This is a genomic window from Chryseobacterium sp. FW101-FHT12H09 (genome assembly GCF_058790395.1).
In genome coordinates this window covers 115,343-230,685 of the sequence record NZ_JBYTCP010000003.1, presented here as the reverse complement: position 1 = coordinate 230,685, position 115,343 = coordinate 115,343, and the positions used below count along the sequence as shown (strand labels likewise).

The window sequence follows — 115,343 nt, the reverse complement described above, 5'->3', positions numbered from 1 at the left end:
ATTTTTGCAGAAACTTCTCTAAGAAATAAAGCGTTTTCAGATAGTGAAAATAACCTTATCCGTTCCACATTAGAGCTTGCAGCTGCTATGATAGGTGGGGCTGATGCTGTTTATAGTAACGATTATAAGATTGAAAAAAGCTCTGAAAACTCACAAGAGATCTCTTTCAAGCAGCAGATTGTATTAGCTTATGAAAGTATAATTAATGTATTTGAAGACGCTTCTAATGGTAGTTATTATGTTGAGGATCTAACTCAACAGATTGCAGATAAATCATGGGACTTATTCCTGGAAATAGAAGATGCAGGAGGGTATTTGGAATTAATTAAACAAGGAATTGTACAGAAGAAGATCTATGATCAAGCCATTGAAGAACAAAAATGGGTTGAAGAAGGTAAAATAAAGCTGATCGGAGTGAATCTTTATCCAAAACTAGAAGTTAAAAGGTCAATTAAAGAGCTTTACAACGAGAAAGAAATAAAACCGGTCCGTTGGGCAGAAATGTTTGAGTAATGAATGAAAAGTTAATTGATTTATTTGAATATACTCATCATTATAATCGAGAAATTATAAAACTTATTAAAGAAGAAATCTCGAAAATTGATGAAAAAACCATTGCATTGATAAACCATACGCTTGACGCTCAACAAATCTGGAATGCAAGAATATTGGGAGAACAACCGTTTGGGGTTTGGCAGATAAATCCACTTGAAGATCTGGAAGAAATCAACCATCAGAATTTTTTAAAAAGTATTCAGATTGTTCAAAATTTTAATTTAGATAACAGAATAGGTTATCAAAATTCAAGAGGCACCAAATTTGAAAATAGTGTGTTTGAGATGCTTTTTCATGCTATTAATCATTCAACTTATCATAGAGGTCAGATCAACTCTTTATTAAAGCAAAGTGGGGTTGAGCCATTATTAACGGATTATATCTTTTACAAAAGATAAATATTTATTGGAGTAAATTTTTGTTCCCACAGATTTCACAAATCACACTGATTTGTAAATTACTTCAAATAAAACTACACAAATGAATGAAAATGAAAAGTGCATCACAAACAATTATTAACTTATTTTAAATTAACTGGTTTTAAGTTGGGCATATTAATTAATTTTAATACAGACTTTATTGCTAAAAGTATAATTAGAAAAATAAATGGAACTATTGATTAATGGTTTTTTAATCTGTGATATTTGTGAAATCTGTGGGAAACAAAATACTAGACCAAAAGGTTCAAGAATTCATTAATGCAAATACAAATTCAGATTTGCATTCTTTATTATTGAAAAAATCTCCATTTCCTGAAGTGACGATTCAGGAAATTGTTCAGCAAATAAAAGGAAAACAAGTGGCATTGAAAAAATTCCCCTTTTTACTGCACAATGAAATTGTTTTTCCACCACAGCTTAATTTAGAGCAAGCATCTTCAGAAAAAACAGCCCTTTATAAATCAGAATCTTTACATGGGAATAAGTTTATTGATCTTACAAGTGGCTTTGGAATAGATGCTTATTACCTATCCCAAAATTTTAAAGATGTTACCTTAATAGAACAGAATACAGAGCTCTTAAAGATTGTTGAACATAATTGGACTGTTTTAGGAAAAAAAGCAAAATTCATCAACACAAATCTGGAAGATTTTTTAAGTGAAAATAAAGATTTTTTTGATGTTATATATTTAGATCCCGCAAGAAGGGATAGCAACAAGAATAAAGTTTTTCTTTTAGAAGACTTGTCTCCCGATATTTTAGAAATTCAGGATCATTTACTATCTATCTCAAATGAAGTTATTATAAAACTATCACCATTGATTGATTTGAAGTATCTGATATCTGTAGTAAAGCACATTTCAAGAATTGATATTATTGCTGTCAGAAATGATGTAAAGGAGGTTGTTATATCTTTGTCAAATAAAAATTCAGGAAATATTATTTGCCATTGTGTGAACCTGGAGGTTAATGAATCACCTTTTACATTTCAATTTGGTGAAGAAGAAAATGCTCACTCTGAATATACTGAGCCTGAAAGATTTATTTATTTACCCAATAATTCAATATTAAAATGTGGAATCTTTAATTTAATTTCAGAAAAATTTAATTTGGAGAAACTTCATCCCAATACCCATATTTACACTTCCGATAAAATGATCAGTAATTTTCCTGGGAGAGTTTTAGAGATGGAAGTTATTGATAGTAAGAAGATTAAAAAGAAAGAGCAATTTAATATTATTTCTAAGAACTATCCTCTGAAGCCAGATGAAATTAAGAAGAAATATGGTTTAAAGGATGGTGGTGAGCAATATCTTATTTTTACCCAATCCAAAAAAGGAAAAATTATTTTAAAATCAATATAAAAATGTTGCCAAAAGAGGCAAGATTTCTTAATTTTGGGCAATCTAAAATTTAAGCATGAGAAAATTAATTATATGTTTAGCCATTGCAAGTGTAGCAGTAAGCTGTAAGAAAATACAAGCTGGAGGGAATAAGAATACCTTAAAACTGGAAGAAGGAGCAGAAAGATATTCTGATGACGCGCAAGGAGGTGGAGAAGCTCATGGTAAGGGGCATGAAGCTGCTGCAGAGCACAAAGAAGCTGGTGTTACTGAAAAACAGGATGCTGAGGCTCCAAAAAAAGATAGCGCTACCACTGCAAAGCCTGTAGAAGCTGAGAAAGCTAAAGCTGAACACTAATTATTAGTAGAAAATATAAAAATGTCTTGCAAAACTGTAAGGCATTTTTTGTTTTAAAACGTTGATAATTTCTAAATTTCCGATAAATATAGATTCCAGGGAAAATTCTCTGTTTTTGCTTGCTCCTGCGACCCATTTTCTTTAATTTTAACAAAACAAATTTTTACAATGCAAGAGACATTAAATTACATCAACGAAAACAAACAGCGTTTCGTAGATGAGTTATTTGAGTTATTGAGAATTCCTTCTATTTCTGCAGATCCTGCTTACAAAGGTGATGTATTGAAATGTGCAGAGGTATGTGCAACACATCTTAAGAATGCTGGTGCTGATAATGTTGAAGTATGCCAGACAAAAGGCTATCCTATTGTTTTTGGTGAGAAAATTTTAGATAAAAGCCTGCCAACGGTATTGGTTTATGGACATTATGATGTTCAACCTGCTGATCCATTAGAACTGTGGAAAAAACCACCTTTCGAACCTTATATTGAAAAAACTGAACTTCATCCTGATGGGGCAATTTTTGCAAGAGGTTCTGCAGATGATAAAGGTCAATTTTTCATGCACCTGAAAGCTTTTGAAGCAATGATGAAAACCAATTCTCTTCCTTGTAATGTTAAGTTTATTTTAGAAGGAGAAGAAGAAGTTGGATCTGTAAGCTTGGGAGATTTTGTAAATGAAAACAAAGAGAAATTAGCTTGCGATTGCATTTTAATTTCTGACACCCATATTTATAGCAACGAACAACCTACTGTTACTACAGGTTTAAGAGGTTTAAGTTATGTAGAAGTAGAAGTGGAAGGGCCGAACAGAGATTTACATTCTGGCCTTTATGGAGGAGCTGTTCCAAACCCTATTCATGTTCTTTCAAGGATGATTGCAAAATTGATCGATGAAGATGGACATATTACGATTGATGGTTTTTACGATAATGTGGATGTAGTTTCAGATGAAGAAAGAGCTGAAATGAATAAATTGAAAGATAATCCAGAAGAGTTTAAAAAAGCAATTGGTCTTGGCAATGTAGAAGGAGAAAAAGGATATACAACCTTGGAGAGAACTTCTATCCGTCCTACTTTAGACTGTAATGGGATTTGGGGAGGTTACACAGGAGAAGGAGCAAAAACAGTTATTCCTTCAAAAGCTTTTGCAAAGATTTCAATGCGTTTGGTTCCTTATCAAACTCCGGAAGAGATTACAGAAAAATTTACAAAATATTTCGAGAAAATTGCTCCTGATACTGTTAGAGTGAAAGTTACTCCACATCATGGAGGGATGCCTTATGTTTTGCCAACTGATACCAAAGAATTTGCAGCTGCAAAACAAGCAATGGAAACAGCATTTGGAAAAGAAGTATTACCTTACAGAGGAGGCGGAAGTATTCCTATCACCTCTATGTTTGAAAAAGTATTAGGTGCGAAATCTGTTTTAATGGGCTTTGGTCTGGATTCCGATGCTATCCATTCTCCCAATGAACATTATGGCTTATTCAATTTCTATAAAGGAATTGAAAGTATTCCATTATTCTTCGAAAACTATTCAAAATAAAAGCTATTTGTGAAAGATAATTATTGTTAAAGTAATTAACCACTAAGCTTAAAATCAAAAAAGAGAATGCCTGTAATGGGCATTCTCTTTTTTGATGGTTATATTTTAAATAAAAAATACTTAATGGTTTATTTTATTAATTATAAAAAATAATATAAAAATACTTATTTTTCACTTAATAGTGTATTGTGTTGTTTATTTTATTGTTTATATGACTGATTATTTTTGATTATATATTTTTTAAATTAAAATTTTTTTTAATCAAGAAAAAAAAATATCTTTACAAAAATAACTAAAAAATAATATCATGAGAAAAATCTTTACATCTTTAGCGGTTGTAATATTTGCAGGTACAACCTTTGCACAAGTAATATCACAAAACGCAACACAGAATACAGTAGTATCAACTGGTTCTGTTGCCTGCGGAAATCAAGCTGGAGGCTTTACTTCAGATAATTCATATTATAGAGTTTTTAAATTATCCGATTATGGGATTAACTATAACTATAATATTACTAATGTAGCGTTTGGAGTTCAAACTGCTAGTACAACTCTTCCTGTGGAGGTCAATCTTTATACTTTAGTTGGTACATTTCCAACAGGAACTCCTACTTTTCTTGGAACAACAACGGTTAATGTAACACCAGCTAACGTGTTAGGAATGGTAAACACTGGAACTGGTCTTTCGCAAATTGTTCCTGCAGGAGGTACATTTATAGTAGAACTATTTCATGATGGTAGTGGTACTACCCCACCACAGTCTTTTTATTTAGGAACTAATGCAAGTGCGCAAACAGCACCTTCATATTTGTCTTCAGAGGCTTGTGGTATTGATACACCTATTGCAACCGGAACAGGTGCCTTGGCGGCTTTTGGTTCAGCAAGATGGGTTATTACAGTTACAGGACAAAATACTTTAGGAGTTACAGAGGTAATTAATTCTAAAGATCTACAGGTTTATCCAAATCCAGTTAAAGATGTCCTGAAATTTAAATTTGGAAACAATTTGAAATCTGAAGGAATAGATATTTTTGATATGAATGGTAGAGTAGTTACTTCTATCGGAAATAACAAAAATGTGAACGAAGTGAATGTATCAAGCTATCCAAAAGGAAACTATATTTTAAAAGTTAAAGCTAATGATGGAAAAGTATATATTCAAAAAATTATTAAAGAATAATTACAGGTAAATCTTAATTTACATAAACATACAGCGCTCCAATTGGAGCGCTTTTTTTGTATATACATTCAATTAGACAAGTGTGAATGTTTACAGTTTTATAGATTTTGATGTAAATAATACTTTTATTATAAGACTAATTTGTAATCTACTTAAAACTTGTAATACTAAAAATACCTAATATCAGGTATAAATAATTACTTGTTTTTAAGTATTGGTAATCTCTTAATACCAAAATAGCTTTGTAACGATCAATTTTGCTAATCATAGAATTAAAGAATTTCAGAAAATTAAACAAATAACTTGTCAAAAATGCATCTTAATAAATGATTATGTTTTTTAAATTCATTGATAGGAGACATTTTGTTTATTTTTTTATTCACAGGCAACCTTTTTTAACTTTTGTTGTCTTATCAATAGAAGCTAATTATAAATAGTTTCAATAATAATATCAAATTAAAAAAAATCTTATGAAAAAAATTTTACTAATTAATGCATTTTTATTTGTTTTATTACAGACATTAAATGCCCAATCTTTACAAGAAGATAATTTTAATTCCTATAATATAGGAAATGTCGGTACAACCGTGACCCCGACTACTTTGGGGCAAGGTGGGTTTCGTACAGATTTTGCAGGAGGTCAAAATTCAGATGCACAAATTGTAAATATCGATGCTTCTCATGACAAATCTTTGCAGCTTACGGGAAGTTCAACCGCAACAGGAACAAAGTATATGTGGAAAGATGGACTGCCTGCTGCGTGGGCTGCAAGAACACCAGGAAATAATATCCTTGAACTGGAATTTAATTTATACACTGGAAGTGTGACAGGTGGCGTGGGTAGAGCAACTGTTTTAGTTTATGATGAGACAACCCATAAAACGCTGCTTGGAGCTGGATATGAATTTGCTACACAAAGAGTTGTTGGTATAGCAAACTATCACAATACTAATAGTGGGGCAATGGGGAATATTCTTTTTTATTTGGAGCCAAACACCTATACTTATCCTGCAAATACATGGATCACATTAAAGTGCACATTTAATAAAACCACAGGAGCGGTTACATGGACAGGACCTGGAGGTGTTGTTTATAGCCCTGCTTCAAATTATATACCGCTTGCTGCAGGCATAGATCCGTATGAAATGGATTTTGTTTCAGTAGTTGGTTCAGGAAATACAGTGGCTCACATCACTTCTTTTGATAACTATATGTTAACCGCTAAAAATACGACAGTATTAGCGACAAAAGAGGCTGTTGCGAAAGAAAATGATATTTCAGTTTATCCTAATCCTGCAACTGATTTTATTACTATACAATCAAAGTCACAGATTACTAAAGCTGAAATTTTTAATGCGGCGGGAAGAAGCATAAACGCTAAACTTAATGGTGATAAAATAGATGTAAGAAATCTTCTTCCAGGAGTGTATATCCTTTCTATTGAAACCAAAGGGGAGCAATTTTCTAAAAAATTCATTAAAAAATAAATTACTGATAAATCTTAGTCCCAATAAAACGCTTCAATTGAAGCGTTTTTTTTATTTTAGAGAAATTAAAGTGAAATATATGATCGAGAATAAAGTTGCCTATATAACAGGTGGAACCAAAGGTATAGGTTTTGGAATAGCTAAAATTTTGCTTGAGAATGGAGTATCTGTTGCGTTCTCAGGAAGAAAACGGGAAGATGTAATGGAAGCGGAAAAAGAATTACAAAAATATTCCAGTCAGGTATTAGGAATTGTTTCTGATGTGAGAAGCTTGGAAAGTGAAGAAGAAGCTATCAGATATACCATAGATAAATTCGGAAAATTAGATTTTGTTATTGCTAACGCTGGATTAGGGATATTTAAACCGGTAGATGAATTAACTTCTGAGGAATGGAATTCTATGATAGAAACTAATTTAACAGGTGCTTTTTACACATTAAAAGCATCAGTAGAAGAGTTGAAAAAGTCAGAAGGATATTATATCACAATTTCAAGTTTGGCTGGAGCTAATTTCTTTGAAAATGGTACCGGGTATAATGCTTCAAAATTTGGAGTTGTAGGATTTACACAAGCTGCTATGATAGACCTTAGAAAATACAATATTAAAACAACGGTGATCATGCCAGGTTCTGTAGCAACAAATTTCAATGGAAATGTAGTTTCTGAAAAGGATGAATGGAAAATCCAGCCCGAAGATATGGGGAATTTGGTATTGGATATTTTAAAAATGAACCCACGGGTTTTGCCTAGTAAGATAGAGTTTAGGGCAACAAAACCAGGTAAGTAATTACATTTAATGTATTGAATAATAAAATCATAAGTATTATGCATGCATAATATATTTTTTATTTATATTTACAGAAATTAATCAAACAAAATCTCTGCATAACGGTACAGAACTTTTATGCGATAAAAAGAGAAAAATAAAATAGTACACATGAAAATATTAGTTTGTATTAGTAGTGTTCCGGATACTACTTCCAAAATTAACTTTACAGCAGATAAATCTGCTTTCGACAAAAATGGAATTCAGTGGGTTATTAATCCTTTAGATGAATTTGCATTGACAAAGGCGGTTAAACTTCAGGAATCTCAAGGAGCTACGGTTACAGTAATAAATGTAGGAGACATTGCTACAGAACCTGTAATAAGAAAAGCATTGGCAATTGGTGCAAATGATGCAGTTAGAGTAAATCTTGATCCGAAAGATAGTTATTCAACAGCTAAAGAAATTGCTGCTGTTGCTCAAAATGGAGGTTATGATCTTATCCTTTGTGGTAAAGAATCGATTGACTATAATGGAGGCTCTGTTCCAGGAATGGTAGCTCAGTTATTAAACCAACCTTTCGTGAACGCATCTGTAGGTTTAGATGTAAATGGAAGTGAGGCAACTGCTGTAAGAGAAATTGAAGGCGGTAAAGAAACTATTTCTGTAAAACTTCCTGCTGTAATTGCAGGTCAGAAGGGATTAGTGGATGAGAAAGATCTTATTATTCCTAATATGAGAGGAATTATGTCTGCGAGAACAAAACCTTTACAGGTTGTTGAGCCTACTTCTTCAGAAGTAAAAGTTCAGGGAGTTTCTTATGACAGCGTTCCACCTAGGGCTGCTGTGAAAATGGTTTCTCCTGATAATTTGGATGAGTTGGTAAGACTTCTTCATGAGGAAGCTAAAGTGATATAAAAATTAGAAACTGGATGTCAGAAGCAAGGATATTTAAAGATCCTGTTCTAAATCCATTTCTTTAATCCTTTAATTTTTTAATCTTTAAATTTTAAAAAAATGGCAGTATTCGTATACGCAGAAAATATAAATGGAGTTTACAAAAAAGCAGCTTTCGAGGCAGTTTCTTATGCTAAAGCTGTTGCAGATCAGGCTGGAGATACCGTTACAGCGATTTCTGTAAACCCTACTGATTCTTCAGATTTATTATATAAATATGGAGCATCAAATGTTATCAATATTAAAGACGAAGGTCTTAAAAGTTTTTCAGCAAAAGCTTTTGCTCAGGCAGTAAGTGAAGTAGCTGATGGAAATATTATTATTTTCCCGCATACTACAGATGCTTCTTCTGTAGCACCAATGTTAGCTGTAATGAAGAATTATTCTTTAATTACTAACGTTCTGGAAGCGCCAGAAAGTCTTTCGCCATTCCAGGTGAAAAGAAGAGCTTTCTCAGGAAAAGGATTTATGCATGCTAAAGCTGAAGGTACAGGAGTGATCGTTACGGTTTCTCAAAATGCTTTCGGGGTTAAGGAAAATGCAGCTTCCGGTTCTGAAGAAGTGAAAAATTTATCTGTAGCCAATGAAGATACTAAAGTAGTTTCTCATGAACAGAGTTCTGGAAAACTGGATCTTAAAGAAGCTGAAGTAGTGGTTTCTGCAGGTAGAGGGATGAAAGGTCCTGAAAACTGGGGGATGATTGAAGATTTAGCAAATGTTTTAGGCGCTGCTACAGCTTGTTCTAAGCCTGTTTCTGATATAGGTTGGAGACCTCACACAGAACACGTAGGACAAACAGGTAAAGCGATCTCTCCAAATCTTTATATTGCTGTAGGTATTTCTGGAGCAATTCAGCATTTAGCTGGAGTGAATTCTTCTAAAACTATCGTAGTCATTAACAGTGATCCTGAAGCTCCGTTTTTTAAGTCTGCTGACTATGGAGTAGTAGGTGATGCTTTCCAGATTATTCCTGCATTAACTGAAAAGATTAAAGCAATCAAAGGATAAAATTTAGTTTATAATAAATAAAAAAAATAAAAGTTCGGGCACTCCGAGCTTTTATTTTTGTCTAAAAAGTAAAACCTACAATAAAAAATTAATTTATCTTTGTAGTTATGGATTATAAACAGCTAATTATTCGAGGAATATCGTACAGCCAGACCCAATCAGGGGCGTACGCTTTGTTATTGGAACATGAAGAAACACATATAAAATTACCTGTTGTTATAGGAAATTTCGAAGCACAATCCATTTCTCTCGGTCTGGAGAAAGATATTCATCCACCACGTCCTCTTACACACGATTTATTTACAAAATTTATAGTTTCGGCGAATTACGAATTGGTCTCAGTCATTATTTATCAGATTGTAGATGGAGTTTTCTTTTCTAATATTAACTTTAAAAACAAAGTAACAGAAGAAGAGCTTATCTTAGATGCCCGAACTTCTGATGCTGTTGCTATGGCGGTACGTTTTGACGCACCAATTTTCACCACCCAACAAGTTTTAAATGAAGCAGGAATTCTTTTGGAATTAGAAGATGTTTCGAAAGAAGAACAATCATTCTCTGAAACCGTTCAGTCTGAGGATAATTTAAAATCTCTTTCAATGGAAGAACTTCAAAAATTATTAGAAGATGCAGTAAAAGAAGAAGATTATGATACTGCCTTAGAAATTCAGGAAGAAATCAAAAGAAGGAAAAAGAAAATTGATTAAAAGAGATATTTATAACTAAACTATGAATTTAAAATTACGACTTACCATCCTCAGCTTTCTGCAGTTTTTTGTTTGGGGAGCATGGCTGATTACGATGGCTAATTTTTGGTTCGGTACAAAACATTGGGACGGGACACAGTTTGGAGCTGTTTTCGGAACAATGGGGATAGCTTCTATCTTTATGCCTACCATCACCGGAATTATTGCAGACCGCTGGGTAAATGCGGAGCGAATTTTTTCGGCTCTACAAATTCTTTATGGGATTGTTCTATTTATCTTACCACATACAGGAGATCCTAATTCGTTCTTTTACGTAATGCTTGCTGCCATGTGTTTTTATATGCCAACAATTGCACTTGCGAACTCTATTTCTTACACGATACTAAAGAATAGTAATTTGGATGTTGTAAAAGATTTTCCTCCCATTCGTGTTTGGGGGACAATTGGGTTTATTGTAGCAATGTGGATTACAAATCTTACAGGAAATAAGGCAACAGAAGGACAGTTTTATATTGGTGGAGTTGTTGCAATTTTACTTGGAATCTATGCACTTACCCTACCAAAATGTCCACCACAGAAATTGATTGATAAAAGTGCACCTTTATCAGAACAGCTTGGTTTAAATGCATTCAAGCTTTTCGGAAACTATAAAATGGCATTATTTTTCTTGTTTTCCATGCTTTTAGGGGCTGCATTACAGTTGACTAATGCTTATGGAGATGTTTTCCTAAGTGAATTTGCACATTTTCCAAAATATGCAAATTCTTTTGTAGTACAGCGATCAACAATTATTATGTCCATTTCTCAGGTTTCTGAAACTTTATTTATACTTGCTATCCCTTTCTTTTTGAAAAAGTTCGGAATTAAAAAAGTAATGTTGATGTCAATGTTTGCATGGGTTTTAAGATTTGGATTTTTTGCTTACGGAATTCCCGATGGATATGGCTTGGCTTTAATTGTGCTTTCTTGTATTGTTTACGGGATGGCTTTTGATTTCTTTAATATCTCAGGTTCCCTTTTTGTAGAAACTACAACTGATAAAAAGATCCGTTCTTCTGCACAGGGTTTGTTTATGATGATGACCAATGGTTTTGGAGCTGTTTTTGGAAGCTATATGGCAGGTTGGGCTATTGATAAATTCTTTACACATAGATTTACTAATGTTTCCGATTTATCATCTTACCTAGAAACAACACCGGATAACCCTACGTTTTTAGAGATTCTTAAAAATTCTTTTAATGCTGCGGTAAATAATGACGGAACTTTATCTTCAATTGTTTTGGTAAAAGACTGGCATCAGATCTGGCTATCTTTTGCAGCATATGCCTTGGTACTTGCCATACTTTTTGCTCTCTTATTTAAACATAAGCATGATCCTAAAGAGGTAGCTAATGTAAATCACTAAATTTTATTAAGTTAATTATCAATATATTAAAATGCACTTTAAAAATAAAGTGCATTTTTTTTATTTTTGAGGCAACCTTTTATCATTTCCCTCGTCTTATAGATAGAAACTCATACATGAAGAACTTAGAGGAAAACTTTATACTTGCTAAAAAACAAGATCGGAGAGCTCAGAAGGCTCTTTATGAAGCTTTCTCGTGTAGAATGTTGGCTATTGCAAATTCATATACTAATAATATTCATGATGCAGAAGATGTATTATTAAATGCATTTCTAAAGTGTTTCACAAAATTAAATGAGTGCAGAGATTATAAAAGCTTTCCTTTTTGGTTGAGAAAAATTGTAGTTAATGACTCTATAAGTTTTGTACGGAAGTCTAAAAATATACTTTATGTAGACATTGATGTTGCAGATGATTTTTCTGATGAAAACTTTGAAGAACAACTAGAGGAAATTAATCTTGAAGAAGTATTCTCTAAGATGCCGGCAGGATATAGGATAATTTTTAATCTATATGTTTTTGAAGAGAAAAAACATCAGGAAATAGCTGAAATTCTTAATATCTCCGAAGGAACAAGCAAGAGTCAGCTGAATAAAGCTAAAAAATGGCTTGTTGAATTTTTTAAAACAAAAGAAAATGAAAAAAGAAACACTGAGACAATTAAGATCTGATTACGAAAGCAGAGAAATAAAGCCGTCTCGTGATCTTTGGGATAGAATAGATCATGGAATGGGAGAAACCTCTGATTTGCCCTTAAAACAATCTGTTCAATGGTGGAAATACGCTGCTGTCGTATTGCTTTTGATTTCTTGTGGAATATATTTTTATTTTGATTCAAAACAAGTTGAAAATACTGTATTAGTTACAAAATCTGATAAGCCTGACAAAACTTCAACAGTAGAAAAAGAGGATGATAAATTTAATCGCTTAGAAGCTGAAGAAGTAAAGCATAAAAACGTAGCGATTTCAGATAAAAGAAATGCAGCTGAAATTAAATCTGAAAAAGCCATAATTAAAACTTATCCAGAAGAGTTTAAATCTTATAATCCGATTTTAGTTAAAGCTAAAGAAGAAAAAAATACAGAAACCCTCGTCAATATCCCTACTGTGGAGGAGAAAGCCCACGATCAGATTGTTGAAAAGCCAATTGTAATTGCTCAAAAGAAAAAAGCAAATTATATCAATGCTGATGAATTACTGCTAGGAAGAGAATTTGATAAAACCCGTGAAGAGAATCATAATGAACATAAAAAAATGGGAGTGGTAGATATGGATAAAATTAAAATTAAAGGCCCTAATTCTTTTAAAATCCTCGGACTGACCGTGTTTTCCGATTCTTCTGATACCAAATAATCTTTAAATTTTTTAATACAAAATATACTGTTCTGAAAATGGAGCAGAGGTAAAATATGGTCTCAAAAATAACATTTAAACTATGAAAAATAAAATTACTCTATTGGCTGCCGTAATGGCCTTTTCTTACAATTTTGCGCAGGAAAGCCCACAAATGGAATCCCAGATAAAGATTTATTCTAAAAAAATCGACAGCATTGTAGTTTCTGAAAAATCAAATCTGAATACAGAACTGGATGTTATTGATAAAAGTTTTAAAGAAAATAAAATTACATCTGATGAAAAGAAGAAAATGAGAACAGAAATAGCTTCAAAATATGAACAGATTATCAATGAAAAAGTAGATGCACAGCAGTCCGAGCTGGAAAATGCAACAAAAGAAATGGTGAAAAACTCGGTTTTACAGAAACCGGATACTTTAAATGGAGATAAAAATGAAATGCAGTTCGGATTCAATGGTATTAGGGTAAAGCTCAACAAAAATAAAAAGACACCTAAGGACTATCTACATACATTGGAGTTTTCAATAAGCTTAACGGGTGCCATGCTTACCACAAAGGATAAACCGTTTAAACTTTATGATAAGGATTCTGATGTGAAAAATACGGTTATCAATTCTTCAAGTTATACATTAAGATATGAAGATCAGATTGGAGGTTTTACAAGTTCTGTTTTTTATAGAGTAGGACTTGGAGTAAGGATGGATAGATTTGTTCCAAAATATGGTAAGGCGTTTACACAGGATAGCAAGACTTTGTTCACAGAGGATTTTACACGGGGAAATTTAAAAGATACCTATCTTACCAATTCTTATCTTTTTGTTCCTGTTGATTTTAAATTTGTTTTAAATCCTAAATATATAGAATATGATGGTGTAAAATATCTTGATAACAGGAAAAAACAATTCAGCATTATAGCAGGTATTTATGGAGGTGTGAAAGTTGGAAGTGTTATATATAACAGATTTTCAACGGAGAATACCAAAAGAATTGTGGAAAGAGAAAGAGCAATGCATGGCGTTAATAACTTTATTTTTGGTGGAAAATTTGGAGTCAGCTATGAGGGTATCAACATATTTATACAAAAAGATTTTACTCCGGCTTTCAACAATGATGCTAAGCTAAGGAATAAATATGGATTACAAATCGGAATTGAGATTGCCAATATCAATTTTTAATTAAACAAAGAAACTTATTTTTTCTTATTAAATTATTAGTTTTTCATTAGATTTTTTATAGCCGTCAATGTTTAAATTTGAAAAATTTGTTTTTAAAACACACTGATTTAAAGTGTGTTTTTTTTTGTATTTTGGCACTTTAAGAAATATGAAAAATATTCAGTTAATAGGAGTACTACTGATAATAGTAGGGAGCTTTTTACCACTGGTTCACGTTCCCATTATAGGAAATTGGAATTACTGGAAATTAGATCATTATTTAGCTGTTGCCTGCTGGATCCTTACAGCATGCGCGCTTTTTGGAGTAGTTAATAATAAACCAAAAATAGCACAGATTTTTGGAGTTTTGTTAATCCTATTATTCATTTTTACCTTGATTGCTGTTAAGCTTCAATCTTTGGATTATTTCAGTTTTTTACCCTTTAAATCCTGGCGGGAAACCTTTGCAGGTGTAGTAAAGCTAAAATGGGGTTGGATCGTTGAGTTTTTGGGAGCTTTTTTATTGCTAATTAAAAAAACGCAACAGAAATATGAAACATCTTAACACTTTATTAATTGTATTTTTTTGTATGGGATTTTCTAAATTGAAGTCTCAACAAAATATGTTCTTAACATCTGATAACCCAACTAATTGTCAAATCATAAAGGCCGGAAAATTTCTACGTGTTGATATGCCTATTGATAAATGGGTAATGACTGTTCAGGATAATATCCAGACAGAATATTATAATGATGGTAAAGATTATGTGAGGTCACGCCTGGATTTTGTTGATAATTGTAGTTATAAAGTTACGATAATTGGAAAATCCGATGAAAATTATCCTGTAAAATTAGGTGAAGTGATGGTTAATAGAATCATAGAAACTGATCGCAATTTTCTGAAATTAACCTCAGAATATAATAATAAGACCTCAGAATTTATACTTAGTAAAGTAGAAGATATTAACTAAAGTATAACAAATTATTAGTAAAATGAAACCGTAAGGTTAAATATATCAATAAAAAAAATATATCATACACATGAAAGAAGTATTCATCGTTTCCGCAGTAAGAACACCAATGGGTAGTTTTATGGGAAGTTTATCAACTGTTCCGGCTACTAAGTTGGGGACTGTTGCTGTAAAAGGAGCATTAGACAAGATTGGTCTTGATCCTAAAATGGTTCAGGAAATTTACATGGGGAACGTTTTACAGGCAGGAGAAGGACAGGCACCTGCTCGTCAGGTAGCATTAGGAGCAGGACTTTCTATTGAAACTCCTTCTACTACAGTAAATAAAGTTTGTGCTTCAGGAATGAAAGCAGTAACTATGGCAGCACAGGCAATTAAAGCAGGTGATGTAGATGTAATCGTTGCCGGAGGAATGGAAAATATGTCTTCAGTTCCACATTATTATAATGCTAGACTTGCAACAAAACTAGGTGATGTAAAAATGCAGGACGGAATGGTTTTAGATGGTCTTACAGACGTTTATAATAAAGTTCATATGGGAGTTTGTGCAGAAAAATGTGCAACTGACTATTCTTTTTCTAGAGAAGATCAGGATCAATTTGCTATTGAATCTTATAAAAGATCAGCTAAGGCATGGGGTGAAGGGAAATTCAATGATGAGGTAGTATCTGTTGAGATCCCTCAGAGAAAAGGAGAGCCTGTAATTTTTGCTGAAGATGAAGAATATAAGGCTGTTAATTTTGACAGACTTCCAACACTTCCAACAGTATTTAAAAAAGAGGGCGGAACAGTAACAGCAGCTAATGCATCTACTTTAAATGATGGAGCTTCTGCGTTAATCCTTGTTTCTAAAGAAAAAATGGAAGAATTAGGTCTTAAACCTTTAGCAAGAATAGTATCTTATGCTGATGCGGCTCAGGAGCCTGAAAATTTCACAACAGCACCTGCTAAAGCTCTACCTATCGCTCTTAAAAAAGCTGGTTTAGAAATTAGTGATATTGATTTCTTTGAATTTAATGAGGCTTTCTCTGTAGTTGGTTTGGCAAATAATAAGATCTTAGGATTGGATGCTGCTAAAGTAAATGTAAATGGTGGTGCTGTCGCTTTAGGACATCCACTGGGAAGTTCTGGTTCAAGAATTATAGTTACTTTAATTAACGTGTTAAAACAAAACAATGCTAAATATGGTGCTGCTGCGATCTGTAATGGAGGTGGTGGTGCTTCTGCCATTGTTATTGAAAATATGTAATCCTTCAAATAGGATTTAGAATGCAAAAAGTTGGAGCAGATAGCTCCAACTTTTTTATTGTAGATAGATGAATAGATACGCTGATTATGAAAGCCTTTATTTAACTTTGTGGTAAAGCTTAAATCAATAGATTGTAAAACTAAGTTTAGCATTAAATAACTACCTTTAAATTATCATTTATCATTATCCAATGCTTGATTATTTTATAAATTATTTAAAAGAAAAAATCACTCTCTCTGAGCAAGAGATTGAGTTAATAAAAAGTGTAGCGGTATTAAAAAGACTCCAAAAGCGCCAGTATTTACTCCAGGAAGGTGACGTGTGGAAATATAATGCTTTTGTTTCAGGTGGATTGGTGAAGACTTTTTCTGTAGATTCCAAAGGTCAGGAACATATCATGAATTTTTCGGCAGAAAACTATTGGACAGGTGATCGGGAAAGCTTAACATCTGGAAACCCCTCAGAGTTTAATATCGTTGCATTGGAAAATTCAGAAATTATCCTTATTACGAAAGATGATTTTATAAGTATATGTCAGAAAATACCACAATTAAATAACCTGGTTAATGAAATTCTACAAAGAAGTTTCCTGGTTTCACAAAAAAGAATACACGCAAATATAAGTTTATCTGCAGAAGAAAAATACCAGGATTTTATTCAAAAGAATCCATTAATAGTGAATCGAATTCCTCAGCACATGATTGCCTCATATCTGGGTGTTTCACCTGAAACGCTTAGTCGCATACGAACACAATCAACAAAAAAGTAAAACCATTGATAATTGTCAATGGTTTTTTCCTTTAAATATCAATGGATCACGACGGTTTCTGATACTAATTTTGCCTCAATATTAAATAAAAAATTTAAAAGATATGAGCAAAACAATTTTCATTACAGGGACAAGTACCGGATTCGGAAAATTAATGACAATTACATTGTCACAAGCAGGGCATACTGTTATTGCAGGGATGCGTGGAACAAAAGACAAAAATGAAGCAGTAGCTACAGAACTTTCGGCACTTCCAAATGTAGATGTGGTAGATATAGATGTTACTAATGATGCATCAGTAAAAGAAGCTTTTGAAAATACACTGGCTAAACATGGAAAAATAGATGTACTGGTGAACAATGCGGGTCTGGCAGGTTTTGGATTGGTAGAGGCATATTCTATCGATCAGATTAAAAAGTTTTTTGAAGTCAATTTCTATGGTGTTATTCGTACCTATCAAGCTGTTTTACCAGGCATGCGGAAGGTGAAGTCAGGGCTTATTATTAATATTACTTCCGGAGCTAGTGGACATGCAATGCCTTTTATGGGACCTTACCTTGCCTCTAAATTTAGTGTTGAAGCAATTACAGAAGCTATTCAGGATGAGCTATCTCAATTCAATATAGAAAATGTAACCATCCAGCCAGGAGTGTATCCAACAGAAATGAATTCCGGGAGTAAAGCAGGAGTACAAGCTGATAAGCCAGAAATTACCAAGGAATATGATCCTGTTGCTACAGAAATGTTTAACAATATCGGAGCTGGATTATTTGGTAAAATGGCTGAATTCAATATGGATCCCCAAGTCATTGCAGATGGCGTATTAAACCTTATTAATATGGAGAAAGGAACACGTCCTTTACGTTATCCTCTGGATGCTATAGCCCAAGGAACAGATATAGAATTTATCAATGCGAGAGCCGAGCTTAAAGCAAAATGGGTAGAAAAGTACAGTTAATATTTAGTAAAGAGAAATGGATATTATAAAAGCCTTAGAATGGAGGTATGCAACAAAAAGAATGACAGGAGAGTCCATTCCACATGATATTCTCGATGCAATCATTAAAGCTGCTCATCTGGCACCATCAGGTATTGGATTACAACCTTACGAAATCTTTATTATTTCCGATAAATTATGGAAAGAAAAACTTTTGCCGATTGCGATGAATCAACCACAAATTGTGGAGGCATCTCATGTATTGGTATTTGCAGCCTGGGATAATTATACACCGGAAAGAATAGATAAGGTATTTGATCATTTAAACCTAATACGAAATGCAGATACTACAATTTCGGATAGGCAACGAAATTTTGCTAAACAATTTTTTGGCAAAATGTCTAAAGAAGAAAACTTTCATCATGCAGCAAAACAGGCTAATATTGCTTTGGGACTTGCACTTGCAACCGCTGCTTTAAACAAAATTGATGCTTCGCCAATGGAGGGATTCGATCCTGTAATGTTAGATGAGGTTTTAGATTTACGTGAGAAAGGATTGCGTAGCTCTATGCTTCTTGCATTAGGTTATAGAGATGAAACAAACGACTGGAACCTGCCATTAAAAAAAGTGCGGAAACCCTTGGATGAATTTGTAAAGAAAGTAAATTAATAAATTTTGTTAAAAATATTCTAGCAATGTCTTTTAGTCTTTATATGAGGTTTTGTAAGATAGAGCCAGCAGAAATTATAAATATAAAAAGCTGTTTAATAATTTATAATCTTTCACAATAATCTAATTAATAAAAAAAACCGTTGAATATTCAGCGGTTTTTCTATTTTTGTGCATCTAATATATTTGAAATGTCTGAAACAGAGAATCAACAACCAAAAAATATAAAGAATAACCCGAAGATTATGAAGGCTTGGGCCGTTTATGACTGGGCCAACTCTGTATACTCCCTGGTTATTACTTCTACTATTTTTCCTATTTACTATTCTATTCTTACTACCGCGTATGAAAAGAAGGAATATGTAGTAGAAACCAAACAATGGATTGATGTCCCTGTAAGGCATTTAATAAAAGTCTTTGGAAAAGAATATCAACCGGATGCTGTATATGGCTATTCATTGACAATCTCTTTTTTCATTGTGGTTTTACTTTCTCCATTTTTATCTTCTTTAGCAGATACAATTGGAAATAAGAAATCATTTTTACAGTTTTTCTGTTATTTAGGTGCTACTTCTTGTATGGGATTGGCTATGTTTACAGGAATGCATAATGTTTTTTTAGGGCTACTCTTCAGTATTACGGCGAGTGTGGGATTCTGGGGGAGTTTGGTATTTTATAACTCATTTTTACCAGATATTGCGACTCGGGATAAACAGGATGCACTTTCAGCAAAAGGCTATGTTTATGGGTATATAGGATCTGTAGTTCTGGTGGTGATTTGTTTGGTTTTGATTCAGGTCTTTGCAAAAGGAGCAGCTCAGCAATTGCTATTTACAAGAATAAGCTTTCTTTTAACAGGAGCATGGTGGTTTGGATTCTCTCAATATACATTTAAGCATTTGCCACAGTTTGGTAATGTAAAAGACAATCTTCCTAAAGATTTGGTATTATTGAACTATAAGAACATATTTAAAAAACATGAAGAGCAAGGAGGTTTCTTTGAGGTTTTAAAGGATAATATGAGTTTTTATAAAGATATTGCCAAAGAAAGTTTTCATGAGCTTTTTAAAGTTGGGAATGAACTGTTTAAAGATAAAAACCTTAAGTTTTTCTTATCGAGTTTCTTTTTCTACAGTGTAGGAATGCAAACGATCTTTTTAATGGCAACATTGTTTGGGAAAAGTGAAATCAATCTGGCACAGGATAAGCTTATAGGAACACTTTTAGTGATTCAGATTGAAGCTATTATAGGTGCTGTTATTTTCTCGAGATTATCAAGAAAAATAGGTAATAAAAATGTAATCTCTATTGCTATTGTTTTATGGATTGTAGCTTGTTTATGGGCATATTTCTTAAATAAAGAAAATCCTACAGTAGAATATCAGTTCTATGGGGTTGCTGCAGTAGTTGGTTTAGTTATGGGTGGACTCCAGGCAATGTCAAGATCTACCTATTCAAAACTATTACCGGAAGATTCCATGGAAAATACAACTTTCTTCAGTTTTTATGATGTGTTAGAAAAAATAGCGATCATTATAGGAACATTTATTTTTGCGACATTAATAGAGCACTTTAATAATATGCGTATTGCAGCGCTTTCTATGACATTATTCTTTGGTGTTGGGCTGATATTGATCCGATTCCTAAAAGTAAATACGTTGAAAGAACGAGATACTTTGTAAAAAATAGTATATATACAAAATGAAAAAGACGTTATTTTAACGTCTTTTTTAATTTTAATCTTGATGTTTTGTGGTTAATATCAAATAAAGTATGTTTTTTAATGAATTATTTTAATTTAATTCTCTTTTAATTGTTCATTAATTAGTAAATTAAGATAAATTATGATTATTAATCACTTAATGTGGAATTTTTTTGTTTATTTGCATTAATAAATTAATAATAATGATAAAGAAAATTCTACTTCTTGGTATTTCAATGTGCTTTATCTTAAGTTTTTCTCAAAATTTAAGACCCATTGCTCAAAAAATAACAGAATATCATAATCAAAGTAAAAGTTTTGTGAAATATGATTTGTTTGAAGTCAACAAAGCTTCATCAAAAATGGCTGAATACAAAAGAGCTGCAACGGATATTACAGCAATGTCTATTAATTCTGTTGAGCTAAAAAAACTTGTAAAAGATAAGCCCGAATTTCTTGAAATGTCATTTCCTTTTGAGGGAGACAAAAAAATAACCATAGAATTATATAAAAGTCAGATTTTTACAGATAATTTTAAAATAACCACTAATAAAGGGGAGATTGTACAGTATACTCCTGGGGTTTATTACCGAGGTATTATTAAAGGAGATAATAGCTCTGTGGTCGCTTTTAGTTTCTTTGATAATGATGTTGTAGGTGTAGCTTCCACTTCTGATCTTGGAAATGTGGTTGTAGGAAAAGTGAAAAATTCTGAAGATTTTGTCAGTTACTCAGAATCGAAGTTGACTGGGGCTAATCCATTTGTTTGTGGAGTAGATGAATTGAAAGAAAATCAAACTCAAAAAATAACTTTTGATCCTAATACTAGTAAAAAAGCGGTAACAGAAAATTGTGTTAGAATTTATTATGAAGTTTGTTTTGCACCTTATCAGAATAATGGTTCAAACACGACTACCGTGACTAACTGGCTTACTGCGGTTCACAATAATATAGCTACTCTTTATAGCAATGATGATGTAAGAGTAGCCTTAAATGAAATATTTATATGGACAACTGTAGATCCATATACAGGAACTCCGAGTGGTAATTTAAACAGTTTCAAAACAAACAGACCCACTTTTAATGGTGATCTGGCTCACCTTGTTAATGCACCAGCAACAACAAGTATAGCTTTTCTGAATTCGCTTTGTACAGGAAATAAATATGCTTATTCTGGAATCTCTCAAACATATTCAAATGTACCTGTATATTCATGGACTATTCAGGCAATGACTCATGAAATGGGGCATAGCTTAGGGTCACCACATACTCATGCATGCGCATGGAATGGAAATGGAACTCCGATCGACGGATGTGGGGCACAAGCTGGTTATAGTGAAGGCTGCACAGGACCCATTCCAGCGACTACAGTTAAAGGAACGATCATGAGTTACTGCCATCTAGTTTCTGGAGTAGGAATTAGTTTTAGTAATGGATTTGGTCCTCAGCCTGCAGCATTAATTAGAAATACAGTAGATTCTAAACCTTGTCTTGGTACCAATTGTACAACCGCCTGTAATCTTACAGTTACAGCAATGAATATTTCTAATGTTACAACCAATACAGCAAGTGCTACCATTACAGATGCTACTTCTATATCCTGGAAATATAAATTGACAACAATGGATGGAACATTAGTTACATCAGGAAATACAACTACACAAAACTTTAATTTAACCAATCTTCAACCTGCAACTTATTATAAACTTTTTGTAGGTTCAAGTTGTTCCGGATCCAATGCTTATCAAAGATCACAGATATTTTTAACAGACGCCAATTGGTGTGGTGGTGCCTTGTTTACAGACACTGGAGGGGCAACTGCTGCTTACGGAAACAATGAAACCATCGTTAAGACATTTTATCCTAATGCAGGTTCAGCACTTACACTGAATTTTACTGAGCTTGCGCTTGAACAAGATTATGATTATTTGTATATTTATAACGGACCATCCACTGCTTCACCATTATTTACTAACGGGACTTTAACTGGAAATACCCTACCTGGATCGTTTACTTCTACTCATTCAACAGGAGCAATTACGGTAAAATTTGAATCAGACCCTGGAGTTACTGAAAATGGATGGAAAGCTAATTTTTCATGTGCAGTTTTAGGAATAGAAGAGGTTGGTACTAAAGATAACACTGTCAGTATCTATCCGAATCCTGCAAAAAATTTAATCGTCATTTCTTCTAAAGAAAACCTGAAATCATATAAAATGTATGATGAAGCAGGAAGATTAGTATTATCTTCTTCTTCATTAAAAGGCAATAAACTTGAAGTCAATCTCTCTTCAATTCAAACCGGAAATTATGTAGTTTCGGTAGAAACGGAGAAACAAACGGTTACTAAGAAATTAATAAAACAATAAAAATATATACCTTATTTAAAAAGCCTGATTATCTCAGGCTTTTTTCTATTAATTCCTAATCGTTTTAAAGTTAGTTGGATTATAACCGTTGAGTCCTTATTATTCAAAAAAAAATTGTAATTCGGCCTGGATTTTGCTTATATTCAGCAGAATAATTATAAATTTGCAAAAAGATTTATTGTCAAGATGACGAACCCTCTATTTTACGCAAAAATAATTCTGTTTGGAGAATATGGGATGATAGAAGACTCTCAGGGTCTTGTCGTACCTTATAGCTTTTACAAAGGAGCTCTAAAATTTTCTGATTTGAATTCTGAATTTGAGTCAAAATCAAATCAACATCTGCAGAAATATGCTAATTTTCTTGGTGAGCTAAACCTTTCTGATGATTTCAAGCTTAATATTGAAGACTTTAAAAAAGATATTTCAAAAGGACTTTTCTTTGATTCTAATATTCCGCAGGGATATGGGGTTGGAAGTTCCGGAGCTTTAGTAGCAGCAGTTTTTGAAAGATACTCATTGAATAAACTGAATCCTGAAAGCATTTCTAAAGATAATCTTAAAAAATTAAAAGCCGTTTTTGGTGAAATGGAAAGTTATTTCCATGGTAAAAGCTCAGGTATGGATCCTTTGATCTGTTATATGAATTTACCTATTCTTATTGAAAATAAAGAAAACCTTGATAGAGTTTCTATTCCTGATGGCGAGAAAGGAAAAGGAGCCATCTTCCTTATTGATTCTGGAATGAGCGGTGAAACAGGACCAATGATTCAGATTTTCTTTGAAAAAATGAAAACCGAAGGTTTCCGTAAAACTTTGAAAGAAGAATTTATACGTTACAATAATGCTTGTATTGAGTCTTTCCTAAAAAAAGATATGAACCCTTTCTTTAGAAATTTAAAAAAGCTTTCACATTGGGCTTATGAACATTTCCGTCCAATGATTCCTGAAAGTATTTTTAATATCTGGAAAAAAGGACTAGACTCTAATGCATACTATCTTAAACTCTGTGGAAGCGGAGGTGGAGGTTATATTTTAGGCTTCACAAAAGACTATGAAAAAGCTGAAAAAATGCTTGATGGTTTTAACAAAGAAGTAATTTACAGATTCTAAATAGGTTGGGAATGAATTCTGAAAAAGAAACTTTCCAATCACAAAATTTTATATCCAAATCTTTATTTTATAGATTCTCACAATTCGTGGGCTTTCTTTTGGGTGCCAGGTTCTTTGTAGCAGGTTTGCTTACTTTTGCCCTTTACGTATCTACCTTTTTTTTATTTAATCAGGAAGAAAGTTTCAGGAATTTTGTATTTGATTTTAAAGTTCACGGAATTATCTTCTGTACTGTTTTAACAATTCTTGCTGGCGGTATTATCAACCAATTCTATGATTTTGAAAAAGATCATATCGTAAAACCTTTCCGGACGAGATTACAGAGCTTTATTGCTCAGAAATATTTTCTCTATGCCTATTTGGTATTAAGTGTTATATCCTTGGGAGTGGCATGGTTTATTTCACATAATGTCTTTATATTTTTTCTGATCTATCAGTTTTTTATGTGGTTTTACAGCCATAAATTAAGTCGTATCCTAATACTCAATAACCTTACTTTTGTAAGTCTTACACTCTATCCTTTCTTTGGAATGATGGTGTATTATGAAACTTTTTCGAAAAAAGTTCTTTTAATGGCTATCTTTCTTTTTCTCATTCTTTTGTGTATTGATATTGTAAAAGATACCTTAACGAAAAGTGTGGATAAAGCATTTGGATATACTACAATTCCCAATTTTTTCGACAATAAAAAGACAAAGATCATTATCATTTCTCTACTTGTGATCACAATGGCTGTGTCCATGAAGCTTATTGTAAAAACGGGAATTTCCGGATTTATGGCCTATTATTTTACCGGAGGGATGTTTATCATGATTGTATGCATCTATTTATTGTTAAATTACTCAAGGAAAAGTAAATTCATTACCTTAAATATATTAAGGCTTTGGGTTTTTGTAGGAATCATTGCCATGCTTTTAAATGGAATCGAAAGTAAATTATAGAAAATATTCTTTAAAAAGACTAAGGTTATTATTACCTTTGCCAAATTAAATTTAATAAAAAGGAATGCCCATTTTTAACGATACTAAAGTTGCATTTGCAGACAAAACAGATGCCCAATTAAGAAAAGCTTATTGGATGTTTAAAATGATTGAACAACCAGCTTTGACAAGTGTTGGAACTTCTATTCTTAATTTTACAGTTCATAATAATTTTCCGTTCGTTACAGGAATTGTGAAGAATACCTTATTCGAACAGTTCTGTGGTGGTGAAACACGCGAAGAAAGTATGAAAGTTGTAAAGCAACTTTTCAAGCGAGGAGTCGGAAGTATTTTCGATTATTCTATTGAAGGGAAAGAAGATGAAGAGACCTTTGATGCAGTATGTAAAGAAATTAAAGATATTGTAAGATTTTCAGTGGGAAATCCAGCAATTCCATTTATTGTTTTTAAACCTACGGCTTTTGGTAGAATTGATCTCTACGAAGCTGTTGGCAAGAATGCTGAATTGACTACGAGTCAAAAAGAAGAATGGGAAAGAGTTGTAAAAAGATTTGATGAGGTTTGTAAGCTTTGCCATGAAAATGATAAAAAAGTAATGGTAGATGCTGAAGAAACATGGATGCAGGATGCAGCAGACCATCTTTGTGAAGAAATGATGGAGAAGTACAATCAGGAGAAGCCTATTGTTTGGAATACTATTCAGATGTACAGAACCGGAAGACTGGAATATATGGAAGAGCATTTGCAAAGAGCCAGAGAAAAGAATTATTTTATTGGCTACAAAATAGTTCGTGGTGCATATATGGAAAAAGAAAGAGCAAGAGCTGAACAAAAAGGATATGCTGATCCAATTCAGCCGAATAAAGAAGCTACTGATCAGAATTACAATGCAGGAATTGATTTCGTAATGAATCATTTGGATAAGGTGTCTGCATTCTTTGGAACCCATAATGAGATCTCTTCTGAACTGGTAATGGATAAAATGAAAGCAAAATCTCTTGAAACTGGAAATCCACATGTTTATTTTGGACAGCTTTATGGGATGAGTGATAATATTACATTCTCATTATCAGATAAAGGCTATAATGTGGCTAAATATCTTCCTTATGGGCCTGTAAAAGATGTTGTTCCATATCTTACAAGAAGAGCTCAGGAAAATACTTCTGTAGCCGGGCAGACAGGAAGAGAATTGGGACTTTTAAAGAAAGAATTAGATAGAAGAAAAAATAACAGATAATAATAGTAATATTCTATTCTGTATATAAATAAATAAGCCTCACAATTTGTGAGGCTTATTTTATTCTATTTTCATCATAAAATTCTTCATCAATCTTATAAATTCTTTATATTTTATATATTGTCTTAAATTTAAAAGACTAGGATTTTCCTTTTTAAGATATTCTTATTTTAATAAGGTTTTTATGGCTCAAAACTTTCGAATTTTCCATTTTCATAAAACAAAACAATTCTTTTTATTTTATGACTCTGATTTTCAATTACTTGGTTGATCATTTCGTCATTAGGTTTTTCTAATCGCTGAGAATCGATTATTTTTTCATGAGATTGGATCTTGTATGATATAGGAGATTCTCGGATAGCTTGTTTTTGAGGGATTACTTCTGTTTCTTCAATTCCAAAATCTTCATCATTATTCATCATAGTAAATAGATCCGGAAGTGAGGTTGGCTTTAATTTGTCTTCATCTGTTTCTTCTGCTATCTGTTCAGAAGTTTCAGGTAGAGCAGACTTCAACATCTCACCGTCACCATTTACTAACCAGTCCCAAAGGATCTCGGGGAAGTGAGACTTTATTTTTATGATAAACTCTAAGGAAGGTTTATTCCTTCCCGAAGTGATATGAGAAATAGAAGAACGTTGTACATCAATTTCATCAGCGAACTCTGAAGGTGTAAGTTTGGAGTACTCTATAACTTTGGAAATTCTTTCATTTAAACTCATAAAATAAGCTTTTAATCATTTTACAAATGTAAAGATAAGATTTACAAATGCAAAATACAAATGTAAACAATTACAAAGTTATCAAGTATACAAAAGTAAACTACATATTCGTCTGATAAACAACTATTTATAATGTTGATAAAATTAATCATTGATTTTTATTCAACAATTTATCCTCAAAATCTGTTTTTTGATAAATAACTTAAAGTAATGGATGAGGTAAATGAGTTATTGATAAAATTCTATGTAAATATTTCTATTAAATCTCCTGGTATAAGCTATTATGGTTGTATTTATACGCTTTGTTATAGCTAAGAGTGGGAGATAAGCTAATAATCTGATTATATAGATAAATGACTATCGCAATGCTTGTGATATGATACATTTTGGGGCATAAACACCCTCTATAATTCAATTTTAACATTTATTTTTAATATACGTTATTTGGTATTATAGACTTTCTTTAAAGCTTATTTACCTAATTAAACTCAGATTAAATTTGACGAAAAATGGAGTTGAAATTAAAAAATAATCCACAATTTACATTTGTATACGATAGATAAATGCAATGTTTTCCACACTTTTTCTTGTTTAAAAGAATTACACTCAATTGTTGATAATCAGAATATTATTCACTTAAAGTAAAGTTAATTGTATAATATAGATAAATCTCATAAATAACTGACTTTTAAATATTTAAATATATTACATTTAATTATATGTAATCCACAATTTTATCCACAGACATAATGGCAATTTACATCGTTTAACTATATTACAAATGTTAATTTCATTTTTCACCTAAAAATGGTTATTTTTGACTCATGTAAATTATTAGTCAGATGAACTTTGAACAGCTCTACCTTCAAAACCCTACATTTCCTAATCGCTATATTTCCCCTGAAAAATTATTTTCTTACTTACAGACGAATCTCAGCGATTATATTCAGGAGATTGGAAAATCATATTTAGATAAACCTATTTTTAAACTAAGCATTGGAACAGGAGATATTAATGTTCTGGCTTGGTCACAGATGCATGGAAATGAATCAAACGCTACTCATGCCATGTTAGATTTATTAGTTAGCTTGGATAAAGATCACTTTATGAAGCAGGAACTCTTTAGCAGGATTAAACTGGATTTTATCTTTATGCTGAATCCTGATGGTTCTGAAAAATGGACCAGATTAAATGCCGTAGATATTGATCTCAATCGGGATTTCCATAATGAAGCCAGTAAAGAGATTAAGCTCCTTAAGAATATTGTTTCTCAAAATAGATATGATTATGCACTGAATCTTCATGAGCAGAGAACCATCTTTACAACAGATGGAATTCATCCCGCTACACTTTCATTTTTAGCTCCATCTGAAAATGAAGAACGGACGGTTACAGATAATCGAAAGAAATGCATGGCAGTGATTGCAAATATTTATAATCATCTACAGGAGTTGATCCCTAATCAGATCGGAAGATACTCAGATGAGTTTTATCCTACATCTACGGGGGATAATTTCATAAAAGCCGGAATGCCTACTATTCTATTTGAAGGAGGACATTTTATAGATGATTACACCAGAAAGGGAACCAGAAAATATTATACAATAGCATTATACTATGCTTTAAAAGCAATCAGTGAGCTAAACTCTGGTATTACTGGTTGGGAGACCTATTTAGATATCCCTGAAAATAAAGAAAGCCATTATGATATTGTTTATAGAAATGTAAAGCTCAATACGGATCATCATTGTGTCCTGGATATAGCAGTACAATATCGAGAAGTAAAGGAGGAGGAAAAGGATGATCTGTCTTTTATACCTTTTGTAATGGAAGTGGGAGATGTTAAAAAAAGAAAAGGATGGTTGGAAATAGACTGTACAGGAAAGAAATTTGTTTGCTCTACTAAATATCCAAAACTGGATGAGAAAGTAGATTTTACTATTGAAGATTAAAAAAGCGGAACAATTTGTTCCGCTTTTGTTTTATAGATACTCTTTTAATTTGGATTAATTTACCACCTTAATTCCATTTGCTACAAATCTGATCTCTTCTTTCGGTGTAGTGATCGCATCAATCTCTGATTGTGGTTTTTTAGCGTCCTCTGCATAGTGTTTCTGCTCGTCAATAGAAATTATCTTTCTTTCAGCGTCACCCTCTAAAACTACGTTTTTCCCTTTTAAAGCGGTAGGAACAAAGAATGCATAATCTTTCATTTTTACGAAAAATTGAGAATTATCTTCTGTCTGGATTGTTAACCAACATCCTTTTTTCTCACAAACATCGGTTACTTTTCCTTTAATCGCTACATTTTCAACCTTTTTATTTTCTTTCTTAAGTTTCTTACCTAATTTTTCAACGCTGATAGCCTTTGATTCAACAGATGAACCAACGCCAGCTCCGTAGGTATCACCTACAATAGCATTTCCTGCCGGTGGAGAAAATTTCTTTTGTGCTGTTTCTTGTGCAAAAGCTACAGTAGAAGCACTGATCGCTACAGCAAATAGTATGGCTTTGAATTTCATTTTTAATATTTTTTTCAAAAATAACAATAAAAATTGAATTAATAAGTGTGATATACTTGATAAAAAATAGGCGTATCACTAAATTTTACACAAAATTCAAAATCAAGTGCATATTTGTTTATATTTGGGAATTCTAAATAATTTATGCATAAAAAATTAAAACTTTGGGATGCCATTATGTTAGTAATGGGTTCAATGATCGGAAGTGGAATCTTTATTGTAAGTGCAGACATGATGCGGAATCTGGGTTCTGGTTACTGGCTGATCATTGTATGGGTTATCACAGGAATAATGACGGTAGCTGCGGCAATAAGCTATGGGGAACTTTCTGCATTATTTCCTAAGGCAGGAGGACAGTATACCTATCTTAAAGAGATCTTCGGTAAGAGGATGGGTTTCTTGTATGGATGGGGACTTTTTACGGTAATCCAGACGGGTACTATTGCTGCTGTAGCAATGGCTTTTGGTAAATTTACTGCTTACCTGATTCCAGCTCTTAATGATGCAGAAGCTATTTTTCAAAGTGGAGAATTTAAAATTACATGGATTCAGATATTAGCAATTGCTATTATTGTTCTGCTTACTTATATCAACACTAGAGGTGTAGAGAGTGGTAAGATATTACAGAATATTTTTACAGGATCTAAAATTGTTGCTCTGTTGGGACTAATTGCCGCAGGTTTTATTTTGATAGATGTTTCTCATCTTTCCGAAAACTTCAGCTCTGGTTATGACGCTTTCAGTAATCTTAAAAAGGATCTGAGTGGAAATTTTCTTAAACAAGGCTGGGAGCCTATTGGAGGAATGACCTTGCTAGGAGGTATAGCAGCAGCGATGGTTGGTTCTGTTTTCAGTTCTGTGGCTTGGGAAAGTGTCACTTTTGTATCAGGTGAAATTGAAAACCCAAAGAAGAATGTTGTGAAGTCAATGATTTTCGGAACTTCTGCTGTAATGATTCTTTATATAGCAGTAAATTATGTTTATTTAAATGCTCTCGATCGGGATTCAATTGCTTTTGCAGCAAATGACAGGGTAGCTGTTGCAGCTTCACACAATATATTTGGAAGTGCGGGAACGGTTATTATTGCTTTACTGGTAATGATTTCTACTTTCGGATGTAATAACGGATTAATCTTAGCTGGAGCAAGGGTTTTTCAAACGATGGCTAAGGACGGAATGTTTTTTCAATCAGCAGAAAAAAATAATAAAAATGAAGTTCCCGGAAATGCACTTTGGATGCAGGGAATCTGGGCTTCCATATTGTGTCTGAGTGGACAATATGGAAATTTACTGGATATGATCTCTTTTGTTATTGTTTTATTTTACATGATAACAGTTTTTGGAGTGATTTACCTAAGGTTTAAACAGCCTAACCTTGAGAGGCCTTATAAAACATGGTTATACCCGATTACACCTATCATTTATCTGTTGATAGGAGCTGGTTTCTGTATTTTATTACTGATCTATAAACAACAGTATACATGGCCAGGTTTTGTAATGGTTTTACTCGGACTTCCGGTTTACTACTTTATTAACAGAAATAAAAGAGATAGCAAATAACTTGCTAACCAAGGAATATGGTAATTCCTTTTGCTTTAAAATATTCAATATTCATTTCGAAATAACTTCATTTACGGCTTTCAAACAGGTTTGAAAGCCGTAAATTTTAAGGAATATTTTTATTTCTGTATCATATATTATTTATTGAAAAATGTTTAAATTGGTATTTTGTTTTATGCGAATGAAAAAATAAAGAAAAAGCAAGAAAAGTTGATATATGGACACACCAAATTACAGAATGCCTTTTGTTCCGTCAACATTAATGTCCGAAGGAGGAAGTATAGATACCTGCGACATGGGGGAGAGTATCGCCCATAACATTATGTTGTTGATAACAACTAAAAAAGGAGAAAATAGATATGATGAAAATTACGGAAATGATGTATGGAATCTTGAATTCGATAACGGAGTTACAAGTGCTGTTTGGGAGAATATTTTTATTAAGAGTCTAAAAAGACAGATACAGGAATACGAACCAAGAATTGTTCAGCCACAAGTTGACGCTCATGTGCAAATCGTAGAACATAATTATGACACCAAGGAACATACAGAGATAAAGAAAAAAGTACGAATCGCCATTAATGCCAAAATGGAGGCGACAGGTGACCGATTCAGTTTTTCTACAGAATTATTTCTGAGCCCTATGTCTATTGATTAAATATTTATTGTAATTAAAATTTATGAATTTAGATCAGAATATATATTCTAAAGAATCCGTAAAAGCAAGAATGCTTCAAAATGCAACTAAAGTCTGGGGATTAAAGAGCCCACAATCTTTGGATCCATTTGTGAAATTATTGATAGATGCATTCAGCACTGAGATTTTCAAAGCGAATAATGAGATACAGACCGTAAATGCCCGCATATTAGAAAAGCTGGCAAAATTACTTACGCCATCTATTTATACTCACCCTATTCCTTCTCATTCTATCGCATTTACCCAGCCTTCAGAATCTTCTGAAGTATTGCTGGAACATACAGAGTTTTTCTTCAGAAAGCAGATGACTTCCACTGTAAAATCAGAATCAGATAAACAGGTTAATATTCCTTTCACTCCGATTGGCAACGTAAGGATCAATAAAGTACAGACGTCAATCATGTTTGTAGGGAATACCTGCTACAGTATTGATGAAAGATTGAACAAGATTCCTATTGCTAGATTCCAAGGTAAACCGGAAGATTATCGCAAGGTTACTATTGGTGTAAATGTCTCTAAATATGTAAGTGAGAACTTTCCTAAATACCTTAGTATATTTTGTTCAAACCCGGCTTTTGAACATCTTGATTTTGTATATAAACTTTTACCTTACATAACGGTTACAAGTGATGGAAATCCTTTGTTTATAAGAGAAGGATTATCCTATTTGAAAAATACTCAGGCAGAAGGGTATGAACAAATGTTCCGTGAGCAATCTATCAAAACAAAAACGATAGAAGATATTAAAAGTATTTATCATCATAAATTTATCGAAATAACAGGCTTATCAGATAGTTTGTTTTCGGAACCCGGAAAACTCCCTGAGAATCTAGACTTTCTTGAAGGTAGAGAGGAAATTGAAAAATACCTTGAAGGAAAGCGCTATTTATGGCTGACCTTTGAGTTTCCACCACAGTTTTCTGCTGAAATTTTAGATAATTTTTCATTCGTATTTAATGCTTTTCCAATTTATAACAGAGGGTGGAAAAAAACTGAATATAGTTTGGATATTATGGGAAATAATATTCCGCTGGTAACCGACGAAGGGGAGCATTTTTTATATGTAGACGAAGTTCAGGATGGAGAAGGTAGAAGATATACGGAAATTCCTTTTACACCAGCTGATGATTTAAAGAAAGGTCTTTATACAGTCAGAAAAGGAGGAATGGAACGTTTTACCAATAGAAATGCAGTTGATATGATTGCTAATGTTCTAGAACTGACAAGAGATGAAATTGCAGCATTTTCTTTATTAAACAGGGATAATGTAAAAGGAGTATTGAGTGAAATGTCAGACAAAATGAAGTCTATGGTACAAAAAGTAAATAATGCCAAAAGAAGTATCAAACAAGAACTTAATTATGTGATAATGGAGCCTGTTGAAAAGACAGACCATACGTATGCTTCTTTCTGGATCACACATTGTACTCTTGCTAATCATATGCGTCCTGGAACAGAGCTTTCAAATCAGTTGAAATCACAGTCTTTAGTGCTTCTTACTGAAACTATTGGTGGAGCTGAAGAGCAGAAAGGGACAGACAGCATTCAAGCTTATAAATATGCTCTGACAACTAGAGATAAAATTATATCCCTGGAAGATGTCAAGAACTATTGCAGGATGATTTTAAAAGATGAGGTAAAGGAAGTAAGGGTAAAAAGAGGTACCATGATCAGTAATAAACCAAAAGAAGGTTTTGTACGTACTGTTGAGATTGAAATTATTCCCCAGAACTACTCTTTTTATGGAAGAGCCTATTGGGAAAATATGTCAAATATGCTTCGAAACCAGATTATCTCAAAAGCAATAGACGGAATAGAATATCTCGTGAAAATAAGTAATGAAGATGTTGATTTCTTTGAAAATTAAAATTAAAAATTCCGGACTACCAATAGTTTCCGGAATTTTTGTTTTTAAAAAGATTGCTATAAAATTTTATCCATAAGAATTACTTCTCTACTTTCCAGCAATGGAACGATTTTTTCCAGAACTAAATTTTTGAAATATTCAGAATTACGATGTATTTCTACAGCATCTTTATCTGTATAACCTTCAAATAAGATTAATGTATATTCATCCTGTTGACTTTGATGAAGATTATAGAACAAATTTCCTTCTTCCTTAGAGCTTTTCTCAGCGACTTCTTTCAAGAGATACAATACGGTGTCTAGTTTCCCTTCTTTTACTTGCCATTTGGCGTATATATAAACAGCTTTTTGACTCATTTTCTTGAATTTAATGTTAAAGGTTATTTCTTTTTTGATTCTAAAATTGCAACTATTTTTTCACCAACACCTTTTGCAGAAGCTGGGTTCTGTCCGGTTACAATATTTCCATCAGCAATGCTATTCGCAGACCAGGGTTCTGCAGCGTGAAAAATTGCGCCCTGTTCAGTTAATGCAGTTTGCAGATCAAAAGGAACCTCAGCTCTTGCATAATTATCCTCTTCTTCTGTTGTGAAAGAAGCAATATTTTTACCATTGATCAGATAAGATCCATCGCTTAATTTTACATTCAGTAAAGATACCGGACCATGACATACTGCTCCAACTACTGCGTTACGCTCGTAAGTTTCGGCAATAATTCTTTTAAGTTCTGGAGCTTCGGGCATATCTACCATAGGAGCAAGACCTCCAGGAATAAAAATTGCATCATAGGTATTTACATCTACGGTTGATAATTTTACCGCATTATGCATATCTTCCCAACCTTTACCCGTTAGGAAGGCCAAATTATCAGGATCATCCGCTAAATTTAAAGCATCAAGATAAGGAGAGTCTCCTGTTAAGCTCGCAAAATCAATTTGATAATCTGCTTTTTTAAATTCTGCATAAGGATGGGCTACTTCAGGTAGGAATGTACCTGTTCTTCTATTGTTAGGTCCGATTGAGTTTGCATTGGATACAATGATTAATACTTTTTGTTTCATGACTTAAAATTTTTCAGATTAATAATATGTTTAAATTGTTATTTTTTTCTGATGTAAAATTACCACGGAACTTATCCGAAAATGAAGGAATAAAGTCACAAAAAAAGTGTGATTGAAATCACACTTACATTTTATTACTGTTCACATATAATCTACTCAATGTTTCCCTGCTTACACCCAAATATTCTGCTACATATTTTTTTGGAATTTCAAGGATGAGATCGGGATATAATTTTGAGAACTCTTCATATCGCTGTTGAGGAGTACTTGATAATAGAAGGGTTATTCTTTGTTGCAGAGCGATGTAGCCGTTTGTTAATTTTACCCTAAAGAAATGTTCCATTTTGTGAAATTCTAAAGCAAGTTTTTCTCTTCCTTCTAGAGTGAGACATAAAACCTGGCCATCTTTCAGGCATTCTACGAACATAGTAGCATTTTTTTGTTTGAAAAATCCTACGTAATCTGTCATCCACCAATTTTTTTTAGCAAATTGCAGGATATGCTCCTTACCGTTTTCATCAATGTAAAACACTTTATATATACCATCCAAAGCTAAAAATTCAAACTTCACTTCGTCAGCTTCATTAACCAAAAATTGATTTTTACGAACATTTTTCAACGTAAAGAAGGTTTGAATACGATCAAATTCCTCATCTGTAAGAGGAATTACTTCTTCAATATGCTCGCGTAATCTGTTCATAGTGGTGAATTAATGAAATGTAAATTTAAATAAAATTGATTAAGTAAAGCGGGTAGGACAGCTTTAATATATTTTCCCGATCAATGTAATTTCATATAACCGTTATCTCATTTAAAATTTAAATTAAAATAAAAACTTTTGATTCATTTACTGCGAATAAACTAACACTTTTTAACACAAAAAATTCCATAAAATTCCGTAATTTTGCACAGCGTGATTTTCAGGTAGGATCACACTGAATTATGAGTAAATCAACAGAATATATAGAAATTTACGGTGCTCGAGAGCATAATTTAAAAAATATAAACGTAAAAATTCCACGCAATGAATTGGTAGTAATTACCGGGCTTTCCGGCAGTGGAAAATCATCATTAGCTTTTGATACTATTTTCGCAGAAGGTCAGCGTCGTTATATTGAAACATTTTCAGCATATGCGCGTCAATTTTTAGGAGGTTTGGAACGTCCTGATGTCGATAAGATCGAAGGGCTTTCTCCTGTAATTGCAATAGAGCAGAAGACCACTAATAAAAATCCACGTTCCACTGTAGGAACAGTTACTGAGCTTTATGATTATCTGCGTTTACTGTATGCAAGGGTGTCGGATGCTTATTCAATGGCTAGTGGAAAAAGATTGGTAAGCTATACGGAAGATCAGATCCTTGATACAATTAAGGAAAATTATAAAGGTGAAAAGATCATGCTGATGGCTCCTGTTGTTCGCTCGAGAAAAGGACATTACCATGAGCTTTTCGTACAGATGGCAAAAAAAGGCTATGGACAGGCAAGAATTGATGGTGAGCTGCAGGATATCGAATATGATCTAAAGCTCGACCGTTATAAAACCCATGATATCGATATCGTTATTGACCGCTGGATTATTGGTGAAAGTGCCTCCGAAACCAGAATGGAGAAATCCCTGAGAACAGCGATGGAGATGGGGGAAGGAATTATTGGAATTCAAAAACTGGGAAGTACGGATATTGAATATTTCTCAAAGAATCTAATGGATGCGGAAACAGGACATTCATTAGCATTACCGGAACCTAATACCTTTTCATTCAATTCCCCTAAAGGAAGCTGTCCGGATTGCAAAGGATTGGGAACTATTAAAAAGATCAATACAGACTATTTTGTTGATAATCCAAAGTTGTCGATCAATCAGGGAGCTTTATTGCCTTTAGAAGATATTAAATCTAATAAATGGATTTTAGCACAGATCAAGAATATTCTTGAGATCTTCGGTTTGGGTTTAACGACTGCAATGAAGGATATTCCTGAAGAGGCATTGGAATATATTTATCACGGCTGTCATAAAGAATTTAATAAAGACCTTAAATATGCAGGAATTACCAAGAAAATAAAAATCAATTTTGATGGGTTAATTCCTTTTATGGAAGAAATTATTGATGAGAAAGAATCTTATGAAGGTGTTTTGCTGGAAAGACATTTTACTACTGAAGAGACTTGTCCTGAATGTAATGGAACCCGTTTACAGCCTTCAAGTTTAAGTTTTAAAATTGATGGAAAAAATATTGCTGAGGTCAATGGTTTAAGTTTATCGGATCTGAAAGACTGGCTGCATGATATTAAAGACAAATTCTCAGAAAAAAATAAAATTATTGCTTACGAAATTTTAAAGGAAATTGAAACCAGACTTCAGTTCTTGCTGGATGTAGGATTAGATTATTTAAGTTTAAGTAGGAGTTCCAAAACGCTTTCTGGAGGTGAATCTCAAAGGATCCGCCTGGCAACACAAATTGGTTCGCAACTGGTTAATGTCTTGTATATTCTGGATGAACCAAGTATCGGTCTCCATCAGAGAGACAATGAAAGACTTATCAAATCATTAAAGAATCTTAGAGATATTGGTAATTCTGTTTTGGTTGTAGAGCATGACAAAGATATGATCCTTGAAGCTGATGAGGTATTGGATATCGGGCCAAGAGCTGGAAAATTTGGAGGTGAAATTCTTTGGCAGGGAAAACCGAAAGACCTGTTGAAGGCTGATACTATAACAGCTGATTATATCAATGGAAAAAGAAAAATTGAAATTCCAGAACAAAGGAGAGTAGGAAACGGAAAAAATATTTTATTAAAAGGGGCTACTGGAAATAACCTTAAAAATGTAACTCTTGATATTCCTTTAGGGAAATTAGTGGTTGTAACAGGAATTTCAGGAAGTGGAAAATCTTCCTTGATTAATGGTACCTTATATCCAATCCTTAACAAACATTTTTACAGAGCAGTTCAGGAGCCTTTACCATATAAAAAAATTGAGGGTCTGGAAAATATCGACAAAATAGTAGATGTAGACCAAGCTCCGATCGGAAGAACACCTCGATCAAATCCTGCAACCTATACGGGAATGTTCACTGATATCAGAAATCTTTTCGCTGAATTACCGGAAAGTAAAATTCGTGGTTATAAGCCAGGGAGATTTTCTTTTAATGTAAAAGGTGGAAGATGTGAAACCTGTCAAGGTGGTGGACTGAAGGTAATTGAGATGAACTTCTTACCGGATGTTTATGTTCATTGTGAAACCTGCAACGGAAAACGCTTCAACAGGGAAACCCTTGAAGTTCGTTATAAAGGAAAATCTATTTCTGATGTATTGGATATGACAATTGATGAAGCAGTAGATTTCTTCCAGCCAATTCCTAAAATTTTTAGCAGAGTTAAAACACTGCAAGATGTTGGTTTGGGCTATATCACAATGGGGCAACAGTCAACAACCCTTTCCGGAGGAGAGGCTCAGCGTATTAAACTGGCCACAGAACTGGCGAAGAGACAAACAGGAAATACACTTTACATTCTGGATGAACCTACAACGGGATTACATTTTGAAGACGTTAAAATATTAATGGATGCGATCAACCAACTGGTTGAGCTTGGAAATTCGTTTATTATTATTGAACATAATATGGATGTGATTAAACTGGCTGATCATATTATTGATGTTGGTCCGGAAGGAGGGAAACATGGTGGACAAATTGTTGCTCAGGGAACTCCCGAGGAAATTATCAAGTCTAAGAAAAGTTTGACAGGGAAGTTTTTGAAGAAAGAATTCTAATACCTATACTTCGTATTGAAAAAAGTTAAATGTGTGATTTAAAAGTATTACAATAATGACTAAAAAAGGCTGAACCGATAAAGTTTGGTCTTTTTTTATAATCTAATTTGAAGTTCAATATTAATTTTTCAATTATTTTAAAAATTTAATATACTGTATATCAGTTATTTGTGTTCTAATATTAACTCAATGTTAACTAGATGTGAATTTAATATGAATTATTTTTAATAACTTCGGGTAAGAAATACAAACTAATGTAATTATAATATTTAAAACCATACAGTTATGAAAAATAAAATTCAAATATTTATAGCTTCACTTTTCGTTTTGGGATTTGTTTCAATGAATACTTTTAAAGCACAGACTAACAATACTAATGTAATTCAGGAGATTCAATTGAATAAGAATGATACGTTCAGTGACATAAGAAATGAATTATTAGATAACTTCGATTTTACGAATTACGAATATAAACAAGGAGTTGTAAATTCAGAGGTAAAATTCGATATTACAGAAAATGGAAAGATCGTGAACGTTCACTCTACTGGTGATTGCAAAAATGTAAGTAAAGAAATTGAAAATGTTTTAACTAACCTTAAAATAAATCGCAAAAATTTTAATGAAAATATGATGGCTTATACCTATGTGATGCCAGTAACGGTTGAGATAGATAATAGGTAAAATTCATAAAACATTTATATAGATTTGGCAAATTCTCTATAATTTTTGTTTTTAAGATGCAAATAGTGAAAATTTTCCACAAAAATTTGTAATAAACTAATTGGTTTTTCGTTTTAAATTTAGCCAACTATTAAATTAAAACAATATGAAAAATTTAAAGAAACTTAACAAGCAAGAATTAAAATCAGTGTATGGAGGAGAGCCTAAAAAATACTGTGTATACTGTGAAAGATTAAATAAGACAGTTTGTAGCGAAGTTCCAATCGCTCAGTGTCCTTAAAAAACTTAAGCTGCTAGAAATAGCAGCTTTTTTATTGTTCTAAATTTTCTTCAGCATAAGAAATAAACCCCTCCAAACTATTTTTAAGATCTGTAGCGGTACTGATAGAATTATTAAATGTTATATTGTCAATTTTCCAATGCTTGTCATCTGTATTAATTAAATGTATAGTATCAGTCCATATAATTTGAGGGGATACCTTATCATACTCAAAATCAACAGAAACATTTGCTCTATTAGCAATGATATCAACCGATTTTATTTTGTAAGTCGTATATCCTTCATATAAACTTGAGAAAACTTCCCCTTCTAATATTAAAGGCTTATCCGTTGGATGAGCACTGCTTTTTACTTTTTCAATATCTGCTTTTGAAACACTAATTGCTTTTTTTATTACATCTTCCAGATCAGAAGAAAATAGATCCTTTTGAAGCGGGCGATCATAAAGGGTTTCATTAGAACGACTATACAAAGTGTATAGTTTATTTACTTTTTCTCTGATTTCGGGTTCTGCAGATTCTTTTTTATAATCCTGATGATTTTTACAGCTGAGTAATACTAAGAAAATACTTAGATAGAAGAATAGCGCTTTCATTATTGTGTTTTTTAAGGATATAAGGTCCTGAAATTGAGTATCAAAGTTTGTACCAATTTATAGATGGTCAAAAAGAAGATGATTGAAAATTTACTTCGATATTTTAAGATTTCTTTACTACATTTGAATAGATAAAAAATATCTGTGGATCCTATTCTTAATGTTGTTGTTCGTTCCCTTTGCGTTTACCTTTTCATGGTAATTGCAATCCGTTTATTTGGTAAAAATCAACTTTCTCAGCTTAATGCAGGAGATGTTGTGTTATTACTTCTTATTTCCAATGCAGTACAAAATGCCATGGTGGGACCTGATACATCTCTCCAGGGAGGGCTTATCGCTGCACTTGTGCTTTTCGCAGCTAATTTTATCTTAAAAAGATTAATGTTTGCAAACCCGTCCTTCGAAACTTTTATGGAGGAAGATCCGGTGATTTTAATAAGGGATGGTGAAGTAGATCAAAAAGCGCTTGATAAAGTGAAAATTACTAAGGGAGAATTAGAAGAGGCAATAAGAGAGCATGGTGTGGAAAAGATAGAAAATGTAAAACTATCTGTTCTTGAAGTTGATGGAAATATAAGTGTTGTCTCAGAAGATGGTCAAACAAAACAAACTCATTATTCAAGAATAAAACGAAAAAATAAAAGAAAATATCTTTAAATAAAATGAACTACGAAATCAGAGAAATGCTTCCCAGTGACGAAGTACGTGTTTTAGAAATATTTCAGCAAGGAATAGATGGCGGAATTGCTACTTTTGAAACCGAGGCTCCCAATAGAGAAGTTTGGAACACAGAATTTTTTAACGACTGCAGATGGATTTTGGAAAATGAAAATAATGAGGTAGTTGGTTGGGCAGCCTTAAAACCAGTAAGTAAAAGAGAATGTTTTAAAGGAGTTGCTGAAGTAAGCATTTATTTTGACATTAATTACCAGGGAAAGGGTTTAGGGTCAGTATTACTTAAAAAGATGATTTTAGACAGCGAAAGCCATGGTTTCTGGACCTTACAGTCTAATATATTTCCTGAAAATGAAGCATCCATAAAATTCCATCAGAAAAATGGATTCAGAACAGTAGGAATTCGTAAAAAAGTTGGAAAACTAAATGGAGAATGGAAAGATCTTGTTATGCTTGAAAAAAGAAGCGAGACAGTAGGTTTTGACTAAAATTAAGATATTAATATTCTCTTAATATCTTATCTCTGCTATGTGAATTCGATCTTTGGCATCAACCTTGTTTATTTTCATACGAAATTTGAAACAATGAAAATATGAAAGGTTTAATAAAAGTAGTGGGAGTAGTTTCTCTGGGTTTTATGCTGTCTAGCTGTACCGTGCAGGAGCAACACTATCATGGTAGGAGAGGATTGCCACCAGGGCAGGCAAAAAAGGTGTATGGCGGAAGTGCCAGATATTATGCACCAGGCCAGGTTAAGAAGAGGGTATACTACTATGAATATGATGATAGAGGTCATAACAAACATCGAGGACATAAAAAACATCACAGAGATTAATATCTTATAATAGCCCTGATTTTACGGGGCTTTTTTCGTAGGTAGTTAAAAGCTATATTTTAATTTAACTTTTTGGCACTCGGATTGTTGGTATTAGTTTGAATCATAAAGAATAAAAATATGAAAACCTTAACTAAAATTATCGGAGTATTGGCTTTGGTTGGTGTGTTGGCTTCATGTTTACCTCACCCTCCTGCGCCTCCAAAACCACCGCAACATCCAACAAGATAAAAGAAACTTATTTTGATTTAAAAATCAAAAAAATGAAAGGCCCTGAAATTTCAGGGCCTTTTTTATTAAAGTCTGGTTTTCTTTGGATTTAAAAAAGTGTTGAAGATCATAACTTCCTGTCCGAATTGTTTCTCTATTCTCTCAGAGATGTTTAAGAGCTCACTCTCAATAAAATCTGTTCGCAATTCATCATTGTCAAATATTAAAAGAAGGTTGTAGTTTTTTCCATCCTCAATATAATCACTGTCTACTTCGGAAAGAATATATTTGCTGACATCCATCAGATTTTCAGTCATTAAAACCAATGTCTTGTCCATATAATTTTCCCATTCTTCCAGATTGTTTTTCGTGCAGTGGAAAGTTATACTTAATACGCTCATATTTTAAGAATTTTTAAGATTTTGTGGATAAATTCTACTACAAAAATCGGTAAAAATTTCGTAAATTAGCCCGTTAATAAAAAACCAAAATAAATAATTTTCAGACTCACAGCTAAAAGTCTGACTGTCATTATAATAAAATTTGTTTATGCAAAAAGAAGGAGAAAGACTAATTCCTATCAACATTGTTGATGAAATGAAGTCATCTTATATCGATTATTCGATGTCAGTTATCGTTTCAAGAGCGTTACCTGACGTAAGAGATGGCTTAAAACCCGTTCATAGAAGAGTACTTTATGGTATGTATGGATTGGGGGTTTTTTCTAATAGAAAATACTTAAAATCTGCGAGAATTGTTGGAGATGTTTTAGGTAAATATCATCCACATGGAGACTCTTCTGTATATGATGCAATGGTTAGAATGGCACAGCCTTGGAGTTTACGATATCCTCAGGTTGATGGTCAGGGTAACTTTGGATCTATGGATGGTGACCCACCGGCGGCAATGCGTTATACTGAAGCCAGACTAAAGAAAATTTCTGATGATATACTTTCAGACTTGGACAAAGAAACTGTTGATTTTCAGAATAACTTTGATGATAGCATGACGGAACCTACCGTGATGCCTACAAAAATTCCAAATCTTTTAGTTAATGGAACTTCTGGTATCGCTGTTGGGATGGCAACGAATATGGCGCCGCATAACTTATCGGAAGCTGTAGATGCAATCACGGCATACATTGATAATAAGGAAATTACCATTGATGAATTGATGCAGCATATCATTGCTCCTGATTTTCCAACAGGTGGGATTATTTATGGGTACGATGGGGTGAGAGATGCGTTCCACACAGGAAGAGGAAGGGTTGTTCTTAGAGCGAAAGTTAATTTCGAAGAAATAGGAAACAGAAATGCTATTATCGTTACTGAAATTCCTTATCAGGTAAATAAAGCAGAAATGATCGCCAGAACAGCTGAACTGGTTAAAGATGAGAAAATTCCCGGAATTTATGAGATAAGAGATGAATCCGACAGAAAAGGTCTTCGTATCGTTTATGAATTAAAGAATGATGCGATTCCTAATGTAGTATTGAACTTATTATATAAATATACTTCACTTCAGACCTCTTTTAGTGTTAATAATATTGCTTTGGTACATGGTAGACCTGAGCAGTTGAACTTAAAAGATATTATCCATCATTTTGTAGAACACAGACATGAGGTGGTTATCAGAAGAACTCAGTATGAGCTTAAGAAAGCTAAGGAAAGAGCACATATCTTAGAGGGCTTCATGAAAGTGATAGGAACTCAGGATTCATTGGATAAAGCTATCTCAATTATCCGTCACAGTGCAAATCCCCAAGCTGCTAAAGAAGGCTTAATTCAGGAGTTTGATCTTTCTGAAATTCAGGCTCAGGCAATTCTTGATCTTCGTTTGGCTCGTTTAACGGGAATGGAACTTGATAAGATCCGCGATGAGTACGATGCTATCATGAAAGAAATTCAGAATTTAGAAGATATTTTAGCAAACGAAAGCAGAAGATTCGAAATTATTAAAGAAGAATTACTTGAAGTAAAAGAGAAATACGGTGACGAAAGAAGAACTGAAATAGATTATTCAGGAGGAGAAATGTCAATTGAAGATATTATTCCGAATGATGCTGTGGTTCTTACTATTTCTCATGCTGGATATATCAAAAGAACTTCTCTTTCGGAATATAAAATTCAAAGTAGAGGTGGTGTAGGAAACAGAGCAGCTACGACAAGAGATGAAGATTTCTTAGAGTATATTGTTTCTGCAACCAATCACCAGTATATGTTATTCTTTACGGAAAAAGGAAAATGTTATTGGTTAAGGGTATTTGAAATTCCTGAAGGTTCTAAAACAGCAAAAGGCAGAGCAGTTCAGAATTTGATCAATATTGAGCCGGATGATAAGATTAAAGCATACATCCGTACTAACGATCTTAAAGATACTGAGTATATAAATCAAATGAGCGTTGTGATGATTACTAAAAATGGTACCATCAAAAAAACGTCTCTCGAAGCATATTCAAGACCAAGAGTAAATGGTATCAATGCTATTGAGATCAGAGATAATGACCAGTTGTTAGGCGCATGGTTAACGAATGGTACTTCACAGATTATGATTGCTACTAAAAATGGTAAATGTATCCGTTTCCCAGAAGAAAAAGTAAGAGAAGTAGGAAGGGGTTCTATTGGGGTTCGTGGTATTACTATGGAGGATAGTGATGAGGTAATTGGTATGATTGTTGTGAACGATGTAGAAAATGAAACCGTTTTAGTAGTTTCTGAAAAAGGATACGGTAAGAGAACTGCCGTTGAAGATTATAGAATTACCAACAGAGGTGGAAAAGGAGTTATCACGCTGAATATTACTGAAAAAACCGGAAATCTTATCGCAATTCAGAACGTAACAGATGAAGATGGATTAATGATTATCAATAAATCTGGTGTTGCAATCCGTATGAATATGGATGAAATGAGAGTAATGGGTAGAAATACTCAGGGAGTGAGAATGATCAATCTTAAGAAAAATGATGAAATTGCAGCAATTGCAAAAGTAGCTATGGATAAAGATGTAGAGGAAGAATTAGAGGAAAATTTAGAAGGAGCGGAAACTACGCAAGATAGCGGTACAGAAGCAAATGTAACACCACAATTAGAGAATAATTCAGAAAATGATAAACCAGCAGAAGACGCTGAAAATTCTGATTCTGAAGAATAAATGTAAATAAAATAAATTCTGATTATGAAAAAGCTAATTTTAAGTATAGCGATTATTTCTTCAGCTTTTGTTTTCGGACAGAAGAAGGATACAAATGCTCAGCTACAAGAAGCTAATAAAGCAGCTATGGATGCATATAATGCGAAAAACTATGCTGTTGCGGCTCCAAAGTTTTTAGAAGTATATAACTTGTTGAAAACTAGTGGCCAGGATGATAAAGTGTATATGTATTATGCAGGTCTTAATTATGCTTTAGCTAACAACGTAGACGAAGCTATTAAAATATATACTGAGTTAATTAATTCAGGATATACTGGAGTTCAGACTAACTATACTGCAAAGGAAAAAAAGACAGGCCAGGTTGCTACTTATGATAAAGGAACTTGGGATATGCTGAAAAAGTCTGCAGATTATTCTGACTTTAAAACTGAGCAAACACCAAGTGTTGAACCTGATTTGTATGAAACTTTATCTACTTTGCTATTAAATGCTAAGAAGAACGATGAAGCTGTTGCAGTTATTGAAAAAGGATTAGCTAAATTTCCTAATAATGCAAAGTTGAAGGATTTCCAAAGTACTGCTTACTATCAGTCAGGAAATACAGATAAATTTGTTGCTACCTTAAAAGAGCAATTAGCAAAAAATCCTAATGATGCTACCAATTGGTATAATTTAGGAGTAATGCAGTCTAAAAATCCTGCAAGTGCAGCTGATGCTGAAGCTTCTTTTAAGAAAGCAATAGAATTGAAACCTGACTTTGCTAATGCTTATCAGAATTTAATTTATTCCGTAATTGGAGAAGATGAAAAAGCGGTAAGTGAAATCAATACACTTAGGAAAACTAAGCCGGATGATGCTACTAAATTAATTGAAGCAAGAAAAGAAAGGTTTAACAAAGCTTTGCCTTTTGCAGAGAGTTGGTATAAAGCTCTTCCTAATGACGTAAATGCTGTTACAATGCTAAAAGAGATTTACAGCATTACTAAAAATCAGGCTAAAATGGCTGAAATGAAAGCTAAAGAAGCTGAACTTCAGGGAAAACCTAAATAGTATTCTTTTAAAAGAATTTATAGATAATAAAAACCGAAACAATTTTGTTTCGGTTTTTTATTTTTTTGATATGAAATTAAGAGATAAAATTCCAGTATTTTTTTACATGATAATCCTTATTTTTGAACGTTAAAATTCTTTGCAATTCCGTATCTTTGGGAAAATTTTTACAAAATGATTGAGTGGAAAACCGTCAAAGAATACGAAGATATTACCTATAAAAAATGTAATGGTGTTGCGAGAATTGCTTTTAACAGACCAGAAGTTCGTAATGCTTTCAGACCTAAAACTACCTCAGAATTGTACGATGCTTTTTATGATGCTTATGAAGACTCTTCTATAGGCGTTGTTTTACTTTCGGGAGAAGGTCCAAGTCCTAAAGATGGCGGATGGGCTTTCTGCAGTGGAGGTGATCAAAAAGCAAGAGGACATCAGGGATATGTTGGTGAAGATGGAAGACATCGTCTGAATATTTTAGAAGTTCAGCGTTTGATCCGTTTTATGCCTAAGGTGGTTATTGCTGTTGTTCCAGGATGGGCAGTAGGTGGTGGACATTCACTTCATGTGGTTTGCGATCTTACTTTAGCAAGTAAAGAACATGCTATTTTTAAGCAGACTGATGCTGATGTTACAAGTTTTGATGGTGGATACGGTTCTGCATACTTAGCAAAAATGGTGGGTCAGAAAAAAGCTCGGGAAATCTTCTTTTTAGGAAGAAACTATTCAGCTCAGGAAGCATTGGAAATGGGAATGGTTAATGCTGTAATTCCTCACGCTGAACTAGAAGATACAGCTTACGAATGGGCGCAGGAAATTTTAGCAAAATCTCCAACTTCAATCAGAATGCTGAAATTTGCAATGAACTTAACTGACGACGGAATGGTAGGGCAGCAGGTTTTTGCAGGAGAAGCAACTCGTTTGGCCTATATGACTGAAGAAGCTCAGGAAGGTAGAAATGCATTCCTGGAAAAGAGAAAGCCGGACTTCGGAGAAAATCAATGGATATCTTAAATAAGATATTAGAGGTTAGATGTCGGATATTACAAGAAAAATGTTTATAAAATCTAACTTCTAACTTCTGATTTCTAACATTTACATAAAATGAAAGACTGGATAAAAGCCGCAAGGCTAAGAACTTTACCGCTTTCTTTGAGCGGAATTATTATGGGGAGCTTCATCGCTAAGTGGAAATTATATGGTGCTGGTGGAACTTGGGACTGGAAGATTTTTGCACTGGCTCTTTTAGTGACTTTACTGTATCAGGTTTTATCAAACTATGCCAATGATTATGGTGATGGAGTAAAAGGAACGGATGCTAAAAGAATTAACGAGGCAGAATCAAGAGCCGTAGCTTCAGGAAGAATTACAGCTCAGCAAATGAAGAATGCTGTGATCTTACTTTCAATACTATCTTTTATAGCTACAGTAGTCTTGTTGTATGTTGCTTTTATTCCTAAATATATGAATGAATTCTACATTTTCATAGGATTAGGAGTAGCAAGTATTTTAGCAGCTATTGGATATACAGTTGGAAAAAAACCTTATGGATATATGGGATTGGGAGACCTTTTTGTATTTATCTTTTTTGGTTTGGTTTCAGTTTGTGGGAGTTATTTTCTTTTCACTAAAACTTTCAGCTGGGATATTTTATTGCCAGGAACAGCAGTTGGATTGATGAGTATGGCTGTTTTGAACCTAAATAATATGAGAGACATTGAAAGTGACAGACTATCGGGGAAACACAGTTTTGCTTTGAGATTAGGCTTTAAAAATGCAATGATCTATGAAATGATTCTGTTGCAGCTTCCTCTTATTTTGATTCTTGTCTTTTTAGGGATAAATGGTTTTATAGAATCAAAAAATTACTATGTTTTCATTGTGATGATCCTATTGATCCCATTTGCTAAGCTGAGAAGAAAAATAATGTCTGTAAAAGAACCTAAAGAATTGGATCAGTATTTGAAACAGGTCGGAATTCTTACTTTTACTATGGCTGTTCTTACAGCAATTGGACTCAATTTCTTTAACTAAATAAAATTTCATTATGAGTAATTCTCCTATCTACGTTGAAGCTCAAATGCTTATCAGAAAGCCTATTCAAGAGGTATTCGAAGCATTTGTTAATCCTGAGATCACGACCCAGTTTTGGTTTACAAAATCGACTGGAAAGTTAGAAAAAGGTAAGACGGTTACCTGGGAATGGGAAATGTATGGGGTGAAAAATAATGTTACCGTTCTTGAAATAATTCATAATCATCTGATAAAAACAGAGTGGGGTGATCCTGCAAGTAAGGTGGATTATGAATTCAAAGAAATGGAAAAAGGAACCTTTGTGGTGATTAAAAGTTATGGATTCACTCAGACTGGAGAAGATCTTTTAAAAACCGTTAATGATAATACTGGCGGTTTTACCACTGTCTTGGATGGCTGTAAAGCGTATCTGGAACATGGAATTAATTTAAGATTGATCGAAGATAAGTTTCCACAGAAATAAGGTTTCATCATCTTAATAAAATCTCCCACAGAGAAATATTAGCATTCTATTGCTTTTAAAAAACTAAATACACAAATACTTTCACAAATTTCACAATATTTTTGCTGTGACTAGTGACGAGATATTAATGCTATTTGTGTTTAAAAATAATTAAAAAAATAAATTAAAAATGAAAATACAATATTTAGGGCAAAATTGTTTTTTGTTCACTTACAAAGATAAAACGATTTTAAGTGATCCGTTTTATAACTACAAAAAAGCTGAATCGGGGTTTGATATTTCAGCACAAAAAATAGATTACATTTTATTAACTCATGCTCATGGTGATCATATTGCTGATGTAGCAGAAGTTTTAGAGTATCACCCGGATGCTACTGTAATTGGAGTACCTGAAGTTTGTGGTTATTTTAAGATGGCCAAAAATAAAGATGATGTGAACTTAGGAGGATCGGCAAAAATCGACGATCTTAAAATTTCCATGGTTCCGGCTCATCATACGAGTTCTTTCCCAGATGGAAGCTACGGAGGTGTTCCTGTGGGCTATATTTTCAGATTACCTGAAGGTAAGAATCTTTATTTGGCAGGGGATACCGGAGTAATGGCCGATATGGAATTATTCTCAAGATTATACGGAAATATTGATTTATCTATTTTACCTATCGGAAGTCATTATACAATGTGTCCAAGAAAAGCAGCTTTTGCAGCAGCAGAATTATTGAAAACGCCTAAAGTTATTGGATGTCATTTTGATACTTTCCCTGCTATTGAAATTAATCATGAAAGTGCTTTAAAGCATTTCGCTGATAAGAATGTTGAACTTGTTTTACCGAAATTGGGAGAGAAGTTTGAATTTTAAACTAAGGGAAATAAAAAATGGCAAGCTATCTACATCACACCGCTACGACCAATTACCTTTGCTGTGTTCCCACCCTGGAGGATTCTCAGGAGCTGGTTGTGTAGGACTTGCCGGTGCAAAGATAGGAATTAATTATAAATTTGAAAATAATATTACAGAAAAATGAACGAAAAAATGCTTTACCTAAGCTAAATTGCTGAAATTTAGAGCAATAATTTTTCTAAAATTTTTCTAAAAATAAGAATATGACGAAAAGTCCATCCACCATAGGAATTATACTGTTTATCGCTACAATGATTGTTTTTTTTATAGCGTATTACTTTTTCTCAGGAATCCATTATTTTGATACTTCTCTCAAAATCAATGCTTTCGTACTGCCTATTATTTATGCTGCTGCAGCATTCTGGTCAGTAAAATCTCATTGGAATAACCATAAAATGGGTTTCAGAGAAGCTTTCAAAAGATCTTTCGTTCCAATGTTCATTGGCGGAATTCTTTCAATATTTAGTATTTATGCATTTTTAAATTTTGTAGATACAGATGCAAAAAAGCTATTAAATTACCAATATGTTGAAAGACAAAAATCAGAACTTGATTCAGAATACAAGTCTGCAAGAAAGATTTTAAAACATCAAAAAGATATCGACGAGCTCGATCAGAAATATAAAGAGAGAATTCAAAGCTTTTCTCCACAAGCTGTTAAAGGAAAAGATATGCTTACGGCAAGTCATTTTTCAGGATATTTTGCAGCAATTCTTATATTTTACGTAGTTTTGTCAGTGTTTTTTGGAGCGTTTTTCAGAACAAAAACAATTCACCAATAATTTTATAAAAGTTAAATGAATTTATCTATAATTATTCCGCTGCTTAATGAAGAAGACTCTTTGGAAGAGCTTTTCTCAAGGATTGATACTGTTTGTAAAACAAGCAATTTATCCTATGAGATTTGGTTTGTAGATGATGGAAGCACGGATTTGTCATGGAGTATTATCGAAAATCTGAAGGTTCAAAATCCACAGATTCATGGGATAAAATTTTCCAGAAATTACGGAAAATCTCAGGCATTGCATGCTGCTTTTGAAAGAGCACATGGTGATGTAATTATCACAATGGATGCTGATTTACAGGATTTTCCAGAAGAAATCCCTGATCTGTACAAAATGGTAATTGAAGACAATTACGATATTGTTTCAGGTTGGAAGAAGAAACGTTTTGATAATGTAATGACTAAAAATGTTCCTTCAAAGCTTTTCAATGCAGCGGCAAGAAAAGTATCAGGAGTTGAACTTCATGATTTCAACTGTGGTTTGAAAGCATATAAAAAACAGGTTGTAAAATCTATAGATGTATATGGAGATATGCACCGTTATATTCCTGTTTTAGCTGCTAATGCAGGGTTCAGAAGGATTACTGAAAAAGAAGTTCGTCATCAGGCCAGACCTTATGGAACTTCAAAATTTGGAACTGAAAGATTTATTCGTGGTTTTCTTGATTTGGTAACACTTTGGTTTGTAAGTCGTTTTGGAGGCAGACCTATGCATTTTTTTGGAGCAGTAGGAACGATTATGTTTATTTTTGGATTTCTTTCTGCATTTTGGTTGGGAGTTTCAAAGCTAATTGATGTATCAAGAGGAATTTATGGGCATCTTATTACCAATAATCCGTGGTTTTTTATTGCTTTGACAATGATGATCATGGGAACGCTTCTGTTTATTGCAGGGTTCTTAGGTGAAATGATCATAAGAACAAATAGAGAGCATAAAAATTATAATATTGATGAAGTAATCTGATATGGAGAATAATCTGCCAAAAATATATTCCAAAAAAGCTATTTTAGGTTTTTCTATTTTAATGTCGACTCTTTTCGGAGGTATTTTATTGTATCAGAATTTAATTGATATAAAGAAGAAAAAAGAGGCTTATATGGTATTGGGAATTTCAATTTTGATGACTATTGTAACGATTATCATTGTAAATATTCCGGAAGAGCCGAAAAGCTCACTTGCCTATGTTTGCGGAATTGCTGGCGGAAGCTTACTTTCATATTATTTCGTTCCGACCTATTTCCCGGATGAAGAGCAGTTTCCTAAAAAAAAGATATGGAAACCTTTAATCATTGCGGTTATCATAACGGCAGCTTTTGTAGGTCTGATCATTTATGCAGGATCGCTTGAAAATACTTAAAATAATGTGATGTTTTTTCATGAGTAAAAAGAGTTGTTTGAACTGCGGTTATAGAATTTCCGATGAGTTTTGTGCTCATTGCGGACAGAGGGCCGACACTGCAAGAATAACTCCGCATTCTCTTATTAAAAGCGATATTTTAGGATCAGTTTGGCATGTAGAAGCAAGGTTTTTCCGAACATTAAAACATATTTTATTTAGTCCTGGAAAAATGGCAATGGATTATATTTCAGGTAAAAGAGTTAAATACTATAATTTATTTTCTCTATTACTTATTTTATTTGGTTTCAATGTTTTAGCCCTGCATTTTTATTTGGATCTGAACCCTAAGGAAATTCCCAAAGAAAGCTCAGATATTGTTGATTTTTTCTCAAAATACTCTAAAACAATTTTGTTTGCTTTGATCCCGATTCTGGCTTTGAATGGATGGGTTATTTTTAAACGAATTAAGCTGAATATTGCAGAACATGTGATTATTGCATCCGTCAGTCTTTCAGGAATTCTGGTATTATTGTTATTAGATGATGCCATTAGCATTATCGGAGTTTATGAGCCATTGTCAAAAATCATTAATATCTTAGATAAAATTTTAGTTAGTGGCTTGGCTTTATTTCCTGGTTTTACTTATTTTAATGCTTTTAAAGATTCATACTCAAAATTAGGCTTACTATGGAGGTTATTAGTTTTTTATATCTTACTAATAATTGGATGTTTTGCAATAATTATACTTTTATATAACATATTTTAAAATAAAAATGAAAAATATATTCTATGTAGCTGCTGTCTTTGCCTTAGTTTCCTGCGGAAAAATTTCTCCAAAAGGAAATATTGAAAAGAAAGATATTGATGTTTCAGAATTTGTGAATCTTGATATGCAAGGAAAGTTTCGTGTGTTTTATGCAAGAGGACCAAAAAACTTTATTGAAATAGAAACATATCCCAATGTTGCCAATAATTTAGATGTTGATGTAAAAGATAAAACCCTTTCAATCAAGGAAAAAAGAGGTACAAAGGGGGTTGATTTTTATAATGTAACCATTTATTCTAAATATAATCTTGAAAAAGTATCGGTCTCCGATTCTGTAGAAATGAATATTTCAAGCGAAATAAAAACAGATAACTTTAAGCTTAATTTAAAGAATAACGCTACATTTATGGGTTCAGTGAATACAAGAAGAGCAGAAGTGGAGATGCTGAACAAAAGTAGGGCTAATTTTTTAGGGGAAACTAAAAATGCAGTGATAAAGATCTCTGATACTGCAAGTTTGATTGCTCCATATTGGAAAATTACAAACTTGAATATTGATTCTAAAAATGGAAATTATGCAGAGGTTAATGTAAAAGATTCTCTAAAGGGACATATTCAGAATACTGCGAAGTTTTTGTATTATAACGATCCGATCCGTGCTTTTAAAATTGATAAAACAACAAGGGTAGAGAATAAGAAATTGGATTAAAAAGTTTATTGTCATTCAGAACACAAACTACAGGTCCAGGAACGTAGTTCAGAAATCTTTAAAAATAACCATAGAGATTTCTCGTTTCTCAAAATGACAATTTATAAAAAATAATTAGACACAAATTTAAAAGAACAAAGTACAAATATGACAACATTAGAAAAAGCGAAACTTTGGTTAAGTGATACGTTTGATCAGGAAACGAGAGATGCTGTACAATTATTGATTGATGGTAATTCCCCTGATCTGGAAGATTCTTTTTATAGAGAACTGGAATTCGGAACCGGAGGAATGAGAGGAATTATGGGTGTTGGAACAAATCGTTTAAATAAGTATACGTTAGGTCAAGCAACACAAGGACTTGCGAATTATATGTTAAAGCAATTTCCAAATGAAGAAATTAAGGTTGCTATAGCTTATGATGTACGGCATAACTCTAAGGAATTTGGAAAGTTGGTAGCTGATGTTCTAACGGCTAACGGGATTAAAGTATTACTTTTTAAAGATCACAGACCTACTCCCGAATTGTCTTTTACCGTTCGTGATAAAAAATGTAACGGTGGTATTGTTTTAACCGCTTCACACAACCCACCGGAATATAACGGATATAAAGTATATTGGAATGATGGAGCACAGATTGTTCCACCTCATGATGAAGCGATTATTAATGAAGTTTATTCTGTAAAATTCAATGAAATTAACTTCAATGGGAATGATGATCTTATAGAATGGATCGGAGAAGAACAGGATGATGTGTATATTGATGCCTGTATTGAAAACTCTACCTATCAGAATGTTGGAAAAGAGAACCTTAATATTGTTTTCACTTCCATTCATGGAACTACGTATACAACAGTTCCAAAAGCTCTGGAAAAGGCCGGATTCAAAAAAATTGACCTTGTAAAGGAACAAATGATTCCTAGTGGGAATTTTACTACTGTAGAATCTCCAAACCCTGAAGAGCCGGCAGCATTGGAAATGGCAATGGATTTAGCGAAAATTACAAATGCTGATATTGTGATCGGAACAGATCCGGATGGTGATCGATTGGGGATTGCGGTAAGAAATCTCGATGGTGAAATGCAACTGCTGAATGGAAACCAAACCAATACAATTCTTACCTATTATATCCTTAATGAGTGGAGAAAGCTTGGAAAAATTACAGGAAAAGAGTTTATCGGTTCAACAATTGTTACTTCAGATATTTTCTTTGATATTGCTCAAAAGTTTGGTGTTGCCTGCAAAGCTGGTCTTACTGGATTTAAATGGATCGGAAAAATGATTCGTGAGGCTGAAGGAAAAGAAAAGTTTGTTTGTGGTGGAGAAGAAAGTTTTGGTTTTATGACAGGAGACTTTGTTCGTGATAAAGATTCTTGTGGAAGTATTCTTGTTGCTTGTGAGATTGCTGCCTGGTGTAAAGCAAACGGCAGAACGATGTATCAATATATGATTGAGATCTATCAGGAAACCGGAATGTATTATGAGGGATTGGTAAACCTTGTAAGAAAGGGACGAGACGGAGCTGAAGAAATTCAGAATATGATGAAAAATTTCCGTGAAAATCCACCTAAACAAATAGCTGGTTCTCTAGTGGAAGAAGTAAAAGATTTTAAGGAACAAACCAATTTTATTGTTTCTAAAAATGAGAAACAGGTAATGAATGATATTCCAAAATCAAATGTATTGATCTATTATACACAGGATGGAACTAAAGTTTGTGTAAGACCTTCAGGGACTGAACCAAAAATTAAATTCTATATTTCTGTAAAAGATAGTATTACTTCTGAGGCTGATTTTAGAGATAAATTAAAATCTTTGGATGAGAAAATCAATCAGGTAAAAACAGACTTACAGTTAACATAAATAAGAGTGGGCTTGGTGTTTAGAAATAGAGTTTAATGGAAAATTCCTAAAATCTAATTTCTAATCTTTAATCCCTGAAAACTTAAAATAATTCTAAATTTTAAATAAAGTGAAAGTTTCAAAATTAGCGGCGAACCTGATTGGTTCTGAAATTGTAAAAATTGGTAATGAAGTAAATGATTTAAAAGCAAAAGGAGCGGAGATAGCCAATCTTACTATTGGTGATCTGAATTCTAATATTTATCCGATACCTGCAAAGTTGAAGGAAGAGATTCAGAAAGCTTATCAGAATAATCTGACAAACTATCCGCCAGCAAATGGGCTTTTATCTTTAAGAAATGAGGTTTCTAAAGATCTTAAAACAAGATGGAACCTTGATTATTCTGCAAATGATATTTTGATCACTGCGGGTTCAAGACCATTGATCTATGCTGTGTATAAAACAATTGTAGATGAAGGTGATAAAATCATTTATCCAATTCCTTCATGGAACAATAACCATTATGCATACCTTACATCAGCTGATGCCATTGAAGTAAAAACGACACCTGAAAATAACTTTTTACCTACTGCCGCTGATATTAAACCTCACTTAGGTGGTGCTGTTTTGTTAGCACTTTGTTCACCATTGAATCCAACAGGAACAATGTTTACAAAGGATCAGCTTTCAGAAATCTGTGAATTGATCATTGAAGAAAACAAGAAGAGAGGTGAAGATGAGAAGCCGTTGTACTTAATGTATGACCAGATCTATTCCAACCTTACTTTTGATGCAAAGCATTATGATCCTGTTTCTTTATTTCCTGAGATGAAAGAATACACCATATACATTGATGGTATTTCAAAATGTTTGGCTGCTACGGGAGTTCGTGTAGGATGGGGATTCGGACCAGCTCATATCATTGATAAAATGAAAGCACTGCTTACTCACGTAGGAGCTTGGGCACCAAAACCGGAGCAGGAAGCAACAGCTAAATTTTATCAGAATACTGAAGATGTAAATACTTTCGTTGACGATTTTAAAGCTAAGTTGGAAGAGAGTCTAAAAGTGCTTCACAAAGGAATTCAGGATCTGAAAGGAAAAGGATTGGCAGTAGAAAGTATCGAACCAATGGGGGCTCTTTACCTTACTATTAAATTAGATTATATCGGAAAAACAAAACCAGACGGAACTGTTATCGAAAATTCATCTGATCTTGGATTTTACCTGATCAATGAAGCTGGAGTGGCATTAGTTCCATTCTCTGCCTTCGGTGAAGAAAAATCTGAACCTTGGTTCCGTGCTTCTGTAGGTGGATTAGCTGTAAATGAAATTGAAGTAATGATGCCAAAACTTGAACAGGCATTAAACAATTTGAAATAAAATACATACCCGCAATTAACTAAATTTTTTCTTTCGAACTTTATTTCCCGTCATAAGTTCTTTTGAATATTAGGTAAATAGTTAATTGCGGGTATTAATATACACACATGATGAAAAGAATTAGATTGATATTGTTACCGATATCTGTCATGGTATGGTCTCAAAAGAGCGATAGTACAATTATCGTAAACCCTCCAAAGTCCCAAAATTATACGCTAAAAGATGGCTCTGTTAGAACCTATTCTAAACCAAAGCTTTTTGAATTTATTACAAGAGTTCCCAAAGATTTTATTGAGACAAATAAAGATTTTGTTGCAAAAGATCATGCCTATTATCTAGGTGGTGCAGTGGCAAGTACTTTAGTACTATTACCTTTTGATCAGAAACTTATAGATAACTCAAGAGAGCTGGGTGATAAATGGGGAATGAGTGCTGACAATAATTACAGTAAAGTTGGTGGATTAATAAAAATTCCAAAAGATATTGGAGCAGGCCTGTATTTAATTGGTAATGGGTCTACAGTTGTACTGTTAGGGATCGGTTTTGCTGCTTATGGATTAATAAAAGATGATTATAGAGCTCAAGCTACAGCAAGTGGATTAATGGAAAGTTTAATACTTTCAGGTGTTTTTTCTCAAACCATAAAAAGAATGACGGGAAGAGAAAGTCCATTTGTAGCAATTGAAAATGGTAACTCTGGGGGACATTGGACTCCGTTTCCTGGTTTTTCTGCATTTTCAAGTAATACTTCGCGTTATGATGCGATGCCCTCAGGGCATTTAACTACGTTTATGTCGGCATTAACGGTTATAGCGGATAATTATCCTGATGTAAAATGGATAAAGCCTGTAGGCTATACATTAGCCGGAGCATTGGCCTTTCAAATGATGCAGAGCCAGGTTCATTGGGCATCTGACTATCCTTTAGCTTTGTTGATGGGATATTTTATAGGAAAAACCATTTCCAAAAACAGATATACCGTTTCAGGATTTAATGCAGGAAAGGTACACTATAAAGTTAACTTTACCGCTTCTCATAATTTTGGTTACAATATGGTTGGTATTAACTTATCTTTTTAAAATGAAAAGCATATTTTGCCTATATTTAAAGAAAATTTTAAACAATTAGATTCATTCAATGAAGATCATAGCCGTTATTCCCGCTCGTTACGAAGCGAGCCGTTTTCCAGGAAAATTAATGCAGATTTTAGGAGAAAAAACAGTGATCACAACTACTTATCAGAATGTTGTAGAAACTGGTTTATTTGATGAAGTTTTTGTAGCCAGTGATTCTGAGATTATCTATAATGAAATTGTAAATAATGGTGGGAAAGCTGTGATGACAGGACAGCATGAAACGGGGAGTGACCGTATTGCAGAAGCTGTTCAGAACATAGATTGTGACATTGTTATTAATGTACAAGGAGATGAACCTTTTTTAAAAACTGAACCCCTCAAACAATTGATCGAAGTTTTTAAGCAAGATGATAATCAGGAGATCTCATTAGCTTCATTAAAAATAAAACTGACTGAAAAAGAAGAAATAGAAAACCCTAATAATGTAAAAGTGATCACAGATAACAGTGGATTCGCCTTGTATTTTAGCCGTTCTATTATCCCTTATCACAGGGAAACTTCTTATGATGTTGATTATTTTAAACATATCGGAGTCTATGCTTTTAGAAAACATGCTCTATTGCAATTCTCTAAATTGGAAATGAAACCTTTAGAAATTTCAGAAAAAATAGAATGCATTCGTTATCTGGAATACGGAATGAAGATCAAATTAATAGAAACCAACTTTATCGGTGTGGGAATTGATACTCCTGAAGATTTAGAAAAAGCAAGGAAGCTAATAGGTTAGCTTTTAAATCTGTAAAATCCCTGGAATAAAGATGGTTTTACTTTTTTGCAAATTCATCTTTACCTTTCATAAAAACCTTATATTTGAACTATAAATTGAATTAATGAAGAAATTACTTTTAGTATTCGTACTGATTTATTCGCAACTCTCTTTTGCACAGACCGCAAAGGAAATTATAGATAAAAATATAGAATTATCAGGCGGATTAACGAATTGGAAGCTATTAAATTCAGTATTACTTCAGGGTAAAGTAATTTTAGGAATTAAGGATGAATACCCGATAAAAATTTACCAGCAACGTCCGAATCTTACTAAGACAGTTCTTACGATCAATAATAAAGAAACGGCGATTGAAGGTTATGATGGAAATAAAGGATATGCCATGAATTATGCAACAAATAAAGTTCAGGAATACCCGAATTATGTTCCTGAAAGCTTTGATAATGACTTTATAGATTGGGAGAATAAAGGATTTGATGCAAAATATTTAGGAAAAGAAAAAGTAGGAGATATTTACTGTCATAAGGTAGAATTAACGAAAAATGTAAACAAAAATTTATACTACTTCGATACCAATACTTATATGCTCTTAAAAGAAATAAAGAAAGAAGAAACTTTAAACTATTCGGAGTATAAAAAAGTTGGAAATCTGGTTATGCCATTCAGAATAGAGTCATCAAGTTCTAAAAAAGACGGTGATTTTGTGATGCAAATTAATAAGATCGATATTAACAAAGTGTTTCCGGCAAATATTTTTAAATTTTAATTCGATTTAAGCTACTTTTCATCAACTGAACCGTAATAGAAAAGTAAATAATGCACAAAGATTTATTGCTGCTAGGCATGTTAAATAGTAAAAGCCTCGGATCAAATCTGAGGCTTTTATTTATATAGTGTTTTTTGATAAAAACATCTATTATATTTCTACTTTTAGACGATTACTTAGGAAATTTTTCATTCCAATTATCTGGCTTCTCATTATTAGCTTTGGGTTTCTCATCCCATCCCTCTGGTCTAACATCCTTAGGTTTAGGTGGAGGAGTAATTGATGTATCAGAAGCAGGAGTATCATCCTTAACCTTATCAGAAGTTTCTCGGGCTTTACCCATAGCACCTGCGGCTGGATCAACTACTGACGAAGGATCATTCATTGATTTCTCTACACTATCACTAGATTGTTTAATATCAGAAGTCACCGATTTTATGAAATTGAATACAATATTGGATTGTGGGGATGTTTCTCTCACAATTTTCGGATCTTGTCGAACCGGTTCTTCGGGTTTAAATGGATCGTGAGGAGGAGTACTGATTGATTCATTTTCTTCTTTTGGTATGAATCCAAAAAGTTCCCCTTCTGCTTTGCTTCCTCCGGCAGATATACTGCGGGAAAAATTGAATATATCTTGAAATGTCATATTTGTTGTTTTTTTATAAGTTATATTGATTTTACAAATTATGCGGACGCTCTGTTCCAAATTTTTGACTACCATCTCTACTAAGTGCCTTGGTATCGAAAATAGTATGATTTACATCCAGAGCTGATACTGTTTCTGCTATTCCCTTTGGTCTGTATAGTTTATTTTTCTCTACAAGCTCTAAAAAAGATATGCTAACAGGAATTACTTTAGCTGGAGGAGCTGAAGCTGGAAGTGGCCCGTCTGCATTCACAATAGGAAGAACCAATTCATCATAATTCAATGCAATGAATCCATCAAACGTAATGGGTATTTCGTAAGTAAATTGCTTCACCTGACGCCTTTGTGTTGCCGAGGTTTCAACTCGAGAGTTGGCTGGGATGCTTCCTGAAACATTAGAATCTGATTTCCATGATGTTGTTAGTGTACCAGAAATCGTACCCGTCAAAGAAAGCCCAAGTTCTGCAGCTAGCTCTCCACGACCAATAGCAGTACCAGTCCCTGTGAAGCTTAGCCTGTTTGAATTGGTGAAAGTAAAATTAGTTGTTTTAGTACTTGCTGATTGATTTGCGGCAGAAGATACAGTTTGGACACCTATATTGTCTTTATGATTATGTATGTGCTTGGTTTGCGTGATGGTATTGCTATCATATTTTGCTAAACTATTAGACAAACTCTCTGTCAAAATCGTCTCTATAGTTTTCGATATTTGTCCTTGCAATTCCCCAGCAACTTTTCCGTCAAAAGTAGTAGTTCCTGTACTTGACAAAGCCCAATTGATTGTATTCCCTACAGTAAATTCAATAGTATCAGAAAATTGACGGATTTCAGACGATCTATTTTCATAGGTTCTGGTAGATATTACATCAGCAACAGGTTGAATGATATTTGATCTTTCTTCAAACAAGGGAGCTCCAATTTCAAAAAAAGCCATCCATCCTCTTTTTGCAGCATTTGGATCAGGGAAAACACCAAATTTTTTATCGTTTATAGATACTCCTACTGGCCATAACGGGATTTGTCGTCTATTACTATCCAGAATAGGTTTTCCACTTTCATCTACTTGGGGTCTCATTAATCCAGGTATTTTTTTAGTCAAAAAATCCTGAAGAAATTCATCTGTTATTCCTATTTCTTCCATGTTTTTAACTGTAAGGATGCGACGTTTCGCAGGGTCAACAGTGTAAGTTTTTATCTGTGCCATATTTAAAAATTTTAATTAAATGATGTTATTTTACTAATTCCTTGACAAAGCAAGAAATTAATTGTTAAGGGTTTGTTTTTTGCCGTATATTATCGACATAGAGTTCTTGAAATCAATATTTTCGTATTTATTCTGTACTGCGCACATACAAAATATAATATTAATCTATTGACTGGTCTTTAATAAAAATAACGATCTAGGATTCCCAAAATGAGCTGAGATCCCCATTTCGTTTTTTTTTATTCTCATTGCTTGAAACGTTATCCATTGTACGACACAAAACAAGAGAAGTACGTGCAGCTAAATAAATAATTTTTTCATAAATGTTTTTTTTATTGGTTTTAAGTTGCCAATCTATGATTAAAAATTATTGTATGTGCAATAATTTGGGCTCAAAATTATTTTTTCTAATTATTTAAAATGAATGTATTGTTTTGATTATAAGTGATTTATATTATTTTTATTAATAATATATCACCTGTTTGGGATTTTAAAATAAAATTTAAATGCCAGCAATAATAATTGGATATAAATATTTTTTTTCTCTGATTTTAAGAATAGAATAAAAAATAAATTGAAAGTAAATATTAAAAGAAATAAAATAACAATCCTTACGAAAAGCAGGATGAGAGTATATACTGATCTATAACAAAAATTGATTTTCAGTATTTTTGGCTTATAAATAATGTGTTTTCAATATGTGAATAAAATGTATTTTGTAACTGACAGAGTCAAACGATAGGGGATTAGTTGGGAAATAAAATATGGTGATATAACAATCTTTTCTTTTTATCCCTAAGTAAATATAATTTGAGATATGAACAAGATCCGATTAAGTAAAAGGTTATCCTTTTTCTAGATAAATATTCTAAATGAAATATCCGGCTTTTAAAATAAATTTTGTAACTAGCAAGGTAAATATACATCATTCAAATGAAAAAATTTTTTGTATTGCTGCTTTCTTTTGTGGCATTTTTACAGAGTTGTACGAATCAAAAAAGTGAAATTTCTAAAGCTAAAACCAACGAACTTATGGGAAAAACAATATATGATTTCAAAGTTGAAAGCCTGGATGGGAAGGAAATCAATTTTGCTGATTTTAAAGGGAAGAAAATCCTTATTGTAAATACTGCTTCCGAGTGTGGATTTACTCCACAGTATGCTGATTTAGAAAAAGTGTATGAAGAGTATAAAGATAAATTGGTCATTGTAGGTTTCCCTGCCAATAATTTTGGAGGTCAGGAACCAGGAACAAATACAGAAATCGGAGCTTTTTGTCAGAAAAATTATGGAGTAACTTTCCCTTTGGCAGCTAAAGTTTCTGTGAAAGGTGATGACACAGCTCCAATCTTTAAATATCTGACAGAGAAAGACCTGAACGGAGTAAAGAATACAACGATCCTTTGGAATTTTACAAAATTCCTGATAGATGAAAATGGTAAATTGGTGGACAGTTTTGTAAGTACTACAAAACCTACTGATGAGGCTATTACAAAGTATTTGAAATAAAATTAAAAAGTATATTTTTACAAAGTGGATGTTTTCATCCACTTTTTTTATGAGAATATTATTGAACAGATAAAACGTAATTTATGAAAAAAATATTTTTTGCTTCTTGCATTCTGGCTTCTTTTATACTAGGATTTGCTTTTAAATCAGCTACAGAAAAGAAATCGGATGATCTGAAAAGAGTAACAGGTATTGGTGGAATCTTTTTTAAATGTAAAGATCCTAAAAAGATGAGAGAATGGTATAAAGATCATTTAGGTCTTAATACAAATGAATATGGTGCTGTGTTTGAGTGGTATCAGGGTGCGGATAATTCTAAGAAAGGATTTTCACAATGGAGCCCTTTCAATGAAAAGACAAAATACTTTCAGCCTTCTGAAAAAGATTTTATGATTAATTACCGTGTAGAAAATCTTGAAAAATTGGTAGAAGAACTGAAAAAAGAAGGTGTAACAATCGTGGATAAGGTCGACACCTATGAATACGGAAAATTTGTACACATCATGGATGTCGAAGGTAACAAAATAGAACTGTGGGAGCCTAATGATATTGAGTATGAAAAATTAGGGAAAAGTATGGGAAGTAAAACCACGAAATAACTAGGTTATAGGTATCAGATTTTAGGAGCTATAAGATTCGGGTTTAAATTGAAATTAAAAGTGGAAAGTTTAAAAGTTATGGGATTTGAGATGCGGGTTATGGATTTCGTGGTTCTACTTAAAATTATTATTTTCGATCTAACTTCTAAATTCTAACTTTCAATTATTATTCATTTGTCTTTTCTGCAAAGCAGAAAATATTTCCCAATTTGATACTGGAATAGCCATTGCTTTTGATTTTTGAAGAATTGATCATTGCTTTGGCTAAAATATATGTAGGTAAGGGTTTTTGACTTTCTAAAAGTCCAATTTTATTTGCGAATTTTATAATTCTGCTTCCCAGGACTTCTCCTGTTCTGTCAGAATCTTTTCTCTCCAACATTCCGGGTTTGAAGATAGTGATCTTATTAAAATGGAGTTGTCTTACCGCATCTTCCAGTTCTCCTTTCATTTTAGAATAGAAAATTTTTGACTTAGGATCAGCTCCATAGGCAGAAACCAGAACATAGTCATCCACATTATTTTCTTTAGCAGCTTTTGCAAATTGATATTGATAATCGAAATCCACTTTTCTCTGGGCTTCCTTGCTTCCTGCGGTTTTTAAAGTAGTTCCGAGACATGAGAAGGCTACATCACCTTTTACCGAATCTTTCCATTCTTCAGGATTCTCAAAATTCACTACGTGAACTTTTAATTTATCACTTTTTATATCCAGCGGTTTTCTAACGAAAACATCTACTTCATCAAACTCTTTATCATTCAACAATTGACTGACTAAATCTTTACCTGTGGCACCAGTCGCGCCTATTACCAAAGCTTTCATAATAAATGTGATTTGTGATAAGTATAATTTTTCTTTTCCTTTCTAAATTTACTAAATTTTGATTAATAAAACAGAAAGATTAAAATATTAACAACCTAAAAATGAAATTATTCGCTAAAAATTATTATTGAATATAACTGAAACACACTCTGAAATTTTACCAAATTTTGCTAAGTTTGTGTTGAACCTTTTATAAATATTATGGAAACATTAAAAACGGTCAGCACTCAGTACGGAGACGTTAGTGGCATTAAAAAAGAAGATGGTATCTTAGCATTTAAAGGCATTCCTTATGCTGCCCCACCTATTGGTGTAAACCGCTTTCAACCACCCAAACCTCCAATGCCATGGACGGGTGTAAAAAATGCAACAGAATATGGTGCCACTCCGCCACAAATAACCCCAAAATCTGGACCGTTTGCTGGATTATTACCCAATGTGGTAATTCCGGGAGATGATTATTTAAACCTTAATATTTGGACTTCAGGTGTTGCTGAAAAAAAGCCAGTCATGGTTTTTATTTATGGTGGTGCCTTTACTCTTGGGTCAGGTGCTGTTTCAGGCTATGATGGGAGTCATTTTGCACGAGATGGTGTTGTTTTAGTTACCATAAATTATCGGATTGGTATTGACGGATTTTTGTGGTTTGGTGATGGGGTACCTAACCTTGGTATACTTGACCAAATTGCTGCACTCAGATGGGTTCGGGACAATATTGTAAACTTTGGTGGTGATCCTGATAATGTTACTATTTTCGGTGAGTCTGCTGGTGGAATGAGTGTTTGTACTTTACTCGCAATGAAAGAAGCAGAAGGTTTATTTCGACGGGCTATTGCTGAGTCGGGAGCAGGACACTCAGTAATTAGTCCTTCCTCTGCAAAGCTTATTGGTACCAGGCTTGCTGAAATACTTGGTGTTGAGCCAACACGCGAAGCAATCGGACAGGTTACTCTTGAAAAGCTTTTTGCTGCACAAGGTCAATTGGGATCCGAAATTATGGCAAATCCTTCAGCAAAATTATGGGGTGAGGCTGCTTTCAACTTAATGCCGTTTGAGCCAATAGTTGATGGTCAGTTATTAACAGCAACCCCTATAGAATGCATTGCTAAAGGCGCAAGTAAAGATATAGATATTCTTATTGGTAGTAATAGTCAGGAATTTAGATTATTTCTTGTACCTGAAGGTACCATATCAAAAATCACTGATACGGCTTTAGATATGGCAGCTTCTGCTTATGGACTATCTACTGAGGCCATTCAAATCTATAAGGCAAACCGTCCAGATAGTTCTCCTGGTGATGTGCTAAGTGCAATTATCACAGATTGGTTTTACCGTATTCCAGCTTTGCGCGTTGCAGAAAAGCACGGCAACACACATGTATATGAATTTTCATGGGAATCACCTGCATGTAACAATCTACTTGGAGCTTGCCACGGTCTTGAGATTGCTTTTGTATTTGATAATCTGACTAATGCTGGCTTTTCCGAAATATTAGGCAACCAACTTCCACAACAATTGGCTGACAGTGTACATAAAGCATGGGTAAATTTTGCTACTAACGGCAATCCTGGTTGGGATACTTATAATGTTAATAATCGTATATCTATGCGTTTTGATACTGTATCACAAATTACAGTCAACGATCGAGCTGATGAACGTTCTCTCTGGGATAGAATTAGATAATTAAAAGATTAAAGGAACTTCCTAAACATTAATTTTGCACTATCAACTATCAACTATCAACTATCAACTATCAACTTTCCATTTTCACCTTTCAACTAACAAATTATGGATGCTAACGAAATATTAGATTATTGTCTTGCTAAAAAAGGAGTCACAGAAACTTTTCCTTTTGATAATGAAACGCTTGTCATGAAAGTAGGAACAAAAATGTTTCTCCTGATGGGTTTGGAGAGGCAGCCTTTGGGAATTAATGTAAAGACAGATCCCGAATGGAGTGCTGAGCTTCGCGAACAATATCCACAGATCACCGGGGCTTATCATATGAATAAAACCCATTGGAATTCAGTTTCAGTAGATGGTTTAAAAAGAGATCTTATTTTTAAACTGATTGATCAGTCTTATGAATTGGTTTTTAATTCTTTAACGAAAAAAGCGAGGGAAGAAATTACAAATACTTAAAAATCAAATTCTTCAGTCAGTCTTTTATCTTCATCCAATCTTTCAATTAACTTTTCAAGGCCTTCAAATTTGATCTCATCATGAAGAAAATCTCTGAATTTTACCGTGATATCCTGATCATAAATATCTTCATTAAAATCAAGTATGTAGACTTCGACAGTTAAAGTATCACCGTTTACGGTTGGATTGGTTCCAACACTCAACATCCCTTTATATGTCTGACCTTTTACTTCAACTTCAACAATATAAGCTCCTTTTTTAGGTAATAACTTAATGGAATCAGTACCAATATTAGCAGTAGGATAACCAATTGTTCTTCCTATTTTCTTTCCATGAATTACTTTTCCTGAAACAGAGTAGGAGTAGCCCAACATTTCATTGGCTGCAACAATGTTTCCAGCTAAAAGTGCATTCCTGATTTTTGTAGAACTGATATTGTTTTCGTGGATATTGATTGCTTCCATTTGTTCCACTTCAAAATTCAATTCTTTTGAAAGTTTTTGAAGAAGTTCAAAATTCCCACTTTTATTTTTTCCGAAAGAATGATCGTATCCTATAATAAGGTATTTTACATTCAGCTTGTCGATAAGGATTTGACGAACAAATTCCTCTCCGGTGAGATTCCTGAATTCTTCATCAAATTCTTTTAAGAATAAATTATTGATACCATATTTATCGATCAGTAATTTCTTTTCATCTAACGTATTTAAAAGTTTTAAATCTTCATTTGGATTAAAAACAAATCTTGGATGTGGCCAAAAAGTAAGGATAGCAGTCTCTAGTTGGTTTTCTGTACCCACTTTTTTTAATTCGTCAATAATACATTTATGACCTAGATGTACTCCGTCAAACATTCCTAAAGACAATGCTAGAGGCTTTTGAGAGGAATAATCTTTAAAATTCTTGAAAACTTTCAAAACGGAAAAAATTTGACTGCAAATATAAAGCCTTTAAAATAATCTACTATAATGTATCGCAAGTTATTTTATGTTATTGTATTTTACGTTGTCTATTAAGTGTATAATTGGTTACCCTTATTATATGATGTTTATCTCATTGATCTGTAAATTAACTTCAATCCGACGCATAATTATATTAAAATTAATTGAAAATCCAAAAAATTAAAAGCCAGAATCCGAATTTTAGAGAGGTTAAAAAGTATGATAAAAATCTTTTTTTTACCAATTGCGGGTTTGTTAAGATTCATTATATTTGCACCAAGAAAAAATTTAGCAATGGCAAACCAAATTAAAGGAAAAATTTCTCAAATTATTGGTCCTGTAATCGACGTAGTTTTTAATAATGTGGAAGCAATTCCAAGTATTTATGACGCGTTAGAAATTACTAAAGGAAACGGTGAAAAAGTAGTCTTAGAGGTAGAACAACATATTGGTGAGGATACAGTAAGATGTATCGCAATGGATGCTACAGACGGTCTTCAAAGAGGGCAAGACGTAATTGGATATGGAAATCCTATTACAATGCCAATCGGTGAGGCTGTGAACGGAAGACTATTCAACGTTGTTGGTGATGCTATCGACGGGCTTCAAAATATTTCTAAAGAAGGTGGTCTGCCAATTCACAGACCAGCTCCAAAATTTGATCAACTTTCAACTTCTGCAGAAGTTTTATTTACAGGTATTAAAGTAATCGATCTAGTTGAACCTTACGCAAAAGGGGGTAAGATTGGATTGTTTGGTGGTGCTGGTGTAGGTAAAACAGTATTGATCCAGGAGTTGATTAACAATATTGCAAAAGGACACGGTGGTCTTTCTGTTTTCGCTGGAGTAGGTGAAAGAACGAGAGAAGGAAATGACCTTTTAAGAGAGATGCTAGAATCAGGAATTATCAAATATGGTGATGATTTTATGCACTCTATGGAAAACGGAGGTTGGGATCTTTCTAAAGTAGACTTAGAGGCTATGAAAGAATCTAAAGCAGCATTCGTTTTCGGACAAATGAACGAGCCACCAGGAGCAAGAGCTAGAGTAGCACTTTCTGGTCTTACATTAGCTGAATACTATAGGGATGGTGGAGAAAGTGGACAGGGTAGAGACGTTCTATTCTTCGTAGATAATATCTTCCGTTTTACACAAGCTGGTTCTGAGGTATCTGCACTTCTTGGTCGTATGCCATCTGCGGTAGGTTACCAACCAACACTTGCTTCTGAGATGGGTGCAATGCAGGAAAGAATTACTTCTACTAAGAACGGATCTATTACTTCTGTACAGGCTGTTTATGTACCTGCGGATGACTTAACTGACCCGGCTCCGGCAACTACGTTTGCTCACTTGGATGCAACAACAGTACTAGATAGAAAAATTGCTTCATTAGGTATTTATCCGGCAGTAGATCCATTGGCTTCTACTTCAAGAATCCTAGCTCCTGAAATTATCGGAGAAGAGCATTATAACTGTGCTCAAAGAGTAAAAGAAATTCTTCAAAGATATAAAGCTCTTCAAGATATCATCGCTATCCTTGGTATGGAAGAACTTTCTGAAGAAGATAAATCTGTTGTTTACCGTGCTAGAAAAGTTCAGAGATTCTTATCTCAGCCTTTCCACGTTGCAGAACAGTTTACAGGTATCCCAGGTTCATTAGTAGATATTAAAGATACTATCAAAGGATTCAACATGATTATGGATGGTGAATTAGATCATTTACCAGAAGCTGCTTTCAACTTGAAAGGAACTATTGAAGAAGCTATTGCAGCAGGACAAAAAATGTTAGCTGATAACGCTTAATAAATTAGACAAAAGATGTCAGACACAAGACATGAGACTTTAATGCTGTCTGAAATCTGAAATCTGGAATCTGAAATCTTCAAATCTAAAGAAATGAATATAAAAATTTTAACACCAGAACACGTAGTTTTTGAAGGTGAGGTAACTTCAGTATTACTGCCGGGAAAAAATGGTGAATTCCACATCATGAAAAACCACGCAGGAATCGTTTCTTCTTTAATTAACGGTAAGGTAAAATTATATGTGAATTCTATTGATGAAACGTATGCTAAAAACTTTACAAGAGAGAATGAAAAAGATTCGGTTTTTTCTTATCCTATCAAAAGCGGTGTTGTAGAATTTAATCATGATAAAGGGATTATCCTTTGTGAGTAATTAAATGAAAAGCTAAATATATTTTCAAAAAGTGTAACTTTGGTTACACTTTTTTTATGTAATGTAAAAATCTGATTTTATGAAAAAAAGTACGGTCATGTTGTTTACAGTTTTGAGTATCTTGTTTAATGCTCAGAATTTTAAAACTAAAAGGGGGATTGTAAGTCTTGATGGTGTGCACGTCGCGAAAATTTCAAATAAATCAAATCAATACACTTTTATGGATCTTAAAGAAACTCCGATCTATACAATGGAATTCATTGATAAAAGTGTTGTTGATTCTGTAAGAGATAGTTATATAACATTAAACAGGGTATATAACAGGGATAAAACAATAGAACTGGATTATATCTCTCCATCAGCTTTTTCTGGTGAAGAAAAATCGGCAGTTTATACTTCTATAAAAGGTTTGAAACTGATTGATAATAAAGGGATCAATGTTAAGAATTTAGATGAGCTTTTTACGAATATGCCTAAACGGAAGCTTGATAGTAAAACAAAAGATGCTTACGCTATAAGAAGTAAAATTGATAAACTGAAAATTGAAGTCAACAGCGTTGGCGAAATTCTAAGTAATGGTGTTCCTGTAGGGTATTTTACCAATCTACCAGTCAGCTTTGGTTCTGATGATACAATCGCCGAAAAAACCTTTGTTGATATTGAAATTTATGATGCTAAGAGTAAGTATATTGGAAAATATATTACAACCACAAAGCAGATCAAAACCGCTGGTGGGAAATCGTTTACGCTCTATAGAGAGATGTCCGGAAGGGCTTCAATATTAAAATTTCCTACCTACAAAGCTATCGCCGAACGAATGGCAATTATGGATCCTAATTTTATAAAAGTCCAAGAAAAAGTGGTAGTAGGAGCTGTGGTAAAAGATGGTGTTGAGAAATAAAAAGTAGAATCATTAGTTGAAAATTGCTGAACTATCTACGAAAAAATCAGATTACAAACTTAAAATAACACCATTATCTTTTAGCTGCTGCATAGGTTTTGAAAACCAAAATAATTCAAAATCTTCAAAACTTTCTTCAAACTGAGTTTTAAGCTGCTGAAGTGTAATTTTCTTCGCACTTTCTTTAGAATTTTCTTTAAGTATTTCCATTAACCATTCAGCTTTTTCCTGTTCCAGATCCACTTTTACAATATTGGTTTTTAAATGGAATGTAAGCTGGGTATACGGCCAGGAGTTCTGTTTTTTTGTTTTAATGTAATTCTCAGCGATCACGTTTTTATCTAAGAAAATAATTTTTGAATTTCCTTTAAATATAAAACTATCATCTTCTAAAAGACAATCGTGAATATAATCAGGGTGAATGGTTGTTTTCGGGATTTTAAAATCAAACCAATCCTGCAGAGGAATTTCAAAATTGATCCCATGCATATAATTGAATAAAGATTTCTTTAAGCCAAAACTAAATTTACTATGATCAATACCTGTTTTATCTGTAAAATCAATATCGTTATTAGCAAACAAAATTTCCTGTTTAATAGGGGTAACTCCAAACTCTTCTGGATTTAAGCCTACCGGTGAATGAGCGGTCATGGCAAACTGATGCCAAAATCCACTTTGTAAAATTCCCATTTCAAATAATTGACGAACCATCTCCAGAGAGTCGACGGTTTCCTGAACTGTTTGGGTAGGGTAGCCATACATCAGGTAAGCATGGATCATAACTCCGGCCTCAGTGAAATTTCTTGTTACCTGAGCAACCTGGTCTACCGAAATCCCTTTATCAATTAATTTTAATAAACGGTCACTGGCAACTTCCAGTCCTCCGGAAACAGCTACACAACCTGAAAGTTTTAATAAAAAACAAAGATCTTTGGTAAAGCTCTTTTCAAAGCGAATATTGGTCCACCAGGTAACTACTAAATTTCTTCGTAAAATTTCCAAAGCAACTTCTCTCATTAGAGCGGGTGGTGCTGCTTCATCTACAAAATGAAATCCTGTTTCGCCTGTACTTTTAATGAGATCTTCCATTCTGTCGACCAGAATTTTTGCAGAAATAGGCTCATAAATTTTGATATAATCTAATGATATATCACAAAAAGTACATTTGCCCCAGTAGCAGCCATGTGCCATTGTAAGTTTATTCCATCTTCCATCACTCCATAAACTGTGCATTGGATTTGCAATTTCAATAACCGAAATATATCTGTCTAGCTGTAAATCGGTATATTCAGGTGTTCCTACTTGAGCTTGCTTATAATCGTGTCTTTTCGAATTGTTCTTATAAGTTACTTTTTCATTTTCTATTAAGAAAGTCCGTTTAAATTCTGCAATTTCGGATTGGCTATTTAGATTTTCGTAAAGAAGTTCAATAGGAAGTTCACCATCATCCAGTGTAATAAAATCGAAAAATTCAAAGACTCTGGCATCTTTTACTTCTCTTAATTCTGTGTTTGGGAAGCCTCCGCCCATTGCAGTTTTAATGTGGGGAAAGTTATCTTTAATGTATTTTGCACATCTAAATGCTGCATACAAATTTCCAGGAAAAGGAATAGAAAAGCATACCAGTTTTGGCTGAGCAAATTCTAATTTTTCCTGAAGAATACTTAAGGTTATATGGTCAATAAATGTTTGGCCTCCGATCAGTTTTAAATACAATTCGTCAAAAGAATTAGCACTTTTTCCCAAACGTTCCGCATATCTGCTGAAACCAAAATCTGAATCTATATTTTCAATAATATAATCAGATAGGTCTTCTAAATATAAAGTACACAGATGTTTAGCTTTGTCCTGTAAACCCATGTTTCCGAAAGCAAATTCCATATCATCCAATTGGTTGAAACGGGAAGCTTCCGGTAAAAAATTCATGCTGCAGATCTGCCTTGCCAATGTGAAATTTTTACCTTGTAAGAAAAGTATAACCTGATCAATGGTTCTTAGATATTCTTCTCTTAAAGCAAAAATTCTCTGAGAATTTTCTGAAGTATTTTTAAGGTTAATTTTTTTATTAAAAATATTCTGAAGCCCGTCTTTTGAGAATAACTCCAAAATAACTTCAATCCCCAAATCGATCTGATAGCTGGAAATATTTTTGGTATTTAGAAAACCTTTAATATAAGCTGTTGCAGGATAAGGAGTGTTAAGTTGGGTAAAAGGCGGAGTGATAAGAAGCAGATCTTTCAATAGAAAAATTTTTACAAATTTATTTTAAATTATTATATTCTGTACTATAAAGACTAGCAGCTTATAAAATGTGAAGGTGTGAAGGTTATTTATTTAAACCAAACTTTGTAATTGTAAGATTTATTTTTTTCATCCATTCATTAGGTTTCGCAGAATAGCCTGAAGAAGCAATCGCTTTAACCCATTCAGTATAATTATTATTATCTTTTAGTTTAGTGTAGAGTTTCTTTTTTGAGAGCAGTCGACAAAAAGCCTCATAACTTTCTTTTACAGAGCCAAAGCTCTTAAATCTCGAAGAATTAATATCATTTTTCCCTAACATACCAAAATGATTGTTTAGGGTCTTACTGGCTTTACTGGTTCCCGCTCCGGATTCAACAATGGCAATAGCCAATATAACCGAACTTGGAATTCCGTACTGTTTTGAGAGATCCATAGCGATATCTTTATGATTATCGATATAGGAACGTTGAGCCGTAGCGTTAGTGAAAAAAAGCAGTAGAAAAAGGCTAATAATAGCAATTCTGATATTTTTAGAATTTTTCATATAAATTCATTTTGACGTAAATTTATTAGACAAAAAGGTCATTATATTTCAAATGACCTTTTTTATTTTTAATTAAATTTCTTTAAACTGAATATTATTTTCTTTAAGATAGCTCTCAGCCTGTTCTTTATAATGTCCACTCATTAATTTGTCGTGAATTGCTTCAAAAGCGGCAAGAGTTTCATTGATCTCAGAATCAGTATGAGATGCGGTAGGAATTAATCTTAATAGGATCATTCCTTTAGGAATTACCGGATAAACAACAACAGATGTAAATATTCTATAGTTTTCTCTTAAATCTTTTACTAAAAGAGTTGCTTCTACAGGAGTTCCCTGCATCATTACCGGAGTTACACACGTATTGCTGTCTCCAATATTGAAACCTCTTTCTTTAAGACCATTTTGTAATTTATGAGTGTTTTCCCATAATTTAGCTTTGATCTCAGGCTTTGTTCTTAAAAGCTCTAATCTTTTCAAACCTCCAATTACCATTGGCATGGTAAGAGATTTTGCAAAAATTTGAGATCTTAAATTGAATTTTAGATATCTGATGATGTCTTTGTCTCCTGCGATGAAAGCTCCAAATCCTGCCATTGATTTAGCAAAAGTAGAGAAGTATACATCAATCTGATCCTGACATCCCTGTTCTTCACCAGCCCCGGCCCCTGTTTCACCAAGAGTTCCGAATCCATGAGCATCATCTACTAATAGTCTGAAATTATATTTTGATTTCAGGTCACAGATTTCTTTAAGTTTTCCCTGTTGGCCTCTCATTCCGAAAACACCTTCAGTAACTACTAAAATACCTCCTCCTGTTTCCTGAGCTACTTTCGTCGCTCTCTGAAGGTTTTTTTCCAGACTTTCAATATCATTGTGTCTGTATGTAAATCTTTTTCCAGCATGAAGTCTTACACCGTCTACAATGCAAGCGTGAGAATCTACATCATATACAATAACATCATTTCTGCTAACCAATGCATCAATAGTGGATACCATTCCCTGGTAACCAAAATTTAATAAATAAGCGGATTCTTTTTGAACAAAGTCAGCAAGTTCTTTTTCCAACTGTAAGTGCTGTTCTGTTTCTCCAGACATTGCTCTTGCTCCCATTGGATAAAACATCCCGTATTGAGCAGCAGCTTTTGCATCAGCTTCTAATACTTCAGGATGATTACACAATCCCAAATAATCATTAGCACTCCAGAAGATTACTTCTCTTCCCTGAAACTGCATTCTAGGTCCGATAGGGCCTTCCAGTCTTGGGAAAATAAAATAACCTTCGCCATAATCTGCAAATTGTCCAAGAGGTCCTGGATTTTCTTTTATTCTGTCAAAAATATCCAACATTTTATAAGTGATTTTTTTAAGTAAAAAAGCCTTTTGTGATCTACAAAAAAGGCTTTATTTGTATGGTAATTTATTTCTATTTAATGAATTCTGTTTTAAAAACTTCATCGTAATTGTGTACACAATTATTTACAAAACCTTGCTCAGCCATCCATTTGTCACTATATACTTTAGTGATATATCTTGATCCGTGATCCGGATATATTAAAACAACAAGATCGTCTTTTGAAAATTCGTGAGATTGTGCATACTGTATCAATGCCTGTGTCACAGCTCCTGTTGTATAACCACCCATGATGGCTTCCTTTAATGCTATTTCACGAGTTCTATATGCAGACATTTCATCGTTTACCCTTACGAATTCATCTACTTTGTCAAAAAGCAAAGCAGCAGGAATCAGGTTTTTTCCCATTCCTTCAATCTGGTAAGGATGAACATCTTCTTTATTAATTTTTCCAGTTTCATGATAACTTTTCAGAATAGAACCATCTGCATCTACTCCGATAATTTTGATATCTGGATTTTTTTCTTTCAAAAATTTTCCTGATCCCGATAAAGTTCCACCAGTTCCGGTACAAGCAAAAAGATGGGTTATTTTTCCCTCCGTCTGCTCCCAAATCTCCGGTCCTGTAGTTTGGTAATGGGCATCAATATTCAACTCATTAAAATACTGATTGATATAAACGGAATTAGGCGTTTCTGAAGCAACTCTTTTTGCCACTTCATAATAAGATCTCGGGTCATTTGCTGCTACATTCGCAGGACAGACATATACCACAGCACCAAGTGCTTTCAGATAGGCAATCTTCTCCGGTTTTGTTTTGTCACTTACAGCAAGAATGCATTTGTATCCTTTGATGATGCAAACCATTGCAAGAGAGAATCCAGTGTTTCCGGAAGTGGTCTCTACAATTACAGAATCTTCTTTTAATAAACCTTTCTTCTCAGCGTTTTCTATAATATGAAGTGCGATTCTATCTTTAGTGGAATGTCCAGGATTATATGATTCTAACTTGGCATAAACAGTTGCAGGAATATCTTTCGTTACAGTATTTAGCTTCACCATAGGAGTATTTCCTATAAGGCCAAGGATATTATCGTAAACATTACTCATTATTTGTTATTTTTCAATAAAAATCTGAGGGCAAAAATACAAAAAAATAAATAATTTCTAAACTTTTGTTTGATTTCTAAGTCGCCATTAGTTAATTCGTTATTTTTCCTTCCTCAATCATTGCTCCATTATTATCGCAAATACCACACCAGTATTTTTAAAATTTGTTAAAATCGGCATAAAATGAGATAAAAGCCCTATTTTCGCGTAATTGATTTTATACTATGAAAAACTGGACTTTTAGGCAATGGAACACCGTTTTAGGGTGGGTTATTTTCGTCATTGCATTTTTCACGTACTTATCAACGATAGAACCTAAGCTTAGTTTTTGGGATTGTGGTGAGTATATTTCTTCAGCAGTTAAATTAGAAGTAACGCACGCTCCTGGAGCTGCTTTATTTCAAATTGTGGGCGCAGTAGCGGCCATTTTTGCATTAGGAAAAGGTGAAAATTATTCTATTGTCATCAATGCGATGTCCGCAATGTTCAGCGCGTTTACTATTTTATTTTTGTTCTGGACGATTACTCATTTTGTGAGAAGGCTTTTGAACAAAGATTTTGAAGAAGTAACCAAACATCAGGAAATTTCTATTTTATTTGCTGGGGTAATTGGAGCTTTATGCTTTACATTCTCGGATACCTTCTGGTTTTCTGCGGTAGAAGGGGAAGTATATTCTATGGCCTCGATGTTTATTGCACTTTTGGTCTGGCTGATTACAAAATGGGAAAATGAATACAGTGCCGCGGATAATGAGAGATGGATTATTCTTATTTTCTTTATTGTAGGACTTTCTGTAGGGGTACACATGATGTGTATGTTATCAATTCCTGCTATTTGCTTAGTATACTACACCCGGAATTATAAATTTACCTGGAAAAATTTTATCTGGGCTAACTTAATTACACTTGGAATTCTGATCATTGTATTTAAAATTATCTTCCCATTGATCATGACGATGTTTGGGAAACTTGAAATATTCTTTGTTAATGGTTTAGGACTTCCTTTCCACTCAGGAACTATTGTAGCGTTTATTCTTATGATTGTCCTTTGCTATTTAATTATTAAATATGCGAGAAGAAGTAAAAAAAATGTTTATCAAACGGTTGCATTATCTGTAGTTTATATGATGATAGGTTTTTCATGTTGGATGGTAATTCCGATAAGAGCCAACGCAAATCCACCAATGAACCTTAATGATCCGGATACAGCAATTGGTATGCTGGATTATTATAACAGAGAGCAGTATGGAGACTGGCCAACAATTTATGGACAGAACTATACAGCATTCCTTGATGCAAATGGAATTGAAAAAAATGAAGATGGAAGTTTTAAAACACAGAAAACAGGAGAGATCTTCGAAAAAGATGAAAAAACGGGGACCTACAGAAAAACAGGAGATCGTTTTAATTATGTATTCAGTAAATCCCAGGTAAGTTTAATGCCAAGGATGTTTAATGAAGATAAAGCAGTAATGGCTAATTACATTTCAATGTACGGAGCACCTGACTTTACTTTTAACTATGGAAATGAAGATGTAGCAGATAATCCTCAGGCTAAACAGATTTTTGAAGAACTAAGAAAGAAATACGAAGATAAATCTATTACAGCAACAGATTATTTAAAAGTAAAACCATATGATCTTATTACGGTTCAGAAGCCTTCTCTGGCTCAGAATATGGACTACTTTATTACTTTTCAGAACGGATATTACTTTGTAAGATACCTGTTGTGGAACTACGTGGGTAGACAGAATGATCTGGAAGGAAATATGGAAAATACAAAAGGAAACTGGATTTCAGGTTTTTCTTTTATTGACAATGCTTTGTGGGGTAATCAGGATAAAATGCCTGCTAAGTTTAAAAATGAAAGTACGGTTGCCTTTTTCTTCTTACCGTTGATCTTGGGATTAATAGGTTTCTTCTTTCAGCTTAACAGAGACTTTGGAAGGTTCTACGCTATATTATCATTATTTGTGATCACAAGTGTTGGAATCGTCTTTTATACGGGAGTAAAACCTTTTGAACCAAGAGAGAGAGATTATGCTATGGTGGGCTCCTTCTACGCATTTGCCATTTGGATAGGTTTAGGTGCAGGAGCTATCTTGTGGTTTGTACAATCTAAAATTAAATCCAACGCTGCGAATATTATTGCAGGGATCGTTTTATTGGGAGTACCTTTTATGATGGGATTCCAGAATTATAATGTACACGATAGGAGTAACAGATATACTGCCTATGATTATTCATACTCAGTGTTAAAATCCTTACCTAAAGAAGATATCTTATTTGTGTATGGAGATAATGATACGTATCCGGTTTGGGGACTTCAGGAAACAGAAAACTTCCGTGATGATGTAAAAGTAGTTAACTTTACTCTTTTATCCACTCCATGGAATATTGATCAGGTAAAGAGAAAGACATATAATGCGAATCCTATTCCTAGTCAGTTAACACATGAGGATTACAGAGATGGAGTGAATGATCAGATCTATCTGATGAAAAAAGAGGACTGGCAAAATATTTTCAGTAACCTTCAGGAACAGGGAGCTCCTTCAACAGAATTCCAATCCTTTAAAAAATACCTTACACAGGATTCTATTACCCTTAAAGAAGCAATCAATTTCATTAAGATGAAATCCCCTGAAAAGGATGAAGTACTGAAAATGATATTTGGTGAAGCACGTTATGAGAAATACAATTTTCTACCGGTAAGCAAATTTATTCTACCTGTTAATAAAGAGAATGCCTTAAAAGCAGGAATCATTAATCAGGCTGATTTACCAAATACGGTGAATCAGATCATGATCGATTATAAAGCGAATACACTCTATAAAAATAATCTGATAATGTTTGATATTCTTGCCAACTTCGATTGGAAAAGACCGATTAACTTCTCTTCTGGAGGAATCTATGACAGTGAGAATATTTTCTATTTAGATGATTATCTTCAGTTGGATGGTTTCAGTTATCGTTTGATTCCTATTCATACACCTCCAAATTCTGATGGTGATATGGGTAGAGTAGATGCCAATTCACTATATAATGTGGTGAAAAACTTCAAATGGGGTAATTTTAAAGATCTTAATGCTCATTTTGATGAAACCGCTACTTCTAATATTATCAGCTACAGAAGTGCTGCAAGTAGAGCAGCAGCTGCTCTTTCTCTAAATGGCCAAAAAGCTAAAGCGGTTGAATTATTGGATCTTGCAGCAAAAGAAATTCCTGTAGAAAAGTATAATGATCCCCGTTCATTAAGTTCTATCGTTTATGGATATATTGTGGCAGGTCAGGAGCAGAAAGGATTGAAACTGGCAGAAACACTTAAGAAAGGAATTTTTGAAGAATATGATTATTATTTAAGCCTTACTCCAAGTGAGCAAAGATATCTGAGAAGACAAATGGGGTCCAAACCAATGGAATATTCTCTTGTTGTTTCATCTGTTACTAATGCCTACAAAGCGATCGGACAAAAAGATAAAGCCTATGACTATCTTGTGAAATCGATAGAGCCAATTGATAAAAAGTTCAATGTGTTCGTAAAAGATCTTCAACAGATGGGTAAAGAGAAGGCAATGAGTGAATCTGAAAATGTACAGAAGATCACACCATTCTATCAGTACTTATTTGATATCATGGAACCTTTTGATTCTACTTATTCAAAAGAAAAGGAAAATCAGATTACTACAGCCATTATGAAAGCAACACAATAGAAAGCATAATTTTAAAAACGGAACTTGGTTCCGTTTTTTTATTGCCCTATTATTCTGTTACGCTTTTAATTAATACTAAAACAATGGAATATAATGAGTTGTATTCCATTGTTTAATTACATAAGTCCTAACGGTATTCCTAAAAAGTTAAAGTTCAAAAATAAATATTCACCATTAAGTAAATTATTTTAACAAATGTTATCAGAAAGCCTTGAAAAAAGTATCTTTGGAACTTTACTGGAGTGTATCCTGAATTTGATAAAAAATTTATTTAGAAAAGGTTATTAGAAATTAATTTTTGTATGAAGAACTGGACTTTTAAGCAATGGAACACCATTTTAGGGTGGGGAATTTTCATCATTGCACTTTTTACATATTTATCAACAATAGAGCATTATTTGAGTTTCTGGGATTGCGGAGAGTATATTTCTTCAGCAGTTAAACTAGAAGTAACACACGCTCCGGGAGCTGCTTTATTTCAGATCATGGGCGCAGTAGCTGCTATTTTTGCATTTGGAAAGGAAGATAATTATGCTATTGTCATCAATGCGATGTCTGCGCTGTTCAGCGCATTTACTATTTTATTCTTGTTCTGGACGATTACTCATTTTGTAAGAAGGCTTTTGAAAAAAGAATTTGAAGAAGTAACCAAACATCAGGAAATTTCTATTTTATTTGCAGGCGTAATTGGAGCATTATGTTTCACTTTCTCCGATACCTTCTGGTTTTCTGCGGTAGAGGGAGAAGTTTATTCAATGGCCTCGATGTTTATTGCGCTTTTGGTCTGGCTGATTACAAAATGGGAAAATGAATATAATGCGGTTGACAATGAGAGATGGATCATCCTTATCTTCTTTATTGTAGGACTTTCTGTGGGTGTGCACATGATGTGCATGTTATCAATTCCTGCTATTTGCTTAGTATACTACACCCGAAATTATAAATTTACCTGGAAAAATTTTATCTGGGCGAATTTAATTACACTTGGTATCCTGATCATTGTATTTAAAATTATCTTCCCATTGATCATGACGATGTTTGGGAAACTTGAAATATTTTTTGTTAATGGTTTAGGACTTCCTTTCCACTCAGGAACTATCGTAGCGTTTATTCTTATGATTGTCCTTTGTTATTTAATTATTAAATATGCGAGAAGAAGTAAAAAAAATGTTTATCAAACGGTTGCATTATCTGTAGTTTATATGATGATAGGTTTTTCATGTTGGATGGTAATTCCGATCAGAGCCAATGCAAATCCACCAATGAACCTTAATGATCCGGATACAGCAATTGGTATGCTGGATTATTATAACAGAGCTCAGTATGGAGACTGGCCAACGATTTACGGACAGAACTATACAGCATTCCTTGATGCAAATGGGATTGAAAAAAATGAAGATGGAAGTTACAAGACGCAAAAGACCGGTGACATTTATGAAAAAGATGAAAAAGCGGGTATCTACAGAAAAACGGGAGATCGTTTTAATTATGTATTCAGTAAATCCCAGGTAAGTTTAATGCCTAGGATGTTTAATGAAGATAAGGATGTAATGGCTAATTACATTTCAATGTATGGAGCACCTGATTTTACTTTTAATTATGATAACGAAGAGGTAGCAGATAATCCTCAGGCTAAACAGATTTTTGAAGAACTAAGAAAGAAATATGAAGATAAATCTATTACTGCATCAGATTATTTAAAAGTAAAAGAATATGATCTAATAAAGGTTCAAAAACCTTCCCTGGCTCAGAATATGGATTATTTCTTTACCTTTCAGAACGGATATTATTTCGCCAGATACCTGATGTGGAACTTTGTCGGAAGGCAAAATGACAGGGAAGGTCACATGGAAAGTACCAATGGGAATTGGATCTCAGGTTTTTCTTTTATTGACAATGCTTTGTGGGGTAATCAGGATAAAATGCCTGCTAAGTTCAAAAATGAAAGTACAGTTGCCTTTTTCTTCTTACCGTTGATCTTGGGATTAATAGGTTTCTTCTTTCAGTTAAACAAAGATTTTGGAAGGTTCTATGCATTGCTGTCTTTATTTATATTGACAGGAGCTGGAATTGTTTTTTATACCGGAGTAAAGCCCTTTGAAGTTAGAGAAAGGGATTATGCTATGGTGGGCTCCTTCTATGCATTTGCCATTTGGATAGGTTTAGGTGCAGGAGCTATTTTATGGTTCTTGCAATCTAAAATAAAGTCGAATGGAGCAAATATCGCAATAGGAGTACTCTTATTAGGAGTGCCATTTATGATGGGCTTCCAGAACTACAATGTACATGACCGTAGTCGTAAATCTGCGGCTCATGATTATGCTTATTCATTTATAAAGTCTTTACCAAAAGAGGATATTATATTTCTTTACGGAGATAATGATACATTTCCGGTTTGGGCAATTCAGGAGACAGAAAGATTGCGTGATGATGTAAAATCAGTTAATTTCACGTTACTTTCGACTCCGTGGTATTGTGATCAGGTAAAAAGAAAGACGTATAATGCGGATCCTATTCCGGGACAGCTGACCCATGATGATTATAAAGACGGGGTTAATGATCAGATCTATGTAATGAAAAAGGAAAACTGGCAGAATATTTTCAGTAACCTTCAGGAGCAGGGAGCACCTTCAACAGAACTTCAATCTTTTAGAAAATATCTTACTCAGGATTCTATTACCCTTAAAGAAGCAATGAGTTTCCTTAAGATGAAATCTCCGGAGAAGGATGAGATTTTGAAAATGATTTTTGGAGAAACACATTATGAGAAATACAATTTCTTACCGGTAAGCAAATTTATTCTACCTGTTAATAAAGAAAATGCCTTAAAAGCAGGAATCATCAATCAGGCGGATTTACCGAATACAGTAAATCAGATCATGATCGATTATAAGGCAAATACACTTTTTAAAGGAAACCTTATGATGTTTGATATTTTTGCCAATTTCGATTGGAAGAGACCGATTAACTTCTCCTCAGGAGGGGTCTATGACAGTGAGAATATTTTTTATCTGGATGATTATTTGCAGTTTGATGGCTTCAGTTATCGACTGGTTCCTATTCATACACCTCCAAATCCTGAAGGCGATATGGGTAGAGTAGATGCCAATTCACTATACAATGTGGTGAAGAACCTTAAATGGGGCAATTTTAAGGATCTTAAAAATCATTACGATGAAACAGCAACATCGAATATTATAGGCTATAGATCAACAGTTAGCAGAGCTGTGGGAGCATTATCTTCAAGTGGCCAAAAAGCTAAAGCGGTTGAATTATTGGATCTTGCAGCAAAAGAAATTCCTGTAGAAAAGTATAATGATCCCCGTTCCTTAAGTTCTCTTGTTTATGGATATATTGTGGCAGGTCAGGAACAGAAAGGATTGAAACTGGCAGAAACACTTAAGAAAGGAATTTTTGAAGAATATGATTATTATGCAAGTCTTAGTCGTGGTGAACAAAAGTATTTAAGGAGACAAATGGGATCCAAACCGATGGAATATTCTCTTGTTGTTTCATCTGTTACTAATGCCTACAAAGCGATCGGACAAAAAGATAAAGCCTATGACTACCTTGTGAAATCTATAGAACCTATTGACAAAAAGTTCAATGTGTTTGTGAAAAACCTCCGACAGATGGGTAAAGAGAAAGCTATGAGTGAATCTGAAAATGTACAGAAGATCACGCCATTCTATCAGTATTTATTTGATATCATGGAACCTTTTGATTCTACTTATTCCAAGAAAAAAGAAGATCAGATTACCACATCTATGATGAAAGCAACACAATAGAAAATATATTTAAAACGGAACTTCGGTTCCGTTTTTGTTATTGTATTCATAAATTTTTAAGATTATATTTGTGCCATTAAAGAAGCACAATGTCAGAAAGAACAAATAAACTCCCAATTTATGCTGTAATTTTTACAGTTATTTTTAAGCTCCTCTTTTTATTGACGCACCATATTCAGGAAGACGCATTCATCACCTGGAGAGTTGCTCAAAACCTAATGGATTATGGGGTGATTGGATTTAATGGCGAAACCAGAATTTCAGCGTCAACAACCCATTTATATGTTTTTGTTTCTTATCTGTTCAATCTTATATTTGGGAAAGAATATTTCATTGAGCCTCTTCTTATTTTTAATTCAATTCTTTTCACAATAGGGAGTTTGTTTTTATCTCATTTACTCCTAAAAAATCCCTGGCATAAAGCAATTTTTATTTTCCTGTTTGGGATATTACCGCCTTCTATAAAAATTTCTATCCTGGGCATGGAATATGGGATTCTCTTCTTTTTAGAAATGGCTTTGCTGTATTATGGGTTTAAAAAAGAAAAAAAATGGGCGTTTATAGTACTTCCGATACTGATCTTATTTACAAGAATTGATACCGTAATTTTCCTGGGAATCGTTTTTTTAATTGATATTTTCTGGAATAAAAAAATAAGATGGAGCTATATCATAGGTGGTGTATTAGGTGTTTCTGTTGCCCTTGCTTTTAACTGGTTTTATTTCGGCGAATGGGTTAATAATACCATTGTTGCCAAAAAACTTCTTTACGACAAGAATTTTACATTTAGCCAGGATGTGGAATATTTTATGACCAATTACGGAAACTTCTGGGGCATGTTAAAATTACCTGGAAATTTCAATCCATTCACCATACTTGTTCTGATCTTTGAACTGGTTTGTTTTATATTTCTGATCCGTCAGAAAGAAAAAAGAAATTATTTTCTATGGATGATCTTTCTTTTCGGTTGGGTAAAACAATTGATCTTTCTGTCCCAAAAAAGTCTTTTTGATTGGTATTACTGGGTTCCGCAGATCTTACTTTTTGTTCCTGTTTTAATATTTGTATTGGAGCAAAAGGTTAAAAGAAACCTATGGCTGTTTCTGCTAATTATCATCTATATTCTACCCATGTTGCTTTTTCAGACTATTCATTCTATTGCAACAGGAAATGGGGAATGGAATTACAGAAGGTCAATTGGAATATCTCTAAACTTTTACGAGAAAGATAAAAAGCAATGGATATTATTGGAACCGGCAGGATATATTCCTTATTTCTCGGGATTAAAGACCATTGATGAAGTAGGATTGGTAGATAAGAAGATTCAGAGTGAAATAAAGAAGGATAAAGCACATTACTGGATTAATACCGTAAAAAACAGGAAACCAAAATATCTGCTTTCGTACAATGATTTATTTAAGACTCCGGATGCTGAATATTATAAGACCCACTATAGATTATTAGAAGAATTCAGAATTAAGGATCATCTTAAAAGTAACAATACAATTCTTGAAAAGATTTATAAGCTGAAACCTTCGGGAACGGATTATAATTTATATGTGAGAATTAAGAATTGAGGATTAGTTATTATTTCGCTAAATTCATTACCTACAACCTTTAATCTGCAACCTAATATAATATAAAACTAAAAATATGAAATACTGTGCTTTTCTTAGAGGTGTCAATGTAAAAGGAACAAATATGAAAATGGTTGATGTCTGCAAGGTTTTTAAAGATGCAGGAATGGAAAATGTAAGTTCTATTTTGGCATCAGGAAATATTGTTTTTTCTTCAGAGAAGAATGTATCCGATTTAAAGAAAATTCTTGAGAAATCAATGTCGGAGTATTTTTCTTACGAAGCTTTTTTGTTTATTAAATCTTTAAAAGAGATAGAGAATTTCTGGAGTGGAAACCCTTTTGAAAAAAATGAAAATTTCCATAGTTATACTTTTGTTGGAAATAAAGGAGTAGAAGCGGTTTTAATGAAAGAATTTGAAGAGTCTTCTAAGGTTGAAAATGAAAAAGGAGAAATCATTAATGATATTTTTTACTGGCAGGTTCCTAAAGGAAATACGTTAGATTCCAGCTTTGGTAAAATTTTAGGTAAAAAAAGCATGAAAGACCAGTTTACAAGCAGAAATATCAATACTTTTGAAAAGATTTTAAAAAAAATGAATTCTTAATAACAGTATCATTTCTTAATTGTTTTATTAAAACCTTACTATTAAAATTTTGTTTAGACTCTTAATACTATTAAGGTTTTAAATTATTTCCGATTCTGAAACTTTATAAGTATTTTTACTGAACTTTTAATTATAATAAAATGATTCAGTATTTAGATAATATCCAACACAAAGATTCAAAAAACTTTTTTCTTACAGCAGGTCCTTGTATTATTGAAGGGGAAGATATGGCGTTGAGGATTGCAGAGAAGATAATAGAAATTACCAATAAATATAACATTCCATATATTTTTAAAGGAAGCTTTAAGAAAGCTAACAGAAGTAGAGTAGATTCATTTACTACTATTGGTGAGGAAAAATCTTTAGAAATTCTAAAAAAAGTTGGAGAGACTTTTAATATTCCAACCACTACAGATATTCATGAAAATGAGCACGCAGCATTAGCGGCTCAGTATGTAGATGTTTTACAGATCCCTGCATTTCTAGTACGTCAGACCGATCTATTGGTTGCTGCAGCAGAAACAGGAAAATGTGTTACCTTGAAAAAAGGACAATTCCTTTCTCCGGAATCCATGAAATTTGCTGTTCAGAAAATAACGGATTCTAATAATCAGAAAGTAGCGATCATTGAAAGAGGAAACTCTTTCGGATATACAGATTTAATCGTTGATTATAGAGGTATTCCAACGATGAGACAATATGCGCCTGTTATTCTGGATGTTACGCATTCTCTACAACAGCCTAATCAAAACTCTGGTGTTACAGGAGGAAGACCGGACTTAATTGAAACCATTGCTAAAGCAGGAATTGCTGTTGGAGCAGATGGACTTTTTATAGAAACACATCCTACACCAGAAACTGCATTATCTGATGGAGCCAACATGTTAAGATTAGATTTATTAGAAGATTTGTTACAAAAATTAACAAGAATTAGAGAATCGATTTTGTAGTTGTTAAAAAATACTTAATTTTAGAAATTCTTAAAACATTTCTTTTGAAAAAACTAGTTTTACCACTGAGCCTTATGGTTCCCATGTTAGTGTTCTCTCAAACAAAAAAGAAAGATACTACAAAAGTCACAGATATTGAGGAAGTCGTGTTCCAGAAAAAAGTCGTAGGACGAACAACTGACCTTAGTACTGTAAAAATTTCAGCTAAAGACGCTAAAAATGTTGCTAGTATTTCCGGAGGAATAGAAGGGATCCTTAAAACCCTGCCATCCGTAAACTCCAACACAGAGCTTTCTTCGCAATATATGGTTCGTGGTGGAAACTATGATGAAAACCTTATTTATATTAATGATATTGAAATTTACAGACCTTTCCTGATTAGAAATTCTCAACAGGAGGGATTGAGTATCATTAATCCGGATATGGTGTCAACAGTTAATTTCTCGGCAGGAGGTTTTGAACCAAGATATGGAGATAAAATGTCTTCTGCTTTAAATATCTATTATCGGGAACCCGAAAAATTTGAGCTTTCAGGAGAAGCAAGTTTAATTGGTGGAAGATTGACTGCAGGTTTAGCTTCAAAGAATAAAAAACTGACAGCCTTATTTTCTGGAAGATACAGAAATACAAACCTTGTTCTGAATACTTTGAAAGAAGATACTAACTTTAATCCTACTTATTGGGATTTCCAGTCTTATATTAACTATCATATCAATCCGAAGCTAAGTCTCTCATTCGTAGGATACTATTCTAAGAATGATTACGAAATGATCCCCAAAGAAAGAAGTGTTGATTTTGGAAGTCTTCAAAGACCTCTTAATCTAACTGTTTTTTATGCTGGAAAAGAAAATGACAAGTATAAAAACATGATGGGAACTCTTTCTATGAACTACAAACCATCAGATCAATGGAAGTTCACCTTGGATGCTTTTGCGTACCAAAACCGTGAAAGAGAATATTATTCTATACAATCTCAATATATACTACAGACCTTTGATCCTATCACAGGAGCACCTCTTACAACATATGATACAGGAGGACAAATAGATCATGCAAGAAATGACCTTTTTGTAAGGACTTATGGAACACAGCTCAGAGGACGTTTTTCACCTAATGTAAACACAGATATTGAAGTTGGATTTAAATTTGAAAAAGAAAATCTGAAAGATCTTACCAATGAATGGAAATTGGTAGACTCTGCGGGATATAGTACTCCGGTAGCTATTGATGATCCAAGATTTGGAACTCCTGGAGATCTTAAATTATTCTACAGAATAGCTGGTCAAAATGCCATTGAACCCACAAGGTTATCTGCTTACGCACAATATTCACAGAAATTTTACTGGGGAACGAAAAAAGTTTTCATTAATGCTGGAGCAAGAGTTTCTCACTGGAGTTTTAATAATGAGACTATTTTCTCTCCACGTGTGCAATTTGCTGTTAAACCTGATTGGGAAACTGATATGCTTTTCAGGCTTTCAGGAGGGGTATATTATCAGGCACCTTTCTACAAAGAAATTAAAGATCTGGATGGAAACTTTAACAATACAATAAAATCTCAGCGTTCGTTACAGGTGATTTTAGCGAATGATTATGAATTCCAGATGTATGACCGTCCATTTAAATTGACGACAGAAGCTTACTATAAAAAAATGGATGATCTTATTCCATACTACATGGATAATGTAAGAATCCGTTATTCTGGTAATAATAATGCTACTGGTTATGCTTATGGAATTGATACCAGATTATTTGGTGAATTTGTACCAGGGATCGATTCTTGGTTATCTGCAAGTTATGCCAGAGTGTATGAAAATATTGATGGGAAAGGAAATATTCCAAGACCTACCGATCAAAGGTTAAGGTTTGCGATGTTCTATCAGGATTATATGCCTCAATATCCTTCAATGAGGGTGAATCTTACACTAACTTATGCAATGGGACTACCAACTGGAGCACCAATTATATTAGACCAGAATGGTGCGCCTGACGTAAATGCTGCTTATCAATATCAGAGAACATTACCTTCCTATAAAAGAGTGGATATCGGGTTGTCTAAAGTATTTATCGATTCTAAAGATAAAAAGCAGAAATATGGATTCTGGGGCAATTTTGAAGAATTAATTTTGGGAGTACAGGTTTTCAATGCATTTAATATTAGAAATACAGTAGCCAATCAATGGATTACAGATGCGAATACCAATTTTATGTATCCTGTTCCAGTTCGATTAACAGGAAGATTCTTTAATGTGAAACTTGAATTTAAGATTAAATAAATAGTTATTTGGCAGCAGATATAAAGTATTAAGTAGCAAAGGTTGGAAATCTGCTCAATCTGCATAATCCGCGAGAAATAAAGACAATATAAACTTCTGAAATTTTCAGGAGTTTTTTATTTGCTGTTTTCCGAATTTTATAACAACATTACATAATTTTATAACAATTGCTAGAAAGTTATTTTTACCTTTGCTTCAGCATATGAAAAAGATTCTTGCCATATTGTTTTCTGTTTTCTACTTTGGATTTTCTTCCGGAGCAGTTTTCAGTGTACATTATTGTATGCAGGAAATGGTATCAGTAAGTCAGAAGACAGATGATATTTGTGCTAAATGCGGTGTTAAAACTAAAAAGGATTGTTGTAAAACAGAAATCAAAGTTGTAAAAGTTGATGATTCACAAAAATCAGATTTCTTAAAAATTGATTTTTTAAAACAGATTGCTGAATTTCAAAACCATGAGTTTTTCTTTACGGATCACTCTTTTTCAGCTGTAAAATTTACATCAATTCAGATCAATGCACCACCTGAAAATCGATCTATACCTATCTTTATTACACATTGTAATTTCAGAATTTAGAATTAAGTTCTTCGTTTAATGGTTTCATTATAACGAACGGCAAGTTTTGTCGCAATAGGCGACTCTCAGTTATTCTTATTAAAAACTTATTTAATTCTAAATTTTAAAACAATGAAAAAGTATATCGTAACCGCAGTATTCTCTTTATTTTCAATGATTTTTGTGTCTGCACAATCAAAATCAAATCCTCAGGTTTCAAAGTTATATAAAAATTATATTGCTATTAAAACAGCATTGGCATCCGATGATGCTGATAAAACGTCAAAAGCAGCATCAGAATTCATTAAAACGGCTTCAACAATTGACTATAAAGTAGTTTCAGAAGGAAACTTAACGATTCTTAAAAAAGATGCTACCGCTATTTCTGAGGCCAGAAGCATCAATACACAAAGAGAGACTTTTCTTAATCTCTCTGATAATATGATTGCATTAACAAAGCAATTTAAACTTTCAGAAAAACCAATTTTTGTTCAGTACTGCCCAATGGCTGATGGAAGTTGGTTGAGTGATGAAAAGCAAATTGTAAATCCCTATTACGGAAGTAAAATGCTTTCATGTGGAAGTGTTAAAACTGAGATTAATTAATTTTTATATTGATCTATAAAATAGGTAGTTGTATAGTTTAAATTATAATTTACTTTAATTGAATAATTAAACTATACAGCTTTAAATAAACTCGAAATATTATGAGAAAAATAATAATATTTCTGATGTTTTTGTTCTCTGTTTTTACTTTCACACAATCGACAAAAACTTACTATACCTGTCCAATGCATTCTGAAGTAGTTTCCCAAAAACCTGGAGACTGCCCGAAATGTGGAATGACCTTAGTAAAAAAAACTGTTGCCATTAAGCCTAAAGTTATTTCAAAACCTACAGCTAGGCCAATTGAAAAACAAGAAACAAAGACTCAGGATATAAAAAGAAATAATAAGCCTGAGGCAGAGAAAAGGAGTTATGTAAAAATAACCTCTAAAGCTCAACCTATCTCTAACCCTAAAACGCTCTCAAAATCTCAGACAGCCTATAGTTGTCCGATGCACCCAGAGGTAATTTCCGATAAACCGGGAAAATGTCCTAAGTGTGGAATGGATTTGGTAGAAAAGGAAGATCAGAAACAAAAGACGGTAGAAAATCAGAAAGAAGAGACCTCAGTTTTAAGAAGAAATTCTGAGAACGGTAAAATTACTTTTGGGGGTAAAACCGTTCGTTATGATCTGTATGTTAAAGATACGATTGTCAACTTTACAGGGAAGAACAGAAGAGCTATTGCGGTAAACGGTAAGTTACAGGCTCCGACCTTATATTTTACAGAAGGTGATACCGCTGAAATTTATCTTCATAATATGCTAAAGGAAAACACAGGATTTCATTGGCATGGAGTTATTCTGCCCAATGAACATGATGGAGTTCCATACCTTACCACAAAACCTGTAATACCTGGAGAAACTCATCTATATAAATTTAAAGTTTCTCAAAATGGGACCTATTGGTATCATTCGCATCAGGGACATCAGGAACAGATTGGCATGAATGGTATTTTAGTTTTCAAGAAAAGGGAAGGAGAACCGACAGAGCAGTATACAAAGGAAATCCCTATACTACTTGGAGATTGGAGTGATGAAGATCCAATGCAGATTGCCAGGAGACTTCATATGGCCAATACAGATTGGTATGCTATTAAGAAGAATGCTGTTCAAAGTTATTGGGAAGCTATTAAATCTGGAAATTTTGGAACAAAAGCCCTGAATGAATGGAAAAGAATGGAGGCGATGGATGTAAGTGATGTGTATTATGATAAATTTCTCATTAACGGATTGCCAAGTTCTGAGTATTCCAATCTAAAAGCTGGAGATAAAGTAAGGCTAAGAGTGGCAAACGGTGGATCTTCAACCTACTTTTGGTTAAATTATGGTGGCGGAAAAATTAAAGTCGTGGGTAATGATGGAAATGATGTAGTTCCTACAGAAGTTGATCGTCTGATCGTAGGAGTTTCTGAAACCTATGATATTGAGGTGACCATTCCTGAAGATAAAAGTTTTGAATTTCGCGCTACTTCGGAAGACCGAATTGGACATTCTTCACTTTGGCTGGGATCAGGAGAAAAGGTAGAAGCTCCTGATTTACCAAGATTAAAACTTTTTGAAGGAATGAAGATGATGAATGGAATGATGGAAATGAGTGGAAATATGAAGCCTATGAGTATGACTATGGGTAACCAGATGATGGATATGAATGAAGTGATGTACCCTGAACTTTCTGAAAGCCAGCGAAAAATGACGATGAAGCATATTAATGAAATGATGGGGGTAAAAACAAAAGATGAAAAAGAGGATCATTCCCAACATTCTGGAATGGATATGAAAGAGGAAAAAACGATTAAAAGGCTTTCCTATAATATTTTAAAAGCTCCTGAAAAAACAATCCTTCCAACCGAAAATGTCAGAGAGCTTAAGTTTACATTGGAAGGTAACATGAACCATTATCTGTGGACTCTAGATAATAAAACAGTGACGGAAACGGATAAGATTTTGGTTAAGAAAGGAGAGATTCTGAGAATTACGATGTATAATAATTCGATGATGCGACATCCAATGCACTTGCACGGACATGATTTTAGACTGATCAATTCAAAAGGAGAGTACTCACCACTAAAAAATGTAGTGGATATTATGCCAATGGAAACAAACACGATAGAATTTGTTGCTAATCAGGATGGCGACTGGTTTTTTCACTGTCACATTTTATACCATATGATGGCTGGAATGGGAAGGATATTCAGCTATGAGGATTCTAAACCCAATCCTCAGCTTCCAAACAGGAAGTTAGCCTGGAAAAATTTCCTTAAGGATAACAGAATGGTGAGCTCAATGGCGATGCTGGATATTGCAAGCAATAAAATACATACTGAAACCATGACGATGTTCGGACCGAGATGGGCTAATCTGAATGAATTTCATTCCAATTGGAACTTCGACCATTTTGATGGAAATTTTAAAGTAGGAAGATTCTTAGGGAAATTTCAATGGGCACTTCCTTATGCCGGTTTTAGGATTCAGAAGAATCATGAGATCATGGAAAGACAAATGACAGAAGAGATGGGAATGAAGTATGAGGGTAAGAAAACCTGGTTTGGACAAAACATCGCCTCAAAGAATAAGGCTACTTTCATTGTGGGTGCACAATACCTTTTGCCTATGTTGATTACAGCAGATGCAAGTGTAGATCAGAATGGAAAAGTATTACTGGAGCTAAGCAGGGAGGATATTCCGATTTCCAGAAGGATAAGAGGAAACTTTAGTCTTAATTCTGATGGAGAATTTACTACAGGACTACGGTATATCGTACAAAAATGGTTCTCAATTTCAGGAAATTATGATAATGAAATGGGTTGGGGAGCAGGTGTTACACTGACTTATTAAATAAAAAAAACCGTCTCATCACTGAGGCGGTTTTTTCTTGCTTTATATTTGAAAGCGTATATTTATTTTATGATATTCCAATGAAACGAAAATCCCACATGCTATTGAATATGCTAAAGAGAGAAAAATTAAATCTTTTGAAAGCTTGAATATAATAAATGGATCTAGTGAAGAGTGGGTATTAAGTTTTAAATAATTATCAAAATCAACTTGTCTTTGATAATTATTTAAAACTTAATACCCCAAGAATAAAAGTGAAAGGTATATTTAGTGGAAAAATCGACGGGACAGAAACATTTGTAGAATGGGGTGATTAGGATCATATGATGACTAATTCGTTACATTTCCAGCGTCGCTATTTTTTCAATCATTTTTTTGTTGATACTTTCAGGGATAATACCCATTAAAAAATTACGGAGAGAGGTTCCATATTGCCATTGTGAAATGTTTCCAACCTGTCGGCTTGTACTGACAATATAATCTACTTTTTTTCTTCTTATTTTTTGAAAGTCTTCAAAAACAGAATTGAAATTTTTACTCTTTTCTAATAATTTACCAATAATGTAAGCATCTTCTATTGCCTGGCAAGCTCCCTGACCCATATTAGGAGTCGTTGCGTGCGCAGAATCACCAATGAGGCATAAGTTGTCTGAATGCCATTTTGGGATGGGAGAAAGGTCTGTAATGTCGTTGAAAATAATATTTTTAGGATCTGTTGCTTCTAAAATTTTAATAACTAAAGGATCAAAATCGCTATAAGTAGAAAGCAGATCAGTATCCGGGTTCAGATTTTTGTCTTTGATCACTGCATACCAATAGACTTTTTTATCTGATATTCTTACAAAGCCAAAGCGTTTACCAACTCCCCATGTCTCAAGGGCTTCCTGATTATATTTTTCCGGTAATTCAAAATCGACCAGTCCACGCCAGCATTTTTGTTTTGTATCCCGGATTGTTCCTGTTTTTAGAATTTGATTACGAATGTTTGATTTAATTCCATCAGCGCCAAAAACAACAGTACTTTCTATTTCCTGTCTATTTTCAAAATGGAGATGGTAATTTTCTTTTTTTATAATTTGTTTTAAGTTATAATTGAGCTGAATGTTTTCAATACCCATGTTTTCAGCGAGAATTCTCTGTAATTCTGCTCTGTGAATTGCCACATTACAGGAATTAAATTTCTTTTCAAATTCAAGGCTATTGGTATCAGAAATAGGTTTTAGATATTGATTGGTAATCGATATTTTATGGATTTTATTACCGGCTTCTTCAATTTTCTGTTTTAATCCCAACTGATCAAAAACCTGCATGGCATTCATAGCCATCATAATTCCGGCTCCCACTGGTTTTATTTCCGGTACAGAATCATAGATACTAAAATCAATATGTTGCTGTTTTAGGATATTTCCAAGTGTTAAACCGCCAATTCCGGCTCCAATTATTGAAATAGAATTCATAAGCAGATGAAGTTGTTAATTTGAAAGCTTATTTTACATCGTCAGAATGTAATTTTCTGATACTTTTGTGAAGCCATATTTTTCAAAGAAATGATGTGCTCCTTTATTATCAATCCCACTTTCTAAAAGAATAAAGCTGACATTCCAATTTTTAGATTCCTGAATGGCATTTTCCAGTAAAGTACTTCCAATAGATTGTCCACGGAAAGCATTATTCAACAGCATATCTTCTAAAACAGCATATTTTTTAAAACCACTGTAGATTACATTAAAGACCAACATTCCAATGATGTTGCCATCATTATTTTCTGCAATTAAAATTTCTAATTTTGAGGAAGAAGAATCTTCTGAGTTAAAATCGGTAGTAAGCTGGTCTGTTAGTATAGACTCAAGATTTGAGCTCCATTCGTGAGTATTTTCAGCTCGGCCGGATATTATTTCTCCATGCGAAATATAAGATTCTGTTTTATGGGTAATAAAAAAATCTACTAATTCTTTAACACGGCTTTTATCACTGAGCCATTGAGTGGTATATTGCATCATTGTGACTTTTATAGACTTTTATTTTGAATTATTTCAAATTTTTTAATTCGGTCAATAGTTTATTTTGTTTGTTAATGAAGCTATTTAAATGATCTGGCTTCAAAGGATGTGCATTCTGATATTTTTCAATTTCAGGAAGTGTTTTATTGACTTTAAAAACGGTGTATAAATCATTCATTTTCTTTTCATTGGTATTCACCTGATTGATTAAGTCTTTGATGTTTTTAACTTTTGAAAAGTATGTATCGGAGCTTGCTTTAATAGATTTTGTGATTTCCTTTTTCATCAGGGAATCGCTTATTGAACTGGTATGATATTCAGCATCGCGATAATAGGATTCAGATTTATCAAAGACTTTTTTATATTCGAAGATAACTTTACCTGCTTCCTGATTGATGCTTTTTATTTTATCATCCAGTGCCTGAAGGTTTTTATCGTTTTTAATAAGTTCAGAATAAATCTGATCGATCATATCTTCACTCCGTCCACTTTTAAATGAACCTGATACAGAAGATTCTGCATTATCTACAACATTATCCGGGATGGGAGTGTTTTCAGACTTATTTTCTGTACAGGAAAATAAAAATAAAACCAGCGCAGAGGTTAATAGTATTTTTTTCATAATTACCATTTATAAGTATTAAAAATAAGCAAATAAAATAGATTTTTACTGATGATCAAGCTGATATTCATTGGATTCAATAACTTATAATTTCACTGCCATTAGGACCGTCATTTCGACTATGGGAGAAATCCATTAATAATTTATCTTTTTTTGAGATTCTTCATTCCCCTTACGCTTCATTCTGAATGACAAATTTTATGATTATTTTAACTAGTTGAAGATGTAATATAAAGATAAAAAAAACGGAGTCTGAAAAATCAAACTCCGCTAATTAATTATTTAGGCTAAATTATTTACCTAGGTAAGATTTCAAAATCTTACTTCTTGTATTATGTTTTAGTCTTTTGATCGCTTTTTCTTTGATCTGACGAACTCTTTCTCTCGTTAGGTCAAAAGTTTCACCAATTTCTTCTAAAGTCATTGGATGTTTTCCATTTAATCCGAAGTACAATCTTACAAGATCCGCTTCTCTTGGAGTTAAAGTATTCAATGCTCTTTCGATCTCAATTTGAAGAGATTCAAGCATTAGATCTTTATCAGGACTTGGAGATTCTCCAGAACGTAATACATCATAAAGATTAGAATCTTCACCTTCTACTAAAGGTGCATCCATAGACAAGTGTCTACCGGAGTTTTTCATAGATTCTTTAATGTCTTCTTCACTCATGTCAAGAACTTCAGCCAATTCTTCCGGAGAAGGTGGTCTTTCATTTTCCTGCTCAAGGTGAGCGTATGCTTTATTAATTTTGTTAATTGAGCCAATCTTGTTTAGTGGTAATCTTACAATTCTTGACTGTTCTGCCAAAGCCTGTAAAATTGATTGACGAATCCACCAAACTGCGTAAGAGATAAATTTGAAACCTCTGGTCTCATCATATCTTTTTGCAGCTTTCATAAGTCCTAAGTTACCTTCATTGATCAAATCGGGTAAAGAAAGACCTTGGTTTTGATATTGTTTAGATACAGAAACTACGAAACGAAGGTTGGCTTTGATTAATTTTTCCAATGCGGCTCTGTCACCTGCACGAATTTTCTGTGCCAAATCTACTTCTTCGTCTGCAGTAATCAATTCTACCTTACCAATTTCCTGCAAATACTTGTCTAGTGAAGCAGTTTCCCTGTTGGTTACCTGCTTAGTAATTTTTAACTGTCTCATTTATTTTATCCTCAAACTAGAGTTACTATATATTATACGCTTGAAGAGGTTAAAAGGTTACACTAGTTTTAATTTTTTTTAAACTTAAGCTGAATTTTATGAAAACAAAAAAGGCAAAACCGAAGTTCTGCCTGTATTTTTATGATAGCTGATCATGAATGTTGGTTTCAATTTGATGTTAACATAAACTGAGATCCATTAATCTTTCAATTAAAATAAATCATTCAATAGTTTTGCTAGTCTTAAACCTCCGTAAAGAAGCTGTCTTTCTAATGTATCATTAAATTTATACTGATAATCGAAAGATAAATTTGAACCATCAGGAGTTTGTGCATAGATTTTATTGGCAATTTTATGAGAATCATATAACCAATCTTCTAATGTTCCGTATTGGATCTGCTTTACTTCATCCTTAGATTTAATATCCAATAACTTTGAATATTCCGTATAGCTGTATTTTTGAGAATCTACTAATTTCCCATCCCATACTGAATGTAAGTTTGTTTTATCTCCAAAATAAGTTACATTAATTTTGTTGCCTCCTAAATCTTCAGCTCTTCCGACATGCAAAGGCTGTGCAAGATCTCCCATTATATGAATAAGGAATACCAAAGCAATTTTTCTGTCTTTTTCAGATGTTTTTTCATCTTTTACCTGTGCAGATAATGTTTTTACCTGAGAATAAAGACTTGGACCTGCCTGAGCTTTTAAATTTTGCTCAAATGTTTTAAAATCAGCTTGCGGCGCTATATTTACATAATGCCATGCTGAGGCCTGTTTCCAAACGCCTGTGGTATCAGATTTAATAAAATCCGGCCAGTTTGCCCAATAAGCAAGACGTTCCTGACCCATTATTTTTCTGATTTCCCTTCTTGCTTTTCCGGAAAGATGGTTTTCTGCGATTTCTGCAATAATTCTGTGCCCCGTTAATCCCCATGCAAATGAATAAAGAGAAGAGGAGATGAATGCTAAAATTAAAATTTTAGAATAAATACTTTTCATTGTAAATAACATTTTCAATCTGCAAAGATAAACCAGCTTTTTATAAGTAGAGATAAAAAAGATTAATTTCTTATGAGAAAGAGATTAATAAAATTTAATTTAAATAAAAGAAGGAAACATTTGTTTAAATAGATCAGTATGATAGAATGTTTTCCGATATTATAGATGATTTTATATTAAGCTGTATCTTAATAAAGCATCTTATTATGTTTTTTAAGTAGTAAAGTGTACAAGTATAGTATATCAATGTTTTTTATTCCTTAATTTTTATCTACATCTGCCTTTGATTATACAAAAATTTTATATTTTTACTCCTACTAATAATGATATTATCTTTGAAATGTAAAAATTATATAATATTTTTTTTCCATCTCATGAGATATATTATCTTTACAAGTCATAATCACGGGAAACACTATGTATGAGAATAATATTGTAGATATGCATTACAATAAACTGCAGACCGATTTTAAAGCTGAATCGGTAGCAGTTAATCTTTTGAAATATCACAGATCAGTAAGCAATATTTTCATTGACCGCATTGGAATCAATGACAGGGCTTATTTAAAAGATATCAAGAGTATTTCGAGCAATTATTTAGGATTTGATGAAGAAGTATTTACGATAGAGACTTATAGAGAGGGGATCTATGATTATCTTCCGGAAGGCTTATTTCATCCACCATCATTAAGTACTACGAGAAAGAACGTAGAGGGTGTTGTTAAGGAAATCCGTAAACAAAAAAAAGTAGAGGAAGACGCGAGAAAATTTTTTCGTCCCTTCGAATTAGAGATATTTTTTACAGAGATCAGCGCTTTATCAAAAGAGTTTGATTTTGAAGTTTCCAGTGATACCGATACATTGCTTGAAACCATTACTGAACTTTGGCCTATTGTAAAACAACTTGACCAGAAAAATGCGTACATCTTTATGCACATCCTACCTTTTTTTCATCAGATTCGTGGTGATAAAAGATGGTTTGAAAGATGTCTAACTGCTTTTTTGCGTGTTCCGGTAGAAATAACCTTTACTCCAAATGTCATTGATGATATTGAAGAAAATGATGATTCAATGTTATTGGGGAATTCAAGATTAGGGGTTACCTACATTCCAAGTGGCAGACACATGGATGGACAACGAAATTGGGTGGTCAATATAGGACCTATTCCTTATGAAAATATGAAAATGTATATTCCTGGACATCCTTTCAGAAAAGTGCTTCAGGCTTTATATGATTATTTCCTTCCTGTGACAGTAGATATACATGAGAATTTTATAACAGAGAAACAAGAATATTCGTTTAAGCTGGAAGATGATGAAAGAAATGCGAACCGCCTTGGATACTCTACCTTTCTGTAAAATATTTTACTATATTTACAAGCACCAATACATTATAAATTTGAAAAACGACCAATGGAAATTTCTTCAGTAAAAGGAATCTTTTTAAGATATATTTTAATGCCTTTAATAGCAGTTATTATGATGATTATACTAGGTGTAATCAGACGAAATAAACCTGCTATAAAAATTAAGGTCATCATCATTTATGTTCTGCTATGCAGTTTATGTTTAGCCTTACCTGGTTTTTTTGGATTTGCCGGGAATTTATTTAATCCTTACTGGTATCTTATTGCACAAATCGTCTATCTGATTTTTGGTATTATCCATGTAAATTTGTTAGACAGGTATTTTAAAAAACATATTGAATCTGTGCCAATGAGTATATTATTTGAATCTATACTTTCATTGACGTGTATTGCTTTTGGAGGGTATCTCTTTGTACTTCTGTTCAAATGGATGAGTGTGGGAACAGGGTATCCGGTAATGTCGGCGACGAGTGTAATTATATTTCTTGTTCCGATGGTATTTCATTACTGTTATGTTCAGTTTATCAGTATTCCGGTTGATATTTATAAAACATGGCGTTATTCTCCGGATCAGAGGCTTCCTGATTTTGAAGGCGCGGATTTTGATAGACTCATGGTATTGAATGTAGAACTGAGTAAAAATTTGGAAGATGCCAACAGATTTAGAATTAAAGCTAAAACACTCCCAACAGGGGTAACTTTTGGGGACTGGTTCTATAGAGTGGTGGATGACTACAATCATAAAAACCCTAAGTCGATCATTCATCTTACAGACGAAGAAAGAGAATCCTATTATTGGATCTTCTATACTAAAAAATCGTTTTTCAGTTTCAGAAAGTATATTGATTTTGACCAGGATATCATGGCAAATGGAATTTCTGAAAATGAAGTCGTTATTTGTAAAAGAGTTATTCAGCATGAAGAAGAAGGAATAACAAGAAAATCATAACCACACAAAATTTAAAGTATTTAATATGATACAGCCTATTAAACATTTTGCAATCAATTGGGTAGATGGGATGAAAGTTTCCCAGAGACACCTTAATGATCAGGATAATTTTTTAATTGATACCATTAGAGATTCCAATTCACTTGGAATTACTCCATATAATTATGGGCTTCTTCCCATTTCCAATGAGTTTACCGATAAAACAATATTTGATGTTCATAATACAGCAACGAATGATGTTCAATTGGTGATCAAGCGTTGTAGTGCTGTTACATTGGCAGGCTACAGAATGGAGATGAGTGATAGGAGAGTGAGTGTAAAATCATTGGCAAAATCGATGAATGAAGAGCAGGCCGATGGTGAATATTATATTTTAATTTCAGTTAATCCTTTTGATAAAGTACCTTTTGGGGATATTGATCCTGAGGAAATACCTCCGCGTCATCCTAATGCACAGCCCAATTATCATATTGAATTACTTCCTGTTACTTCTTTAAACAGCAGCTATTCGGGAGGAAATTATCTGATCGTTGGGAAAGTAGATTTAAAAGGAAATATCGCACAGGTTAATTCTAATTTTATTCCGCCATGTACTTCTATTCAGAGTCACCCTGTTTTGGTTGATTATTACGGAAGCTTTGCAAAATCTATTGGAAATTTACAACAGTATGCTTTTAAGATCGTTCAGAAGGCATCTCATAAAAATCAGAATACAGCTTTAGCACAAAACGTTAAATTTTTGTGTAGTACCCTGATCAATACATTTGGCGATATGTATTTTCAATTTAGAAATGTCATTCCTTCGCAGCCACCTATATTTTTAATCGAATCTTTTGCTAAACTGGCACTTCGTTTATATAATACTACCCAAGTTTTAGTTCCTGCAGAATTGGAAGAGATGCTAAACTATAGTTTAGAATGGAGTGAAATAGCTCCTCATACCTTGCTTAATCAACTTTCAATTGTTGCTGAAACCAATTATGATCACCATAATTGTGGAGAGCCTTTACTGTACATTCAGCAGATGCTAAGAAGTTTGGAAACGATTTTCTCTAAACTAAGTGAACTGGATTATATCGGACAGAGAAAAGAAAATATTATTGTTAATGAACAGGAAGTATCTAATAATGCCAATCCGAAAAGAGGTTGGAGTGTTTTAGATTAATCCAATACCATTTAAATATATTAAATCCCGTTTATCGGGATTTTTTTGTTTTAAGAAACAGAACAAAAAAGACCTAACAATTTGTCAAGTCTTTTTTATTTTAAATTCTATTTTTTATTTTCATTTAGAAGTTCCAGTGTATGTTCTACATGACCTCCACCTTTCCATTCGTCATGTCCGGGAACAACCATCGTTGCTCCAGGGTATTTAGATTTTAGTTTAGCCATTGTCAAAGGCCACTGCTTTACATTGGCTTCACCAGTATAGCCCAAGTCTGTTGCATTTCTGCTTTTTACAAGACATCCACCATCCAATATATTGTATTTTGGAAACCATACCACGACATTATCTGCAGTGTGCCCTTCTCCAAGAAAATCTACAACAAACTCTTCTCCTCCTATACGATAAGGCTTTCCTGTTTTTGTGATCTCACTTGATGTAGCTTTTCCTTCTTTCTTCAATAGCTCATTGGTTTTTACAGTTGCGTAAGTTTTAATTCCTTTATTATTGTAAAAACTTAAATCTCCCGCTCTATCATCATGCGAATGTGTTGCAAATACAGCAATAATCGGTAGGTTATGGCGTTTTTTTATAGTATCCATCAGGCTTTGATATTGCGTTTTCTGCCAAGGCACATCAAAGAGAACGACTCCTTTTTTGGTAACTAGATACATCGCATTGGTAGAATATTCTCTGCCTCCAAATACACCAAAAGTTTTGTAAATATACAGATTGGGTTTAATGGGAGGTTCGATCACAAAATCTCTTACCTGAGCATTAACAAACTGACTTAAAAATAAAACGGAAATAATTAAAAATCGAATACTTTTTCTCATAATTTTTTTGAATGATAATTAAAATTTTACTGCTTTTAGGAAAAGACGGAATCGAAGCAGAAAGTTTTGCAAACCTAATTAAAATTAAAATATTGAGCATTTATGGAATAGAATTTAACCGTTTTTTAACGGTTGAGCGTATTTATGGTTCTATATTTTAATCAATTTGCTTTTGTAAAGTTTTTAAACTAATGCAACAAAGTTGCATTAGTTTGTTTTTTTTTAATACTTTTGCTTTTTATTAAAATAGGGTTTCTTTTAAAGTTGAAACTAAGTTTTAAACTAATTACGGTTAAATATGATGTATATGAACTTTAGATTTATTCTGTCAGTATTAGGTGTTTTTATTATTTCCACAGTAAAAGCACAGGATGGAGAAGCAACGGGAAGAGTATTTTTTGAAAACGGAGGATCTTCAGATACTGAAGTAATATTAAAAGATACACAGACAAAAACAACCACCGATAAAAACGGAAATTATACGATTAAAAATATAGTTCCGGGAAATTATAAACTTTTAATTAAAGCTAAAGGATATGAAAATATGGAGCAGGAAGTTTCCATAGAGAAAAAGCATACCGTGATTCCAAATATTTTATTGATCCGCGACAGTAATAAAATTGATGAAGTAGTGATAACAGGAGTTTCAAAAGAAACTTTAATTAAAGAGAATCCAGTTGCTATTATAAGTATTTCTTCCAAACAGATTGAAAAGACGATAGCTACTAATATTATCAGCTCTTTGGTAAAATCAGCTCCGGGTCTGAGTGTGGTAGAGACAGGACCTAATATTTCCAAACCTTTTATCAGAGGACTGGGATATAACCGTGTATTAACACTCTATGATGGAATACGGCAAGAAGGTCAGCAATGGGGAGATGAGCACGGTATAGAAGTAGCTCCTTATATAGTTGAGCGTGCAGAAGTGATAAAAGGACCTGCCAGTTTGATGTTTGGTTCTGATGCACTGGCTGGTGTCGTTAGCCTATTTCCTCATATTCCTACTCAGGATGATGGTATTATTCATGGAAAAATAACCAGCGAGTATCAGGGTAATAATAGTCTTATAGGAAATGGGATGCAATTTGATTATAAGAAGAATTCTTTCATAGCCTCATTAAATGCTTCTTATAGAATGGCAAAAAACTATAGAAATTCTATGGATGGGAGAGTATATAATACCAATTTTGAGGAAAAGAACTTTTCCTTTCTATTAGGACGTAAAACAAGAACCAGCTTTTCGAAACTTAATTTTACACTATATGATAATCTTCAGGGGATACCAGATGGTAGTCGTGACGCTAAGACCGGAAAATTTACATATCAGGTGGGAGAGGGTGAAGATGATGATGTAGAAAAAAGACCCATTGTTTCAGAGAGAGAACTCAATTCATATGCTCTTTCACCTTTACATCAGAGAATTCAGCATTACCGACTTTATGCGCAGCATACTCAACAAATTGGAAAAGGAGACCTGGATGTTCAGCTTGCTTTGCAGAAAAATATCCGTAGGGAATATAATCACCCGACTTTACCTTCCCAGCCGGGAATGTATGTTCAGCTTAATACTTTAAATTATGGAGTCCGCTATAATTTTCCCAAGTTTTCTTCTTTTGAAATTTCTGCAGGTGTTAACGGAATGATGCAAAATAATAAAAACAAATCTGCCACGGATTTTCCTATTCCTGATTATGACTTAAGTGAAGGTGGTGTCTACGCTTATGCCAAATGGAAATATAAGAGATTGAACATCAGTGGTGGTGCCCGTTATGACATCCGAAATGTCAGGTGGAATAATTTCTATGTACAGACCAATCCGGTAACCCAGTTTGAAGAACAGGCTACTCAGGTATCTTCTCATGCTGAATTGAGATTTCCATCATACAGCAAAACTTTTGGCGGGGTATCAGCTAGCATAGGATCTGCTTTTCAATTAACAAAACAGATCAGTCTTAAAGCTAATATTGGAAGAAGCTACAGGGCACCAAATATTACGGAGATTGGTTCCAATGGACTGGATCCGGGAGCTCATATTATCTATAAAGGAAACAGGGATTTCAATCCTGAATTCTCATTGCAGGAAGATCTGGGGGTAAGTACACGTTTCAAAGATTTCTCAGCAGATGTAAGCTGGTTTAATAATCATATTCAGAATTATATCTATCTTTCATTACTAGTAGATGGACAAGGAAATCCTCTTGTCGACGCTCAGGGAAATAAGACCTATCAGTATCAGCAGGCCTCTGCTCAACTTTATGGTATGGAAGCATGGCTATCACTACATCCGGAAAAATGGAAAGGATTTAACTTTGAAACCAGCCTGTCTCTTATTTATGGATTTAACCGTGATAAGATGTTTAAAAGTAAAGGAAATAACGGAGAGCATCTTCCTTTGATTTCTCCGCTAAAACTATCCAGTAGCATATCACAGAAAATAGCTACCCGATCAAAAGTCTTTTCATCCATGACTCCTACAGCGGACGTGGAATTTTCAGCAGCACAAAACAGATATTTGGGTTTGAATGATACAGAAACGGCAACAAAAGATTATACTTTATTTAATATAGGGATCTCTGTTAACATGAACTATTCTGAAAACCATTCTGCAGTCCTATTGCTTCAGGTGAATAATGTGTTCGATCGTGCTTATCAATCACATCTTAGCAGACTAAAGTATTTGGGAAATATTTATAATATGGGAAGAAATGTGTCGTTGAAACTTATTGTTCCTTTTTAAGTTGGAACTTAAGAACAAAAAAGGTGGCTGAAGCTCTCAAAACCACCTTTTTTATTTTATTTTTTGACTAATATTTTCTCGGTTGCTTTTTTACTAAGGACCTCTCTCTTTCCTTCAATTTCTATAGTGACAGATTTGTCAAAGTTTTCGATTTTTATGATCTTAATTCTGGTATTCAGCAGTAACTTTCTTTCTGTAAGATAACTTAAAAAAGCATCATCAGATAAGGTGACAGAAGCAAAAATTACAGTTTCACCAACTTCACAATTGCTTAATTTCTGCAAATCCTGAGCGATGATATTGCCATCTTTATCAGGAATAGGTTCTCCATGAGGATCGAATTTTGGATAATCTAAAATTTCATCCATTTTATCAAAAAAGACCTGAGAATGTACATGCTCCAGCTGTTCTGCAATTTCATGAACATTTTCCCAGCCGAAGTTCATCTTTTTTACCAGGAACATTTCTGTAAGCCTGTGCTTGCGAACCACCAAAGCAGCCTCCCGTTTTCCTTTATCAGTGACACGAAGGGGTTTGTAGGTCTCATAAATTACCCAGCTCTTTTCTGCAAATTTCTTCATCATATTATTAACGCTTGGCATTTTTACATTTAGAAATTTGCTGAGTTCGTTAATTGTTACTTTACCTTCATTATCAACCAAATGAAACAAAGCTTTCAGATAATTTTCTTCTGTTAATGTTGTTTTCAAAATGTTAGATGATTTTAACTACAAATCTAACAAAATTTTGTGAAAATTTTATGCTTGTTCCTTTAAGTTTTTTTAATTTTGTCTTATGAAATTTTCTTTTAAAAACGATTACTCAGAGGGGTGTCACCCTAATATATTACAAGCACTTTTACAATCTAACCTTGAACAGGAAGCTGGCTATGGAGAGGATAGATATTGTTTAGAAGCTAAAGAATTGATCAGAGAAAAGATAGGCCGTAAAGATTCTGAAATTTATTTTGTTTCTGGAGGAACACAAGCAAACCTGATTGTTATTTCTTCGATTTTAAGACCTTATCAAGCGGCTATTTCTGCTGCTACCGGACATATATTAAATAATGAAGCTGGTGCTATTGAGGCAACGGGGCATAAGATCTTAAGTATTGATACTGAAGATGGTAAATTAAGACCATCAGATATTATTCCTGTATTGGAAGGACATAGCAATGTTCCGCATCAGGTGATGCCTAAGCTGGTTTATATTTCAAATTCTACTGAATTAGGAACAACCTATAATAGGAAGGAACTGGAAGATCTTTCCAGTTTTTGTAAGCAGAATAACTTATATCTGTTCATGGATGGGGCAAGATTAGGTCATGGTTTAACAGCTGAGACTAGTGATCTGACTTTAGAAAAAATAGCAGAATTAACTGATATTTTCTATTTAGGTGGAACTAAAAATGGAGCATTAATAGGAGAGGCGATTGTGATCAATAACCCTGTTCTTAATGAGAATTTTGGTTTTAGCATTAAACAAAAAGGAGCCATGTTGGCTAAAGGAAGACTTCTTGGAATTCAGTTTTTAGAACTGATGAAAAATGATCTTTATTTTGATCTGGCGAAACATGCTAATCAGCAGGCTATGAAAATAAAAAATGCTTTACAGGAAAGGGGAGCTTCTTTTCTTTCTGATTCGTATACCAATCAGATATTTCCTGTTTTAAATAATGATCTGATTGAGATCCTGGCGGAGAAATTTGAATTTTATGTGTGGAAAAAAATAGATGATCAATCTTCTGCTATACGGTTAATAACCTCCTGGAATACTTCTGATAAAGGGGTAGATGATTTTATAGAAACTATTAAAAACAACTAAGAATTATAAATAAAAAAACAGCCTTTTAAAAGCTGTTTTTTTTATTTCTTTATACAAGAGGTTAATCCTGCGGATGTGGTTGAAGTATTTTTTTTATGCCTTCAACAACTTCATCTTCAAGACGTTTGATCTTATCTTTTTTCATTCTGATATAAATAGCAATCGGAAATTGGAATATTAAATAAACAATAGGCATGTCGTTATTGGTTTGTGTAGTTACCATACCTGTTTCGGGATTGGCATTTATTTTTACATTTCCTGTAATTGTAAAACCACTGGTACGCACCTGTAATGCTCCAAAACTTGTCTGAATTTTATATTGAGGAAATGTTTTCCTTAAATCTTCAATAAATTCTTTTTTTGAAAACGGACTGAATAGTAAACTCTGCATAAATTGTATTTAGTTATGATTCCTATGAATGAAGTTCTTGTATAGCAAATACTATGCTGAAATATTTCATTACTGTATGAATAATAACGAAAAATATTTTATTTTAATCCTTTTGAGACAATAGAGCAATCTGCTGTTTCCATTTTTGGACCATCTTTATAAGTGATCTTCTTTTCATCAGCGTATTTACTTTGTGAACCTTCTTCTTTATGGTCACCAATTCCTTCGATCAAAGCATTATCTTTTTGAATGAAGAAAATATCGCGTTTGCTTTTTGAACCTTCAGACTGAAATTCATAGGTTAGTTTTAAAGTATCACCTGATTTGAAGCCTGTTATATCTCCTGTAGAACCGTCTTTCTCACTGTTTTTGTACGATAATTTACCGGAAATTGTTCCCAAATTATCATCAATAGAAGCAAAAACACTGTCTTTACCAATCACCCCTAAATAACAAAATGACTTAGGACCTAATGTATCAACAACAGCTTCAGTAGTTGCAGTGGAATCTGTATTCACTTTTGGAGTTACATTTTCTGCTTTTTTATTACAATTCATTAAAAAAACTGACAATGAACCCAACACAATTAATTTTTTCATATCCTTAGTATTATATTAAATCAAATTTCAATTTTGCTAAAATAGCAATAGTATTTAAATCAAAGATACATTTATTGTAAATAAAATTTCATCAAAAAAGTATTGAAAATACTTGTGTATATCATAATTTCTCTAATTGCTGAGAATCGTTTAAAAAAAATATTTGTGAATATTTATTCGTACAGAGGAAAATAATTTAGGCACAGAAAGTGCTTATAAAATGGTATTAAAAAAGGTCTATGTACAAAATTTTTGAAATCTTAACTGTTGTTTTATTTTTCTGTGGAATTAATTTATTAAGATCGCAGACGCCACAAAATTATATTTACACTTCCTCCGGGGATTTAGAGCAAATAGAAAAAATGATCAGCCGAAAAGATATAGGTGGTGTCCAAATTGTTTATAACTGGAAATCCTTAGAAACTGAAAAAGATGTTTACGATTTTTCAAGAATTGAGAAGGATCTTGATTATTTGACAAAATTAGACAGAAAATTATTTATTCAGCTACAGGATAGATTTTTTGAACCTCAGGCAAGATATGTTCCGGATTATATTTTAAAAGATAAAGAATATAACGGCGGACTGGTTCCTCAATATGATAACCCAGGTGAAAATAAACCAATAGGAAATGGATGGGCTACCCAACAATGGAATTCAGAGGTTCGGAAGAGATTTCAAAAACTGATAGGAGAGTTGGCTAAAAAGTTCGATGGAAAAATTCAGGGAATCAATTTACCAGAGACTGCCATTGATATCGATATGAAAAAAGATAAAACAGGATTTAGTTGTGATTCTTATTTTCAGGCCGAGCTTGATAATCTGAAGTTTGCACGAAGCGCTTTCTCAAAATCTTATGTTTTACAATATGTCAATTTTTTCCCTTGTGAATGGGAAAATGATCATCAATATATGTCAAGGCTGTTTGAGTTTGCAAAAGAAAATAATATAGGCTTGGGAGGACCGGATATTGTTCCCAATAAAAATGCACAGATGAAAAACTCTTATCCTTTCTTTAATAAATATAAGGGAAAACTTCCTTTAGTAGCGATGGCTGTACAGGAACCAACACTTACCTATAAAAATCCCAAGACTAAAAAGCCTTTTACAAAAGAGGAATTTGCAACGTATGCAGAAAATTATTTAGGCGTGAATATTATCTTTTGGAGTGTAGAATCGCCATGGCTGAAAGTAGGAAAGACTAAAGAGTAGAGAGGGTTTTAATAGACCATATTTATTTAAAATTTTTTGTCTCGCAGATTTTACAGATGGCGCAGATCCTTTTTCTTTGAAAAATAAATCTGCTGAATCCGCTAAATCTGCGAGCGATAAAAATATTTGGTAGTAGATAAAATGTTAAATTCTAAATTTTGAATTTTAAAATTAGAAATATTTAACAATCAAATGCCTTAATTCAAAATCCACATTTGAGATCTAGAATCCTTCACACCCTCAAAGATCCACGAAAACCTCTCGCAGCATAATAGGAGTCTGCTCCGTTGTGGTACATGAAAACTTTATTGTAACGGCGGTCGCAAAAGATTGCTCCTCCTAATTCACGAATGTCGGAAGGTGTTTTTACCCAGCTTGAGGTTTTCAGATCGAACTTTCCTAATTCCTGAAGTTGACGGTATTCATCTTCGGTTAACAGTTCGATTCCCATTTCTGAAGCTTTGTCAATTGCATTACTTTCCGGTTTATTGGCTTTTCTGGACTCCCAGGCCTGATAATCATAGCACAAGCTTCTACGCTTTGGACTCTCTGGAGAACAGTCGAAGAAAATATATTCGTTTGTTTTTTTATCAAAACCTACAACATCGGGTTCGCCTTCAGTTTCTTCCATTTCGTTTAAAGACCAAAGCTTTTCGGAATTGGCTTCTAATTTTGTCTGGATTTTGTTCCAGTCGAGATCTTTATGACGATTCATATTTTTCTCAAAACGAATTTTTAAAACTTTTAAAAGTTCCCGACTTTGTTCCGATGAGATTTTTTTATTTTTTTTCATAAGAATAGTTTGTGGTGGTAGTTTTATACTGAATGTATTTAAATTATTTTTCTTTCTGCTGGCCTAAAATACCAGGATATTACAGTAAGAACAAGAAGTAATAATGATGCGAATATTTTACTAAAGTTATGATCTGAAGCTAGGTGAGAGATAATAGCTCCTGACATCACAAAGAAAAATCCAGCGTATGCCCATTCTTTTAGTAAAGGACGCTTTGGAATGAGAATGGCAATGACACCCAGAATTTTCCAGACTCCGATAATGGTCATTAAATAAACTGGAAATCCTAAACTTGTGAAGTTTTCTACTTCATCCTTGTTTTTTAATAGCTGAACAGCAGCTGTAGATACCATTCCTAATGCCAGCCATAGTGTAAAAATCCAGTAGATGATTTTGTTTCTTTTTTGAGATTGCGTTTGTGTTTGTACTTGTGTTGTTTGTGTCTGTGTTTCCATGATATTGTGATTTGAACATTAGTCATTAAGTCCTTTACCGGCAAGAATTTGAGGAATGCATTTTTCAATTCTCGCTTCGCGGGTTTTGGATTGTTTAGGTGAAGAAAAATGGAGTAGGTAGGCCCTTTGCCTTCCGGGAGTTAAAGCCTCAAAAGCGGATTTTAATTCTGAATTATGATCCAGTGTATGCTGAAATTCTTCAGGCATTTCAAATTGCTTTGTTTCTTTCAGTATGACTTTTAAGCCTGCTTTTTCTACTTCAAGTGCTTGATACATATAAGTTTTAAGTACCTTTTCCAGATCAGCGATTTCCTTAAAATTGGTAAATCGAATCTGTCTTGCAGCTTGCACGTTTTCAGATTGAAGGATCAGAATGTTATGAGTGTCGTTCAATAAAGCACCTTTAAAAAAGAGTAGGGCGCAGTATTCTTTAAAGCCATGGATCAGAAATATATTTTTCCCATGGTAGGTATAACAGGGACATCCCCATTTTAATTCCTCTTCAAGTCCTGTGTCTAAAGCAATTGTTCTTAATTTTTCAAATTCTTTCTGCCATTGTTTGGCTGTTTCAAAGAAGAAGTCAACTTTTGGATTCATGGTGTTTTGAGTTATGAGTTACGAGGTTCGGGCGTTGCTGTGTATTTTAAATTTCATCCCTTGATTGTCATTTATGCCTAATTTTAAAATTTAAAATTCAGCTTCTGTCTTTCCATCTTTTAATTTTTAAAAACCTCCTGCAATCTATTATGTGCCATATTAAGTCCTTGTGCAAATGGTAATTTCAGCATTTGGTCTCTGTAATCGACTGATTTATAGATTACGTTGATGGTGAGTTTGCTGGTGTTATCAGTTAGTTTTTCAAAATTAAGAAATTCAAACTGGGGTGGGAAAGGAGCATCATTCATTTCAAAAGTCCGTGTGATTTGCTGATTGGGAATGATGTCGTGAATAGTTCCATGTGCACGAAATACTACGTTTCCATTGGGATCAGAAGTTTCAAACTGATAACCACCATGTTGTTTATTTTCAAGTTTTAAGACTTTTGTTCCCATCCATTGTTCTACAATTTCCGGTTCTGTATATGCTTTAAAGAGCAACTCTACAGGAAGATCAAATTCTCTGGTTATCTGTATTTCCTGTTTGTTGTCTTCAGCGTGAATTTTTGTTTTGAGTTCCATATTTTTTTAGTTTTGGTGTTACGAGCTACGGTGTTTCGGATTCAAGTTTGAGAGTGTGAGTTACGGGTTCTGGGTTTTGGTATTTCAAAATCTAAAATTCAAAATTTAGAATTTAACTCCCACCTATAACCTTTTACCCTTGATACTTTTTCATTATATCCTCCAGTTTATTAAATCGGTCATCCCACATTTTGCGGAAAGGTTCTATAAAATCGGCGATTTCTTTCATTTTATTTGGATTTAGGTGATAGATCATTTCGCGGCCATTTTGTTCCTGCGTCAGTAATTCACATTCCGTAAGAATCTGAAGGTGCTTGGAAACCGTAGGTCTGGCTGTATCAAACTTTGAGGCAATACTTCCGGCAGTCATAGATTGAGTTGCTACCAGCATCAAAATCGCTCTTCGGGTAGGATCTGCTATTGCCTGAAATACATCTCTTCTTAAGTTCATCGTGTAGTTATTTGACTACAAATATATATGAAGTTATTTAACTACGCAAATATTTTTGTTGAAAATATTTTAATTTGTAACGAATTAGGTTTTACATAAGAAAATTGATGTGTAGCAAGAGCTACACATCAATTTTGTGAATAACTATTAAACTATCTTTTGATTCTTGTTGCTATTTTTTCTGCAATCTCTTCAATCATGAAATCTGTAGTATTTATTGCAACCATATCTCCAATGGTTGGGCTATAACTCATTACCTCATTTTTAGAAATTTTGTGCCAAATTGGTAGTATAACTTTTTCTCCATTTACTTCTCTTGCAAACAACCCATCTAATTCTCTTTGGGGCCATTCTTTATTAAAGAAAGCATCAGATAACACTACAATTCCATACTTAGAATTTTTGAGCCCATTATCTATTGAACGTCTCAAACTATCACCTACTTGAAGTTCAAAATCATCATACCATACAATTACATCTTTAGCTCTTAATGCTTCTACAAATGGTCTCACAAAGCCTGCTTTATCTTCCGAAGCATGAGAAATAAAAACATCGTAGCTCTTTTGTGCATTAACATGTAATTCAAAATTCTTTTTGGGTAAAGAGTTTAGGGATAGATTTTTTTGTCTTTCCATTTCTCTAGTAATGCTTTGTTGCATTGTAAGAATTTCCTTTTGCTCTTTTTTTGTTTTATCTCTAACTTTTTGTTCTTCCTTATTTAAGTCCTGAACCTGTTTTAATCTTTTTGTTTGCTTTTCTGAAAGGCTCTTTGATTTTGAAGATTTGTCTTTGTTTATTCTATTAATTTCGTCATTCTTTCTTAGAAGGTCTTTGTTATAAGTAATTATTTTTTTCAAATCTTTCTCCTTACTTATTCTTTCTAAAATCGAAGTAGCTTCTTTTTCTTTACGGCCTAGATTATTATTGATAGTTTGCAACTGATTTTCTAAACTACTAATTTCTCGGTCTAAACTAGAAATTGAACTTGTAATACTTTGAACACTCATTTTATTATTATATAAAGTAATTATGGTAAATAATGATGAAGGAGATCTTTAACTTCAAATAGGTTTAAACCTGATGCTTCAACATCAGATGGATGAACTACAATTACTAATTTTTCCGAAAATAAGTTATCTTCGGATGCATTAATAAATGATTGTGCTATAATTGCAATTAACTTTTTTCTACTTGTGGTTAATCTTCCTAGTCCGGTTCCGATTAAAGGAATGGCGGTAGGCAGCTTCTCACCTTTAGTTTCTATAAATTCCCAAAGCCCATCTAATGCTTGATGAACATTTTTGAGTGTCGTTTTTGCATTATTACTATGGTTTAAATCTGCCATTGCAAACCAATAGAAAAATTGCCCTGACAAATTTAATTTTACAGTAGTTCCAAAATCATATCTCTCGGTTTTTCCTGCTTCCTTTTGGATATGACTTTTTGGTAAACCTTGCAATCCTTTATTTAAGGCTTCATCAAGAGCTGGTAGATTAGAAGGGAAGAATTTTTTGGTAAACTGCCCTTGTAAACTTCTAGGATTTATAATCCCACTGGAAATATCAGTATCAAAAGTTGTATTAGTACTTATAACCTTTTGTCCAGAAACATCAAAAAGGTTCCCGATGCACACTTCAATAGTTAAATCTTGTCCGGGATATTTGTATGATATTTTTTTTACAGGCCTTCTAGTGATGATTACTATTATTAAACCAAATATTATAATTGGTATTAAGTACCACAGTGTAAGCTTTTCTTTATCTATTACTTTAAATGAGCTTAGAATATCTACAAAAAGCCATACTCCACCAACAACAGCCATAAAAGTTTTTACAGAATCTACAGACCAAAGTGCATATACCCAATATGATTTTGTTTTAAACGATCGAAAATAATAGTTCATACTTAAATTCCTAAAGATGAATAAACTGAATCATCATAATAATATGGCCCAGTTTCTTTTTGTGCTCTATGCCTTCTTGCACTTGATGGCCAATTCTTTATAGAATAATCTATAATTTTATGACTAAAAGGGATATGAATTGCAAGCTCATCTCTAAGAATAGGAGGACAAAGAGCTCTATTTATAGATTTCTTACCATCTAAATTAACCACAATTATTGAAAGCTCCATTTCGATAGCTACTTCTATTTCCCAACGAACGAATTTGTAAAGGTTTTTTGTACTTTCGCCAACTAACACAATTAATACATCACTAGCTTTTAGGCGTGTTCTTAAACTACGTTTAATAGTTTCTTCTGTACTTGTATCTCTAGACTGGGTAATATCATGGGCATTGAAAAATGTAAAGTCAAACTTTTCATTCTTATCCCAAGCTTGCATTAATCTATAATAACGAATATCATTATCACCATCAAAACAAACGTAACATGTTGGATTCATATAAATACATTTAATTATTAGTTTTTATTTTGTTTTTATTTACCTTGAATAAGTCTCTCCAATTTCTCAATCATTTCCTTCTGCTGCTGAAGCATACGCTCATAAAGCTCAACCATTTTATCAATAGGGTTAAAGCTTGGTTGATAATTGAATACAGCTGGATTTGTCATTGTTGCATGGTCATTATTGTTGATTGTGTTGGCTATTATGTTTATTGCCGAATCCTCATCAAAATTCTCAATCGCTTCAGTAGGAATCTTAAGAATCTTAGCAACATGTTCTAAGATATCTGATTCTACAGTTTCTTTCTGTTCGAGAAGGGAAATTTTCTTTTGATTCCAGTCATCACCTAATTCAAAAGCTAAGGCTTCCTGTTTAATACCTAACATTTCACGGAAACGTTTGATATTTCGGCCCTGATGTATTTTTTTAGTTTGCATATCTGTGTTTGTCATAATAACAAATATAGAATTTTAAGTTTGAAGAATAAAGTGTTCCTGGTATAATTATCCTTCTGAATTATCCATTACAGTGAATAAGTTATCCTTTATCCAACTTGAATATCTAAGGTCTTAATCTTTCTTTTACAGGATAAAAACACGGATATGAAAAAGCCAGAAGCGAATAATAGTAAAAATAAACAAGTTCGTGACCGTAACCTTACGGTTTCCCATAAGTCATTTGAAAGATCCTACCATCGGCAGGTTTTCTTTCCTGAGATCAGGATAGCAGGGAAGTGGGTTCTGGAATGCGGCTTTGAACCCGGTGACAGGGTAGTCGTGAAGGTTCAGAGAAATCAGATTATTCTCAAAAAGCAACTATAGAAAGTTCATAAGAAAATCTCCTGTTTGCGGAGGTTTTTCAAATCCCATCATTTTTTATTTAATAGCTCAATAGGATTATTATCATGTATGTTACTTTCTTGTATTTGAGCATCTAAATCTTTCAAAAATTTTTGCTTTTCTTCGTTGTTACGAAAAATTATTTCACCGGTAAAAGCTTTGTTTCTATATCTTTCCAATGGACTTTCTTTAGATATCTGTTCAAATTGATTTAAAGTAATTTGCTTTGCCTCTTTATAAGTATAATCATTTAAAACCAAGTAATTAGACTTTTGTTTTTGTACAGAGATAATTTCAAATGAATGCGTGTCTGTTTTATCATAAATTTTTAAGATCAGTCCCGGTAAGCCGTAAAATTTATATGGGCCATCAGAAATAGGAATACTAGTAGTAAACCAAGCCGTCCATTGTCTTCCTGCAAAAAAAGTCGTTGCCTTTTGAGCGGTATATCCCAGTATGTTTTCTTTTTCATTTGATATTACCCAATTTATTTTCCTGTCATCTTTAATCTTTAAAACAGGGTTAGGCATATGGTTCGGGGTATAGAAATATACTGTACTGTTGTTAATTTTTTCTACTACATATTTGATTTTCATTGAAGTATCAGGGAATAACATAATCCCTTTCTGGGACATTGCTGTCATAGTTGAGTCAGATATGATGTGTTTTAGTCCGGTGAAAATGGATTGTTTACTTTTGCCATTAAAGTCTAAAATCATAATTTCTTCCGAGATAACATCTTTTTTCAAAGTATCTGTAACAAATTTATAATGATAGCTGAATCTCATATCTTGAGAAAAACATAAAGAAGGTAAAAAAAAGCAAAAAAGAAGTATGTTTTTCATATTATATTGAGATAAAAAAAGCCACTTTTCAGATAGGCTTTCATTAATTTAAGGCTTTTGTAACGAAATGTATTTTAGAATTAAGTTGTAATATAGAGAATAAATCATTCATTTCTGAGAGGATTTTATTATGTTAACCTTAGGTTTAAACCCAGAAAACGTGAAGTAAGAAGATATTCATATTTATCACTTTTTTGTGATTTAAATTAAAACCCTCTTATCATAATAACAAGAGGGTTTTAGATATTATTTTTTTCTAACCGATATTAATGTCTGCAAAATAACAGAAGTAATGATCAGTAGAAGTCCTATATAAAAGGCCATGTTAACCTGTTTGCTTTCATTAAAGAATAAAAAAGCCATGATAATAGCATACACAGGCTCTAAATTGAAGGTTAGATTAACTGTAAATGCTGGAATCTTCTTTAAAACCTCCGCAAATATAACATATAAGCCAACTGTACAGAAAAGCGCGAGAATGATCAGATAGCCAATATCTTTCAAACTCGGAATAACACTTTCTACAGGGAAAAAGTATAAATAAACCGGTAGGATAGCTCCTAAAAAAACCGTTCCGCCAATCATCTGATAGTAATTAATTACTTTGGTATCATAACGATGAACCAAGCGCTTATTGAAAATGGTATATAAAGCGCCAATGGCAGAT

At 33.3% G+C, this 115,343-nt stretch carries 111 protein-coding genes and 1 other RNA gene (2 of these 112 running past the window's edge); 76 read left to right on the top strand and 36 right to left on the bottom strand.

Annotated features, from left to right (window positions below):
• The 27 genes from AC3WRL_RS11780 to AC3WRL_RS11650 form a co-directional block, all read left to right on the top strand.
• Positions 1-513 carry the end of a methylmalonyl-CoA mutase family protein gene (locus AC3WRL_RS11780; protein ID WP_214824348.1) on the top strand. The gene continues 651 nt to the left of window position 1, outside the view, so 513 of the gene's 1,164 nt are visible here — the last part of the coding sequence; its start codon lies off the left edge, out of view; its stop codon occupies positions 511-513.
• On the top strand, positions 513-953 hold the full coding sequence (locus AC3WRL_RS11775) for a DinB family protein (RefSeq protein WP_261512407.1): 441 nt from the start codon (positions 513-515) through the stop codon (positions 951-953). Before AC3WRL_RS11780 ends, AC3WRL_RS11775 begins: the two co-directional genes overlap by 1 nt.
• A gap of 99 nt (positions 954-1,052) precedes the next feature.
• The gene (locus AC3WRL_RS11770) at positions 1,053-1,178 is read left to right on the top strand and encodes a GxxExxY protein (protein ID WP_261512406.1); all 126 of its coding nucleotides are present in this window, start codon (positions 1,053-1,055) and stop codon (positions 1,176-1,178) included.
• A 32-nt stretch (positions 1,179-1,210) separates the two neighbouring features.
• Entirely contained in the window at positions 1,211-2,359 is a 1,149-nt protein-coding gene (locus AC3WRL_RS11765; RefSeq protein WP_353050420.1) for a class I SAM-dependent methyltransferase, read from the top strand.
• Between the two features lie 55 nt (positions 2,360-2,414).
• On the top strand, positions 2,415-2,696 hold the full coding sequence (locus AC3WRL_RS11760; RefSeq protein ID WP_214824353.1) for a hypothetical protein: 282 nt from the start codon (positions 2,415-2,417) through the stop codon (positions 2,694-2,696).
• Positions 2,697-2,864: 168 nt separating this feature from the next.
• Entirely contained in the window at positions 2,865-4,244 is a 1,380-nt protein-coding gene (locus tag AC3WRL_RS11755) for a dipeptidase (RefSeq protein WP_214824356.1), read from the top strand.
• Positions 4,245-4,551: 307 nt separating this feature from the next.
• Positions 4,552-5,424 carry a T9SS type A sorting domain-containing protein gene (locus AC3WRL_RS11750; protein ID WP_214824359.1) on the top strand — a complete coding sequence of 291 codons (873 nt, stop codon included), beginning with the start codon at positions 4,552-4,554 and terminating at the stop codon, positions 5,422-5,424.
• A gap of 470 nt (positions 5,425-5,894) precedes the next feature.
• On the top strand, positions 5,895-6,911 hold the full coding sequence (locus AC3WRL_RS11745) for a T9SS type A sorting domain-containing protein (RefSeq protein ID WP_492330347.1): 1,017 nt from the start codon (positions 5,895-5,897) through the stop codon (positions 6,909-6,911).
• A gap of 79 nt (positions 6,912-6,990) precedes the next feature.
• Positions 6,991-7,698 (top strand): SDR family oxidoreductase, encoded by a 708-nt coding sequence (locus AC3WRL_RS11740; protein ID WP_492330346.1) that lies wholly within the window; start codon positions 6,991-6,993, stop codon positions 7,696-7,698.
• 150 nt (positions 7,699-7,848) lie between these two features.
• Complete coding sequence (locus AC3WRL_RS11735; RefSeq protein ID WP_214824368.1) at positions 7,849-8,595, top strand: electron transfer flavoprotein subunit beta/FixA family protein; 747 nt, start codon at positions 7,849-7,851, stop codon at positions 8,593-8,595.
• 99 nt (positions 8,596-8,694) lie between these two features.
• Positions 8,695-9,642 (top strand): electron transfer flavoprotein subunit alpha/FixB family protein, encoded by a 948-nt coding sequence (locus tag AC3WRL_RS11730; RefSeq protein ID WP_214824370.1) that lies wholly within the window; start codon positions 8,695-8,697, stop codon positions 9,640-9,642.
• A 107-nt stretch (positions 9,643-9,749) separates the two neighbouring features.
• Positions 9,750-10,349, top strand: coding sequence for a bifunctional nuclease family protein (locus AC3WRL_RS11725; protein ID WP_214824378.1), 600 nt, complete (start codon positions 9,750-9,752; stop codon positions 10,347-10,349).
• Between the two features lie 22 nt (positions 10,350-10,371).
• Entirely contained in the window at positions 10,372-11,754 is a 1,383-nt protein-coding gene (locus AC3WRL_RS11720) for a nucleoside permease (RefSeq protein WP_214824381.1), read from the top strand.
• A gap of 116 nt (positions 11,755-11,870) precedes the next feature.
• Entirely contained in the window at positions 11,871-12,425 is a 555-nt protein-coding gene (locus AC3WRL_RS11715; protein ID WP_214824384.1) for an RNA polymerase sigma factor, read from the top strand.
• On the top strand, positions 12,391-13,107 hold the full coding sequence (locus AC3WRL_RS11710; RefSeq protein ID WP_492330345.1) for a hypothetical protein: 717 nt from the start codon (positions 12,391-12,393) through the stop codon (positions 13,105-13,107). Before AC3WRL_RS11715 ends, AC3WRL_RS11710 begins: the two co-directional genes overlap by 35 nt.
• Before the next feature lie 82 nt (positions 13,108-13,189).
• Entirely contained in the window at positions 13,190-14,284 is a 1,095-nt protein-coding gene (locus AC3WRL_RS11705; protein ID WP_492330344.1) for a hypothetical protein, read from the top strand.
• Positions 14,285-14,432: 148 nt separating this feature from the next.
• Positions 14,433-14,828 carry a hypothetical protein gene (locus AC3WRL_RS11700; RefSeq protein ID WP_261512401.1) on the top strand — a complete coding sequence of 132 codons (396 nt, stop codon included), beginning with the start codon at positions 14,433-14,435 and terminating at the stop codon, positions 14,826-14,828.
• Between the two features lie 58 nt (positions 14,829-14,886).
• The gene (locus AC3WRL_RS11695; protein ID WP_214824396.1) at positions 14,887-15,234 is read left to right on the top strand and encodes a hypothetical protein; all 348 of its coding nucleotides are present in this window, start codon (positions 14,887-14,889) and stop codon (positions 15,232-15,234) included.
• Between the two features lie 70 nt (positions 15,235-15,304).
• Positions 15,305-16,483 (top strand): acetyl-CoA C-acyltransferase, encoded by a 1,179-nt coding sequence (locus AC3WRL_RS11690; protein ID WP_214824399.1) that lies wholly within the window; start codon positions 15,305-15,307, stop codon positions 16,481-16,483.
• Between the two features lie 190 nt (positions 16,484-16,673).
• On the top strand, positions 16,674-17,252 hold the full coding sequence (locus tag AC3WRL_RS11685; RefSeq protein WP_492330343.1) for a Crp/Fnr family transcriptional regulator: 579 nt from the start codon (positions 16,674-16,676) through the stop codon (positions 17,250-17,252).
• A 103-nt stretch (positions 17,253-17,355) separates the two neighbouring features.
• Positions 17,356-18,210, top strand: coding sequence for an SDR family oxidoreductase (locus AC3WRL_RS11680; RefSeq protein ID WP_261512399.1), 855 nt, complete (start codon positions 17,356-17,358; stop codon positions 18,208-18,210).
• Between the two features lie 16 nt (positions 18,211-18,226).
• The gene (locus tag AC3WRL_RS11675) at positions 18,227-18,859 is read left to right on the top strand and encodes a nitroreductase family protein (protein WP_492330342.1); all 633 of its coding nucleotides are present in this window, start codon (positions 18,227-18,229) and stop codon (positions 18,857-18,859) included.
• Positions 18,860-19,050: 191 nt separating this feature from the next.
• The gene (locus tag AC3WRL_RS11670) at positions 19,051-20,541 is read left to right on the top strand and encodes an MFS transporter (RefSeq protein ID WP_214824419.1); all 1,491 of its coding nucleotides are present in this window, start codon (positions 19,051-19,053) and stop codon (positions 20,539-20,541) included.
• A 223-nt stretch (positions 20,542-20,764) separates the two neighbouring features.
• Positions 20,765-22,930 carry a T9SS type A sorting domain-containing protein gene (locus tag AC3WRL_RS11665; protein ID WP_492330341.1) on the top strand — a complete coding sequence of 722 codons (2,166 nt, stop codon included), beginning with the start codon at positions 20,765-20,767 and terminating at the stop codon, positions 22,928-22,930.
• A gap of 186 nt (positions 22,931-23,116) precedes the next feature.
• Positions 23,117-24,043, top strand: coding sequence for a mevalonate kinase family protein (locus AC3WRL_RS11660; protein ID WP_492330340.1), 927 nt, complete (start codon positions 23,117-23,119; stop codon positions 24,041-24,043).
• Between the two features lie 11 nt (positions 24,044-24,054).
• The gene (locus AC3WRL_RS11655) at positions 24,055-24,984 is read left to right on the top strand and encodes a UbiA family prenyltransferase (RefSeq protein ID WP_214824427.1); all 930 of its coding nucleotides are present in this window, start codon (positions 24,055-24,057) and stop codon (positions 24,982-24,984) included.
• Positions 24,985-25,048: 64 nt separating this feature from the next.
• Complete coding sequence (locus tag AC3WRL_RS11650; protein ID WP_261512395.1) at positions 25,049-26,221, top strand: proline dehydrogenase family protein; 1,173 nt, start codon at positions 25,049-25,051, stop codon at positions 26,219-26,221.
• 182 nt (positions 26,222-26,403) lie between these two features.
• On the opposite strand, the gene AC3WRL_RS11645 is transcribed toward AC3WRL_RS11650, so the two are convergent.
• Complete coding sequence (locus AC3WRL_RS11645) at positions 26,404-26,943, bottom strand: helix-turn-helix transcriptional regulator (protein WP_261512394.1); 540 nt, start codon at positions 26,941-26,943, stop codon at positions 26,404-26,406.
• Between the two features lie 842 nt (positions 26,944-27,785).
• On the opposite strand from AC3WRL_RS11645, the gene AC3WRL_RS11640 reads away from it, so the two are divergent.
• Entirely contained in the window at positions 27,786-28,895 is a 1,110-nt protein-coding gene (locus tag AC3WRL_RS11640; protein ID WP_214824433.1) for a M14 family zinc carboxypeptidase, read from the top strand.
• Positions 28,896-28,949: 54 nt separating this feature from the next.
• Here the strand turns inward: AC3WRL_RS11640 and AC3WRL_RS11635 are convergent, their stop codons facing one another.
• Positions 28,950-29,465, bottom strand: coding sequence for a DUF4920 domain-containing protein (locus AC3WRL_RS11635; protein WP_214824435.1), 516 nt, complete (start codon positions 29,463-29,465; stop codon positions 28,950-28,952).
• 144 nt (positions 29,466-29,609) lie between these two features.
• Here AC3WRL_RS11635 and AC3WRL_RS11630 point away from each other — a divergent pair, with 144 nt between their 5' ends.
• The 3 genes from AC3WRL_RS11630 to AC3WRL_RS11620 all read left to right on the top strand — a co-directional run bounded on the left by AC3WRL_RS11630 (position 29,610) and on the right by AC3WRL_RS11620 (position 33,589).
• The gene (locus AC3WRL_RS11630; protein WP_214824437.1) at positions 29,610-31,025 is read left to right on the top strand and encodes an APC family permease; all 1,416 of its coding nucleotides are present in this window, start codon (positions 29,610-29,612) and stop codon (positions 31,023-31,025) included.
• A gap of 217 nt (positions 31,026-31,242) precedes the next feature.
• Positions 31,243-31,683, top strand: a complete 441-nt coding sequence (locus tag AC3WRL_RS11625; RefSeq protein WP_214824439.1) for a GPW/gp25 family protein — start codon at positions 31,243-31,245, stop codon at positions 31,681-31,683.
• Between the two features lie 22 nt (positions 31,684-31,705).
• Entirely contained in the window at positions 31,706-33,589 is a 1,884-nt protein-coding gene (locus AC3WRL_RS11620; RefSeq protein ID WP_214824443.1) for a type VI secretion system baseplate subunit TssF, read from the top strand.
• Between the two features lie 56 nt (positions 33,590-33,645).
• Here AC3WRL_RS11620 and AC3WRL_RS11615 read toward each other — a convergent pair whose 3' ends face one another.
• The 3 genes from AC3WRL_RS11615 to AC3WRL_RS11605 all read right to left on the bottom strand — a co-directional run bounded on the left by AC3WRL_RS11615 (position 33,646) and on the right by AC3WRL_RS11605 (position 35,349).
• Positions 33,646-33,945, bottom strand: a complete 300-nt coding sequence (locus tag AC3WRL_RS11615) for a putative quinol monooxygenase (RefSeq protein ID WP_492330339.1) — start codon at positions 33,943-33,945, stop codon at positions 33,646-33,648.
• Positions 33,946-33,968: 23 nt separating this feature from the next.
• Positions 33,969-34,649, bottom strand: coding sequence for a type 1 glutamine amidotransferase domain-containing protein (locus AC3WRL_RS11610; protein WP_214824458.1), 681 nt, complete (start codon positions 34,647-34,649; stop codon positions 33,969-33,971).
• A gap of 124 nt (positions 34,650-34,773) precedes the next feature.
• Positions 34,774-35,349, bottom strand: coding sequence for a Crp/Fnr family transcriptional regulator (locus AC3WRL_RS11605; protein WP_214824460.1), 576 nt, complete (start codon positions 35,347-35,349; stop codon positions 34,774-34,776).
• Between the two features lie 242 nt (positions 35,350-35,591).
• On the opposite strand from AC3WRL_RS11605, the gene uvrA reads away from it, so the two are divergent.
• The 3 genes from uvrA (at position 35,592) to AC3WRL_RS11590 (ending at position 39,381) form a co-directional block, all read left to right on the top strand.
• Positions 35,592-38,420 (top strand): excinuclease ABC subunit UvrA, encoded by a 2,829-nt coding sequence (uvrA, locus tag AC3WRL_RS11600; RefSeq protein ID WP_214824463.1) that lies wholly within the window; start codon positions 35,592-35,594, stop codon positions 38,418-38,420.
• Positions 38,421-38,705: 285 nt separating this feature from the next.
• Positions 38,706-39,101 (top strand): TSCPD domain-containing protein, encoded by a 396-nt coding sequence (locus AC3WRL_RS11595; protein WP_261512387.1) that lies wholly within the window; start codon positions 38,706-38,708, stop codon positions 39,099-39,101.
• Between the two features lie 145 nt (positions 39,102-39,246).
• On the top strand, positions 39,247-39,381 hold the full coding sequence (locus AC3WRL_RS11590) for a bacteriocin-like protein (RefSeq protein WP_449243619.1): 135 nt from the start codon (positions 39,247-39,249) through the stop codon (positions 39,379-39,381).
• A 31-nt stretch (positions 39,382-39,412) separates the two neighbouring features.
• Here the strand turns inward: AC3WRL_RS11590 and AC3WRL_RS11585 are convergent, their stop codons facing one another.
• Positions 39,413-39,976, bottom strand: a complete 564-nt coding sequence (locus AC3WRL_RS11585; protein ID WP_492330338.1) for a hypothetical protein — start codon at positions 39,974-39,976, stop codon at positions 39,413-39,415.
• 144 nt (positions 39,977-40,120) lie between these two features.
• Here AC3WRL_RS11585 and AC3WRL_RS11580 point away from each other — a divergent pair, with 144 nt between their 5' ends.
• The 3 genes from AC3WRL_RS11580 to AC3WRL_RS11570 all read left to right on the top strand — a co-directional run bounded on the left by AC3WRL_RS11580 (position 40,121) and on the right by AC3WRL_RS11570 (position 41,486).
• A complete protein-coding gene (locus tag AC3WRL_RS11580) occupies positions 40,121-40,633 on the top strand; it encodes a DUF421 domain-containing protein (RefSeq protein WP_214824470.1) in 513 nt (170 codons plus the stop codon).
• Positions 40,634-40,638: 5 nt separating this feature from the next.
• Positions 40,639-41,139, top strand: coding sequence for a GNAT family N-acetyltransferase (locus AC3WRL_RS11575; RefSeq protein ID WP_492330337.1), 501 nt, complete (start codon positions 40,639-40,641; stop codon positions 41,137-41,139).
• A 104-nt stretch (positions 41,140-41,243) separates the two neighbouring features.
• Positions 41,244-41,486 carry a hypothetical protein gene (locus AC3WRL_RS11570; protein WP_214824474.1) on the top strand — a complete coding sequence of 81 codons (243 nt, stop codon included), beginning with the start codon at positions 41,244-41,246 and terminating at the stop codon, positions 41,484-41,486.
• Positions 41,487-41,782: 296 nt separating this feature from the next.
• On the opposite strand, the gene AC3WRL_RS11565 is transcribed toward AC3WRL_RS11570, so the two are convergent.
• The gene (locus tag AC3WRL_RS11565) at positions 41,783-42,097 is read right to left on the bottom strand and encodes a DUF4286 family protein (protein ID WP_492330336.1); all 315 of its coding nucleotides are present in this window, start codon (positions 42,095-42,097) and stop codon (positions 41,783-41,785) included.
• 148 nt (positions 42,098-42,245) lie between these two features.
• Here AC3WRL_RS11565 and gyrA point away from each other — a divergent pair, with 148 nt between their 5' ends.
• The 6 genes from gyrA (at position 42,246) to AC3WRL_RS11535 (ending at position 49,246) form a co-directional block, all read left to right on the top strand.
• Positions 42,246-44,846 (top strand): DNA gyrase subunit A, encoded by a 2,601-nt coding sequence (gyrA, locus tag AC3WRL_RS11560; protein ID WP_214824481.1) that lies wholly within the window; start codon positions 42,246-42,248, stop codon positions 44,844-44,846.
• Positions 44,847-44,870: 24 nt separating this feature from the next.
• Positions 44,871-45,896, top strand: a complete 1,026-nt coding sequence (locus AC3WRL_RS11555; RefSeq protein WP_214824484.1) for a tetratricopeptide repeat protein — start codon at positions 44,871-44,873, stop codon at positions 45,894-45,896.
• A 174-nt stretch (positions 45,897-46,070) separates the two neighbouring features.
• Entirely contained in the window at positions 46,071-46,907 is an 837-nt protein-coding gene (locus AC3WRL_RS11550; RefSeq protein WP_214824487.1) for a 1,4-dihydroxy-2-naphthoyl-CoA synthase, read from the top strand.
• 90 nt (positions 46,908-46,997) lie between these two features.
• A complete protein-coding gene (gene menA, locus AC3WRL_RS11545; protein ID WP_261512384.1) occupies positions 46,998-47,927 on the top strand; it encodes a 1,4-dihydroxy-2-naphthoate octaprenyltransferase in 930 nt (309 codons plus the stop codon).
• Positions 47,928-47,940: 13 nt separating this feature from the next.
• A complete protein-coding gene (locus AC3WRL_RS11540; RefSeq protein ID WP_261512382.1) occupies positions 47,941-48,390 on the top strand; it encodes an SRPBCC family protein in 450 nt (149 codons plus the stop codon).
• Positions 48,391-48,559: 169 nt separating this feature from the next.
• A complete protein-coding gene (locus AC3WRL_RS11535; protein WP_492330335.1) occupies positions 48,560-49,246 on the top strand; it encodes a metal-dependent hydrolase in 687 nt (228 codons plus the stop codon).
• Positions 49,247-49,261: 15 nt separating this feature from the next.
• Here AC3WRL_RS11535 and ffs read toward each other — a convergent pair.
• Positions 49,262-49,359, bottom strand: an RNA gene (ffs, locus tag AC3WRL_RS11530) — signal recognition particle sRNA small type.
• A gap of 132 nt (positions 49,360-49,491) precedes the next feature.
• Between ffs and AC3WRL_RS11525 the strand changes: the two genes are divergently transcribed.
• The 10 genes from AC3WRL_RS11525 (at position 49,492) to AC3WRL_RS11480 (ending at position 58,742) form a co-directional block, all read left to right on the top strand.
• Positions 49,492-50,070: a DUF4199 domain-containing protein gene (locus tag AC3WRL_RS11525; RefSeq protein WP_492330334.1), complete on the top strand. Its 579-nt coding sequence runs from the start codon at positions 49,492-49,494 to the stop codon at positions 50,068-50,070.
• A 15-nt stretch (positions 50,071-50,085) separates the two neighbouring features.
• Positions 50,086-51,036: a glycosyltransferase family 2 protein gene (locus tag AC3WRL_RS11520; RefSeq protein WP_214824499.1), complete on the top strand. Its 951-nt coding sequence runs from the start codon at positions 50,086-50,088 to the stop codon at positions 51,034-51,036.
• A 1-nt stretch (position 51,037) separates the two neighbouring features.
• Complete coding sequence (locus AC3WRL_RS11515; protein WP_492330333.1) at positions 51,038-51,430, top strand: hypothetical protein; 393 nt, start codon at positions 51,038-51,040, stop codon at positions 51,428-51,430.
• 19 nt (positions 51,431-51,449) lie between these two features.
• A complete protein-coding gene (locus AC3WRL_RS11510) occupies positions 51,450-52,178 on the top strand; it encodes a DUF3667 domain-containing protein (protein ID WP_492330332.1) in 729 nt (242 codons plus the stop codon).
• Between the two features lie 7 nt (positions 52,179-52,185).
• Positions 52,186-52,887 carry a GIN domain-containing protein gene (locus AC3WRL_RS11505; protein WP_214824507.1) on the top strand — a complete coding sequence of 234 codons (702 nt, stop codon included), beginning with the start codon at positions 52,186-52,188 and terminating at the stop codon, positions 52,885-52,887.
• A gap of 147 nt (positions 52,888-53,034) precedes the next feature.
• Complete coding sequence (locus AC3WRL_RS11500; protein ID WP_261512378.1) at positions 53,035-54,750, top strand: phospho-sugar mutase; 1,716 nt, start codon at positions 53,035-53,037, stop codon at positions 54,748-54,750.
• 109 nt (positions 54,751-54,859) lie between these two features.
• A complete protein-coding gene (locus AC3WRL_RS11495; protein WP_214824513.1) occupies positions 54,860-56,113 on the top strand; it encodes a pyridoxal phosphate-dependent aminotransferase in 1,254 nt (417 codons plus the stop codon).
• Between the two features lie 107 nt (positions 56,114-56,220).
• Complete coding sequence (locus tag AC3WRL_RS11490; protein ID WP_251040438.1) at positions 56,221-57,192, top strand: phosphatase PAP2 family protein; 972 nt, start codon at positions 56,221-56,223, stop codon at positions 57,190-57,192.
• A gap of 58 nt (positions 57,193-57,250) precedes the next feature.
• The gene (gene kdsB / locus AC3WRL_RS11485) at positions 57,251-57,976 is read left to right on the top strand and encodes a 3-deoxy-manno-octulosonate cytidylyltransferase (RefSeq protein WP_214824516.1); all 726 of its coding nucleotides are present in this window, start codon (positions 57,251-57,253) and stop codon (positions 57,974-57,976) included.
• 103 nt (positions 57,977-58,079) lie between these two features.
• Complete coding sequence (locus AC3WRL_RS11480; RefSeq protein WP_214824518.1) at positions 58,080-58,742, top strand: outer membrane lipoprotein-sorting protein; 663 nt, start codon at positions 58,080-58,082, stop codon at positions 58,740-58,742.
• A gap of 172 nt (positions 58,743-58,914) precedes the next feature.
• On the opposite strand, the gene AC3WRL_RS11475 is transcribed toward AC3WRL_RS11480, so the two are convergent.
• A complete protein-coding gene (locus AC3WRL_RS11475) occupies positions 58,915-59,391 on the bottom strand; it encodes a calreticulin family protein (RefSeq protein ID WP_261512375.1) in 477 nt (158 codons plus the stop codon).
• A 31-nt stretch (positions 59,392-59,422) separates the two neighbouring features.
• Complete coding sequence (locus tag AC3WRL_RS11470) at positions 59,423-60,532, bottom strand: hypothetical protein (protein WP_492330331.1); 1,110 nt, start codon at positions 60,530-60,532, stop codon at positions 59,423-59,425.
• 996 nt (positions 60,533-61,528) lie between these two features.
• On the opposite strand from AC3WRL_RS11470, the gene AC3WRL_RS11465 reads away from it, so the two are divergent.
• Together AC3WRL_RS11465 and AC3WRL_RS11460 are read left to right on the top strand one after the other, a co-directional pair.
• Entirely contained in the window at positions 61,529-62,104 is a 576-nt protein-coding gene (locus AC3WRL_RS11465) for a glutathione peroxidase (RefSeq protein ID WP_214824525.1), read from the top strand.
• 83 nt (positions 62,105-62,187) lie between these two features.
• A complete protein-coding gene (locus AC3WRL_RS11460; RefSeq protein WP_353050423.1) occupies positions 62,188-62,703 on the top strand; it encodes a VOC family protein in 516 nt (171 codons plus the stop codon).
• Positions 62,704-62,869: 166 nt separating this feature from the next.
• Here AC3WRL_RS11460 and AC3WRL_RS11455 read toward each other — a convergent pair whose 3' ends face one another.
• A complete protein-coding gene (locus tag AC3WRL_RS11455) occupies positions 62,870-63,526 on the bottom strand; it encodes an NAD(P)H-binding protein (protein WP_214824527.1) in 657 nt (218 codons plus the stop codon).
• 201 nt (positions 63,527-63,727) lie between these two features.
• On the opposite strand from AC3WRL_RS11455, the gene AC3WRL_RS11450 reads away from it, so the two are divergent.
• Both AC3WRL_RS11450 and AC3WRL_RS11445 read left to right on the top strand, forming a co-directional pair.
• Positions 63,728-65,209: a carboxylesterase/lipase family protein gene (locus AC3WRL_RS11450; RefSeq protein ID WP_214824530.1), complete on the top strand. Its 1,482-nt coding sequence runs from the start codon at positions 63,728-63,730 to the stop codon at positions 65,207-65,209.
• Between the two features lie 105 nt (positions 65,210-65,314).
• A complete protein-coding gene (locus AC3WRL_RS11445; protein WP_214824533.1) occupies positions 65,315-65,668 on the top strand; it encodes an MmcQ/YjbR family DNA-binding protein in 354 nt (117 codons plus the stop codon).
• Here the strand turns inward: AC3WRL_RS11445 and AC3WRL_RS11440 are convergent.
• Positions 65,665-66,585, bottom strand: coding sequence for a bifunctional riboflavin kinase/FAD synthetase (locus tag AC3WRL_RS11440; RefSeq protein WP_214824536.1), 921 nt, complete (start codon positions 66,583-66,585; stop codon positions 65,665-65,667). The genes AC3WRL_RS11445 and AC3WRL_RS11440 overlap by 4 nt on opposite strands.
• Positions 66,586-66,903: 318 nt before the next feature.
• Between AC3WRL_RS11440 and atpD the strand changes: the two genes are divergently transcribed.
• The 3 genes from atpD to AC3WRL_RS11425 all read left to right on the top strand — a co-directional run bounded on the left by atpD (position 66,904) and on the right by AC3WRL_RS11425 (position 69,688).
• Positions 66,904-68,412 (top strand): F0F1 ATP synthase subunit beta, encoded by a 1,509-nt coding sequence (gene atpD / locus AC3WRL_RS11435; protein WP_214824539.1) that lies wholly within the window; start codon positions 66,904-66,906, stop codon positions 68,410-68,412.
• A 93-nt stretch (positions 68,413-68,505) separates the two neighbouring features.
• A complete protein-coding gene (locus AC3WRL_RS11430; RefSeq protein WP_214824541.1) occupies positions 68,506-68,787 on the top strand; it encodes a FoF1 ATP synthase subunit delta/epsilon in 282 nt (93 codons plus the stop codon).
• Positions 68,788-68,866: 79 nt separating this feature from the next.
• The gene (locus AC3WRL_RS11425) at positions 68,867-69,688 is read left to right on the top strand and encodes a hypothetical protein (protein ID WP_214824544.1); all 822 of its coding nucleotides are present in this window, start codon (positions 68,867-68,869) and stop codon (positions 69,686-69,688) included.
• A gap of 51 nt (positions 69,689-69,739) precedes the next feature.
• Here AC3WRL_RS11425 and AC3WRL_RS11420 read toward each other — a convergent pair whose 3' ends face one another.
• The 4 genes from AC3WRL_RS11420 to AC3WRL_RS11405 all read right to left on the bottom strand — a co-directional run bounded on the left by AC3WRL_RS11420 (position 69,740) and on the right by AC3WRL_RS11405 (position 74,937).
• Positions 69,740-71,929 (bottom strand): B12-binding domain-containing radical SAM protein, encoded by a 2,190-nt coding sequence (locus AC3WRL_RS11420; RefSeq protein ID WP_492330330.1) that lies wholly within the window; start codon positions 71,927-71,929, stop codon positions 69,740-69,742.
• An 85-nt stretch (positions 71,930-72,014) separates the two neighbouring features.
• Positions 72,015-72,476, bottom strand: a complete 462-nt coding sequence (locus tag AC3WRL_RS11415; protein ID WP_261512369.1) for a glucosaminidase domain-containing protein — start codon at positions 72,474-72,476, stop codon at positions 72,015-72,017.
• Positions 72,477-72,548: 72 nt separating this feature from the next.
• Entirely contained in the window at positions 72,549-73,820 is a 1,272-nt protein-coding gene (locus AC3WRL_RS11410) for an aminotransferase class I/II-fold pyridoxal phosphate-dependent enzyme (protein WP_214826172.1), read from the bottom strand.
• Positions 73,821-73,899: 79 nt separating this feature from the next.
• Complete coding sequence (locus AC3WRL_RS11405) at positions 73,900-74,937, bottom strand: PLP-dependent cysteine synthase family protein (RefSeq protein WP_214824551.1); 1,038 nt, start codon at positions 74,935-74,937, stop codon at positions 73,900-73,902.
• A gap of 224 nt (positions 74,938-75,161) precedes the next feature.
• Here AC3WRL_RS11405 and AC3WRL_RS11400 point away from each other — a divergent pair, with 224 nt between their 5' ends.
• From AC3WRL_RS11400 to AC3WRL_RS11360, 9 genes are all read left to right on the top strand, one after another.
• Complete coding sequence (locus tag AC3WRL_RS11400; RefSeq protein ID WP_492330329.1) at positions 75,162-78,647, top strand: glycosyltransferase family 117 protein; 3,486 nt, start codon at positions 75,162-75,164, stop codon at positions 78,645-78,647.
• Between the two features lie 302 nt (positions 78,648-78,949).
• The gene (locus tag AC3WRL_RS11395) at positions 78,950-82,435 is read left to right on the top strand and encodes a glycosyltransferase family 117 protein (protein WP_492330328.1); all 3,486 of its coding nucleotides are present in this window, start codon (positions 78,950-78,952) and stop codon (positions 82,433-82,435) included.
• Positions 82,436-82,524: 89 nt separating this feature from the next.
• Positions 82,525-84,012, top strand: a complete 1,488-nt coding sequence (locus tag AC3WRL_RS11390; protein WP_492330327.1) for a DUF8728 domain-containing protein — start codon at positions 82,525-82,527, stop codon at positions 84,010-84,012.
• A gap of 76 nt (positions 84,013-84,088) precedes the next feature.
• A complete protein-coding gene (locus AC3WRL_RS11385) occupies positions 84,089-84,619 on the top strand; it encodes a DUF1697 domain-containing protein (RefSeq protein ID WP_261512366.1) in 531 nt (176 codons plus the stop codon).
• Between the two features lie 140 nt (positions 84,620-84,759).
• On the top strand, positions 84,760-85,569 hold the full coding sequence (gene kdsA, locus AC3WRL_RS11380) for a 3-deoxy-8-phosphooctulonate synthase (protein ID WP_214824561.1): 810 nt from the start codon (positions 84,760-84,762) through the stop codon (positions 85,567-85,569).
• Positions 85,570-85,613: 44 nt separating this feature from the next.
• Positions 85,614-87,845, top strand: a complete 2,232-nt coding sequence (locus AC3WRL_RS11375; protein WP_214824562.1) for a TonB-dependent receptor plug domain-containing protein — start codon at positions 85,614-85,616, stop codon at positions 87,843-87,845.
• Positions 87,846-88,047: 202 nt separating this feature from the next.
• Positions 88,048-88,425, top strand: a complete 378-nt coding sequence (locus AC3WRL_RS11370) for an HYC_CC_PP family protein (protein WP_214824564.1) — start codon at positions 88,048-88,050, stop codon at positions 88,423-88,425.
• A gap of 111 nt (positions 88,426-88,536) precedes the next feature.
• Positions 88,537-89,010, top strand: coding sequence for a DUF3347 domain-containing protein (locus AC3WRL_RS11365; RefSeq protein WP_261512362.1), 474 nt, complete (start codon positions 88,537-88,539; stop codon positions 89,008-89,010).
• A 101-nt stretch (positions 89,011-89,111) separates the two neighbouring features.
• Positions 89,112-91,847, top strand: coding sequence for a multicopper oxidase domain-containing protein (locus AC3WRL_RS11360; RefSeq protein ID WP_261512361.1), 2,736 nt, complete (start codon positions 89,112-89,114; stop codon positions 91,845-91,847).
• 338 nt (positions 91,848-92,185) lie between these two features.
• Here the strand turns inward: AC3WRL_RS11360 and AC3WRL_RS11355 are convergent, their stop codons facing one another.
• The 5 genes from AC3WRL_RS11355 to AC3WRL_RS11335 all read right to left on the bottom strand — a co-directional run bounded on the left by AC3WRL_RS11355 (position 92,186) and on the right by AC3WRL_RS11335 (position 96,630).
• Entirely contained in the window at positions 92,186-93,304 is a 1,119-nt protein-coding gene (locus AC3WRL_RS11355) for an FAD-dependent monooxygenase (RefSeq protein WP_261512360.1), read from the bottom strand.
• A gap of 33 nt (positions 93,305-93,337) precedes the next feature.
• Complete coding sequence (locus tag AC3WRL_RS11350) at positions 93,338-93,847, bottom strand: GNAT family N-acetyltransferase (RefSeq protein WP_261512358.1); 510 nt, start codon at positions 93,845-93,847, stop codon at positions 93,338-93,340.
• 28 nt (positions 93,848-93,875) lie between these two features.
• Positions 93,876-94,469 carry a hypothetical protein gene (locus AC3WRL_RS11345; RefSeq protein WP_214824586.1) on the bottom strand — a complete coding sequence of 198 codons (594 nt, stop codon included), beginning with the start codon at positions 94,467-94,469 and terminating at the stop codon, positions 93,876-93,878.
• Between the two features lie 292 nt (positions 94,470-94,761).
• Positions 94,762-95,628 (bottom strand): sigma-70 family RNA polymerase sigma factor, encoded by an 867-nt coding sequence (locus AC3WRL_RS11340; RefSeq protein ID WP_055859010.1) that lies wholly within the window; start codon positions 95,626-95,628, stop codon positions 94,762-94,764.
• Positions 95,629-95,838: 210 nt separating this feature from the next.
• On the bottom strand, positions 95,839-96,630 hold the full coding sequence (locus AC3WRL_RS11335; protein WP_492330326.1) for a S1/P1 nuclease: 792 nt from the start codon (positions 96,628-96,630) through the stop codon (positions 95,839-95,841).
• A gap of 417 nt (positions 96,631-97,047) precedes the next feature.
• On the opposite strand from AC3WRL_RS11335, the gene AC3WRL_RS11330 reads away from it, so the two are divergent.
• Genes AC3WRL_RS11330 through AC3WRL_RS11320 form a run of 3 tightly spaced genes read left to right on the top strand, consistent with a single transcriptional unit; the run spans position 97,048 to position 100,111 of the window.
• Positions 97,048-97,989, top strand: a complete 942-nt coding sequence (locus tag AC3WRL_RS11330) for a type VI secretion system baseplate subunit TssG (RefSeq protein ID WP_214824590.1) — start codon at positions 97,048-97,050, stop codon at positions 97,987-97,989.
• A gap of 54 nt (positions 97,990-98,043) precedes the next feature.
• The gene (locus tag AC3WRL_RS11325; RefSeq protein WP_214824592.1) at positions 98,044-98,946 is read left to right on the top strand and encodes a TssN family type VI secretion system protein; all 903 of its coding nucleotides are present in this window, start codon (positions 98,044-98,046) and stop codon (positions 98,944-98,946) included.
• A gap of 25 nt (positions 98,947-98,971) precedes the next feature.
• The gene (locus tag AC3WRL_RS11320; protein ID WP_214824595.1) at positions 98,972-100,111 is read left to right on the top strand and encodes a hypothetical protein; all 1,140 of its coding nucleotides are present in this window, start codon (positions 98,972-98,974) and stop codon (positions 100,109-100,111) included.
• Between the two features lie 107 nt (positions 100,112-100,218).
• On the opposite strand, the gene AC3WRL_RS11315 is transcribed toward AC3WRL_RS11320, so the two are convergent.
• Positions 100,219-100,947: a subclass B1 metallo-beta-lactamase IND-17 gene (locus AC3WRL_RS11315; protein ID WP_214824597.1), complete on the bottom strand. Its 729-nt coding sequence runs from the start codon at positions 100,945-100,947 to the stop codon at positions 100,219-100,221.
• A 307-nt stretch (positions 100,948-101,254) separates the two neighbouring features.
• Between AC3WRL_RS11315 and AC3WRL_RS11310 the strand changes: the two genes are divergently transcribed.
• The gene (locus AC3WRL_RS11310; RefSeq protein ID WP_261512355.1) at positions 101,255-103,684 is read left to right on the top strand and encodes a TonB-dependent receptor; all 2,430 of its coding nucleotides are present in this window, start codon (positions 101,255-101,257) and stop codon (positions 103,682-103,684) included.
• Positions 103,685-103,740: 56 nt separating this feature from the next.
• Here the strand turns inward: AC3WRL_RS11310 and AC3WRL_RS11305 are convergent, their stop codons facing one another.
• Positions 103,741-104,394, bottom strand: coding sequence for a metal-dependent transcriptional regulator (locus AC3WRL_RS11305; RefSeq protein WP_214824602.1), 654 nt, complete (start codon positions 104,392-104,394; stop codon positions 103,741-103,743).
• An 85-nt stretch (positions 104,395-104,479) separates the two neighbouring features.
• On the opposite strand from AC3WRL_RS11305, the gene AC3WRL_RS11300 reads away from it, so the two are divergent.
• Positions 104,480-105,508, top strand: a complete 1,029-nt coding sequence (locus AC3WRL_RS11300; RefSeq protein WP_261512353.1) for a threonine aldolase family protein — start codon at positions 104,480-104,482, stop codon at positions 105,506-105,508.
• Between the two features lie 61 nt (positions 105,509-105,569).
• Here AC3WRL_RS11300 and AC3WRL_RS11295 read toward each other — a convergent pair whose 3' ends face one another.
• Both AC3WRL_RS11295 and AC3WRL_RS11290 read right to left on the bottom strand, forming a co-directional pair.
• Positions 105,570-105,899, bottom strand: a complete 330-nt coding sequence (locus tag AC3WRL_RS11295; protein WP_214824607.1) for a hypothetical protein — start codon at positions 105,897-105,899, stop codon at positions 105,570-105,572.
• 98 nt (positions 105,900-105,997) lie between these two features.
• Positions 105,998-106,498, bottom strand: coding sequence for a hypothetical protein (locus AC3WRL_RS11290; protein WP_261512352.1), 501 nt, complete (start codon positions 106,496-106,498; stop codon positions 105,998-106,000).
• 239 nt (positions 106,499-106,737) lie between these two features.
• Between AC3WRL_RS11290 and AC3WRL_RS11285 the strand changes: the two genes are divergently transcribed.
• Positions 106,738-107,709: a hypothetical protein gene (locus AC3WRL_RS11285; RefSeq protein ID WP_492330325.1), complete on the top strand. Its 972-nt coding sequence runs from the start codon at positions 106,738-106,740 to the stop codon at positions 107,707-107,709.
• 232 nt (positions 107,710-107,941) lie between these two features.
• Here the strand turns inward: AC3WRL_RS11285 and AC3WRL_RS11280 are convergent, their stop codons facing one another.
• The 9 genes from AC3WRL_RS11280 to AC3WRL_RS11240 form a co-directional block, all read right to left on the bottom strand.
• The gene (locus tag AC3WRL_RS11280; RefSeq protein ID WP_214824611.1) at positions 107,942-108,502 is read right to left on the bottom strand and encodes a DUF4256 domain-containing protein; all 561 of its coding nucleotides are present in this window, start codon (positions 108,500-108,502) and stop codon (positions 107,942-107,944) included.
• 38 nt (positions 108,503-108,540) lie between these two features.
• Positions 108,541-108,957 carry a DoxX family protein gene (locus tag AC3WRL_RS11275; RefSeq protein WP_261512350.1) on the bottom strand — a complete coding sequence of 139 codons (417 nt, stop codon included), beginning with the start codon at positions 108,955-108,957 and terminating at the stop codon, positions 108,541-108,543.
• A gap of 18 nt (positions 108,958-108,975) precedes the next feature.
• Entirely contained in the window at positions 108,976-109,554 is a 579-nt protein-coding gene (locus AC3WRL_RS11270) for a YdeI/OmpD-associated family protein (RefSeq protein ID WP_492330324.1), read from the bottom strand.
• A gap of 119 nt (positions 109,555-109,673) precedes the next feature.
• On the bottom strand, positions 109,674-110,135 hold the full coding sequence (locus tag AC3WRL_RS11265; RefSeq protein WP_214824626.1) for an SRPBCC family protein: 462 nt from the start codon (positions 110,133-110,135) through the stop codon (positions 109,674-109,676).
• Positions 110,136-110,268: 133 nt separating this feature from the next.
• Positions 110,269-110,586 carry an ArsR/SmtB family transcription factor gene (locus tag AC3WRL_RS11260; RefSeq protein ID WP_214824629.1) on the bottom strand — a complete coding sequence of 106 codons (318 nt, stop codon included), beginning with the start codon at positions 110,584-110,586 and terminating at the stop codon, positions 110,269-110,271.
• A gap of 152 nt (positions 110,587-110,738) precedes the next feature.
• The gene (locus tag AC3WRL_RS11255; RefSeq protein WP_492330323.1) at positions 110,739-111,593 is read right to left on the bottom strand and encodes a TIR domain-containing protein; all 855 of its coding nucleotides are present in this window, start codon (positions 111,591-111,593) and stop codon (positions 110,739-110,741) included.
• Positions 111,594-111,613: 20 nt separating this feature from the next.
• On the bottom strand, positions 111,614-112,489 hold the full coding sequence (locus AC3WRL_RS11250) for a macro domain-containing protein (protein WP_492330322.1): 876 nt from the start codon (positions 112,487-112,489) through the stop codon (positions 111,614-111,616).
• A 2-nt stretch (positions 112,490-112,491) separates the two neighbouring features.
• Positions 112,492-112,989: a TIR domain-containing protein gene (locus AC3WRL_RS11245; protein ID WP_492330321.1), complete on the bottom strand. Its 498-nt coding sequence runs from the start codon at positions 112,987-112,989 to the stop codon at positions 112,492-112,494.
• A 35-nt stretch (positions 112,990-113,024) separates the two neighbouring features.
• Positions 113,025-113,444, bottom strand: coding sequence for a helix-turn-helix domain-containing protein (locus AC3WRL_RS11240; protein ID WP_492330320.1), 420 nt, complete (start codon positions 113,442-113,444; stop codon positions 113,025-113,027).
• A gap of 150 nt (positions 113,445-113,594) precedes the next feature.
• On the opposite strand from AC3WRL_RS11240, the gene AC3WRL_RS11235 reads away from it, so the two are divergent.
• Positions 113,595-113,813: a SymE family type I addiction module toxin gene (locus AC3WRL_RS11235; RefSeq protein WP_214824634.1), complete on the top strand. Its 219-nt coding sequence runs from the start codon at positions 113,595-113,597 to the stop codon at positions 113,811-113,813.
• A 47-nt stretch (positions 113,814-113,860) separates the two neighbouring features.
• On the opposite strand, the gene AC3WRL_RS11230 is transcribed toward AC3WRL_RS11235, so the two are convergent.
• Both AC3WRL_RS11230 and AC3WRL_RS11225 read right to left on the bottom strand, forming a co-directional pair.
• Positions 113,861-114,676 (bottom strand): GLPGLI family protein, encoded by an 816-nt coding sequence (locus AC3WRL_RS11230; protein ID WP_492330319.1) that lies wholly within the window; start codon positions 114,674-114,676, stop codon positions 113,861-113,863.
• Positions 114,677-114,922: 246 nt separating this feature from the next.
• Positions 114,923-115,343: the 3' portion of a DMT family transporter gene (locus AC3WRL_RS11225; RefSeq protein ID WP_261512346.1), read on the bottom strand. It continues 446 nt past the right edge of the window; only the last 421 of its 867 coding nucleotides appear in the window; its start codon lies off the right edge, out of view; its stop codon occupies positions 114,923-114,925.

Bases quoted from the DNA above. Each gene is read 5' to 3' on its own strand.
- AC3WRL_RS11775 (WP_261512407.1), top strand. From the start codon at position 513: ATGAATGAAAAGTTAATTGATTTATTTGAATATACTCATCATTATAAT.
- AC3WRL_RS11760 (WP_214824353.1), top strand. From the start codon at position 2,415: ATGAGAAAATTAATTATATGTTTAGCCATTGCAAGTGTAGCAGTAAGC.
- AC3WRL_RS11755 (WP_214824356.1), top strand. From the start codon at position 2,865: ATGCAAGAGACATTAAATTACATCAACGAAAACAAACAGCGTTTCGTA.
- AC3WRL_RS11750 (WP_214824359.1), top strand. From the start codon at position 4,552: ATGAGAAAAATCTTTACATCTTTAGCGGTTGTAATATTTGCAGGTACA.
- AC3WRL_RS11745 (WP_492330347.1), top strand. From the start codon at position 5,895: ATGAAAAAAATTTTACTAATTAATGCATTTTTATTTGTTTTATTACAG.
- AC3WRL_RS11740 (WP_492330346.1), top strand. From the start codon at position 6,991: ATGATCGAGAATAAAGTTGCCTATATAACAGGTGGAACCAAAGGTATA.
- AC3WRL_RS11735 (WP_214824368.1), top strand. From the start codon at position 7,849: ATGAAAATATTAGTTTGTATTAGTAGTGTTCCGGATACTACTTCCAAA.
- AC3WRL_RS11730 (WP_214824370.1), top strand. From the start codon at position 8,695: ATGGCAGTATTCGTATACGCAGAAAATATAAATGGAGTTTACAAAAAA.
- AC3WRL_RS11725 (WP_214824378.1), top strand. From the start codon at position 9,750: ATGGATTATAAACAGCTAATTATTCGAGGAATATCGTACAGCCAGACC.
- AC3WRL_RS11720 (WP_214824381.1), top strand. From the start codon at position 10,372: ATGAATTTAAAATTACGACTTACCATCCTCAGCTTTCTGCAGTTTTTT.
- AC3WRL_RS11715 (WP_214824384.1), top strand. From the start codon at position 11,871: ATGAAGAACTTAGAGGAAAACTTTATACTTGCTAAAAAACAAGATCGG.
- AC3WRL_RS11710 (WP_492330345.1), top strand. From the start codon at position 12,391: ATGAAAAAAGAAACACTGAGACAATTAAGATCTGATTACGAAAGCAGA.
- AC3WRL_RS11705 (WP_492330344.1), top strand. From the start codon at position 13,190: ATGAAAAATAAAATTACTCTATTGGCTGCCGTAATGGCCTTTTCTTAC.
- AC3WRL_RS11700 (WP_261512401.1), top strand. From the start codon at position 14,433: ATGAAAAATATTCAGTTAATAGGAGTACTACTGATAATAGTAGGGAGC.
- AC3WRL_RS11695 (WP_214824396.1), top strand. From the start codon at position 14,887: ATGTTCTTAACATCTGATAACCCAACTAATTGTCAAATCATAAAGGCC.
- AC3WRL_RS11690 (WP_214824399.1), top strand. From the start codon at position 15,305: ATGAAAGAAGTATTCATCGTTTCCGCAGTAAGAACACCAATGGGTAGT.
- AC3WRL_RS11685 (WP_492330343.1), top strand. From the start codon at position 16,674: ATGCTTGATTATTTTATAAATTATTTAAAAGAAAAAATCACTCTCTCT.
- AC3WRL_RS11680 (WP_261512399.1), top strand. From the start codon at position 17,356: ATGAGCAAAACAATTTTCATTACAGGGACAAGTACCGGATTCGGAAAA.
- AC3WRL_RS11675 (WP_492330342.1), top strand. From the start codon at position 18,227: ATGGATATTATAAAAGCCTTAGAATGGAGGTATGCAACAAAAAGAATG.
- AC3WRL_RS11670 (WP_214824419.1), top strand. From the start codon at position 19,051: ATGTCTGAAACAGAGAATCAACAACCAAAAAATATAAAGAATAACCCG.
- AC3WRL_RS11665 (WP_492330341.1), top strand. From the start codon at position 20,765: ATGATAAAGAAAATTCTACTTCTTGGTATTTCAATGTGCTTTATCTTA.
- AC3WRL_RS11660 (WP_492330340.1), top strand. From the start codon at position 23,117: ATGACGAACCCTCTATTTTACGCAAAAATAATTCTGTTTGGAGAATAT.
- AC3WRL_RS11655 (WP_214824427.1), top strand. From the start codon at position 24,055: ATGAATTCTGAAAAAGAAACTTTCCAATCACAAAATTTTATATCCAAA.
- AC3WRL_RS11650 (WP_261512395.1), top strand. From the start codon at position 25,049: ATGCCCATTTTTAACGATACTAAAGTTGCATTTGCAGACAAAACAGAT.
- AC3WRL_RS11645 (WP_261512394.1), bottom strand. From the start codon at position 26,943: ATGAGTTTAAATGAAAGAATTTCCAAAGTTATAGAGTACTCCAAACTT.
- AC3WRL_RS11640 (WP_214824433.1), top strand. From the start codon at position 27,786: ATGAACTTTGAACAGCTCTACCTTCAAAACCCTACATTTCCTAATCGC.
- AC3WRL_RS11635 (WP_214824435.1), bottom strand. From the start codon at position 29,465: ATGAAATTCAAAGCCATACTATTTGCTGTAGCGATCAGTGCTTCTACT.
- AC3WRL_RS11630 (WP_214824437.1), top strand. From the start codon at position 29,610: ATGCATAAAAAATTAAAACTTTGGGATGCCATTATGTTAGTAATGGGT.
- AC3WRL_RS11625 (WP_214824439.1), top strand. From the start codon at position 31,243: ATGGACACACCAAATTACAGAATGCCTTTTGTTCCGTCAACATTAATG.
- AC3WRL_RS11620 (WP_214824443.1), top strand. From the start codon at position 31,706: ATGAATTTAGATCAGAATATATATTCTAAAGAATCCGTAAAAGCAAGA.
- AC3WRL_RS11615 (WP_492330339.1), bottom strand. From the start codon at position 33,945: ATGAGTCAAAAAGCTGTTTATATATACGCCAAATGGCAAGTAAAAGAA.
- AC3WRL_RS11610 (WP_214824458.1), bottom strand. From the start codon at position 34,649: ATGAAACAAAAAGTATTAATCATTGTATCCAATGCAAACTCAATCGGA.
- AC3WRL_RS11605 (WP_214824460.1), bottom strand. From the start codon at position 35,349: ATGAACAGATTACGCGAGCATATTGAAGAAGTAATTCCTCTTACAGAT.
- uvrA (WP_214824463.1), top strand. From the start codon at position 35,592: ATGAGTAAATCAACAGAATATATAGAAATTTACGGTGCTCGAGAGCAT.
- AC3WRL_RS11595 (WP_261512387.1), top strand. From the start codon at position 38,706: ATGAAAAATAAAATTCAAATATTTATAGCTTCACTTTTCGTTTTGGGA.
- AC3WRL_RS11590 (WP_449243619.1), top strand. From the start codon at position 39,247: ATGAAAAATTTAAAGAAACTTAACAAGCAAGAATTAAAATCAGTGTAT.
- AC3WRL_RS11585 (WP_492330338.1), bottom strand. From the start codon at position 39,976: ATGAAAGCGCTATTCTTCTATCTAAGTATTTTCTTAGTATTACTCAGC.
- AC3WRL_RS11575 (WP_492330337.1), top strand. From the start codon at position 40,639: ATGAACTACGAAATCAGAGAAATGCTTCCCAGTGACGAAGTACGTGTT.
- AC3WRL_RS11570 (WP_214824474.1), top strand. From the start codon at position 41,244: ATGAAAGGTTTAATAAAAGTAGTGGGAGTAGTTTCTCTGGGTTTTATG.
- AC3WRL_RS11565 (WP_492330336.1), bottom strand. From the start codon at position 42,097: ATGAGCGTATTAAGTATAACTTTCCACTGCACGAAAAACAATCTGGAA.
- gyrA (WP_214824481.1), top strand. From the start codon at position 42,246: ATGCAAAAAGAAGGAGAAAGACTAATTCCTATCAACATTGTTGATGAA.
- AC3WRL_RS11555 (WP_214824484.1), top strand. From the start codon at position 44,871: ATGAAAAAGCTAATTTTAAGTATAGCGATTATTTCTTCAGCTTTTGTT.
- AC3WRL_RS11550 (WP_214824487.1), top strand. From the start codon at position 46,071: ATGATTGAGTGGAAAACCGTCAAAGAATACGAAGATATTACCTATAAA.
- menA (WP_261512384.1), top strand. From the start codon at position 46,998: ATGAAAGACTGGATAAAAGCCGCAAGGCTAAGAACTTTACCGCTTTCT.
- AC3WRL_RS11540 (WP_261512382.1), top strand. From the start codon at position 47,941: ATGAGTAATTCTCCTATCTACGTTGAAGCTCAAATGCTTATCAGAAAG.
- AC3WRL_RS11535 (WP_492330335.1), top strand. From the start codon at position 48,560: ATGAAAATACAATATTTAGGGCAAAATTGTTTTTTGTTCACTTACAAA.
- AC3WRL_RS11525 (WP_492330334.1), top strand. From the start codon at position 49,492: ATGACGAAAAGTCCATCCACCATAGGAATTATACTGTTTATCGCTACA.
- AC3WRL_RS11520 (WP_214824499.1), top strand. From the start codon at position 50,086: ATGAATTTATCTATAATTATTCCGCTGCTTAATGAAGAAGACTCTTTG.
- AC3WRL_RS11515 (WP_492330333.1), top strand. From the start codon at position 51,038: ATGGAGAATAATCTGCCAAAAATATATTCCAAAAAAGCTATTTTAGGT.
- AC3WRL_RS11510 (WP_492330332.1), top strand. From the start codon at position 51,450: ATGAGTAAAAAGAGTTGTTTGAACTGCGGTTATAGAATTTCCGATGAG.
- AC3WRL_RS11505 (WP_214824507.1), top strand. From the start codon at position 52,186: ATGAAAAATATATTCTATGTAGCTGCTGTCTTTGCCTTAGTTTCCTGC.
- AC3WRL_RS11500 (WP_261512378.1), top strand. From the start codon at position 53,035: ATGACAACATTAGAAAAAGCGAAACTTTGGTTAAGTGATACGTTTGAT.
- AC3WRL_RS11490 (WP_251040438.1), top strand. From the start codon at position 56,221: ATGATGAAAAGAATTAGATTGATATTGTTACCGATATCTGTCATGGTA.
- kdsB (WP_214824516.1), top strand. From the start codon at position 57,251: ATGAAGATCATAGCCGTTATTCCCGCTCGTTACGAAGCGAGCCGTTTT.
- AC3WRL_RS11480 (WP_214824518.1), top strand. From the start codon at position 58,080: ATGAAGAAATTACTTTTAGTATTCGTACTGATTTATTCGCAACTCTCT.
- AC3WRL_RS11475 (WP_261512375.1), bottom strand. From the start codon at position 59,391: ATGACATTTCAAGATATATTCAATTTTTCCCGCAGTATATCTGCCGGA.
- AC3WRL_RS11470 (WP_492330331.1), bottom strand. From the start codon at position 60,532: ATGGAAGAAATAGGAATAACAGATGAATTTCTTCAGGATTTTTTGACT.
- AC3WRL_RS11465 (WP_214824525.1), top strand. From the start codon at position 61,529: ATGAAAAAATTTTTTGTATTGCTGCTTTCTTTTGTGGCATTTTTACAG.
- AC3WRL_RS11460 (WP_353050423.1), top strand. From the start codon at position 62,188: ATGAAAAAAATATTTTTTGCTTCTTGCATTCTGGCTTCTTTTATACTA.
- AC3WRL_RS11455 (WP_214824527.1), bottom strand. From the start codon at position 63,526: ATGAAAGCTTTGGTAATAGGCGCGACTGGTGCCACAGGTAAAGATTTA.
- AC3WRL_RS11450 (WP_214824530.1), top strand. From the start codon at position 63,728: ATGGAAACATTAAAAACGGTCAGCACTCAGTACGGAGACGTTAGTGGC.
- AC3WRL_RS11445 (WP_214824533.1), top strand. From the start codon at position 65,315: ATGGATGCTAACGAAATATTAGATTATTGTCTTGCTAAAAAAGGAGTC.
- atpD (WP_214824539.1), top strand. From the start codon at position 66,904: ATGGCAAACCAAATTAAAGGAAAAATTTCTCAAATTATTGGTCCTGTA.
- AC3WRL_RS11430 (WP_214824541.1), top strand. From the start codon at position 68,506: ATGAATATAAAAATTTTAACACCAGAACACGTAGTTTTTGAAGGTGAG.
- AC3WRL_RS11425 (WP_214824544.1), top strand. From the start codon at position 68,867: ATGAAAAAAAGTACGGTCATGTTGTTTACAGTTTTGAGTATCTTGTTT.
- AC3WRL_RS11415 (WP_261512369.1), bottom strand. From the start codon at position 72,476: ATGAAAAATTCTAAAAATATCAGAATTGCTATTATTAGCCTTTTTCTA.
- AC3WRL_RS11405 (WP_214824551.1), bottom strand. From the start codon at position 74,937: ATGAGTAATGTTTACGATAATATCCTTGGCCTTATAGGAAATACTCCT.
- AC3WRL_RS11400 (WP_492330329.1), top strand. From the start codon at position 75,162: ATGAAAAACTGGACTTTTAGGCAATGGAACACCGTTTTAGGGTGGGTT.
- AC3WRL_RS11395 (WP_492330328.1), top strand. From the start codon at position 78,950: ATGAAGAACTGGACTTTTAAGCAATGGAACACCATTTTAGGGTGGGGA.
- AC3WRL_RS11390 (WP_492330327.1), top strand. From the start codon at position 82,525: ATGTCAGAAAGAACAAATAAACTCCCAATTTATGCTGTAATTTTTACA.
- AC3WRL_RS11385 (WP_261512366.1), top strand. From the start codon at position 84,089: ATGAAATACTGTGCTTTTCTTAGAGGTGTCAATGTAAAAGGAACAAAT.
- kdsA (WP_214824561.1), top strand. From the start codon at position 84,760: ATGATTCAGTATTTAGATAATATCCAACACAAAGATTCAAAAAACTTT.
- AC3WRL_RS11370 (WP_214824564.1), top strand. From the start codon at position 88,048: ATGAAAAAGATTCTTGCCATATTGTTTTCTGTTTTCTACTTTGGATTT.
- AC3WRL_RS11365 (WP_261512362.1), top strand. From the start codon at position 88,537: ATGAAAAAGTATATCGTAACCGCAGTATTCTCTTTATTTTCAATGATT.
- AC3WRL_RS11360 (WP_261512361.1), top strand. From the start codon at position 89,112: ATGAGAAAAATAATAATATTTCTGATGTTTTTGTTCTCTGTTTTTACT.
- AC3WRL_RS11355 (WP_261512360.1), bottom strand. From the start codon at position 93,304: ATGAATTCTATTTCAATAATTGGAGCCGGAATTGGCGGTTTAACACTT.
- AC3WRL_RS11350 (WP_261512358.1), bottom strand. From the start codon at position 93,847: ATGATGCAATATACCACTCAATGGCTCAGTGATAAAAGCCGTGTTAAA.
- AC3WRL_RS11345 (WP_214824586.1), bottom strand. From the start codon at position 94,469: ATGAAAAAAATACTATTAACCTCTGCGCTGGTTTTATTTTTATTTTCC.
- AC3WRL_RS11340 (WP_055859010.1), bottom strand. From the start codon at position 95,628: ATGAGACAGTTAAAAATTACTAAGCAGGTAACCAACAGGGAAACTGCT.
- AC3WRL_RS11335 (WP_492330326.1), bottom strand. From the start codon at position 96,630: ATGAAAAGTATTTATTCTAAAATTTTAATTTTAGCATTCATCTCCTCT.
- AC3WRL_RS11330 (WP_214824590.1), top strand. From the start codon at position 97,048: ATGTATGAGAATAATATTGTAGATATGCATTACAATAAACTGCAGACC.
- AC3WRL_RS11325 (WP_214824592.1), top strand. From the start codon at position 98,044: ATGGAAATTTCTTCAGTAAAAGGAATCTTTTTAAGATATATTTTAATG.
- AC3WRL_RS11320 (WP_214824595.1), top strand. From the start codon at position 98,972: ATGATACAGCCTATTAAACATTTTGCAATCAATTGGGTAGATGGGATG.
- AC3WRL_RS11315 (WP_214824597.1), bottom strand. From the start codon at position 100,947: ATGAGAAAAAGTATTCGATTTTTAATTATTTCCGTTTTATTTTTAAGT.
- AC3WRL_RS11310 (WP_261512355.1), top strand. From the start codon at position 101,255: ATGAACTTTAGATTTATTCTGTCAGTATTAGGTGTTTTTATTATTTCC.
- AC3WRL_RS11300 (WP_261512353.1), top strand. From the start codon at position 104,480: ATGAAATTTTCTTTTAAAAACGATTACTCAGAGGGGTGTCACCCTAAT.
- AC3WRL_RS11295 (WP_214824607.1), bottom strand. From the start codon at position 105,899: ATGCAGAGTTTACTATTCAGTCCGTTTTCAAAAAAAGAATTTATTGAA.
- AC3WRL_RS11290 (WP_261512352.1), bottom strand. From the start codon at position 106,498: ATGAAAAAATTAATTGTGTTGGGTTCATTGTCAGTTTTTTTAATGAAT.
- AC3WRL_RS11285 (WP_492330325.1), top strand. From the start codon at position 106,738: ATGTACAAAATTTTTGAAATCTTAACTGTTGTTTTATTTTTCTGTGGA.
- AC3WRL_RS11280 (WP_214824611.1), bottom strand. From the start codon at position 108,502: ATGAAAAAAAATAAAAAAATCTCATCGGAACAAAGTCGGGAACTTTTA.
- AC3WRL_RS11275 (WP_261512350.1), bottom strand. From the start codon at position 108,957: ATGGAAACACAGACACAAACAACACAAGTACAAACACAAACGCAATCT.
- AC3WRL_RS11270 (WP_492330324.1), bottom strand. From the start codon at position 109,554: ATGAATCCAAAAGTTGACTTCTTCTTTGAAACAGCCAAACAATGGCAG.
- AC3WRL_RS11265 (WP_214824626.1), bottom strand. From the start codon at position 110,135: ATGGAACTCAAAACAAAAATTCACGCTGAAGACAACAAACAGGAAATA.
- AC3WRL_RS11260 (WP_214824629.1), bottom strand. From the start codon at position 110,586: ATGAACTTAAGAAGAGATGTATTTCAGGCAATAGCAGATCCTACCCGA.
- AC3WRL_RS11255 (WP_492330323.1), bottom strand. From the start codon at position 111,593: ATGAGTGTTCAAAGTATTACAAGTTCAATTTCTAGTTTAGACCGAGAA.
- AC3WRL_RS11250 (WP_492330322.1), bottom strand. From the start codon at position 112,489: ATGAACTATTATTTTCGATCGTTTAAAACAAAATCATATTGGGTATAT.
- AC3WRL_RS11245 (WP_492330321.1), bottom strand. From the start codon at position 112,989: ATGAATCCAACATGTTACGTTTGTTTTGATGGTGATAATGATATTCGT.
- AC3WRL_RS11240 (WP_492330320.1), bottom strand. From the start codon at position 113,444: ATGACAAACACAGATATGCAAACTAAAAAAATACATCAGGGCCGAAAT.
- AC3WRL_RS11235 (WP_214824634.1), top strand. From the start codon at position 113,595: ATGAAAAAGCCAGAAGCGAATAATAGTAAAAATAAACAAGTTCGTGAC.
- AC3WRL_RS11230 (WP_492330319.1), bottom strand. From the start codon at position 114,676: ATGAAAAACATACTTCTTTTTTGCTTTTTTTTACCTTCTTTATGTTTT.